Source organism: Modestobacter muralis (assembly GCF_010682105.1).
GTDB classification, from domain to species: domain Bacteria; phylum Actinomycetota; class Actinomycetes; order Mycobacteriales; family Geodermatophilaceae; genus Modestobacter; species Modestobacter muralis.
Map to the genome: position 1 here is coordinate 1 of NZ_JAAGWH010000004.1, position 107,817 is coordinate 107,817.

Consider the following 107,817-nt stretch of genomic DNA (forward strand, 5'->3'; position numbering starts at 1 on the left):
CGGGCTCGGCTCCCGCGGCGGGCTCGGCTCCGGCGGAGGGCTCGGGCTCGGCGGCGGGCTCGGACTCGGACTCGGGCTCGACATGGGGCTCGGCCTGGACGGCCGACGGGGCATCGCTGGGGGACGGGACCTCCGCGACCGGCACGATGACGGGGTCGGGCTGGCCGACCGGCTCGGGGTCGAGGGCGGTGGCGTTCAGGAAGGCGGCGGGCTCCGGAGAGGCGGCAGGCTCCACGAGGGTGGCGGGCGCCGCGACGGGCTCCGGCGCTGCCTCGGGCTCGGCGGCGTGCTTCGCCCGGCGCTCGACGCGCCGCGGCTCCTGGGGGGCCTCCGCCTCGGTGACGATCGGTGCCCCGATGACGGGCTCGGGTGCGACGACTGCCTCGGCGTGATCCGCCTCGACCACGGCGTCGGACTCGGCGGCTGCCTCGTGCTGCCCGACCGGCGCAGGGTCGACGACGGGCGCAGGGTCGACGACGGGCGCGGGGTCGACGACCGGCGCCGGCTCCCAGGAGGTGGCGGGGTCGACGACCGGCTCGGGGGCGGCCGGGCGCAGCTGGATCACCTCGGCGAGCGAGCCGTCCCAGGGACGGTCCTCCGCGAGGGACGGCGTCACCCGCGGCAGGACGTGCGCCGGCCACGCCCCGGAGACCGGCTCCGGCGCCGGTTCGGACTGCGCGTCGGGCTCCGCGGTCACGCGCTCCGGCTCGACCTCGGGCTCGGGCAGCACCTCGACGTCCGGCTCGACCTCCGGCTCGGGCAGCGGCTCGGGCAGCGGCTCCGGCTCCGGCTCCGGCTCCGGCTCGGGTTCTGGCGGGGTGGCGGCTGCGACGGCGTCGGCCAGCCGGTCGAGCACGCCCTGCCGGTCGGCCAGCCAGGTGGGCAGCCAGACCCGCTCGACGGCCGGCCAGCCCATCAGCTCGCCGAGCACCTCGACCGGCAGGCCGTCCCGGTCACCGACGGTCTCGCGCCGGGCCCAGCTCGGGCCGTCCAGGAGGACGGCCAGCACCGGGGAGTCCGGGGCGGAGGCCGGGGCGACGGTGAGGTCGATGCGGAAGTCCGACAGCCCGACGTCGGTGTGCACGGCGAGCCCACGGGCGCGCAGCTCGGCGGCGACGTCGTCCCGGTGCCGGTCCTCGACCGCGACCCGGTGGGCGGTGCCCGGCAGCGCGGCCGGGCCGTGGGCGGCCAGGTCGAGGTAGGCGCGCAGGTGCTTGACCCCCAGCGACGGGGTCTCCTCGGCACGGAGCTGCTCAGGGGTGAAGGAGCTGAACACCACCACCTGGTGCCGGGCCCGGGTGACGGCCACGTTGAGCCGCCGCTCCCCGCCGCGGCGGTTCAGCGGGCCGAAGTTCAGCGGCAGCCGACCGGCGGCGTCCGGGCTGAAGCCGGTGGAGAACAGCACGACGTCCCGCTCGTCGCCCTGCACGTTCTCCAGGTTCTTGACGAACAGGCCTTCGCCGTCGGTGCGGTCGAGTGCGCCGGCGACGCGCTCGTCGCCGGAGTCGCGCAGCAGCTCCTCGATCAGGGTCCGCTGCGCGGCGTTGAAGGTGACCACCCCGATCGAGGGCACCACCGGCAGGCCGATCGAGGGCACCGGCGGGCGGGCGAGGGCGAACCGGTGCAGCACCTCGTCGACCACCGCCTGCGCCTCGACCGGGTTGGTGCGCAGGCCCGGGCCCGACCGCAGGAACGTGCCGGGCACCCGCACCAGGGAGATCCCGCGCCCGCCGGCGGCCGCGGACCGGCGGTCGTGCGACGGCGCGGGGGAGGTGCTCCGGCCGTGCGCCGGGGTGGGGAAGGTCGACAGCCGGCCGTCGTAGTACTGGGCGTTGCTGAAGGCGATCAGCGTCTCGTCCTGGCTGCGGTAGTGCCACGACAGCCACCGTCGGGGCACGCCGGCCCGCACGCAGGCGGCCAGGATGCTCTCCTCGTCGGCGTCGCCGGCACCGTCGGTGTCGGCGCCCCTGGTGTCGCCGACCGAGCTCGGCGGCAACTGCCGGCTGTCGCCGACCACGACCGCGGCCCGCGCCCGGCCCAGTGCGCCGATCGCGTCCGCGGCCCGGATCTGGCTGGCCTCGTCGAACACGACCAGGTCGAACAGGTCCGCGGTGGCGGGTAGGAACCGGGCCACCGTGTCCGGGCTGACCAGCACGCAGGGCATCAGCGCGGTGATCAGCTCGCCGTGGGCGGCCAGCAGCCCGCGCACGCCCAGCGCGCGGCGCTGCTGGGCCAGCTCGACCTTGAGCGCACCGACCGGCCCGTCGTCCGCGGTGACGTCGACGGGCCGGGAGGCCAGCAGCCTGGCCGGCACCGCGGCGGTCAGGTGCGACCGGACGGCGCGTGACGCGGTGGCGAACCGGTCGATGGTCTGCTCGTGCCGGCCGGCCTCGAACTCGTCCAGCCCGGTCGACGCGCGCCGCTCGGCCACCGTGGCCTCGGCCAGCCCGCGGTCGAAGGCGTGGACGGCGTCCTCGGCCCGCACCAGACCGTGCCGCAGCAGCGTGCGCGCCTCGGTGAGCCCGGCCAGCCGCAGCGGCTCGAGGGTGTCGAGCAGGCTGACCCACCGCCGCAGCGACAGCGGGTGCACGTACTCCACACCGCGCTCGGGGCGGGTCATCGCCCAGCGCAGCACCAGGCCCTCGTCCCCGGTCCAGGCGGCGAGCAGCGCGGGGGTGCTGGAGCAGACCGCCAGCAGGTGCGTGACGGCGTCCCGCAGCCGGGCGACCGGGTCGGCGGCAGCGGCGTCGGCGAGCGGGCCGGCGGCCAGGGCGCGGCGCAGCGCGCGGGCCAGCCGCGAGTCACCGGCCACGGCTGCCGCGGCGCGCCGCAGCCAGCGCACCTCGGCGTCGACCAGGAACCGCCCGGAGTCCAGGAACGGGTTCCAGTCGACGGGCACCTGCAGGCCGGGGATGCCCGCGGCGCGGGCACCGAGGGAGTGCACCGCGGCCTGCACCCGGCGCAGCTCGGCGAGCAGGTCGACGACGTCACCGGGCCGCACCGAGGCGCCGGGCTGCAGCACCGGGGTGAGCCGGTCGCGCACCGAGGCCAGCTTGCCGCGGCGGGCCAGCCAGCCGGTGTCGGCGGCGGCACCGGCTTCCTCGCTCAGCTCGGCCAGCGGCAGCTCCAGGGCCTCGGGGGTGACGACGTCCCACGCCGGGTGCGGCGCGGCCACGAGGGCGGCGATCTGGGCGGCGACGTCCTCGGTGGCGGCGTGCCAGCGGGCCGAGCGCACCTCGTCCAGCACCCCCAGCCCGATCCGTGGACCGGTGAGCAGGTGGACCAGGGTGTCGAGGTCCTCCGCCGTCCCGGCGGCGCGCACGGCGCCGGCCAGCCCACCGTCGGCGGGCAGCTCGCGCACGGCGGCGTCGACGGCGGCGGCGGCCTGCTGGACGGCGGTGATGTCCAGCTCGATCGTGTCGATGAAACCCCAGGCGTGCGTCGACGAGGGGCGGGCCAGGCCGGCGATCTCCGGCAGCAGCGCCAGCGCCCGGCGCACCGCGGTGACGACGTCGGCGTCGGCGCGGGCGGCGAAGGACCCGGTCACCGGCAGGGGCGGGGTGCGGGGGTCGGCGGCCAGCGCGTCGGTGTGCGCCGAGTACAGCGACGTCCCGGCCGGGTTGGGTGCGTGCAGCAGCTCGGCGTAGTGCTCCAGGCTGGCGGTGGCCGACCGCAGCTCCTCGGCGTCGCGGGCCAGCCCCGGCTCGTCGAGGGAGACGGCGTGCTCGAGCGCGGCCCGCACCTGCGCCCGGACGACGGCCGGCCGGGCACCCCGGTCGTGCAGGTCGAGGGTGAACTGGCCCATGCCCACGGCGTCCAGCCGGCGGGACACGACGTCCAGGGCGGCCCGCTTCTCGGCCACGAAGAGCACCCGCTTCCCCTCGGCCGCGGCCCGGGTCAGCAGGTTGGCGATGGTCTGCGACTTGCCGGTGCCCGGGGCGCCCTCGAGGACGAAGCTGCGCCCGGCCAGGGCCTCGGCCACGGCCCGCAGCTGCGAGGCGTCGGCGGGCAGCGGGCAGCGGGCGGCGAGCTCGTCGAGGTCGACGGCGTCCGCGGTGTCGGGGGCCGGGTCGGCGAAGGGGGTGTCGGGCCGCTCGACCAGGTGGGCGACCAGCGGGCTGGTGGCCAGCACGGGCCAGTGCCGGGTCAGGTCGTGCCACATCCGCGTCGTCGAGAACGGCAGGACGGCGAGGTCGGCGGTGGCCTCGACGCGCCAGGGGAGCCCGGCGGCGGTGACCGCCTCCTGCATCGCCCGCAGTGCGGTGGCCAGCTCCAGGCCACGGCCGTCGGCGGGGGCGGCCATGCCGGGGACCGTCAGCCCGCGAGTCCGGGCGAGCTTCTCCAGCAGGCACGAGTTGGGGGTGCCGGCACCCGACTCGTCGAGGGTGAGCCGGAAGACGCCGCCGGGGGCGGGGGTCAGCTCGACCGGGACGAGGACCAGCGGCGAGCGCAGCGGGCGGCCCTCGGACTCCCAGTGCAGGCTGCCCAGCGCCAGGTGCAGGTTGTTCGCGCCGGTCTCCTCCAGACCGGTGCGCGCCCGGTGGGCCAGGGCGCGCAGCCGCGGCAGGTAGGCCGCGCGCGGCACCTCCACGTGCACCGACCGCTGACGGGTGAGCAGCTCGGTGAGCACCTGCGGGGGCAGCTCGGTGGCCAGCCGGAGCCCGCGCTCGCGGTCGGCGTCGTCGAGCTGGTCACCGGGCAGCAGGGTCAGCGTCGACCCGGTGGCGACGATGTCCTCCAGCACGGTCAGCGCGTCGCCGGGCACGGTGAGCGGCACGCCCGCCCGCTCGACGTTGTTGACCAGGCGGTTGCGGGCGCTGAGGTCCAGCAGCGCGTTCGCCCACTGCTGCACCCGGGCCGGCGGCGGGGCCGTGGCGGTGGCAGGGGGGTCGGGCAGCACCTCGACGGCGACCGGCTCGGGCTCGGTGGCGGTCTCCGGCTCGGCCTCGGGCTCGACCGGCGCGGGCTCGTCCACGGCCGGCGACGACAGCAGCAGCGGCTGCACGCCCTGCTCGCGGGCGCGGGCGAGGTCGGTGACCCCCAGGACCCGGGCCCGGTCGCCGGTCAGCCAGGCGCGGTAGGCCGGCCCGTGCAGGTCGGCGCTGGTGTTGCCGCGGTCGGTGAGCAGCCGGGTCTCGACCAGGCCGATCGCCCCCGCGTCGACCTCGGCCACCAGCGCGGTGACGTCGGTGGTGGCGGCGTCCTCGGCGCTGCGGTCCTCCCGCCAGTAGCCGAGGAAGGCGTGCCCCTCGACGACCCACAGCAGGGGCCGGAGGCCGGCCCGCTCGCAGGCCGCCGCCAGGGTGACGACGGTGTCCAGGCCGGTGCCGGCCTGACCGTCGAGGACCTCGCCGGGGGTGCGCACCCGCTGCCCGGCGTCGACCCGGCCCTCGGGGGGCTCCTCGGCCCGGATCCCGCGGCGGCGCATCGCCCAGGTGAGCGCCTCGACCACCTCGTCGACCCGCTCCGAGCCCTCGATGTAGCCGGGCATGCTCGGGCTGTCGGTGCCCTCCAGCAGCAGCTGGGCGGCCTCGGCGAGCAGTGCGGTGACCGCCGGGTCCTCGGGCTGGACGTGTGCGGCCAGCAGTGACAGGGCCAGCGGCAGGGGAGTGGGCGCCCACTGCGCGGCGGGGAGCACGTGCACCGGTACGCGGCGCTCGGCCAGCAGCGTCCCCCCGGCGTCCAGCTGGACCCGCACCCAGGCCAGCGAGGGGGCCGTGGTGGCCCGCATGACCGCCGGGTCCAGCGCCAGGCGGACGTCCCGGACGACGGTCGCGGCGCCGGCGTGCAGGTCGACGACCAGCTCGGCCGGGGACCCGACGGGCCCGTCGGCGTCCTGGACGGCGAGCCGCAGTCGCGCGCCGGGGAGGTCGGCGGTGCTGGTCAGCACGAGTCGGGAGACGACCGGCGCGCCGGAGGCGGCGAGGGCGGCGGTGAGTGCGGGGGCGACGGTGAGGTCCAGTCCGACCGTCACCGACGGCGAGGGCACGGCGCCCCCGGAGTTCGGCTGGCGGTCAGCGACGTTCCCCATGCGTTCTGTCTACCCGGTCGGACGGAACGTTCCCCTACCGACGGGCAGTCGAATGGGACGGATGTGCCCGGTGGTGCGGGTGTGGTGGGCCGGCGGGGTCGTCGGACGGGGCGCAGGTACCGGTGGGCGCCGGGCCGGCCGAGAGGTGAGCGCCCAGGTCAGCGGGCCGTTCGTCACCCGCAGTGACCTCGTCGGCGGTCCGGAGGAGGAGGTCGGGCGCCGGACGCAGGACGGGGCGGTGAGCGCTGGTGCGCTCACCGCCCCGTCCGGGCGTCCAGGTGCGTCGGCGCCGCCGGGGCGGGCCGGGTCACAGCTGCACCGCCGTCGCCGTCCTTCCCCCTGGTCGACGACGACGGTGCAGGCATGTGGGGTGATCAGGCGGCGTTGAAGCCGGCCCGGTCGACCTTGCGGTGGAAGCGCTCGCCGAGCTTGCCGCCGATGATGGCGCCGAGCAGGGTGACCAGCAGGACCGCGACCAGGGCGATGATGCCGGCGGTGGTGGCCGTGCCCTCGTTGATCGGGATGCGGGGGAGGTTGAGCTGGGAGAGCACGTTGTACTTCGCGCCGGCCACGGCGGCCAGGATCGCCAGGGCGATGACCACGAGCAGGCCGATCACCCACACGGCGACACCCTGACGGAGGCCGTCGAAGCGGGACATGCGGCCGGCGACGTAGCCGCCGGCGAGGTAGGCCAGGAACAGCACGACCAGCAGCGCGATGCCGCCGCCGATGCCGATGCCGCTGGCGTTGGAGGTGGCCTCCTGGGCCGAGGGCACGCCCTGGGTGAGGCCGATGGCCACGCCGGCGGCGGAGATGAGCGCGATCAGCAGGACGGCGAGGCCGTTGGCGGACAGCCAGCCGAAGAAGGCAGCTCCCCACTTGATGCCACCGAAACGCTCGTGCTGGGCGTCCACGGCGTCGCGGGCGGCGCCCTTGCTGGCGCGAGCGCCGTTGCCGGCCTTGGCCGCCGCGTTGTTGCGGAAGCTCGTCGTCCGGTCGCTGGTCGAGGTGGTGGAGTCGTTCGGGTCGTGCGCGGCGGTGCTCATGCTGTCCTCCTGGGGTGGTCGTCGCGATCGGCGGGCGAGCAGCCGCTCGCCGATCGCGACGAGTTCGGGATGCGGTCGGACGGCAGGGTCGGCCGGCCGACGGCTGGGTGGGCTGAAGTGGGTGGGAGGCCGTGTGGGCCTCGGTGCGGAGGGCGGCCGCCGGGTCGGTTCTCGTGGCCTGCCGGTCCGCGCGGGCTCGGCGGAGGAGATCGCGGTGGGCGCCTGCTCTGGGCGCCGGCACACCGGGACGGTCGCGGCCACGGAGGGCGACGAGCCGAGGCCGGTGATCGCGACGGGAGCTCCTGGTGCGAGCCGCGGCAGGAGCCGCGTCGAGCGGGGGGGAGCCGGGGTTGTCGTGCGGATCGTGCGGGTCGTGCGTGCGCTGGCCGGGTCAGCCGGCCGCCGGGCGCGAGGCCCGGCGGCCGGCTGAGCGGCGGGGTGGGTCACCGCGAGGGCGACCCGGGGTCACCTGCGCGGTGACCCGGGGAGATCAGCGGCGGTCGTCGCGACCGAGCGCGTCCTTGGCCTTGTCGGCCAGGCTGCGGCCGTCGTTCGAGTGACCGGCGGTGCCGTGGCCGGTGACGCCGTCACCGTCGACCTCGATCTGCTCCTTGCGGACCGTGTCGGTCACCGTCTGCTGCTCGGTGACGGTGTCGACGTCCAGGCGCACGCGCTCGACCGGCACGGCCTCCTTGGCGACCACGGGGCGCTCGGCGTGCAGGACGACCTCGTGCTCCTCCTCGGAGATGGCGGGGCCGTCGAGGGCGTTGCCGATGTTGGCGTCGGTGATCGGCTCGCGCTCGATCCGGACCTCCTCGTGGGAGACCGGGACGGTCGTCGTGACGTTCTCGGTGACGACGTACTTGCGGAGGCGGGCGCGGCCGGCCTCGACGGTCTGCGTGCCGACGCGGAGCTGCTCCTCGGAGCGGGTCATCGCGTTGTCGGTCGTCGGGCCGGAGGTGTCGTGGCCGACGGTGCCGTGGCGGTTGGTGTCGGTGTCGACGCCCGCGGTACCGGCGGCGGCGTAGCCGGCGGTCTCGGTGCCGGTGGTCCGGGTGGTGTCGGTGTCGTAGCCGGCGGTGCCGGTGCCCACGCCGTAGTAGCGGTAGAGCTCAGCCTCCTCCTCGGGGGAGAGGTGGCCCTGGTCGGCGTCGACGCGGGGGGCGTCCTTGATCTTGGCCTTCTGGTACGGCACGGCGAGGGTGCCGCCGGAGACGCTGGCGTCGGTCAGCGGCACGAAGTGCTCCTGGCTGCCGAACAGGCCCATGCTGATGGTCGCCCACTCCGGGCTGCCGGTCTGGTCGTCCAGGTAGACCTGGCCCACCTTGCCGAGCTTGTCGCCGTCGCTGTCGACCGCGTTGCCGCCGATGATGGTGTTGATGTCCTGCTGGGTGATCACAGTGCTCCTCCAGGGGGGATCTGGGTGGTCTGTGGACGGCAGCTGGTGCTCACCGTCCGACGGACAGCACTGTGCCCGACCGTTTACGGCGTAAACGATCACGAGGTCAGGAATTGTCACCGATCGGCGGTGGGCGACCGACCTGGGTGTCAGCCCTCGCGCCGACGACGACACGTCCTGCACGCTGACGCTGAGTCATGTGACCTCAGGCCAGGTCGCCGGCGTCCCCGTCGGAGGCCCGCGTCTCCCGCAGCACCCGCTCGAGCCGGTCGAGCAGGTTCTCCAGGGCCTCCTCGAACTCCGCGGCCGACTTGTCCCGCGACAGCAGCTTCTCGGTGCGCAACAACGCCGGGAACTGCGTGAGGTCGGTGTTCGCCTGCGCCTCGGGGTCGCCCTCGGGCTGGTCGAGCAGGCTCACCTGCGCACCGAGCTGGGTGACCTCGAGCAGCAGGTGGCCCAGCAGGAAGCTGGAGTAGGCGCGGTAGGCGGCGACCGCGGCCTGGTCGGGGAACCCGGCGTCGGTCAGCGTGCCGAGGAAGGACTCGACCATCCGCAGGCTGCGCAGCGGCGGGCGCACCCAGGGGGCGGCCGGCGGGCGGCTGGCGACCAGCGGGAAGACCGAGGGGTGGGCGAGGGCGATCCGGCGGACGCCGTGGGCCAGCCGCATCAGGTAGTCCTGCCACCCGTTGTGGTCCTCGACGTAGATGTCGTCGCCGTCGTCCTTGTCGAACAGGGTCTCCACGACCCGGTCGACGACGCCGTCCAGCAGGTCCTCGCGGCCCGGGACGTAGCGGTAGAGCGCCATCGCCTCGACCCCGAGCGTGGCCCCGAGCCGGCGCATGGTGAGCGCGGACAGCCCGTTCTCGTCGATGAAGGCGATGGCCGCGGTGAGGATGCGGTCCCGGTCCAGCCCTGCCGGGCGGGTCATCTCACTGGCGGCCGCGCTGCCCGCCTGGACAGCGATCAGGTCGGGGTCCCGGTGGTCGTCGCTCGTCGTCTTGGCCACGGTGGCCCTCCTCTGCGTCGGCACCACTGTCCTCGCCGGTGCGGGTGTGGGCAGACCTGGTCTGGCCTCCTACCCCGCCGGGGGGGCTCCTGCCCCTCTGCTCGTGACGGTCCTCACTGCTAGCCGTGTGCTTGCTCTTGTTAGCGCGCAGCCTCCGGTGGGCATGGAGGAGGTGCCCGGCCGCACCCCACCCTTGGAGCCCCCCATGGCCGTTCCCGCCACCGTCCAGACCGCCACGCTCATCTCCCAGCTCCGCGCGCTGCTGCAGCTGACCCAGACCGAGCAGCAGATCGCCCGGATCCGGATGGGCCAGGCCCGCACCGACGCCGTCCGCCGCGAGCTCGCCGAGAACGCCGAGCACGCCGGTGAGCGCAGCGCCGCCATCGCCGAGCAGCTGCGCGAGCTCGGCGGCCTGACCGACGTCGTCACCCCGGTGCTCGGCCGGCTGGCCGCCCTGGTCAAGGGCACGCTGGAGCAGGCCGAGCCGATCGACGAGGCGCTGCTGGGCGACCTGCAGCTGGAGCACCAGCTGCTCGACCGGGCCACCTACCTCAAGGTGCTGGCCCAGGCCGCCGACCAGCCGCAGGTGCACGCGCTGGCCGAGCGGCTCGTGACCGCGCACGCCGCGACCGTCGAGTGGCTGACCGTCGTGCTGGCCGAGGAGGCGCTCGGCGGTCCGGCGGCGCTGCGGGCCACGCCGCTGCAGCGCGTGGCCGGCGGCGCGACCCGGCTGGCCAACCTCCCGGTGCGCTTCGCCGCGAACACCGTCAACCGTGCGGTGGACTCCGCGCAGCACGCCGGCGAGCAGGCCGGGGGAGCGGTGACCGGGGTCGTCGACGACGTCACCGGCCGGGCGAGCGCGCTCACCGACGCCGTCCGGGAGACGCTCACCGTCGGCCGGGTCGCCTCGCTGCGCCGCGCCGAGCGGATCGCCCAGCGGGAGGGCAACACGGCCGCGGCCGAGACCGTGGCCGCCACCCGGCGCGAGCTGGGCGACGTGTCCGCCGCCGAGCTGCCCGTCCCGGGCTACGACTCGATGACCACCGCGCAGATCGCCCGCGCGGTGCGCGCCCTGACCGACCCGCAGGACGTGCGCACGATCATCCGCTACGAGGAGGCGCACAAGGCGCGGTCGAGCGTCGTCAGCGCCGTCCAGGCCCGGCTCGCCGCACTCGCGAAGCAGGCCGTCGGCGTCCAGGAGTGACCCTCGTGGAGCCGGATCGGGACGCACCGTCCCGACCCGGCTCCGCAGCGCCAGCACCGTGCGCACCTGCGAGATCAATGTCACGACGGGGTCACACCCCGTGTGGTCGGGCGCAATACTGTGGTCATGACGACGATTCCTGAGGTCGCCACCACCCCTGAGGTGATGGAGCGCGAGTTCTCCCTCATGACGGCGGTGAGCCGGCTGGACTTCCTCAGCCGACGCGACAACGTGGTCGTCGACGCGCCGAACGACAGCGCGGACGACGACGACGACTGGGCCAGCTTCAAGGCCGGCACCAACACCCAGCTGGACGCCGACGAGGCGCTCGAGCTGCTCGCCCTCGGCGAGGTCGTGGCCCGCAAGGCCCACGAGAACCGCCAGCTCGGCATCGCCGCCGCCCTGCGTGGCGGCGCCGACTGGGCGCAGATCGCCCGGGCACTGGCGGTCTCCCCGCGGGCCGCATGGGAGCGGCACGTCTCCTGGCTGGACGCGCAGGCCACCGCGCGCCGCAGCGGCACCCCCGACGCCCTCACCCCCGACGAGGTCGCCGCAGCCCGTACCCGCGCCGGGCGCCGTCCCGCCTAGTCCGAGGCCGGCCCCGCCCGCGCGGGCTGGGTCAGTGGAGGAGGACGGCGAAGGTCGCCACCGCGTGCACCAGGGTCCGGCCGTCCTGCTCGACGTCGGCCTCGCAGACCGTGAGGTGCTCGCCCTGGGTCACCACGCGCCCGGTCACCACCAGGTGGCCGGGCGCTCCCGCGTGCAGGTAGGTGACGGTGAGCTGGCTGGTCGCCGGGACGTCGTCCTCGCCGGTGCTCTGGCCCCCCTGCAGGGTCCCGCCGCGAGCGTGCGAGTGGTGGGGGGCAGGGGGGTCCTTTCAGACCGTGCCGGCGGCGTTGAGGTGCTCCTCCGTCGCGTCCAGGTGCAGCCGCGCGGTGCCGTCCTCCGCCGTCGTCCCGTGCACGCCGAGGGAGTCCACGAAGGTCTGCGTCATGCCCGGCCCGCTACCCGGCGCGGCCCGGCGCACACCGCAGGGAGTCAGGAACGGGGCAGCAGCAGGGCCCGGTCGGGATAGCACCAGGCCCAGTGCTCGCGCGGCTCGGCCGAGGCGACCACCGGGTGCTGCGTCGCGGTCGCGTGCGCGGTCGCGTGCCGGTGCGGCGAGGAGTCACAGCACCCGACGTGGTCGCAGCTCAGGCAGCGGCGCAGGTGCACCCACTGCCCACCGGTGCGCAGGCAGTCCTCGCACGCCTCCGCCGGCCCGGGCGCGGGCGGCAGCCCGTCGGCGTGACCGCAGACCGCGCCCCGTTCCACCTGCCAGCCGGTCACGTCACCGCGACCGGTGCAGCGGCAGCCGCACGCAGAACGTCGTCCCCTCCGGGCCGGTCGTGTAGCTGAGCGACCCACCGTGCCGGCGCTCGACGATCCGCCGGGCGTTCTCCAGACCCAGGCCGCTGCCGGCGCCGGCGGGCTTGGTGGTCACGAACGGGTCGAACAGGCGGTCGCGGACGTCCTCGGGCACGCCCGGACCGTCGTCGGAGACCTCGACGAACACCGCGTCGGCGTCGGCCCGGGTGCGCAGCGTGAGCACGCCGCACGGCACGCCGTCCCGGGTCATGGCGTCGGCCGCGTTGTCGATGAGGTTGGTCCAGACCTGGTTGAGCTCGGCCGGGTAGCCGGGCACCGCGGGCAGGGCGGCGGTGTACTCCCGCTGCACCCGGATGCCGGTCAGCTTGCGGGCCAGCATCACCAGCGTGCTCTCCAGCCCGGGCTTCACGTCGAGGTCCTGGTGCTGGGCCTGGTCCAGGTGCGAGTACTGCTTCACCGCACCGACCAGGGAGGAGATCCGGGTCGAGGCCTCCTCGATCTCGCTCATCAGGGTCTCGGTCTCCAGGGTGTAGCGCAGCCAGCCGAACGCCGCGCTCCACTCCAGCCCGGAGTCGACCTGCTCGACGACGTCGTCCACCCACTGCGCGTCCATCCCGGCCGCGGCGAACACCGGTGCCAGGTCGTAGGCCTGGACCTGGTCGACCCCGACCTCCTCCAGCCGCTCGGCGATCGCGTCCTCGAGGTCACTCTCCTCCAGGGCGGTGAGGTCCGGGCGCGCCTTGAGCGACCGTTCGACCGCGGCGTCCTGGGTCCGCACCAGCCGGCCCACCAGCTCCGGGGACAGCCCGCTGTCGGCCAGCAGCGCCAGCTTGTGCCGCATGGCGCCCATCCGGCCGCGCAGCTGCTCGGTGGCCCGCACCGCCGCCGCGGCCGGGTTGTTCAGCTCGTGGGCCAGGTTCGCCGACAGGTGCCCCAGCTGCACCAGGTGCTCCCGCTGGCGCAGTGCCGACTCGGTCGCGCGGACGCCCTCGTAGAGCCCGTCGAGCAGGTGCACCGCCATCGGGCACTGCTCCTTCACCAGGGTGGTGAAGTCGTCGGCGGCGAGCCGGAGGAACCGGCTGGGCCGCGTCGTGCGCATCGTCGTCGGGTACTCCTCCGGGGCGCCGGTGGCGTAGGCCCGGGTCGCGCCGGAGTACGACCCGCGGTGGGTCGTGTCGTTGATGACGACGTCCTCGCCGTCGGCGTGCTTGGTGAGCAGGAGCCCGCCCTCCAGCAGCACGTACAGCGACTCGGCCGGCTGTCCCTCGGAGAAGACGACGACGTCGGCGTCGAACACCCGGATGTCGGCGCGTTCGGCGGTCCAGGCCAGCTCCGCCTCGCCGAGGGACTCGAACAGGAACAGCGTGCGCAGCTCGGCGACGCTGATCTGCGGGGTGGTCGCGGTCATCCGATGGCCTCCAGGTAGCGGTGCACGAGCGTGACGGCCATGGCGCCCTCGCCGACGGCGGAGGCGACGCGCTTGACCGACTCGGCGCGGACGTCGCCGGCGACGAAGACCCCGGGGACCGAGCACTCCAGGTGGTACGGGGCGCGGGACAGGGGCCAGTCGCGTGGCGGGCGCCCCTCGGCGTCCAGCAGCGACGGGCCGGTCTGCAGGAAGCCGCGCGCGTCCCGGGCGAAGGCGTCACCGAGCCACGCCGTCGGCGGCTGGGCGCCGATGAAGACGAACAGCCGGGACGCCGGCACGGTGGTCGTCTGCCCGGTCGCGGCGTTGGAGAGCACCAGCCGCTCGACGTGGTCGTCGCCCTCGATGGCGAGCACCTGGGTGCAGGTGAGCACCTCGATGGCGGAGTTGGCCAGGATCCGGGCGACCAGGTACTCGGACATGCTGGCGCGGATGTCGGTGCCGCGGCACAGCAGCACGACCCGGCTGGCGAACTTGGCGAAGTGCAGCGCCGCCTGCCCGGCGGAGTTGGCGGCGCCGACGACGTAGACCTCCTCGCCGGAGCAGTCGGCCGCCTCGTGCGCGGCTGCGCCGTAGTAGACGCCGCGGCCGGCGAACTCCTCCGCGCCGCGGGCCGGCAGCCGGGTCCAGGTGACACCGGTGGCCAGGACGACGGCGTGGGCGGTGACCTGGCTGCCGTCGGCGAAGCTGAGCGCCCGGCCGTCGCCGTTGGGGGTGATCGCGGTGACCTCGCTGGCGGTGAGCACCTCCACCCCGAAGCGCACCGCCTGGTCCCGCGCCCGCTGGGCGAGCTCGGCGCCGGAGACCCCATGGGGGAAACCGAGGTAGTTCTCGATCCGGCTGGACTGCCCGGCCTGCCCGCCGGTGGCGGTGCGCTCGACCAGCAGCGTGCGCAGCCCCTCGCTGGCGGCGTAGACCGCCGAGCCGAGCCCGGCCGGGCCGGCGCCGACGACGACCACGTCGTAGAAGGGGCTGCCGGCGGTGGTGGCGAGCCCGCACCTCGTGGCCACGTCGCGCAGCGACGGGCGGCTGAGCACGGTGCCGTCGGGGAAGACCGTGGCCGGCAGTGCGGCGTCGTCGTCCAGGCCGGCGGCGGTGCGGATCGCGGCGCCGCTCTCGCCCTGCAGGTGCCGGTAGGGGACCTGGTTGCGGGCCAGGAACTCCTTGAGCTCCTGGGTCTCCGGCGACCACTGGTGGCCCAGCAGGGTCAGCCCGTCGAAGGGGGCGGGGGTGGTGCGCGCCCAGTCCTCCAGGAGCTCGTCGAGGACCGGGTAGAGCAGCTCCTCCGGCGGGTCCCAGGGCTTGAGCAGGTAGTGGTCGAGGTCGACGTCGTTGATCGCCCGGATGGCGGCGTCGGTGTCGGCGTAGGCGGTGAGCAGCACCCGCTTGGCTCTGGGGGTGAGGTCCATCGCCTGCTCGAGGAACTCCACGCCGGTCATGCCGGGCATCCGGTGGTCGGCGAGCAGCAGTGCGGTCAGCTCCCCGCGGGCGGTGAGCTCGCGCAGCACCGCCAGGGCGTCGGCGCCGCTCTCGGCACGCACCACCCGGTAGCGGTCGCCGTAGTGGCGGCGCAGGTCGCGCGCGACGGCGCGGCTGACCGTGCGGTCGTCGTCGACGGTGAGCAGGACAGGGCGAGCGGGCACGGCACCTCCGGTCTGGAGCCGCCGGGACGGGTCGCCCGGTGGGGCCCGCTCCCGGTGGCACCTCCATCCAACCCCTTCCGCCCGCCCATCGGAAGCCGCGCGGACTCCGCTCGCCACGACCGGCCCGACGAGGCAGGGTGAGGGCGTCCCGCCCCGCTGACCGAGGAGATCCCATGACCGCGCCGACCGAGCAGCTGGACTGGTGGCGGCAGGGGGAGGAGCACCTCGGGACGGCGCTGGGCCGGCTCACCGACGAGGAGCTGGACGGGCCGTCGCTGCTGCCCGGCTGGACCCGCGCGTACGTGCTCGCCCACCTGGCCGGCAACGCCGACGCCCTGGTCAACCTGCTGACCTGGGCACGCACCGGGGTCGAGACACCGGCCTACTCCTCCGACGAGGCCCGCGACGCGCAGATCGCCGAGACCGCCGCGCTGTCCCCGGTCGAGCTGCGCGGCGCCGTCCTGGCCGCCACCCAGCGGCTGGCCGGTGCCGTCCGCGACCTGCCCGGGGAGGCGTGGGCCGTGCAGGTGCGCACCCGCCAGGGCCGCGACCTGCCGGCCGCGGAGCTGCCCTGGCTGCGGGCCCGTGAGGTGTGGGTGCACACGATCGACCTCGACGCCGGGATCGGGTTCGCCGACGTCCCGGACGACGTGCTGGCCGCGGTGCTCGACGACGTGTTCCGGCAGTGGGACGCCCGCGACGCCGTCCCCGACGTGGCGCTGTTCGCCGGCGACCGCGAGTGGGGGACCGGCGCGCTGGCCGTGGCGGGCACGCTGCCAGAGGTGGCGGCCTGGATCACCGGGCGCAGCGACGGCGCCGGACTGCAGGCCGACGGCCCGCTGCCCACCCTGGCCCCCTGGGCCTGACGCCGGTCAGGCGGGCGTGACGGTGCGGGGCATGCTCAGTGCGGCGAGGAACCCGAGGCCGAGCACGCCCGCGCTGACGGCGAAGGCGACCTGGAACGAGTAGGTGTCGGTCAGCCAGCCGGCGGCCAGCGGGCCGGCGACGGCGCCCAGGTCGGCCACCATCTGGAACACCGCGACCGCCTTGCCGCCCCTGGCCGGGCTGACGTCGCCGACGATTGCGGCGGGCACGCTGGCCAGGAACGAGGCGCCCAGCCCGAACGCGGCCATCGCCAGCAGGAAGGCGGCGGTGGTCGGCGGCAGCACCAGGACGGCGATCGACGTGGTCGCGAGCCCGGTGCCCACGAGCAGCGACGGGCGGCGGCCCCAGTTGTCCGACAGCCGCCCGGCGCGCAGCAGCCCGAGCGCCTGGGCCACCGAGCCGGCCAGCAGGCCCGCGCCGGCCCAGGCGACCGTCTTGCCCAGCTCCTCGGTCACGTACAGCGGCACCAGGGAGTTGCGCACCCCGAACAGCACCCAGCCCACGCCGAGGTTGGCCACGAGGGCGGCCAGGTAGGCCCGGGACCGCAGCGCCACGCGCAGCCCGCCGCCGTCCGTGCCGGGTGGGGGCACTGCTGCGGTGGAGGGCTCACCGCCGCCGCCCGGGTCGACCGCGGGCGTCACCGGTGGGTCCACCGGGCGGAGGGCCGCGGGGCGCAGGAGCACCAGCGCGACGCTGCCGGCGACCAGCAGGAACGCCGCGTAGACGAAGAACGGCACCCGCGGGGAGATCTCGGCGAGGAAGCCGCCGGCGGCCGGGCCGGCGATGCCGCCGAGGATGAAGCCGCCCTGGTAGGTCGCCGCCGCCCGCCCGCGGTGGGCCGCTGGCGCGGTGCGCAGCAGCAGCGACAGCGCCGCCACGGTGAACATCGCGCTGCCGATGCCGCCGGCTGCGCGCAGGGCCACGAACAGCGGGAAGTTGCCGGCCAGCCCCGCCGCCCCGCTGGTCACCGCGACGATCGCGAGCCCGGCGGCGAGCACCACCCGCTCGCCGAGCCGCTCGACCAGCGCGCCGCCCCCGAACGCCGACAGGAAGCGGAAGAAGGCGAAGGCGCTGATCGCGAAGCCGACCGCCGTCGTCCCGACGCCGTAGTCGCGGACGAACAGCGGGATGGCCGGGGCCACGACGCCGAAGCCGAGCGCGACGACGAAGGCCACGATCGCCAGGACGCCGACCTCGCGGGGGAGGGGGTCGGCCTTGCTGTTGCGTCTGGCCACGGGGGCCGATCCTGGCACGGCCCCCGTCGGGGTCAGGGGTGCAGGACCAGGCGCCCGGTCACGTCGCCGGCCCTGAGCCGGTCCAGTGCATCGTTGACCTGGGACAACGGCATCGTCGCGGCCACGGGCGGGGTCAGCTGACCGCTCGCGGCGAGCGAGACGGCGGTCTCCAGCTCGGCCAGGGTGTTGCCGACGCTGGCGATGACCCGCTGCTCGGCGACCACCATGCCCAGCGGACTGACGGTCAACGAGTCGGCGCTGTAGCCGACCAGCACGAGCCGTCCGCGCCGGCCGAGCACGCCCGTGGCCAGCTCCAGCGTCGCCGTCACCCCGGCCAGTTCCACCACCACGTCGGCGCCCTGGCCACCGGACAGCCGGGTCACCGCGGCAGCGGCGTCGGCGGGGGAGACCGCGGCGGTGGCGCCGGAGCGCAGTGCGGCCTCGCGGCGGGCGGCGTCCCGGCTGACCGCGATCACGGTCGCCCCGCGGCGGTGCGCGTCCTGTACGACGGCCAGCCCGACCCCGCCGCTGCCGAGCACCACGACCACCTCGCCGGGTTCGACCGCGGCCTCGGTGAGCGCGTGCACCGCCGTCGTCCCGGCGCAGCACAGCGGGGCGGCTGCGTCGAAGGACACCTCGTCGGGCAGCCGGACCAGGCAGTGCGCCGGGACGACGAGCTGCTCGGCGAACGCGCCGTCGGCGGCGAAGGCGAGCACGCCGCGCGGGGTCAGGCACAGGTTCTGCCGGCCGCGCAGGCACCAGCGGCAGCTGCCGCAGAACAGGTAGTAGTAGACGGCGACCCGGTCGCCGGGCGTCCAGCCGGTGACGGCCGACCCCACGGCGTCGACCACGCCGGCGGCTTCGTGGCCCAGCGTCATCGGCGTCCGGGAGGGGGCGTAGAGCCCGTCGGTGAAGTGCAGCTCGGTGCCGCAGACGCCGGCGGCGTGCACCCGCACGCGCACCTCGTCCGGGGCGGGGTCGGGCACCGGGACGTCGTCCAGGGCGAGTGGCTGGTGGGCTCCGTGAAAGCGCGCCGCGAGCATCGGGCAGCTCCCTCCGCCGGTACGAACCGGATCAGGTGTGGACGGTCGGCGGGGGTCGTCCGCCATCTCAGCCCGCGCCCGGGCTCCCGTGTGCTCGGGCGAACCTACTCGGGCTGCTGCACCGGGTCGACGCGACGGAGGAAGCCGCGCACGGACAGGTGGTCGGACAACGGGTCGCGGTGCTCCGGGCAGGCGGCCCAGACCTTCTCCCGGTCGGGGGTGTGCAGCTTGGGGTTGTTCCAGATCAGCTGGAAGGCCGCCGGTTCGCGGCAGCCCTTCGCCGAGCAGATCACCGGGTCGGTCGTCACCGGGCGAGTCTGCCGCGCGGTGCGGGACGTCGGGCGGCCGGTCGCCTCGTGACGCTGTCAAGGGGGCTGCGCGATCTGTGGACGAGTCGTTGACCTGCGGATTCGTCGTGAGCGGGGCTCCGAACGGCGGTATGCTTCGAACGGGTGTTCGAGCAGCCGAGGAGGTGTGCGTGAGCGAGTTGCGGTCGGCTCTGGACGCCCTGGGCGCCGAGGACCTGACGTCGTCGTTCGGTGGTCAGCTGCTGGATCGTCTAACGCCGTTGCTGCAGGCGCACAACCAGCTCGCGGCGGAGATCGCCCGAACAGTGCGGAAGTGTGAGCTGACCCAGGCGCCGGAGCGTGACGGCCTGAGGTCGATGCAGTCCTGGCTCATCGGGCATGGCCTGCTGTCCAAGGGCGACGCGGAGCGGTTCGTGCGCGCGGGCCGGGTGGGCGAGCGGATGCCGGCGGTGGCGGCTGCCGCGTCCGAGGGGTCGGTGACCGCGGCGAAGGTGGTCGAGATCGGCCGCAAGCTCACGGCCTCGCGGTTGGCATCGGCGGCGGCACAGGGCCATGACCTGGGTGAGGTCGACGCCGCTGTGGCGCTGGTGGCGGCCACGCAGACGCACGAGAAGCTGGCCGAGTTCGTGGCCACGTACGCCGCCGGTGTGGACCCGGACGGGCCTGAGCCCGACCCGACCGAGGGCCGCCGGTTCTGGCTGACCAGGACCGAGCACGGCTGGGACTTCGGCGGCCACCTCGACCCCGTGGGTGGGGAGAAGGTCGCCACGGCGGTGGAGTCGCTCGTGCAGGCCGACCGGCCGAAGGGTGATGACCGGACCCGGAGCCAGCAGAACGCGGATGCATTGGTGCAGCTGGCGGACAACCAGCTCGCCTCGGGGAACCTGCCGGTGCTGCGGACGGTGAAGCCGCACGTGGTGGTCACCGTCGACGTGGAGGACCTCGTCGACCCCTCGACCGGCGAGGGCGCTGCCCGCACCGGGTTCGGCTCGACGCTGTCGGCCGCGCGGGCCCGCTGGGTGGCGTGTGACTCGACGGTGACGCGGATCGTGCTCGGGCCGGACGGGCTGCCGTTGGACGTGGGCCGCACCCATCGGGTGGTGCCGCCGCACCTGCGCCGGGCGGTGGAGCACCGGGACGGGCACTGCGTGTTCGCCGGCTGCGGCGCACCGACCCATTGGTGCGACGTCCACCACCTCGTCGAGTGGATCAACGACGGTGCGACGTCACTGGACAACTCCGCGTTGCTCTGCGAACGGCATCACACGAAGGTCCACCACGGGTTCCGCGTGTAGCGCGACGACGGCGCACCACCGGGTCACCGCTGGCGCACCTGGCGACCCGACGGCACCGAGATCCTCATCGGGCCGCTGCTGTCCTGACGGCTGGCTCGCCTACGGATGTGCAGCCGCGTGTCCGCACGTCCGCACGTCCGCTGCTCGGCGGCCGGCGCTGCTCGATCGTCGTGCCGCTCCGCCCGCGTGACGACCGTGTCGCCCAGCCGCCCAGCCGCCCAGCCGTCCTGTCGCCCAGCCGTCCTGTCGGCCTGGCCGCCCAGCCGTCCGGGCCGGCCAGCCGCCTGGCCGCCTGGCCGTCGTGTCGTCGTCCCGTCCGGCCGACCGGCCCCTTCCTCCGGCCGACCAGCCCCTTCCTCCTGCCGTCGTGCTCTTACCGTGGTGTGCGGGGGCGGCCGGGAGCGGCGTCCGGTCGGCTCAGAAGGAGCCGGTGATCAGGAGCTGCTCCAGGAGGTCGGGCGCGGAGACGAGCACCCAGCCGGCGGCGGCCATGGGCACGGTCCAGAGCGCGACCTCGGAGAGCTGTCGGGGTGAGCGCACGGCGACCGCCAGCACCGCCGCGATGGCCAGCGCGGCGAAGCCGACCAGCACCGCGCCGTCCTCGGGGTAGTTGCTGCTCCGGCGGTAGGCGTCCGCGGCGAGCAGGCCGACGGCGGCCGCCGTGGCCAGGGCGCCGACTCGACCGGGGCGGCCGATGGGGTGGAACGCCCAGCCGAGCAGCGACCCGGCCACCACCGCCAGCACCAGCCACTGGACGAGCTGTTCCAGGTCCACCGAGTACGGGGCCCCCGGGTACTCGATCCCGTACGTGACGTCCGTGCCGACGTAGAACGCCGTCACCGCGGCCGCCAGCGCCAACACCGACCGCAGCACCGCCTCTCGCACCAGGCGCCGCGCGCTCAGCAGGGCGAGCAGGGTGATCCACAGCCCGAAGGCGTGCGCCAGCGGCCGGACGGTGTCGCCGTAGTAGGCCCACGCCGCGAACCCGCCGGTGACCAGCCCGCCGGCGACCGCCAGCACCGGCCCGGCCGCAGCGCGCGTGCCGGGGGAGACGGTCAGCTGCGTCATCGGTGCACCTCCGCTCGAGCGTGCGGGCGAGCGTGGCAGACCCGCCACGGCACCGGCCGGCGACGCGCGGGGAGGCGGAACCGGATCGCCCGTCAGCCGACGACCACCTGGCCGCGGCTGACGACCATCGCCAGCGTCTCCTCCGGCCGCGACAGCACTCGGACGTCGAGGGACGGGTCGGTACGGCAGAGCAGGAGGTCGGCGCCCGCACCCGGCGCCAGCACGCCCAGCCGGCCGGTCGCGCCCAACAGGTCCGCACCGACCAGGGTGGCGCTGGCCAGCACGTCCCACGAGTCCTGCACCGCCGCCCGCAGGGTGAACTCGCGGTTCTGCTCGGCGGCCATCGGGCCGAGCAGGTCGGTGCCCAGCGCGATCCGCACCCCGGCCGCGGCGGCGGTGCGCACCGCCTCCGCGCCCCGGTCGGCGACCGCGGCCAGCTTCGCCATGCTGTCGGCCGGCAGGCCAAACTCCGGCCCGCGCTCGGCGAGCACCGCGTAGGCGCTCAGCGTCGGCACCAGGTACGTGCCGGCCGCCGCCATCAGCTCGGCGTCGGCGGCCTCGATCAGGTTGCCGTGCTCGATGGTGCGCACCCCGAGCCGCACTGCCCGCTGCACCGCAGCACCGGCATAGGCGTGCCCGGCGCAGTACAGGCCCAGTCGGTCGGCCTCCTCGACCGCAGCCCGGATCTCGGCCTCGGAGAACTGCACGCCGTCCACCGAGTCGGCCGGGCTGGTGACCCCACCGGACAGCATCAGCTTCACGAAGCTCGCCCCGCGCCGGCCCTGCTCCCGCACCGCCCGCGCCACGTCGTCCGCGCCGTCGACGATCCGGCCGATGCCCGGCACGTCGGGGTGCGGGTCCCACTGCTCCCGCCCGCGCGGCCGCAGGTCGGCGTGCCCGCCGGTCTGGGACAGCGCCTTGCCGCAGGTCTGCAGCCGCGGTCCGGTCAGCACGCCCTCGTCCAGCGCGCGGGCCAGCCCGGCGTCGGCCCCGCCGGCGTCCCGGGCGGTGGTGAAGCCCCGCCGCACCATCGCCGCCAGTGCCCGGGTGGCGTGCGCGGCCACGTAGCTGGCCGGGTGCCCGGAGTCGGCCCACTCGTCGGCCGACAGTGACGTCACGTGCACGTGGCAGTCGATGAGCCCGGGCAGCGCGAACAGCCCGCGGCCGTCGACGTCCCCGGCCTCCAGCGGGGCGTCGTCGTCGGGCGCCACGGTCGTGAGCACGTCGCCGTCCCAGGCGACCAGCTGATCGGGCACCGTCCGGCGGGCGGCCACGTCGACGAGGGACACGTGGCGGATGCGCATGACCGGCACCCTCTCAGGCGCGGGCGAGGCCGAGCAGCAGCCCGTCGGCCTCCATCGCCGGGCTGGAGGTGAGGAACAGCGGGACGCCGTCGGCGGGGGCCACCACCCGGTGCAGCTCGGCGCCCCACGGGTCCAGCAGCACGCCCAGCAGGTCGCCGGTGCGCACGTCGGCACCCACGGCGACCGTCGCCTGCCAGAAGCCGCGGACCGGGGTGCGCAGCCACACCCACCCCTCGTGCTCGACCGGCTCGGGCACGGGCACCGCGAGCTCCTCGGGCAGCATCCCCAGCGCCACGAGCACGTTGAGCACGCCCTGCAGGTGTCCGGCGACGGACGCCGGGTCGCAGATGCCGTTGGACCCGATCTCCGCGGTGACCGCCGGGACGCCGATGTCGGCAGCCGCCGCGCTGGTGCTGCCTCCTACGGTGCGCGCGGCCCGGGTCTGCCGCACCACGTGGCCGGTGCCGTAGACCAGCGCGAGTTCGCGGGCCTGCTCCTGCACCGGCGACTCCTCGTAGAGGCAGAACGGCTCGAGTGCCTCGGGCAGGTCGCCGGCGTGCAGGTCGACCAGCACGTCGGCGGGCCGGATGAACGCCTCGAACAGCCCGTGCGCCAGCGCTGCGGTGTAGGAGCCGGCCGGGTCGCCGGGGAAGCTGCGGTTGAGGTTGACCCCGTCCTCCGGCACGACGAACGGCGTCCGGCTCCAGAACGCGGGCTGGTTGAGCACCGGCACCACGGTGAGCCGGCCCCGCAGCCGGGTGGTGTCCAGCGTGCCGATCAACCGCAGCAGCGCGGCCATCCCGGTGTACTCCGCGCCGTGCACGCCCGCGACGAGGGTGAGGTGCGGGCCCTCCCCGACCCCGGTGGCCGAGGCGTACGGCACCTCGACGGGCGGTCCGGGCAGGTCGTCCAGCGTCAGGGTCAGGTGGTCCATGACCGCATGGTGCAGGTTGCGATCCGGCAACGAAAGGGTGTCGCAGGTCACTTTCCAAACGTAACAACAGGGTAATGTCCGGCTCCTACTGTAATGATCACTACAGCCGAGGGGCGCCGCTCGCGACGGCTCCCGCGGCACCTCCCGCGCCGTCCGGACCGGTCCTCAGCACGCCCTGGCCGGACGGCGACCCGGTGCTCCGCTGTCCCTGGAAGTCCCCACCCACCCGCTGCGGCGGTCCGAACGATGAGGCAGTCCATGACACGTGCAACCCGATTGAGGTCCGCAGGGATCGCGGTGACCGCCGCGGTCGCGCTCACCGCCTGTGGCGGTGGCAGCACCAGCACCAGCGGCGGCGCAGCGGCCGGCTCTGGCCCCGTGGAGGGCGGCGACCTCACCATCGCCCGCGCCGCGGACATCCTGGCGATGGACAAGACCACGACGTTCGACAACAACTCGATCTACGTCATGCAGCAGATCATGGAGCCGCTGTTCACCGTCAGCGCGGACGGCACGGAGGTCACGCCGCTGCTGGCCACGGACTACACCGTCTCCGACGACAAGCTCACCTACACGATCAAGCTCCGGCAGGGCGTCAAGTTCTCCACCGGCGCCCCGATGACGGCCGAGGACGTGAAGTTCTCGATCGACGAGAACACCAAGACCGGCGCCGACGGCTGGGGCTTCATCAACGCCGCCATCGACACCGTCGAGGCCACCGACGACTCGACCGTCACCATCACGCTCAAGTACGCCTGGGCCCCGCTGCTGGCCGACCTCGCGCTGTTCAGCAACGGCGTGATCCCGGCTGACTACGGCGGCAAGACCGTCGAGGAGTTCTACGAGGCGCCCGTCGGCACCGGCCCCTTCCTCTGGAACGAGTGGAAGAAGGGCCAGTACCTCAAGCTGACCAAGAACCCCGACTACTGGGGCGAGACCGGCCCCTACCTCGACAGCGTGACCTGGACCGTCGTCCCGGACGCCAACACCCGCAAGCTGCAGGTCCAGGGTGGTCAGGTCGACGTCGACGAGTTCCCGGACTGGTCCAGCTTCGAGTCGCTCAAGACCGCCCCCGGCGTCACCGCCACGGCCTTCCCCTCCACCCGCATCGACTACGTCGCCTTCAACCAGCAGAAGACGCCGTTCGAGGACGTCCGCGTGCGCCGGGCGATCAGCTACGCCATCGACCGCGAGTCGATGGTCAAGACCGTCCTCTACGGCAACGGCCAGGCCGCGGACTCCCTGCTCTCCCCGGGGACGCCGTTCTACGCCGCCAACCCCGAGGCCCCGCAGCTGGACCTGGACAAGGCCAAGGCCGAGCTCGCCCAGTCCTCGCAGCCCAACGGGTTCGCCACCAGCATCCTGATCAACGCCGGTGACCCGAACCAGGCCTCGGTCTCCCAGATCATGCAGGCGCAGCTCAAGGAGATCGGGATCGACCTGGAGATCAAGACCCTCGACCCGACCGCGGTCAAGCAGGCCCGCAACGCCGGTGACTTCGACATGATCATCAGCGGCTGGACGATGGACATCCCGGACCCCGACCAGTGGACGTCGTTCGCGGTGGACCCCGAGGGCGGCTCGCACTCGGCCTACACCTACTACGACAACCCCGACGTCATCGCGCTGAACAAGCAGGCGCAGACCGAGACCGACGACGCCAAGCGCGCCGACCTCTACGAGCAGCTGCAGGCCCAGGTCGCGGAGGACAGCTTCGCCGCCTACCTCTACTACTCGCCCTACGCCTACGCCATGAGCACGAAGGTGCAGGGCTTCCAGGTCACGCCGCTCGGCAACTACCCGCTGGCCGGGGTCTACAAGACCTCGTGATCTCCGGCCGGGGGTGGCGTCGCCGAGCGGCGGCGCCACCCCCGGCCCTCCCTGAGTGAGGAGGTGTGCGCGTGCTCGACCGGTTCCGGTTCGTCCCGGCCAGGTTGCTCCAGTCGGTCCCGGTGGTCTTCGGGGTCACGATCCTGGTCTTCTTCATGGTCCACCTGCTGCCCGGCAACCCCGCGTTGACCATCCTCGGACAGTCGGCCACCCCGGAGCGTGTGGCGGCGCTCAACACCCAGCTCGGCCTGGACGAGCCGCTGTGGGACCAGTACTTCCTCTTCCTCAAGCGCCTGGTCACCGGCGACCTGGGGGAGAGCCTGACCTACCAGGCGCCGGTGTCGGGGCTGGTGCTCGACGCCATCCCGATCACCCTGTCGCTGCTGGCCTTCGCCCTGGTGCTGTCGCTGGTGATCAGCGTCCCGCTGGCGGCGCTGGCCGCCTCGGCCCCCGGCCGGCTGCCGGACATGGTCGTGCGGGTGTTCACCCTGCTCGGCCAGGGGATGCCCCAGTTCTGGGTCGGCATCATGCTCATCCTGCTGCTGGGGGTGAAGGCCCGCGCCTTCCCGGTCGGCGGCTACGGCATGACCGCCGCCGAGCACCCCTACTACCTCTTCCTGCCGGCGCTGACCATGGCGATCGCCATGTGCCCGACAACCATCCGCAGCCTCCGCGCCTCCACGATCAACGTGCTCGGCTCGGACTACGTGGGGACGGCGCGGTCCAAGGGCGCCGCCGGCATCGCGCTGTTCCGCGGCCACGTGCTGCGCAACGCCGCCATCCCGACCGTGTCGATCATCGGCGTCAACCTCGGCTACCTCGTCGGCGGCTCGCTGGTCATCGAGAAGGTGTTCGCCATCCCGGGCCTGGGCTCGCTGATGATCAACGCGATCTTCACCCGCGACTTCCCGACCATCCAGGCGGTGGCCCTCTTCGTGGCCCTGTTCGTGATCGTCGTCGGCATCCTCACCGACGTCGTCTACACCGCCATCGACCCGCGGGTCGACCTCTCCAGCAAGGAGCGCGCATGACCACCGTCGCGGTCGCGACCGCGACCAAGGCGATGCGCCGGCCGGCCCGGTCCCGCTCGCTGCGCGCCTGGTACCGCAACGGCACCCTGATGGCCGGGCTGGTGATCGTCGGCCTGCTGGTCCTCGCCGCCGTGCTCGCGCCCTGGCTGACGCCCTACGACCCCGTCCAGCAGGACCTGGCGCAGGCGCTGCAGTCACCGAGCTCGGCGCACTGGCTGGGCACGGACAAGTACGGACGCGACGTCCTCACCCGGCTGCTGTGGGGTGCTCGCGTCGACCTGCGGATCGGCTTCCTCGCCGTCCTCATCCCGTTCGTCATCGGGTCGGTCCTCGGCGCGCTGGCCGGCTACTTCGGCGGCTGGTTCGACACCGTCGTGATGCGGGTCGTCGACGTCTTCTTCGCCTTCCCGTTCTACGTCCTGGTCATCGCGCTGGTGTTCATCCTGGGCGCGGGGGAGAGCAGCATCTACCTGGCGATCGCGGCGGTCTCCTGGGTCTCCTACGCCAAGATCATGCGCGGCGAGCTGCTGGTGGCCAAGAAGCAGGACTACGTCGTCGCCGCCCGGCTCGGCGGCATGTCGCACGCCCGGATCCTGGTCAAGCACATCGGGCCGAACGTGCTCAGCCAGGCCCTCATCTACGCGATGAGCGACATCGTCATGGACATCCTGGCGATCGTCACCCTGGGCTACCTGGGTCTGGGCATCGCCCCGCCGACCGCCGAGTGGGGCTCGATGATCCTCGACGGCCAGGAGTTCATCACGACCCAGTGGCTGCAGGCCACCATCCCGGGCCTCGCCGTCGTGGTCACCAGCCTGGGGCTCTCCCTGCTGGGTGACGGGCTCTCCGACCAATTGTCCCCGGAGCGGAGGAAGTGACCATGTCGATCGACCAGGCGCAGCCGACCGGCGCCACGGCCAGCGGGCACCAGAGCCTGGTGCCCGGCGTCCCGCTGCTGCGCGTGCACGACCTGTCCGTCGGCGTCCGCTCCGGCGGACGGACGGTGCAGATCGTCGAGGGCGTGTCCTTCGACGTCGACCCCGGTCAGCGGATGGGCATCGTCGGGGAGTCCGGGTCGGGCAAGTCGCTGACCCTGCGCGCGATCGCCGGGCTGCTGCCCAAGCCGGTCGAGGTGCTCTCCGGCGGCATCGAGTACAACGGCGCCGACCTGCTGGGGATGCCGGCGAAGAAGCGCCGGGCGCTGATGGGCCCGGAGATCGCGATGATCTTCCAGGAGCCGATGACGGCGCTGAACCCGGTGATGCGGGTCGGTGACCAGATCGCCGAGGGCCCGCGCCGGCACCTGGGGCTGTCGGCCAAGGCCGCCGGCGAGCTGGCCGTGCAGATGATGGCCCGCACCGGCATCCCCGACCCCGCCCGCCGGGCACGGGCCTACCCGCACGAGCTCTCCGGCGGGCTGCGCCAGCGGATCATGATCGCGATGGCCGTCTCGTGCGGTCCACGGCTGCTGCTGTGCGACGAGCCGACCACCGCCCTGGACGTCACCGTCCAGCTGCAGGTGCTGCGGCTGCTGGAGCGGTTGTGCGAGGACACCGGCACCTCGCTGGTGTTCGTCACCCACGACCTGGCCGTGGTGAACCAGACGTGTTCAGAGCTGGCCGTCATGTACGCCGGGCACATCGTGGAGTCCGGCCGGGTCAAGGACACCTTCCGCCAGCCGCGCCACCCCTACACCCGGGGCCTGCTGGAGTCCGCGCCCGACTTCGACCGGCCCGACCGGGCCCTGGTGCCCATCCCCGGCTTCCCGCCCAACGTCTCCGACCGGCCGCACGGGTGCCCGTTCGCGCCGCGCTGCGGCTATGTGCGCGATCACTGCACCGAGGCCGTGCCCCCGCTGACCGAGGTGGCCCCCGGGCGCCTGGCCGCCTGTTTCGAGAGCGACCGGCTGGACGAGGTGCTGGCATGAGCACGGCCGTGCAGGACCCCGGCCTGGAGCCCTCCGTGCTGCGGGTCAGCGCGCTGACCAAGCGCTACGGCGGGCACAGCTCGTGGCTGTCCCGGCTCACGTCGGGGCCCTCGGTCTCGCTCAAGGCCCTCGACGGGATCGACCTGCACCTGCGCCCGGGGGAGATCCTCGCGCTGGTGGGCGAGTCGGGGTCGGGCAAGTCGACGCTGGCCAAGATCCTGGTCGGCAGCGCCACCCCGACCAGCGGTGCGGTCTCCGTCGCCGGGCAGCCCGCGCCGGCCCGGCGGGACAAGGAGTCCTCGCGGCGGGTCCAGATGGTGTTCCAGGACCCGTACTCCTCGCTCAACCCGCGCATCACGGTGGGCAAGATGCTCAGCGAGCTGCTGCTGCTGCACAGGATCGTGCCGCGGTCGGAGGTGCGGGCGGAGAGCGTACGGCTGCTGAACCTGGTCGGCCTGGAGGAGGACGTGCTCGGGGCCTACCCCAGCCAGTTCTCCGGCGGGCAGCGGCAGCGGCTGGCCATCGCCCGGGCGCTCGCCGTCCGGCCCGACGTGCTCATCGCCGACGAGCCGGTGTCGGCCCTGGACGTCAGCGTGCAGGCCACGATCCTCGAGCTGTTCGCCACGCTGCGCTCGGAGCTGGGCCTGAGCATCCTGTTCATCGCCCACAACCTGGCCGTCGTGCAGCACCTGGCGGACCGGGTGGCGGTCATGTACCTGGGCCGGATCGTCGAGGTCGCCGAGACGAGCGCGCTGTTCTCCGCGCCGCGGCACCCCTACACCCGGGCGCTGATCGACTCCATCCCGCGGATGACCGAGACCAGCGTCAACGACGGCTTCGAGCTCGACGGCGAACCGCCGAGCCCCTACGACGTCCCCGCGGGCTGCCGGTTCCACCCGCGCTGCCCGCTGGCCAGCGAGATCTGCCGCGAGAACGACCCGCCACTGCTCACGATCGGCCCCGCGCACTCCAGCGCCTGCCTCAAGGCCGACGAGCTGGCCGCCATCCCCGTCCCCAACGCCCCGCAGGAGCGCGCATGAAGATCTGGATCAGCTTCGACATGGAGGGCGTCGCCGGCATCGTCGACTGGGACCAGTGCCGCCCCAGCGGCGGGGCCCGCTACGAGCTGGGCTGCCAGCTGATGCTCGCCGAGGTCAACGCCGCCATCGAGGGCGCGATCGCCGGGGGCGCGACCGAGGTCGTGCTCAACGACTCGCACGGCACCATGGCCAACCTCGACCCGCGGGCGGTGGCCGGCAACGCCAGCTACATCGCCGGCCGGCACAAGCCGATGTACATGATGCAGGGGCTGGACGAGACCGTGGACGCGGCCTTCTTCGTCGGCTACCACGGCTCGATCTCCGGGCAGCCCTCCACGCTCAGCCACACCTACAACCCCGAGGTCTTCGCCGCGGCCCGGGTCAACGGCGTCGAGGTGGGCGAGAGCGGGATCAACGCACTGGTCGCCGAGCACTTCGGCGTCCCGATCGCCTTCCTCTCCGGGGACGCGGTCACCTGGGAGCAGACCGCGACCTTCGCGCCGGGCGGCGTGCACGTGGTGACCAAGGAGTCGCTCACCCGGTTCAGTTCGGCCAACCTGCACCCGGCCGAGTCCTGCCGGCTGATCCGGGAGGGCGCCGAGGAGGCCGCCCGCCGGGTGGCCGGGGGCGCCGTGGGCACCCCGGGCATCACCCGGCCGGCGACCCTGGAGCTGGACGTGCAGACCGGGGACATGGCCGAGGTGGCGACCTGGGCGCGCGGCGTCGAGCGGGTGGCCGAGCGGACCGTGGCGATCTCCGGTGAGGACCTGCTCGCCGTCTTCCGCTCCTTCGTCGCCGTCAACTACATCACCCGTCAGGCCGGTGGCCGGTGAGCGGCGTACAGCTGTACGAGGTCGCCCCGGCATCCACCGGCTGGGCCCTGGTCCTGCACGGCGGGGCCGGCGGCCGGGTCGAGGAGCTCTCCCTGGAGGAGGCCGGCACGTACAGCGAGGGGCTCACCGCGGCGTACCAGGCCGGCGCGGCGGTGCTCGCCGCCGGCGGGAGCGCGCTGGACGCCGTCTGCGCGACCGTCGAGCGACTGGAGGACGACCCGCTGTTCAACGCCGGCCGCGGCGCCGCCCTGACCTCCGAGGGCACCGCCGAGCTCGACGCCTGCGTGATGACCGGCGACGGCCGGGCCGGGGCGATCGCGGCCTCGCAGTTCGCCCGCAACCCGGTCCACGCCGCGCGCAAGGTCCTGGAGGAGACCCCGGCGGTGCTGTTGATCGCACCCACCGCCGGGCGGATCGCCGACTGGGGCCTGCGGACGGTCACCCCCGACCACTTCACCACCCCTGCCCGGCAGCAGCAGCTGCGCCGGGTGCAGGAGGGTCTGCTCGCCGGCTCCCGGCACGGCACCGTCGGCGCGGTCGCCGTCGACGTGCACGGCCGGGTCGCGGCGGCCACCTCCACCGGCGGCATGGTCAACCAGAGCGAGGGCCGGGTCGGGGACACCCCGGTCGTCGGGGCCGGCACGTACGCCCGTGACGGCGTGGGCGCGATCTCCTGCACCGGTGAGGGCGAGGCGTTCATCCAGGGCGTGGTCGCCCACGACGTCGCCGCCCGGGTGCGCTACCTGGGCGTCGGCCTGGCCGAGGCGATCACCGGCACGGTGGCCGCCGAGCTCGCCCCGCGCGGGGCGACCGGCGGGCTGATCGCGGTCGGCGCCGACGGCGCGATCGTGGTCGCGCACAACTCCCCGGCGATGTTCGCCGCCTACCACGACGGCGAACGCCTCGTGGTCCACACCTGAGCACGGCCGCGCACATGGGGGACAGCGCATGACGCCCATCCGCGACGAGGTGTTCGCCCGGATGGACGAGCTGACGCCGGCGGAGAAGAAGGTGGCCCGCTCGCTGCTGGCCAACTACCCGAGCGCCGGGCTGGCCAGCGCGGCGACGCTGGCCCGCACCGCCGGCACCAGCACGCCCACGGTGCTGCGGCTGGTGGCCCGGATCGGCATCGGCAGCTACCCGGAGTTCCAGGAGCGGCTGCGCGAGGAGGTCACCCAGCGGCTGAACTCCCCGCTCAGCCGGGCGTCCGGGCGGCTCACCGGGGAGGGTGACGGCACGCTGTTCCAGCGCTCGATCACCCAGCGGCTGGGGCTGGTCGAGCGGCTGGCGGCGACCGTCCCGCCGAGCGAGTTCGACGCCGCGGTCACGCTGCTGGCCACCCCGGCCCGCAGCATCGTGGTCAGCGGCGGCTACTTCTCCCGCTTCGTCGGGCAGGTGCTGGCCCTGCAGCTGGACCAGCTCGTGCCCGGTGTCGAGTTCGCCGGCGAGCCGCTGGGCCGCGACATCGGCCGCTACCTGTCGATGGGCCGGGACTCCGTCGCAGTCGTGTTCGACCTGCGCCGCCACGAGCTGCCGGCCAAGCGCCTGGCCGCGCTGGCCAAGCAGCAGGGCGCGTCGGTCATCGTCATCACCGACGAGGAGCTCTCACCGGCCGCCGACACCGCCGACGTCGTCCTGCCGATCGCGGTCGACGGCGTCCCCTTCGACTCCTTCGCGGGGCTGGTCGTGCTGGTCGAGGCGCTGGTCGAGGGGGTCTTCCAGCGGGTCGGCGCCACCGGGCTGGACCGGATGCGGCAGTGGGAGGAGTCGGTGGTCATCCACCGCGCCTTCCGCGCCGGGCCCGAGCCCGAGCCCGACGAGGACGACGAGTCCGTGGACGACGACGAGGAGGACCGGGATGAGTGAGCTGGACGGGCAGGTCGCCGTGGTCACCGGCACCGCGCAGGGCATCGGGCAGGCGATCGCCCGCACGCTGCGCGGGGCCGGGGCCACCGTGCACGAGGTCGACCGCGACACCGTCGACCTGTCGGTCACCGCCGAGGTGGAGGAGTTCTTCGCCTCCGTCGGCGACGTCGACGTGCTGGTCAACAACGCCGGCGGCGTCACCGGGCAGACGCACGTCCCGATCGACGAGCTCACCGACGCCGCCTGGGACGCCGTGGTCGACGCGAACCTGCGGACGACGATGAACTGCACCCGCGCCGCCGCCCGCACGATGAAGCGCCGCGGGTACGGCCGGATCGTGGTCATCTCCTCCGGCGCCGGCCGCAGCGTGAGCCTGACCGGCATCCAGGCCTACGCCTCGGCCAAGGCCGCGCAGATCGGCTTCACCCGGCAGATGGCCCACGAGCTGGGCCCGCACGGCATCACCGTCAACTGCATCGCGCCGGGCTTCGTGCTGTCCAACCCCACCACCCAGGCGCAGTGGGAGAGCTACGGCCCCGAGGGTCAGCAGGCGCTGCTGGACCGGATCGCCGTCCGGGCCACCGGGACGCCGGACGACATCGCCCGCGGGGTGCTGTTCTTCGCCGTCCCCGCGGCCGGGTGGGTCAGCGGCCAGACGCTGTCCATCGACGGCGGCCACTCACTCTTCTAGACCGATCAGGACGGGGACCATGACGCAGGCAGCAGCGAGGCTCGCCGAGCTCGGCGAGCGGTACTTCCGGATCCAGCACACGTTCGACCCCTACAACGCCACGCTGCTCGGGATCACCGACTTCGACGGCCTGGCCGGTGACCCCAGCCGGGCGGCCAGCGAGGCCACCGCAGCGGAGTTCGCCGCCCTCGACGCGGAGATCGCCGCGATCGACCCCGAGGAGCTCGACGACGCCGGCCGGGTCGACCTCGGGGTGCTCAGCGTGCTGTCCCGCGGTGCCGGGCGGGACGCCGCTCACGCGCTGTGGGCGGCCAACGCCTCGGCCAAGGGCTACGTCAGCCGACAGGGCCTGGTGTTCCAGGCGGTCCCGGCCATGACGATCACCGATGCGGAGTCCGCCGCCCGCTACGAGTCCCGGCTGGCCGGGCTGGGCGCCTTCTTCACCGCGCTCGCCCGGCGGTACGCCGAGGAGGCCGCGGCCGGCCGGGTCTCCACCGCACTCGGCATCCAGCACGCGATCGGCCAGCTGACCGGCCACCTCGCCCGGGACCTGGACGACGACGCGCTGCTCGCCCCCACGGCCACGGCCGACCCGGCGCTGCGCGAGCGCGCCCGGGAGACGATCCGCACCGAGGTGCGCCCGGCGATGACCGTGCTGGCCGACCAGCTGCGCGACCTGCTGCCCGGCGCCCGGCCCGACGATGCCGTCGGGATCAGCAACGTCCCCGGCGGAGAAGCGGCCTACGTCGACGCGGTCGCCCGGCACACCACCACCGACCTGACCCCGGCGCAGGTGCACCAGATCGGCCTGGACACCCTGGCCGAGCTGCGCCCGCGCTGGCTGGAGATCGGCGCCCGGGCGCTGGGCGTGAACACCTTCCCCGAGATCGCCGAGCGGCTGCGCGCCGACCCCGCGCTGCGGTTCGAGACCAGCGCGCAGATCGTCGAGGTCGCCGAGCGAGCGCTGCAGCGCGCGCAGGCCGTGCAGGACGACTGGTTCCCGCACTTCGACATCCCGGCGTGCGTGATCGAGCAGATCGACCCGGTCGACGCCGCGGGCGCGGCGATGGCCTACTACCGCCCGCCCGCGGTCGACGGCAGCCGGCCCGGCGCGCACGTGCTGCAGGCCACCGACCCCACCGAGCGCTTCCGGTTCGAGTACGAGGCGCTGGCCTTCCACGAGTCGGTGCCCGGGCACCACCTGCAGCTGGCCACCGCGCAGACCCTCGACCTGCCCCGCTACCGCCAGCACCTCGACGTCGAGGCGTGCAGCTTCAACGAGGGCTGGGGGCTGTACGCGGAGTCCCTGGCCGAGGAGATGGGGCTCTACAGCGACGACGTCGCGCTCCTGGGCATGCTGTCGTTCGCCTCGCTGCGGGCCTGCCGGCTGGTCGTCGACACCGGGATGCACGCCTTCGGCTGGTCCCGCGAGCAGGCCGTGCAGTTCATGCTCGACAACACCGCGACCACCCGCGACAACGTGGTCAGCGAGGTCGACCGCTACATCTGCTGGCCGGGCCAGGCGCTGGCCTACGTGATCGGCAAGCGCGAGATCGTCCGGCTCCGCGAGCGCGCCACCGCCGCCCTCGGCGACCGCTTCGACCTCGTCGGCTTCCACGGCGCCGTCCTCGGCGGCGGCGCGCTGCCACTGCCGGTGCTCGACGACGTCATCACCCGCTGGACCGCCGGTCTGGCACCTGCAGAGGAGCACGCATGGACCTGACCATCAACGGCGCCCGGCTCACCGTCGAGGTGTCCGGCCCCGAGGACGGGCCGGTGCTCATCGCCCACCACGGCGGCGGCGGCATCGGCTCGCTGGCCGAGCCCCGCTCCACCTTCGGCCCGCTGGCCGACCGCTTCCGGGTCGTCGTCTTCGACGCCCGCGGCTGCGGCACCAGCGAGGGCATCGGGCCCTACTCCCACGAGCAGTGGGCGGCCGACGTCGAGGGCCTGCGCGAGTGGACCGGTGCCGAGCAGATCGCGGTGGCCGGCGGTTCCTACGGCGGCTTCATCGCCCTCGAGTACGCCGTCCGGTACCCCGGCCGGGTGCAGGCGATGGTGCTGCGCGATACCTCCGCCGACGGCAGCAACCTGGAGCTGGCGTTCGAGAACGCCCGCAACCAGGACCGGGTGGAGATCGACTGGGAGCGGTTCAACCGCTACTGGCACGGAGAGACCCGGGACGACGCGGACCTCAAGCAGCTGTGGTCCGAGCTGATCCCGCTCTACGACAAGCACTACGACCCGGAGAAGTCCGCCGCCGCAGTGGAGGCCGGGTACTACCGGCACGAGGCGCACAACTGGTGCTTCCAGCACAACTGGGGCAGCTACGACCTCAAGGCCGACCTGCCCGCGGTGACCGCACCGACCCTGGTCACCGTCGGCCGGCACGACTGGGTCACCCCGGTCAGCTCCTCGGAGACCATCGCCGCGCTGCTGCCCAACGCCGAGTTGGTGGTGTTCGAGGAGTCCGGGCACTCGCCGCAGAACGAGGAGCGCGAGCTCTTCCAGACCACGATGCGCGGCTTCCTCGACCGAGTCGTCCCCGCGTGAGCGGCCCCCTGGTGGTCATCGGTGCCGGCGCGATCGGCGGGACGCTGGGCGCGCACGTGGCCCGGGCCGGCGGCGACGTCCTGCTCTGCGACGTCGACGCCGAGCACGTGGCCGCGATCAACGCCCGCGGGCTGTCCATCGAGGGCCCGGTCGACGAGTTCACCGTGAGCGTCCCCGCGGTCACCCCCGACGGCCTGCCCGACGTCATCGAGCGGGCGGTGGTGGCGGTCAAGAGCCACCACACCCCGGCCGCCGCCGAGCTGCTGCGCGACCGGCTCGCCCCGGACGGCTACGTGCTCACCGTGCAGAACGGGCTCACCGCCGACGTCCTGGTCGACGTGCTGGGTGCCGACCGCGTCATCTCCAGCTTCATCAACGTCGGCGCGGACTATCTCGGCCCGGGTCGGATCGTGCAGGGCAACGTCGCCGCCTTCCACATCGGCGAGCTGGCCGGCGGGGAGATCACCCCGCGGGTGCGCGAGCTCGCCGAGCTGCTGCCCTACGCCCAGCCGACGGCCAACGTGCTCGGCTACCTGTGGGGCAAGGAGGCCTACGGCGCGATGCTGTGGGCCGGCGCGGTCTCCGACCTCACCATCGCCGAGAGCCTGGAGCGGCCGGCCTACCAGCCGCTGATGGTGGCCCTGGCCCGCGAGGTGCTCGCCCAGGCGCCGGTGCCGGTGGAGAGCTTCGACGGCTTCGACCCCGCCGACCTCGAGGGCTCGCTGGACCGGCTGGCCGCCTTCAACCGGCGCAGCGCCAAGCAGTACAGCGGCATCTACCGGGACCTCGTCGTCCGGAAGCGGAAGACCGAGATCGACAGCATGCTGCGCGACCTGGACGGGCCGATCTTCTCCAAGATCGGCGAGATCGTGCACGACATCGAGCAGGGCCGTCGCGTCAACGAGGTCGCCAACCTCGACGAGCTCGCCGCCTTCGCCGCGTCCCTCCCTCCCCACGCAGCCGCGTCCCGGCCCACCCACCCCTAGGAGATCCCCATGCGTGCTGCCCTCTACCAGGGTGCCGGCGTCGTCGTCGTCGACGACGTCCCCGACGCGAGCATCGCCGAGCCCACGGACGCCGTCGTGCAGGTGCTGCGCTCCTGCATCTGCGGGTCGGACCTGTGGTCCTACCGCGGCATCGTGAACCGCGCCGCCGGTGGCCGGCAGGGCCACGAGTTCCTCGGCGTCGTCACCGACGTGGGCGCCGAGGTGACCAGCGTGCGCCCCGGTGACCTGGTCATCGCCCCGTTCACCTGGTCGGACAACACCTGCCCGGCCTGCGTCGAGGGCCTGCAGAGCAAGTGCGACAACGGCGGCACGTTCGGCGCCCCGGGCGCCGACGGCGGGCAGGGCGAGGCGGTGCGGGTGCCGCAGGCCGACGGCACGCTCGTCGCCGTCCCCGGCGGGGTCGACGGCGTGGACGACGCCCGGCTGACCGCCCTGCTCGCGCTGACCGACGTGATGGCCACCGGGCTGCACGGCGCCGTGCTCGCCGGGGTGACCGAGGGCTCGACCGTCGCGGTCATCGGCGACGGTGCCGTCGGGCTGTGCGCGGTGCTCGGCGCGAAGCAGGTGCTGGGAGCGGAGCGGGTGATCCTGATGAGCCGGCACGCCGACCGGACCGCGCTCGGGCGCACGTTCGGCGCCACCGACGTCGTCGCCGAGCGCGGCGCGGAGGGCATCGCGGCGGTCCGCGAGCTCACCGGCGGCCGGGGCGTGCCCTTCGTCGTCGAGGCCGTCGGCACCCCGGAGTCGTGGGAGATGGCGCTGGGCATGGCCCGGGCCGGCGGCCACGTCGGCGCCGTCGGCATCCCGCACCAGATGCCCGAGCTGCCGCTCTTCCCGATCGTGCGCTCGCACCTCACCGTGGGTGCCGGCATCGCGCCGGTGCGCCGCTACCTGCCCGACCTCATCGACCGGGTCACCAGCGGCCGGCTCGACCCCAGCCCGGTGTTCGACCTGACCCTGCCGCTGGAGCGGGTCGCCGAGGGCTACGCCGCGATGGACGAGCGCCGCTCGATCAAGACCATGCTGGCCGGCTGATGGCCCCGCCGCGGATCGTCGACGTCCTCGCCGTCCCGGTCCGCGGCGGGTTCTTCGCCGACGACCAGGCCGCCATCCGGGCCGGTGCCGAGCACGACGGGTTCGGCTACACCGGGGCGCCGCTGACGCCCGGGTTCACCGCCGTCCGCCAGCCGGGGGAGGCCCTGTCGGTGCTGCTGGTGCTGGACGACGGCTCGGTCGAGTTCGGCGACTGCGCGGCCGTGCAGTACAGCGGCGCGGGCGGGCGCGACCCGGTGTTCTCCGCCGACCGCGCCGCCGGCGAGGTGACCGCGCTCGTGGCGCCGGGCCTGGTCGGCCGGGAGGTGACCGGCTTCCGAGCGCTCGCCGAGGAGCTGGAGGACGACGTCCGGCTGCACACCGCGATCCGGTACGGGGTCAGCCAGGCGCTGCTGGCCGCCGCCGCCCGCGCGGCGCGGGTGACGATGGCCGAGGTCGTCCGGGACGAGTACGCCACCGGTGCTCCGCTGCTGCCCGTCCCGCTGTACGCCCAGACCGGCGACGACCGGTACGCAGGCGCGGACAAGATGATCCTCAAGGGCGTCGACGTCCTGCCGCACGGGCTGTTCAACTCCCCGGCCGCCTTCGGGCCCGAGGGCTGGGGGCTGACCCAGTACCTGCGCTGGCTGGTCGCCCGGATCGACAGGCTCCGCCCGGACGGCGGCTACCGCCCGCGGCTGCACGTGGACACCTACGGCACCCCAGGGCTGGCCTTCGGCGGCGACGTCCGCGCGGTCGCGGCGTACCTGGCCGGACTCGGGGAGCTCTGCGCGCCGTACGAGCTGGCCGTCGAGCACCCGATCGACGCCGGCAGCACCGCCGCCCAGCTGGACACCTACGTCGCGCTGCGCGCCGAGCTCGCCCGGCTGGGCAGCAGCGTGCGGATCGTCGTCGACGAGTGGTGCAACACCCTCGACGACGTCCGCGCCTTCACCGCCGCCCGGGCCGCCGACGTCGTGCACGTGAAGACGCCGGACCTCGGCTCGCTGACCGCCACCGCCGAGGCGCTGCTGCTGGTGCGGGCCGCGGGGCTGGAGGCCTACTGCGGCGGCACCTGCAACGAGACCGACCGCTCCGCGCAGGTCACCGCGCACGTGGCGATGGCGTGCGAGGCGAGCCAGGTGCTGGCCAAGCCCGGGATGGGCGTGGACGAGGGCCTGATGGTCGTCGGCAACGAGATGGCCCGGACCGCGGCGCTCGCCGCGGCCCGCCGCGCGTGGAAGGGGGTCCTGCGATGACCGCACCGGTCGACAGCCTGCCGCCGGGCTTCCTGGCCGCGCTCACCGAGTACGTGGCCATCCCCAGCGACAGTCGCAGCGCGACACCGGAGACGATGCGCGCCGCCGCGGAGTGGCTGGCCGGCCGGCTGTCCTGGGCGGCCGGGCGGGTCGAGGAGACCGACGGCTTCCCGGTGGTGCGCGGCGAGTGGCTCGGTGCACCCGGCGCGCCGACGGTGCTGGTCTACGGGCACTACGACGTCCAGCCCACCGGCGACCTCGCCGAGTGGCACACGGCGCCGTTCGAGCTGGTCGTCGACGGGCCGGTGCTGCGCGGCCGCGGCGTCACCGACGACAAGGGGCCGGTGCTGCTGGTGCTGGCCATGGCCGAGGCGCTGCTGGCCGAGCGCGGCGGGCTGCCGCTGAACGTGAAGTTCCTGCTGGAAGGCGAGGAGGAGATCGGCAGCCCGCACCTGCCCGGCTACGTGCGCGCGCACGCCGACGAGCTCGCCGCCGACCTGGTCATCTCCGCCGACGGCGCCATGTGGCGGCCGGGTGAGCCCTCGATCTCCATCGCCTCCAAGGGCCTGGTCGCCCTCGACATCGAGGTCACCGGCGCCGCCGAGGACCTGCACTCCGGTCGCTACGGCGGCACCGTGGCCAACCCGGTGCACGCGCTGGCCACCGTGCTCGCCTCGCTGCACGCGGCCGACGGATCGGTGGCCGTCCCCGGGTTCGCCGAGGGGGTCGCGGAGCTGTCGCCGCAGCGGCGGGCGGAGATCGACGCCGTCCCGTTCGACGACGAGGAGTACCGCGTCGCGGTCGGGGTGCCGGAGCTGTTCGGCGAGGCCGGCTACTCGACGCTGGCCCGGCTGTGGGAGCGGCCCACGCTGGAGGTCAACGGCATCACCGCCGGCGGCAAGTACACGGTCATCCCGCACCGGGCCGTGGGGCACGTGTCCTGCCGGCTGGTCGGGCAGCAGGACCCCGAGCGGGTGGTCGCCGCGATCACCGCGCACGTCACCGCGCTCGCCGTCCCCGGGGTGGAGGTGGCGGTACGCGCCGACCCCGGTTGGGTGCCGGCCTACCGGATCGAGCCCGACCACCCCGCGGTGCTCGCCGCCCGGGACGCGCTGGCCGAGGTCTACCCCGGCCACCCGGTGCTGCTCGCGGTCATCGCCGGCACGCTGCCGGCCACCACGCTGTTCGAGTCGGCGCTGGGGGCCAAGACGCTGTTCTTCTCCTTCGCCACCGCCGACGAGAAGCACCACGCGCCCAACGAGTTCATGCGGATCTCCCGCATCGGTGAGGGCATGCGGGCCTGGGCCGCGCTGTGGGACCGCCTCGCCACCACGACGGAGGGCACCCGATGACGTACGCCAGCCATGACCACCAGTCGGGGTACCGCTCGTTCGACTATCTGGCCGGCGACCTGGGGCTGCCCGTCGTCCCGCTCGCCCCGGAGTCCGGCCGGGTCCCGCCGTACGACGGCGGGTTCACCATCGAGCAGGTGGAGCGGGCCGAACGCCTGCTCGCCGAGAACGTCACGATCAGCCTGCACGACCACCCGGTGCTCTTCCCCGCTGACATGGCCGACACCCCGCGCTACAACCGCACCGGTCGGCAGCACACCGCCTTCACCGGGCTGCGCGACTCCGGCCTGACCGTCGTCTTCGACAACATGATGGACGGCACCGCCTGCGTGACCGGCAACGCGCCGTGGCAGTGGGACGACGTGGTGGTCGACCTCGGCATGCGGCTGGCCGACCTCGCCCACTCCGAGGGCGTCGGCGTCATCCGCACCGTCGCCGACATCGAGGCGACCCACGCCGCCGGCGGGGTCGGGCTGGTGTTCGGGCTGGAGGCGGCCACCCCGATCGGCAACGACCTGGACAAGCTCGACGTCCTGTTCGGGCTGGGCATCCGGCAGATCGGCATCGCCTACTCGGACTCCAACGCGCTGGGCTCCGGGCTTAACGAGGTCGTCGACGGCGGGCTCACCGCGCTCGGCCGGCGCGCCGTCCGGCGGATGAACCAGCTGGGGCTGGCCGTCGACGTCTCGCACTCCTCCGACCGGACCGGCATCGACGCGTGCGCCGCGTCCGAGGCACCGGTGTTCATCACCCACGCCGGCGCCCGCGCCGTCTGGGACATCCCGCGGCTCAAGGGTGATGACGTGCTGTGCGCGGTCGCCGACACCGGCGGGGTGATCGGCATGTCGGCCGCGCCGCACACCACCGTCTCCCACGCCCACCCCCGGCACTCGATCGCCTCGGTGATGGACCACTTCCGGTACTGCCTGGACCTGGTCGGCATCGACGCGGTCGGGTTCGGCCCGGACACCCTCTACGGGGACCACGTCGGGCTGCACACCACGTTCGCCGGGCTGCTGGCGACCGAGCCCCGGTCCGGCGCGCCCGTGCCCGACCGGGTGCCCTACGTCGACGGGCTCGAGAACCCCAGCGAGTCCTTCCACAATATCGCCGCGTGGCTGGTGCGGGACGGGTTCACCGACGAGGAGATCACCAAGGTGCTGGGCGGGAACGTCCTCCGGGCGCTGCGTCTGATCTGGCCGTGAACGTGTCCCGCCGGTCGGCCGGGGTACCGCGTCGGTCATGACCGAGAACATCACCGAGCCCCAGACGAAGCCCCTCGCGCTCGTGACCGGTGCCTCCAGCGGCATCGGGTTCGAGCTGGCCAAGCAGTTCGCCGAGCACGGCTACGACGTCGTGGTGAACGCCGAGGACGCCGGCATCGAGAAGGCCGCGATGCTGGTGCGCGCCTCCGGCGCCCACGTCGTCCCCGTCCAGGCCGACCTGCGCACCGAGCAGGGCGTCGCCCAGCTGTGGGAGGCCGTGCAGGCGCTGGGCCGCCCGCTGGAGGCCGCCGCGCTCAATGCCGGCGTGGGCCAGAGCGGCGCCTTCGTCGACACCGACTGGGCCGCCGACCTGTCGATCATGCAGCTCAACGTGGTCTCCACCGCCGCGCTGCTCAAGCTCGCCCTGGTCGAGATGACCGCCCGCAACTCCGGGCGGATCCTGGTCACCTCCTCGATCGCCTCGACCATGCCCGGCGCCTACCAGCCGGTCTACAACGCCTCGAAGTCCTTCGTCCAGTCGCTCACCGAGGCCGTGCAGGCCGAGCTGAAGGACAAGGACTCCGCGGTCACCGTCACCTCGCTGATGCCCGGCCCGGTGGACACCGACTTCTTCGAGCGCGCCGGCCTCGAGGACACCGCCATGGGCCAGGGCCCCAAGGACGGCGCCGACGCCGTCGCCGCACAGGGCTTCGAGGCGCTGATGGCCGGTGAGCGCAAGGTCGTCGCCGCGTCCCTGGCGACCAAGGCGCAGGCCGCCACGGCCGGCGTGCTGCCCGACGCGGTCAAGGCCGCCGTGCACAAGGTGATGGCCAAGCCGCAGGACTGACCGGCCGCCGGACGGGGACGGTGGTGGCCCGCGCCGCCGCCGTCCCCGCCGCGGTGCTGGCCGTCGTCCTCGCCGTGGCGTCCGCGTGCTCGCCGCGCTGGCCGGGTCCCTGCTGACAGTGTGGGGCGGGGCCAACGTGCTGGTCGGCGGGGCGGTGCTCACCGGCGTGCTCGACCTCGGGCCGGTCGCCGACGAGCGCGCGCTGCGCTGGCACGTGCCCTGCTGGGACGCCTGGTTCCTGCTGTGGGGTGTCGCGCTGCTGGTCGCGGTGGTCGCGGTCCGCGGGGTCAGCGCGGCGGGGCGGTGGAGCCGCGTTCGACCAGCTCCGGGGCCACCAGTTCCACCCGCTGGACCGGGCGGTCACCGACCGGCCCGGTGAGCTGCTCCAGCAGCAGCTCCGCGGCCCGCCGGGCCAGCAGTCCCGCGCGGTTGTCGACCGTGGTCAGCGGCGGGGCCCACCAGGCGTAGAACGGCTCGTCCTCGGTGCAGATCACCGACAGCTGGGCGGGCACCTGCAGCGGGCCGTCGCCGATCACCGGCAGCGCGCCGAACGAGGCCTCGTGGTTGCTGATCAGGACCGCCGTCGGCGGCTCGGGCAACGCCAGCAGCTCGGTGGCCGCCGCCCGCCCGAAGTCGGGCGTGAAGTCCCCGCGGCGCACCAGGTCCTCGTGCAGCGGCACCCCCGCGTCGGCCAGCGCCCCGGTGAACCCGGCGTGGTGCAGCCGGCCGGACGTGATGTCCGGCGGGCCCTCGATCGCGGCGATGCGCACGTGCCCGAGCTCCAGCAGGTGCCCGGTGGCGACCCGGGCGGCGGTCTCGTAGGCCGACATCACCGACGGCGCCAGGGCCCCGGGCACCTCGCGGTTCATGGTGACGACCGCCTGCCCCTCCTGGACCAGGGTGTTGACGAGCTCGGAGTTGGCCCCGGTGCCGGCCACGACCACGCCGTCGAAGCGGTGCTGGCGCACCGTCTGCAGGAACGCCGCCTCGCGGGCCGGGTCGCCGCCGGTGGTGCAGACGAGGACCTCGTACTCCTCCTCGGCCGCCCACTCCTGCAGCGTCTCGGCGATGGTGTGGAAGGTGGCCGTGCGCAGGTTGTTGACCACCAGCCCGATCAGGCCGGTGCGCCGGGTGCGCAGGGCGCTGGCCATCCGGTTGGGCTGGTACCGCAGCGCCACTGCGGCGGCCTCGACCCGGGCGCGGGTCGAGGGCAGCACCGCCGGGTGGCCGGACAGCGCCCGGCTCGCCGTGCTGGTGCTCACCCCGGCGGCAGCGGCCACGGAGTTCAGGGTCGCCGGCACAGCTCGTTCCTACCGGTGCCCGGCCCACCTCGCTCGGTCACCCCCCTGTGCGGGCGCAGGGTGTAGGTGTGCCGTCGGCGAGGACACATGCCGCGATGGCCCGAAGGGCACATGCGACGGTGATCCTGCAGGTGAGGCGGTGGGTGGCCCGCTCCACGACCTGCCGGACGGGGACCGGGACGGGGCGCCCCGGGAACCGTCGTACCCCCGTCGTACGGTCGCCCGGGCTCCTCCACCGGGGGGTCGGTGAGAGGGGGAGACGTGTACGAGGTCGAGGGTGGGCTGGTGGTCAGCGCCAGCGACCTGACCGGTTTCCTGGAGTGCGAGCACCTCACCCGGCTGTCGGTGGAGGTGGCCCGCGGCGTCCGTGGCCGGCCACCGGCGGTCGACCCGATGACGGCGCTGGTCGCCGAGCACGGCATCGCCCACGAGGCCCGGCACGTGCAGCGGCTGCGCGATCGCGGCCTGCGCGTGGTCGAGATCGCCGGTCCGGCCGGGAAGGACGCCGCCGGGCTGCTGCGTGCCCAGGCCGAGACGCTGGCGGCCATGCGCGCCGGCGCCGACGTCGTCTACCAGGCGACCTTCTACGACGGCACCTGGCGCGGGCACGCCGACTTCCTGCTCAAGCGCACCGACCGGGTCAGCGACCTGGGCCCGTGGGCCTACGACGTCGCCGACACCAAGCTCGCCCGGCGGATCAAGGTGCCGGCCCTGCTGCAGATGGCGCTCTACGGCGACCTCCTCGCCGGCCTGCAGGGCGTGCCGCCGGAGCTGCTGACCGTGGTCACCGGCGACCAGCAGGAGCTGGTGTTCCGGTACTCCGACGCCGAGGCCTACACCCGGGCGGCCCGGTCGCGCTTCCTGGCCCGGCTGGCCGACGGCGAGCTCGCGCCGCCCTACCCGAACGCGCACTGCGGGGTCTGCCCGTGGCGGGAGACGTGCACCGAGCGGTGGCGCGGGGAGGACTCGCTGTCGCTGGTGGCCACCATGCGCCGCGACCACGCCACCGCGCTGGCCGAGGCCGGCATCACCACCGTGGCCGCGCTGGGTGTCCGGCGGCCCGAGGAGCTGCCGGAGTCGATCGGCCGCACGTCGGCGCAGCGGCTCACCCAGCAGGCCCGGCTCCAGCTCGACGAGCGGACGACCGGCGTCCCCTCCTACGAGTTCCTGCCGCGCGAGGCCGGCCGGGGCTTCCAGCTGCTGCCCCCGCCCAGCTCCGGTGACCTCTTCTTCGACATCGAGGGCGACCCGTTCGCCGGCGACGCGGGCCTGGAGTACCTGTGGGGCGTGCTGGACACGGCGGGGGAGTTCACCGCGCACTGGGGCTGCGACCCCGCCGCCGACGACCAGTCCGCCGCCGAGCGGGTCGCCTTCGAGGCCGTGGTCGACCAGCTGACCGCGGCGTACGCCGCCGACCCGACCATGCACGTCTACCACTACGCGCCCTACGAGCCGACCCGGCTGAAGACCCTGTCCGCCCGGTTGCGCACCCGGGAGGCCGACGTCGACCGGCTGCTGCGGGCCGACGTCCTGGTCGACCTCTACGCCGTGGTCCGGCAAGGGCTGCGGCTGAGCAAGGAGTCCTACTCGATCAAGCAGGTCGAGGACTACTACCGCGGCCACACCCGCGCCCACGGCGCCTCGGTGTCCGACGCCGGGGAGTCCATCGTCGCCTTCGAGCGCTGGCTGGCCACCCGCGACCAGGACCTGCTGGACCAGATCGAGGCCTACAACCGCGACGACTGCGTCTCCACCCTCGAGCTGCGCGACTGGCTGGAGGAGCGGCGCACCGAGCTGCTGGCCACTGGCGCGGAGCTCGGCCGGCCCGAGGACGGCGACCCCGAGGGCTCGGCGGAGAACGCCGCCGCCCAGGGGCTGCGGGAGGCCCTGGAGGACCGGCTGCTCGCCGGGCTGCCCGAGGTCGGCCGCACCCCCGAGCAGGAGGCGACCTGGCTGCTGGCCCAGCAGCTGGGCTGGGACGCCCGCGAGGCCCGGTCGGCGTGGTGGGAGTACTTCCGGCTGCGCGACCTGCCCGCCGAGGACCTCGAGCGGGAGACCCCGGCGCTGGGCCCGCTGGAGGGCCCGGAGCTGCTGGGCGTCAGCGGGCGCTCGCAGCACTGGCGCTACCGCTTCCCGCCGCAGGAGACCAAGGTGTCGGCCGGCAGCCGCTACGAGCACCTGCTCGCCGCCGCCGACGGCACCCGCATCACCAGCTCGGTGGTGGAGGTCGACCCGACCGCCGGCTGGGTGGTGCTGGCCCGCAGCGCGAGCTCCCCGCACGAGCACCCGACCGGCCTGCTGCCCACCTCCCCGCCCAGCGACCGGCTGTTCCGCGCCGCGCTGCACGACCTGGGCGAGCAGGTCGCCGGCAGCGGCATCGACGGTCCCGGTCCCGCCCGGGCGGCTCGCGACCTGCTGCTGCGCCGGCCACCGCGGCTGGTGCCCGGCACGCCGCAGCGCGAGCCGGGGGAGGGGTCGGCGGCGGCGGTGCAGCGGCTGGCCGGCCGGCTCGACGGCGGGGTGCTCGCCGTCCAGGGCCCGCCCGGGGCCGGCAAGACGTACACCGGCGCGCGGGCGGTCGTCGAGCTGGTGCGCGCCGGCCGGCGGGTCGGGCTGACCGCGTCCAGCCACAAGGTGATCGGCAACCTGCTCGACGCGGTGATGGTCGCCGCGCGGGAGGCCGGCGTGCCGGTGCGGGCGCTGCAGAAGGCCGACGACGTGCAGCGGTGCAGCGACGCCGACGTGCGCTGCGTGGGCAGCAACAACCAGGTGGTCGACGCACTCGACTCCGGTGACGTCGACCTGGTGGCCGGCACCTCGTGGCTGTTCGTCCGGCCCGAGCTCGCCGGCCGGCTCGACGTGCTCGTGGTCGACGAGGCCGGGCAGCTGTCCCTGGCCCGCACCCTGGCGGTGAGCCGCGCCGCGACCAACCTGGTCCTGCTCGGCGACCCGCAGCAGCTGCGCCAGCCCGGCCAGGGCATCCACCCCGAGGGCGCCGACGTCTCCGCGTTGCAGCACGTGCTCGGCGACGACCCGGTGCTCCCCGTCGAGCGCGGGGTCTTCCTCGACCGCAGCTGGCGGATGGCCCCGGCGCTGTGCCGGGTGGTCTCCGACCTGTCCTACCGCGGGGAGCTGCAGCCGGCGCCGGTCACCGCCGACCACGCCCTCGACGCACCCGTGCGGTGGGCGGCGCCGGCCGGCATCGGCTGGGTCCCCGTGGTGCACGAGGGCAACGGGTCCGCCTCACCCGAGGAGGCCGCGGTCGTCGCCGCGCTGGTCGGTGACCTGATGGGGCGGCGGTGGCGCAGCGGCGGGGTCGACCGGGTGATGGGCCAGGCCGACGTCCTGGTGGTGACGCCCTACAACGCCCAGGTCAACCAGGTGCGCAGCGCGCTGGCCGCGGCCGGCCTCGGCGGCGTGGAGGTCGGCACGGTCGACAAGTTCCAGGGGCGGGAGGCGGCGGTGGCGGTGTTCTCGCTGGCCGCCTCCAGCGGCGCGCACGTGCCGCGGCGGCTGGACTTCCTGCTCGACCGGCACCGGCTCAACGTGGCCCTGTCCCGCGCCAAGACCGTCGCCTACCTGGTCGGCAGCCCGGCGCTGCTCACCTCGCCGGTGCAGACACCCGACCAGCTGCGGCTGGTCAACGGCCTCTGCCGGCTGGTGGAGGTGGCGACCGGGTAGTCCTCGGCCACCGCGTGAGCGCCCCGCCGGTCGACCTGCGCCTCGCACCGCCGCCCACCTCGGCGGCGGTGCGCGACAGGTTCCGCCGGCAGGGCAGGCGCGACACCGTGCCCGAGCTGGCGGTCCGCCGCCGGCTTCACGCCCGCGGGGTCCGGTACCGGGTCGACGTCCGGCCCTGCCGGGAGACGCGTGCCCGCGGCGACATCGTGTGGAAGGGCCGCAAGCTCGTCGTCTTCGTCGACGGCTGCTTCTGGCATGCCTGCCCGACGTGTGGTCACCAGCCCACCGCCAACGGTGGTTGGTGGGCCGAGAAGCTGGCCGCCAATGCCGCCCGTGACCGGCGCACCGACACCGTCCTCACCGGGCTGGGCTGGCGGGTGCTGCGGTTCTGGGAGCACGAGGACCCCGACGCGGTCGTCGACCGGATCTGTACGGAGCTGGGTCGGGATCGGGCCTCGACCGCGGATGCTGGTTAGGCTAACCTCACCAGCATCCGGGGGCGCCGTCGCCGGGACGACGTTCGGGAGACAGCGATGACCACCGCGTTGCGCGAGGCCACCGGCACGGTGCTCGCCGAGCCCGGACTGCGTGTGGTCCCCGAGCCCGTCGCCGCACCCGGTTACCGCTTCTTCGACGTCACCGTCGCCCGCGTGGAGCGGCTGAGCCCGAGCTTCCTGCGGCTGACCCTCACCGGCCCCGAGCTCGCCGAGTTCGGCGCCGGCCGTGACGACCAGCGGATCAAGCTGGTGCTCTCCCGTGACGGCTCCCCGGTCACCGACCTGCTCACCGACGGCCCGAACTGGTACGCCGAGTACTGCGCGCTCCCCGACGACCGTCGCCCCCACCTGCGCACCTACACCGTGCGCGCCGCCCGCCCCGACCGGGCCGAGCTCGACGTCGACGTCGTCCTGCACGGCGTCGACGGCGGGAACGCCGGCCCGGCCGCCGGCTGGGCGGCCGCCGCGCAGCCCGGCGACCCGATCGTCGTCCTCGGCCCCGACCGGCCGCGGCCCCGCGGCGCCGGCAGCGGCCGAGCCTGGGGCGTCGAGTGGGCCCCGCCCGCCGACGGCACCCTCTTCCTCGCCGGCGACGAGACCGCGGTCCCGGCGATCAGCGCGATCCTCGAGGCGCTGCCCGGCGGCCGCCGCACGGTCGCGGTGCTCGAGGTCCCCGAGGCCGGCGACGTGCTGTCGCTCGACCTCGCCCCGGGCATCGAGGTGCACTGGCTGGTCCGCGGCAGGCGCGAGCACGGCGCCGCCCTCGGCCCGGCCGTGCACGCCGCCCTGTGCAGCCTCGGCCTGGCCCGCGCCGGCGCCGGGCAGGAGCCCGAGGACGTCGACCTCGACGGCGGCATCCTCTGGGAGGTGCCCGACGTCCGGCCCACCGGCTGCTACGCCTGGCTGGCCGGCGAGGCGGGCATGGTCAAGGCGCTGCGCCGCCGGCTGGTGCATGACCTCGGCATCCCGCGCACCTCGGTGGCCTTCATGGGCTACTGGCGCCGCGGCGCCGCCGAAGGCGCCTGAGCCCGGAGGCCCGCCGAGGGCGGGCCTGAGGTCGTAGCGCCGCCGAGGGCGCCTGAGGTCGTAACGTCGCCGGCGTGCGCCCCTTCCTGCTCGTCCTGCTGGTCCTGTTCGCGGTGTGGATCGCGCTCACCGTGATCGGCTTCATCGTCAAGGGCCTGTTCTGGCTGGCCGTCGTCGGCATCGTCGCCTTCGCCCTGACCGCGGTCGTGGGTGGGTCCCGGCGCCGGTGACGGTGCTGCTGGTCGACGTCGCGAACACCCTCGGCGCCCGGCCGGACGGCTGGTGGCGGGACCGCGCCGGCGCGACGGCCCGGCTGCTCGACCGGCTGGCCCTGCTGCCCGGCTCCGACGTCGTCGGACCCGACGGTGTGCCGGTGCCGGTGACCGTGCTGGTCGCCGTGGTCAAGGGCCGTGCCCGGGACGTCGCCGCCCCGGCCCGGCTGCGGCTGGTGCGCGCCCCCGGCAGCGGGGACGACGCCCTCGCCGCGGTGGCCGCCGACCTGGCCGAGGGCGACGACGACCTGCTGGTGGTCACCGCCGACCGGGAGCTGCGCACCCGGCTGCCCGCGGCCGCCCGCACCGCCGGCCCGGGCTGGCTGCTCGGGGCGGCCGACGCTGCGGCCGCTGACCGGGCGGCCGACGCCGACGAGGAGCAGGATCGTTCCCCGTGAGCGTCAAGAAGTTCCTCAACGACCCTGACGACCTGGTGGTCGAGGCGTTGGAGGGTCTGGTCACCGCCTCGGCGGGCCGTCTCCGCCTGCACCGCGACCCGCTGTGGCTGGAGTCCGCGGCCGCCGACGCCGACCGCCGGGTCACGCTGGTCTCCGGTGGCGGGTCCGGGCACGAGCCGCTGCACAGCGGCTTCGTCGGCCCCGGGATGCTCGACGCCGCCGTCCCGGGCGCGGTCTTCGCCAGCCCCACCGCGTTGCAGGTGGTCGCCGCCGTCCGTGGGGTCGACCGCGGTGCCGGCGTGCTGCTGATCGTCAAGAACTACACCGGCGACGTGCTCAACTTCCAGATCGCGGCCGAGATCGCCGCCGAGGAGGGCATCGAGGTCGAGACCGTGCTGGTCGACGACGACCTGGCCAGCGAGTCCGACGACGGCCCGGGCCGCCGGGGCACCGCGGCCACGGTCGTGGTGGAGAAGGTGTGCGGCGCCGCCGCGGCGCGCGGGCTGCCGCTGGCCGAGGTGGCCGAGCTCGGCCGCCGGGTCGCCGCCGGCGCCCGCAGCATGGCCGTCGCGCTGGAGGGCGCGGTGCACCCGGGCGAGGACGTGCGCTCCTTCGACCTGGCCGCCGACGAGGTCGAGCACGGCGTCGGCATCCACGGCGAGCGCGGCATCGACCGCCGGCCGATGGCCGGAGCCCACGAGCTGGTCGGCGCGCTCACCGAGCCGCTGGTCGCCGCACTCGGGCTGGCCGAGGGCGACCGGGCCGTCGTCGTGGTCAACGGCCTGGGCTCCACCCACCTGCTCGAGCTCTACGTCGTCTTCCGCGAGGTCGCCGCGCTCCTGGAGGCCCGCGGGATCGGCCTGGCCCGCAGCCTGGTCGGTCCCTACGTGACCGCCTTGGACATGGCCGGCGCCTCGGTCACGCTCGTCCGGGCCGACGACGAGCTGCTCGGGCTCTGGGACGACGCCGTCACCACCACCGCGCTGACCTGGGAGACCCGATGACCGCCACGCTGGACCGCGCCGCCGCCCGCCGCTGGATGGACGCGTTCGCGGCCGACTTCGAGACGCAGCGCGTCCGGCTCACCGAGCTCGACCGGGCCGCCGGGGACGGCGACTTCGGCGCCAACCTGCGCTCGGCGCTGGGCAAGGTGCAGCAGCGGCTGGCCGCCGACCCGCAGACCGCCCGCGCCGTGTTCGCCGCGGTGTCCGACGCGTTCCTGGACACCGGCGGCACCAGCGGCCCGCTGTTCGGCATGTGGTTCCGGGCGCTGTCCCGGGCGCTGCCGGAGACCGACCCGGCCGACGTCACCCAGCTGGCCGAGGGGGTGCGGGAGGGCACCGCCACCGTCCAGCGGCTGGGCGGCGCCGAGGTGGGCGACAAGACGATGGTGGACGCGATGGTCCCCGCCGTCGCAGCACTCACCGACGCCACGGGCACCGGGCCGCAGCAGGCGCTCACCGCTGCGGCCGAGGCCGCCGAGGCGGGAGCCGCCTCGACCGAGGACCTCGTCGCCCGGCGCGGGCGGGCCAGCTACGTCGGCGAGGTCGCCCGCGGGGTCCTCGACCCCGGTGCGCTCGCGGTCGCGCTGTTCTTCCGGGCCGGCGCCCGCGCGCTCGACGGCTGAGGCCGTCGGGCAGGGTGGCGGCATGACCGCGATCCCACCGTCCGCGGTGCGCGCCGCCGCCGACCTCGCCTCCGGCCGCGCTGGCGGCGGTGACCCCCGAGCTGCTCACCGCACCGACGCCGTGCCGCGACTTCGACGTCCGTGCGCTGCTGGACCACCTGGCGTGGGCCGCGGTGCTGTCGCAGCGGGCCGCGGTGCGGATGCCACTGGAGCAGGACGCGGACAGCCTCACCCCCGCGCCGTTCCTCGACGGGCTGCCGGTGGAGCAGTGGGCGGCCGCGGTGCCCTTCGAGCTCGACACCGCCGCCGACGCCTGGGCCGACCCGGCCGCCTGGGAGGGCGAGACGCTGATGGGCGCGACGCCCATGCCGGCCGCCGTCGTCGGCCCGCTGATGCTGGCCGAGTTCGTGCTGCACGGCTGGGACCTCGCCCGCGCGGTCGGCGCGCCCTACGACGTCCCGGCCGGGCTGGGCGAGGCCACCCTGGCCGCGGTCGAGCCGATCGCCCAGCTGGGCCGGGACGGCGGGTGGTACGGCCCCGCGGTGCCGGTGCCCGCCGACGCGCCCGCGGTCGACCGGGCGCTCGGGCTCAGCGGCCGCGACCCCCGGTGGACGCCCTGAGGCTCAGTCCAGCGGCTTGACCAGGGTGAGCCGGGTCGAGCGGCGACGGCCGGGCAGGCAGGCGGCCGCGGCCAGGGCGAGGGCGACGCCGTCCTCGATCAGCCCGGCCCGCAGGTCCGGCATCCGGGTGCCCGCCCAGCGCCGCCAGGCCAGCCCGCCGAACGAGCCGGCCGCCGAGCCGGCCATGCCGGCGACCACCGGCCAGGCGGCGTTCGCGCCCTGCCGCCGGGCGAGGAGCCCCGCGCCGGTCGCGCCGCTGGCCAGCCGGGGCGGCAGGCCGGCGCCGCTGGTGCGGTCGGGGGTGTTCGGCTGCTTGTCCCCGTACAGCTCACCGGCCAGCGAGGCGAACGAGGCGACCTTCTTCAGCGCCCCGGTGTCGGCCGCGGTGAGCGTCGGGGCGGCCAGGCCGAGGGAGCTGCGGCTGCCGGTGGCGAGGCCCAGCAGCAGCGAGCGGCGCACCAGGTCGGCGGAGGCCCCCTGCCGGGGCAGCACCCGCTCCTTCGGCGTCGGCAGGCTCTGCACGACCGCCTGCACGGCCGCACCGTAGGCCAGGTGCGGCAGGGCGTCGGCGACCCAGTCCTCCCGGGACCAGGTGCGCGGGTCGCTCACGCCGAGCAGGGCGACCGGGACGTCGGTGGTGGCCATCGACGCGGCGCCCTTGACCACCGAACCCACCGGGAACGGCATCCGCACACCGGCGGAGCGCACCAGGCTCGACGCCACCCCGACGGTGAGCCCGTTGGCGAGGCCCAGCAGCGCGCCGAGACCGGTGGCCCGGCTGGCCCGCTCACTCCCGGACCCGGTCAGCCGCTGGCCGGTGGCTGCGAGCAGGGCCTGGACGGTCTGCTCGGGCACGGTGCTGGCCGGGCGGCCGCGCAGGGCCATGTCGAGGTAGGTGGCAGCGGTGAGGGCGGTGGTGCCGGCGGCGCCGGCCAGCAGCCCCCGGCCGAAGGTCCCGGTCATGTCCGGAGCCTGTACGTCGCGGGCCCGCCCGGCAACCTCAGCGGACGGGTGGACCGGCTGAGCAGGGTGGGGCGACGGCGTGGCGACACTCACCCCGCTGCGACACACAACGGTCACGCCGAGCTGGCACGGTGGGACTCAGCGCCCGAGGTCGTGTGCTCTCCGACCCCCGCCCGCCGCACCCCGGTGCCGCGCGTGCTCCTGCGCCGCGCGTCCTCCCCGTGAAGGTCCCGATGTCCCTTCCTGGTCCCTCCCTGTCCCGTACCCGGACCCCGGCCCGACTCCGCGCCGCGGTCACCCCGACGACACCTCCCTCGCTGCCCCGGCTGCGCGTCGCCGTCGCCGTCCTGTTCGGTCTGGACGGCTTCGTCTTCGGCAGCTGGGCGGCCCGCGTCCCCGACGTCAGCGCTGCGACCGGCGCCGGCCACACCGCGCTCGGCGTGGCCCTGCTCTGTCTGTCACTCGGCGCGCTGGCGTGCATGCAGCTCACTGCTGCGGTGTGCCGCCGCCTCGGCACCGGCCGGACCAGCGCGCTGGCCGGGATGGGCGCGAGCGCCTGTGCAGCCCTCCCCGGCTTCGCCACCTCGGTGCCCGCCCTGTGCGCGGCCCTGCTCGTCTTCGGCGCCACCACCGGCGCGGTCAACGTGGCCGCCAACAGCGTCGGCGTCCGGGTCGAGGCAGCGGCCGGACGGCCGCTGCTCTCCGGCCTGCACGCCGCCTTCAGCGCCGGCGGTCTGCTCGGCGCGCTGATCGGCGGGCTGGCCTCGGCCGTCGTCGGGGTCGCGCCGCACCTGGTCGGCGTGGCCGTGCTGGGCCTCGCCGTGATGACGTGGGCCGGGCCGGTCCTCGCTGCCTCCGACGACGGCCGCCCGGCAGCCGACCCGCTCGTCGCTCCCGGCGGTGCCGCGCCGGGACGTCGGCCGACCGGTGTCCTGGTGCTGCTGGGCTCCGTGGCCGGGGCGACCGCCTACGGCGAGGGCGCCCTCAGCGACTGGGGTGCCCTGCACCTGCGGGAACAGGTGCACGCCGCTCCGGCGCTCGCCGCGGCGGGCTACGCCGGGTTCTCCTCGGCGATGGCCGTGGGCCGGCTGGCCGGCGGCCGCCTGGTGGCCGCGGTCGGTGAGCGGCGGCTGCTGGTCGGCGGCGCGCTCCTGGCCGCGGCCGGGGCCCTGGCTGCGGTCACGACGTCGTCCCTGCCGGTGGCGCTGGCCGGGTTCGTCGTCGTCGGGCTCGGCCTGGCGAACGTGTTCCCGCTGGCGATCGCCCGGGCCGGTGCGCTCGGTGGCCCCTCCGGCGTGGCCCTGGCCACCACGGTCGGCTACACCGGCCTGCTCGGCGGACCGCCGGTGATCGGCTTCCTCGCCGAGCGGGCCGGGCTGCCCACCGCGCTGGGCACGGTCGCGGTGATGGCCGTGCTCGCCGCCGTCCTGGTGCTGGGCATCGAGGGCTCCGCGGTGCGGCGACCGGTGCTGCCCGCGATCCCGGGCTGGGCGCAGCCGGTGCTCTTCGGGCGTCGCCCGGTCGCGGTGCAGCTCCGCGCGGGCGGTGAGGGCGCCCTGGCGTCCCGGGTGCGCAGCGGCGCGTGCAACTACATCCGTGACCTCGAGCTGCTCGAGGTGGGCTGACCCCGCCGCTGGCCGGCGGGTCGGGCAGGGGTGAGGCTGGGTCCCCATGAGCACCCCTCCCGTGCACCTGTCGACCTGGCCGACGCCGCTGGACCCCGCGCCCCGGCTGGCCGTGGCCCTCGGGCTGGAGCCCGGCGACCTGTGGGTCAGGCGCGACGACCTGACCTCCTTCGCCGGGGGCAACAAGGTGCGCAAGCTCGAGCACCTGGTCGGCGAGGCGGCGGCGGCCGGGGCCACGGTGCTGGTCACCACCGGGGGCGTGCAGTCCAACCACGCCCGGATGACCGCCGCCGCCGCGGCCGTGCGCGGGCTGTCGTCGGTGCTCGTGCTCACCGGCGCCGCCGACCCGGCCCGGCCCGGCAACCTGGCGCTGGAGGAGCTGTTCGGCGCCCGGGTGGTGCTGGTGCTCCCGGGCGAGGACGCGCAGGCGCGGATCAGCGCGGTCACCGCCGAGCTGCGGGACGCCGGGGAGGTGCCCGCCGTCCTGCCGCTGGGCGGCTCCACCCCGACCGGTGCCTGCGGCTACCTGGCCTGCGCCGGAGAGCTGGCCGAGCAGGCGCCGGACCTGGACACCGTCGTCGTCGCCGTCGGCTCGGGCGGCACGATGGCCGGCCTGGTCGCCGGGCTCGGCGCGGAGCGGGTGCTGGGCGTCGACACCGGCGCCGTGCCCGACCCCGCGGAACGGGTGACCGAGCTGGCCACCGCGCTGGGCGCGACCGTCGGCGGGCTGCGGCTGCGGCGCGACCAGGTGGGGGAGGGCTACGGCGCGTTGACCGAGGCCGGGGCCACCGCGATGCGGACCGCGGCGCGCACCGAGGGCCTGGTGCTCGAGCCGGTCTACACCGGCAAGGCGATGGCCGGGCTGACGGCCGCGGTCGCCGACGGCAGCGTGCGGCCCGGACGGCGCACGGTGTTCCTGCACAGCGGCGGGCTGCCGGGCCTGATCGGCCACCCGTACGCCACCGAGCTGGCAGCCCGCGCGCTGGACGGTGCGTGAACGCCGTGTTCCGTTCCGTCGCACCCCGTTGACTGCTCGCCTGCGGAGGCGGTGAGGTGGGCCGGTGACCATCCGCCGGACGACCCTGGGCGGCCACACCCACGAGTTCGCCTCGCTGTCGGACCTGCTGGCCAAGGCCACCCCGGCCCGCTCCGGGGACGTGCTGGCCGGGGTGGCCGCGGAGTCGCAGGCCCAGCGGGTCGCCGCTCAGCTGGCGCTCGCCGACGTCCCGCTGGCGACGTTCCTGACCGAGCAGGTGGTCGGCTACGACGAGGACGACGTCACCCGGCTGATCGTCGACACCCACGACCCGCTCGCGTTCGCCCCGGTCGCCGGCCTGACGGTGGGGGAGTTCCGGGACTGGCTGCTGGCCCGCGCCGCCGAGCGCGACGAGGCGGCGATCAGCTCGCTGGCCCGTGGGCTCACCCCGGAGATGGTGGCCGCGGTGTCGAAGCTGATGCGCACCGCCGACCTGGTCGCCGTGGCCCGCCGCACCCGCGTCGTCACCGGGCTCCGCAGCACGCTGGGCTTGCCCGGGCGGCTGGCGTCCCGGCTGCAGCCCAACCACCCCACCGACGACCCGCTCGGGGTGACCGCCTCGATCTTGGACGGGCTGCTGCACGGCAGCGGGGACGCCGTGATCGGGATCAACCCGGCCACCGACTCCCCGGCGCAGACGATCGCGCTGCTGGAGCTGGTCGACGCGGTGATCGGCCGCTACGAGATCCCCACCCAGTCCTGCGTGCTGGCCCACGTGACCACCACACTGCGGGCGCTGGAGGCAGGGGCCCCGGTCGACCTCGTGTTCGCCTCGGTCGCCGGCACGCAGGCGGGCAACCGCGGCTTCGGCATCACGCTGGACCAGCTGGCCGAGGCCCGCGCCGGCGCGCTGGAGCTGCGCCGCGGGACGGTGGGCCGGCAGGTCACCTACTTCGAGACCGGTCAGGGCTCGGCGCTGTCGGCCGACGCGCACCGCGGCGTCGACGGCCGGGCGGTCGACCAGCAGACCCTGGAGTGCCGCGCCTACGCCGTCGCCCGGCACTTCGACCCGCTGCTGGTCAACACCGTGGTCGGCTTCATCGGCCCGGAGTACCTCTATGACGGCAAGCAGGTGGTGCGCGCCGGGCTGGAGGACCACTTCTGCGGCAAGCTGCTGGGCCTGCCGATGGGCGTCGACGTCTGCTACACCAACCACACTGACGTCGACGGCGACGACACCGACGCCCTGCTGCTCCTGCTCGGGGCGGCGGGCTGTGGGTTCGTCATCGCCGTCCCCGGCTCGGACGACGTGATGCTGCACTACCAGTCGCTGTCGTTCACCGACGTGCTCACCGCCCGGTCGGTGCTCGACCTGCGCCCGGCCCCGGAGTTCGAGGCGTGGCTGGCCCGGATGGACCTCCTGGACGACGCCGGCCGCGTCCGCGACCTGGCGCCGGAATCCGCGCCCGCCCGCGCCCTGCTCGCCGCGGCCCGCCCGTGACAGCTCCCGACGGCCGTGTTCGCGACCATGGCCCGGACGCGCCGGACCGCCGGCCGACGACGGGAGGCCATGTTCGCCAACATGGCCCGGACACCGGCGACCCGTGGGCGGTGCTGCGGGGTGCGACGCGGGCGCGGGTGGCGCTGGGGCGGGCGGGGGACGGGTTGCCGACGACGCGGGAGCTGGAGTTCCGCGCCGCGCACGCCGCCGCCCGGGACGCCGTGCACACCGCGCTGGACGCCGATCGGGTGCGCGCCGCACTGACCGTGGCGGGCGTCGGGCTGGACGTGCTCGAGGTGCACAGCGCGGCACCGGACCGGACCACCTACCTGCAGCGCCCGGACCTGGGACGGCGGCTGGCGCCCGGCACGGAGCTGCCCGCCGGGGAGCACGACCTGGCGCTGGTGCTCGCCGACGGGCTGTCGCCGCGGGCGGTGCACGAGCACGCGGCGGGCACGGTCGCGGCGGTGCTGGAGCGGCTGCCCGGGTGGTCGGTGGCGCCGGTCGTGGTGGCGCACCAGGGGCGGGTGGCCCTCGGTGACCCGGTGGGGCAGGCGCTGGGTGCGGCGATCGTCGTCGTCCTGGTGGGGGAGCGGCCCGGGCTGAGCTCGGCGGACAGCCTCGGGCTGTACCTGACGCACGGGCCGCGGCCGGGGCGGGCGGACTCCGAGCGCAACTGCATCTCCAACGTCCGGCCCCCGCACGGGCTCGGCTACGCGCAGGCCGCGGACACCCTGGTGGCGCTGCTGCAGGCGTCCCGGCAGCTGGGCGCCTCCGGCGTCGTGCTCAAGGACGAGGGCACGGCGCTCCCACCCGGCGCGGGGTGACCTCGGCGCGTCCATGCTGCTCACCAGGGTGCGCAGAGCACGGGTCCGGCCGGATCACGTCCCCCGGCCGGGGGTGTTCCGCACAGTTGTGCTCTGCTCCCTGGTAGGGAGCAGAGCACAACTGTGTGAGAGAGGGCTGTGTCAGCCGGCGTAGGAGCCGGAGCCGAGGTCCTCCAGCAGCGACGGGCCGGTGGGGGCCCAGCCCAGCTCGGCGCGGGCCCGGGCGCCGGTGGCCTGCTGGGAGATGTCCAGCGCGCCGGCCAGCGCACCCAGGCGGGCCTCGGTCTCGGCCTCGGTGGAGGACACGGTGCGCTCGTCGAGCCCGGCCCCGCGGCTGGCGGCCGCACCGATCTCGGCCACCGTCGGGTTCTGCCCGTTCACGCCCAGGTAGTAGGCGCCGGGAGCGGCCTCGGTCAGCGCGGCGACGTAGAGCCGGGCGAGGTCCTCGGTGTGCACCGTCGTCCAGGTCTGCGCGCCGCTGCCGGGCAGCACCAGGGCGCCGTCGTCGGTGCGCGGGCCGTCCTTGACGACGTTCGGCAGGCCGAGGCCCCGGCCGTAGACGATGCCGGGGGCGATGACGACCGAGCGCACGCCGTCGTCGGCCGCGGCCCGCACGCGGGCGTCCAGCGGCAGCCGCCAGGCGGTCAGCGCCGGCGGGGCGAAGGGGGTGTCCTCGTCGATCGCCCCCGCGCCGTGCACCCACACACCGCTGGTGTGCACGTAGGGCTTGTTGCTGCCGGCCAGCGCGGGCAGCACCGCGTCGAGCAGGGCGGCGTCCCGGTCGGCGTCCTTGCCGTCGGCGGCGGCCGCGGTGTGCACGACGCCGTCGGCGGCGCGGGCGGCCTCGGCGAGCACCGCGGTGTCCTCGACCGACCCGCGGACGACGGTCGCGCCGGCGGCCTCGAGGGCGCGCGCGGAGGCGTCGCTGCGGGCCAGCGCGTGCACGTCGTGGCCGTCGGACAGCAGGGCGGTGAGCAGGGCGGAACCGACGAGTCCGGTGCCACCGGTGAGGAAGACGTCCATGTCCGGTCCAAGGGCGGCGCGGGCGCGCCGATTCCCGCTAGAACCGGCGGAGCGGGCCGATCCGCATCACGGCGCTCAGCAGGGCCTCCATCGGGTGGCGGCGCGGGGGCTCGACCTCGGCCGGCCAGTCCGGCGCCAGGTCCGGATCGAGGGAGGCGCTGGCCGTCTCGGCCACCCGGCCCTGCAGCCGGGCTCGGACCTCCTCGGCCGAGTAGGCCCGCCGGGACCGTTCGTGGCGGGCCAACACCGCACCGGTCGCGGCAACTCCGACGATCCCGGCGACTCCGAGCAGCTTCGACAGGCGCATGGAGCGGTAGCGTAGTGATGTGGCTCACTCCCGTGTGGTCTCCCGTCCCTCCGTGCCGGCCCTGTCGCTCGCCGCGGCCGTCGACCTGACCCGGACCGGCGACATCTGGGTCTTCCGCGGGGCCTCGCTGGCCGACCGGGCGATCCAGACGGTCACCAACGCCCCGGTCAACCACGTCGGCATGGCCGTCGTCCTGGAGGACCTGCCGCCGCTGCTGTGGCACGCCGAGCTGGGGCACTCGCTCGTCGACGTGTGGTCGGGCCGGCACCAGCGCGGCGTGCAGCTGCACGACCTGTCCGATGCCGTCTGCGTGTGGGCCAAGCGCTACGGCCAGCAGGGCTGGCTGCGCCAGCTGGTCGGCCCGGCCGACGACGGCGGGGTGACCCGGGAGATGGAGGACGCCGTCCTGCGCACCATCGCCCGGCTCGACGGCAAGCCCTTCCCGACCACGAAGCACCTGGCCCGCGGCTGGGTCAACGGCAGGCTGCGCCGGCACCAGAGCAACGACACCGTCTTCTGCGCCGAGCTGGTCGCCGCCACCTACACCGCGATGGGGCTGCTGGCGCCCGACCGGCCGCTGAGCGCCTACGACCCCGGGAGCTTCTGGTCCGGTGACGACCTGCCGCTGGTCGGGGCGGAGCTGGGCACCGAGATCCGGGTCGACGTCCCGTCCGGCCCGATCTGCGGCTGACCGGTCAGACCCGCACCCAGCGCTCCACCAGCCCGACGATCGCGGCTTCCTTCGCCGCGACGTCGGCGCTGTCGCCGAGGGTGAGCACGGCCCGGTCGGTGTCGGCCCAGCGCAGCAGCCCGGTGTCGTCGGGGAAGGTGAAGCCGGCGGTGTCCTGCGGCCGGGCGCCGCGGTGGAACACCAGCTGCAGGTGGTCGACGGGGAAGAGCCGGAACGTCACCCGGTCCACGCCGTCGGCGCAGAAGCTGGGTGCCCGCCACTTCACGTGCTCGGTCAGGTCGGCGGCCGAGGCCATGATCGCGGCGCGGAGCCGGCGGACGTCGTCGGCCCGGGGGTGGTCGAGCTCGGCGAGGAACTCCTCGACCGTCTGCTGTGCCATGGGGACAGCGTGCCCGACGACACCGACAGGCCGGCGCCTGCCGGGCCGGGTGCAGGGGGCGGCGGGCGGCCGGCCCCCGCCGCTCGCCAGGTCAGGCCCCGGCCGGGACCGGCGCCCCGTCGATCGGCAGCCGGACGGTGAACGTGCTGCCCGCGCCGGGCTCGGAGCGGACCGTGAGCGACCCGCCGTGGGCCTCCCGCACGACCGCGCGCGCCAGCGGCAGCCCCTGCCCGGTGCCCCGGCCGACGTCCTTGGTGGTGAAGAACGGGTCGAAGATCTTCCCCCGCACGTGGTCGGGGATGCCGGTGCCGGAGTCGCTGATCCGGATGACGACCTGGTCGCCGTCCACCGCGCTGGTCACCCCGATGCGGCCCCGTGCCGGCCGGTCTCCTCCACCGCGTCGGCGGCGTTCACGATCAGGTTGAGGAACACCTGGTTCAGGTCGGCGATGTTGCAGCGCACCGGCGGCAACTCCGCCAGGTCCAGGGTCAGGTCGGCCACCCGGCTCACCTGGTGGCGGGTGACCGTGACCGTGGCCCGCAGCGCCTCGTTGAGGTCGGCGGGCACGTGCTCGGTGTGGCCGGGGTGGCTGAACGTCTTCATCGCCCGGACGATGTTGGCCACCCGGTCGATGCCCTGCAGGGTCTGCTCGATGGCACTGGGCACCTCCGTCTGCAGGTAGTCGACCTCCAGCCGGCCCTCGGCCTCCCGCATGGTGTCCTGCCGCTGCTCCCAGCTCGTCGCCTCGCCGGCGTCGAGCAGGTTGCGGTACAGGGTGACCATGCTCATCAGGTCGGCGAAGGCCTCGGCCAGGAAGCGGGCGTTGTCCCCGACGTACTGGATCGGGGTGTTGATCTCGTGCGCCAGCCCGGCGGAGAGCCGGCCCAGTGACTCCAGCTTCGACTCGCGGTGGACCTCGGCGTCCCGCGCCTTGCGGTCGGTGATGTCCCGGGTGCACATCTGGATCTCGGCGATGGCGCCGGTCCTGTCGCGCAGCACGGAGGACACCGCCTCCACCCAGATCCAGTGGCCCTCCTGGTGGCGCACCCGGAAGGTCAGCTCGCCGCGGCCGGCGTCCGCCCGGAAGCGTCCCTCGCGGTCGACGATCGCGCCGACGTCGTCGGGGTGGACCAGTTCCAGGGCGCGGCAGCCGACCAGTTGTTCCGGCGTCCGCCCGAGCACCGCGAGGACGGCGGGGGACACGTAACGGATCTCGCCGTCCGGCCCGTGCTGGCTGATCAGGTCGCCGCTGTTCTCCGCGAGCAGCCGGTGCAGCGCCTCCGAGCGGGCCAGCGACTCCTCGGCGGACTCCGACGCCCGCTGCGAGTCGACGAGCCGGGTCACCGCGCCGGCCACCGCGCCGTCGACCAGCACCGGCTGGGTGCGCAGTCGCACGGTGAGCGAGGTGCCGTCGGCGCGCCACAGCACGGCCTCGGCGTCCTCGGCCAGCGCCGGCGGGCAGGTCGGGCACCCGCCGTCCGGTGCCGCACCGCCGGGTGTGCCGGGTTCGTGTGCCAGCGAGTGCAGGTGCGCCCCGACCAGCTCGGTCACCGGGCGGCCGAGCACGGCGGCGGTGGCCGGGTTGGCGTAGTGGCAGATGCCGGCTGCGTCGAGGGACCAGACCGGGTCGGCGGAGGCGTCGAACAGCGTCCGGACCTGCCCCTGGGGCACCAGTCCGACGGTGACCGGTGCCGGGGCCGCCGGGGCGCTCACGCCGCACCGCCGGTCACCAGGATCGGGCCCGCCAGCGGCTCACGGGCGGCGAAGTTCTCCAGCCGCTGCACGAGCGGTGCGGTGACGGTGGTGCCGCGCCCGACCAGCAGCACGCCGCCGGCCGTGCGGATGTCGTCGAAGACGAGCATCCCCTCCTCCAGCTCGCCGATGCCCACCACGCGGGCCTGCTCGGGGTCGTGTCCGGCCCCGTGGCAGCGCGCGAGCGCCGCGAGCACCGCGGGGTCGTGGGAGCCGGCGTCGGCCTGCAGCACGGCGATGGTGTCCTGCACCGACGGACGGGTGGCCCGGCCCTGCTCGAAGTCCACGGCGACCTTCAGAATGCGCGTCACGAGCGGCAGGTCCTCACCGCCCGGCACGCCCGGACCGTTCCCGACGCCGTCGTAGCGGGCCCGCTGCCAGCCGATGGCCGCCCCGACGGCCTCCAGGCGGGGGATGGCGGAGACCAGGTCGCGGCTCAGGTGCGGCACCCGGGCCTGCATCGCCGCCTCGTCCGGGTCCAGGGGGCGGCCGGAGTCGATCTTGACCTGCACGCTCGCGGGGAGGCTGACGCTGCCGAGCGCGGCGAGCATCGCGGCCACCTCCACCTCCCAGACGTCCTCGACGCCCAGCGCCTCGGCCACCTCGGTGGCGGTCCGGGTGATCCGCTGGGACCGGGCGAAGGCCACCGGCTGGGCGAGCCCGAGCGTGGCGATGAACGCCTCGACCGTGCGGCGCAGGGTGGAGGCCATCAGCTCCTTCTCGGCGGTGGCCAACCGGTGGATCTCCACGGCCGAGCCGATGGCGTCCATCAGCACGTCCGGCGGGCAGGGCTTGGTGAGGAACCGGAAGACGTGGCCCTGGTTGACCGCGGCGATGGCGGCCTGGGTGTCGGCCTGCCCGGTGAGCAGCACCCGCCCGACGTCGGGGTGGCGGGTGCGCACCTTGGACAGGAAGGTGGCGCCGTCCATCTCCGGCATCCGCATGTCCGAGACCACGACCGTCACCTGCTGGGCCGCGAGGATCTCCAGCGCGGCGGCACCGCCGGTCGCGGTGTGCACGGTGTACTCCCGGCGCAGCTGGCGACGCAGGCCGTCGAGGATGGCGACCTCGTCGTCGACCAGGAGGATCGAGGCGGGTGGCGTCGCCGGCGCGACGCTGCTGACGGTGGGGTTGGGCATGACGCTCTCCCTGACGATGCGGACCCGCCGGCGAGTGGCGGTCACCTCCGTCATCGGCCGCACGTGCCGGAGATGTGATCCAGGCCACCTCCATCGAGTGAGGCCTGTCACGTCTCTCAGGCCAGGGCCCGCTCCGTCGTCCGCCGGCCCAGGTCCACCACCGTGTCGTGGGCGGCCGGGAGGTGCCGGTCGTGGGTCACGCACACGACCAGCCGGCCGGCCAGCGCCCGGCGCAGGTCGGCCACCAGGGCGGCGGCCGTCGGTGGGTCCAGGTGCGCGGTCGGCTCGTCGAGCAGGACGACGTCCCGGTCGGCCAGCAGCGTCCGGGCCACGGCGAGCCGGCGGCGCTCCCCGCCGGACAGCGACGTGCCGCCGGCGCCCACCGAGGTGTCCAGGCCGGCGGGCAGCTCGGCCAGCAGGCCGCCGAGCCCGGCGTCGGTGAGGGCCGCGCGCATCGCCTGCTCGCCCGCGGCGCCGGCGAGCTCCCCGCGCGGGCGGGCCAGCGCCAGGTTGGCCCGCAGGGACGCGTCGAACACGTGCGCGTCCTGCGGGCACCAGGCGATCGCGGACTGCACGTCGGCGCGGGCGAGCCGGTCGACCGGCACCGGACGGCCGCCGTCGCCGAGCACGTAGTCGCCCGACGCCGGGCGCAGCGAGGCCATCAGCACCGACAGCAGCGTCGACTTGCCCGAGCCGGACGGGCCGGTGACCACCAGCCAGCCGGTGCCCGCGGTGGCCACCAGGTCCAGGTCGGTGAGCACGCCGGGGCGGCCCGGCCAGCCGGCGGTGAGGTGCTCGGTGGCCAGCTCGCGCACCGGGCGGGGGACGGCGAGGCGGTCGGCCGGTGCGGGGTCGGCGGCCACCGGCTCGGCCAGCACGGCCCCCACCCGGGCGCGGGCGTCGCGCCAGGCGAGCCGGTGGCGGGCGGCGGCACCGATCGCGGTCAGCGGCTCCAGCATCGCCAGCGGGGCCAGCGCCAGGACGGCGGCGACCGGGGCGGACAGCTCGCCGGCGCGCACCGCGGCCCCGGCCACCGCGATCGCCAGGACGGCGGCCGCGCCGGTGGCCAGCACCGCGACCGCGTCCGCGGCGGCGGCCGCGGCGGCACCGGACTGCGCGGCCCGGCCCTGCCGGCGGCCCAGCGCGTCGAGCCGGTCGACCTCGCCGGCGGCCAGGCCGTGCACCCGCAGGTCGGCAGCGGCCTCGAGGGCGGCGCTGGTCTCGCGCAGGGTCACCGTCTGCAGCTCGGCGGCGGCGCGGGCGACGCCGCGGTCGGCCCACCGGTGCACCGCCAGGACGGCGAGCACCGCGGTGGCGACGACCGCGCCGACCAGCAGCCCGGCCCGGACGTTGAGCACGGTCAGTGCCGCCGTCGCCCCGGTCAGCACCACGGCCGACACCAGCGGCGGCGTGACCACCCGCACCGACAGGTCCTGCAGCAGGCCGACGTCGCCGACCACCCGGGCCAGCGCGCGGCCCGGCGTCCGGTCGGCAGCAGGGCCCTGGGCGATGAGCGCGCTCCACAGCCGCAGCCGGGTCCGCGTGGCCAGCTGGAACGCGGCGTCGTGGCTGGCCAGCCGCTCCAGCCAGCGCAGCACCGCCCGCCCGAGGCCGGAGCCCCGGACGGCGACGATGGCGATCATCAGGGTGAGGATCTGCGGCTGCTCGGCGGCCCGGACGATCAGCCAGCCCGACACCGCGGTCAGCGCGATGCCGAACGCCGAGGACGCCGCCCCCGCGGCGACCGCCCGCGCCACGGCCCGCCGCGGCCAGCTCAGCCCCGCCGTCGTCGCCGGCCCGGCGGTCCCGCCCGCGACCGGTCCGGCCTCGACAGGGGCAGGAGTGGCCACTTCTGCCCCCGTCGAGGCGGCCGGGACGGTGGTCAGGGCCGGGACGCCGGTGCGCGCGGGCAGCTCGACGGTGCGGTCGGCGAGCGCCGCCAGCGCGGGCTCGTGGGTGACCAGCACGGTGCACAGCGAGCCGCGCAGCCCGTGCAGCAGCTCGGCGACCCGGGCGGTGGCGGCGGCGTCGAGGGCCGCGGTCGGCTCGTCGAGCAGCAGCACCCGCGCACCGCGCTGCACCCGCACCAGCGCGCGGGCCAGCGCGACCCGCTGCAGCTCACCGGGGGACAGCGTGCGGCAGGCGCGGTCGCGCAGGTGGTCCGCGCCCACCCAGGACAAGGCGGTGTCGGCGAGCTCGGGAGCGCGGTCGCCCTCACCGGCGTGCCGGAGCAGCTCCTCGAGCACGGTGTCGGCGACGGTCACCGGGAACTGCGGGACGACGGCGACGTCCGCAGGCCGCAGCACGGTGCCGGTGACCTGCGCGGTGCCGCCGTCCTGCAGCTGCCCGGCGAGGACGGCGAGCACGGTGGACTTGCCCGAACCGCTGGGGCCGCGCAGCGCGACCAGCTCACCGGGGGCGACGGTGAGGTCGACGTCGTCCAGGGCGGGGGCGCCGCGGCCGGGGAAGGTGACGGTGAGGCCGGTGACGGTGACCCCGCGCAGGCCGCCGTCGGGCAGCGCGCCGACGACCGGCCGGGGCGCGGGGGTGGCGAGCACGGCGCGGGCAGCGGCGGCGGCCTCGGCGGCGTCCTCGGAGGCGTGGTGCGCCGAGCCCAGCGCGCGCAGTGGGGCGAACGCCTCGGGGGCCAGCAGCAGGGCGAGCAGCCCGACGGAGAGGTCGAGGGTGCCGTGGGTGAGCCGCAGGCCGACGGTCACCGCGACCAGCGCGACGGACAGGGTGGCCAGCACCTCGAGCACGAGCGCGGACAGGAAGGCCACGCGCAGGGTGGCCAGGGTGCGGCGGCGGTGGTCCTCACCGAGGTCGGCGAGCGCGCCCAGCTGGTCGGCGGCGCGGCCCAGGCCGACCAGCACCGGCAGGCCGCGGACCAGCTCGGCGACGTGCCCGGCGATCCGGTCCAGTGCGCGGGCGGCCTGGGCGGTCTCGTCGCGGGTGTGCAGCCCGACCAGCGCCATGAACAGCGGCACCAGCGGCAGGGTCACCGCAACCAGCACCGCCGACAGCCAGTCGGTGACACCCAGCACGAGCAGCAGCACCGGCGGGACGACGACGGTCTGCGCGAGCGCGGGGAGGTAGGTGGCCAGCGCCGGCCCGAGGTCGTGCAGCCGGGTGGTGGCCAGCACCGCGGCCGGTCCGGTGCCGCCGGCGGTGGTCACGGCCTCGCCCTCGCCCTCCAGCAGCCGGGTGAGCAGCTGCCGGCGCAGCGCGTCCTCGGCGCGGCGGGCGTCGCGGGTGGCGAGCACGCCGCCCAGTCCACCGGCCGCGGCCCGCAGGGCGACCCCGCCCAGCGCCACCGCCAGCGCCGTCCCGGGGACGACGCCGTCGAACACGTCGGCGATCGCGCGGGCCAGCCCGGCGGCCAGCAGGACCACGCCGACGGTCTGCACCAGTGCGACCAGTGCGGCCCGGACCAGCGCGCCGGTCAGGCCCGGCACCCCGGCCAGCGCCCCCAGCGGGCCGCGTCCCGCCCCCGGCCGCTCGCTCATGCGCCGATCTTCTCCGCGTGGGGGGCCTCCGGCTCGGCGGAGAGCCGCTTGCGGAACACCCAGTAGGTCCACGCCTGGTAGCCGAGCACCACCGGCAACCCGAAGCCGGCGGCCCAGGTCATCACCGTGAGGGTGTAGTCGCTGACCGAGGCGTCGGAGATCGTGACGTCGAACGCGCTGCTGATCGTGGACGGGACGACCACCGGGTAGGCCGCGCCGAAGATGGTCGCGGTCGAGCCGAGCAGCACGACCGCCCAGGCGGTGAAGGCTTGGCCCTCGCGGTCGACCCGGATCCGCGCCCAGGCGACCAGCACGGACAGCGCCGCGACCAGCCAGAGCACCGCGGTGATCGCGGTGCCGCCGCGCAGGTGCACCAGCCCGGCCCAGGCCAGCAGCGGCAGGGCGGCCACCGGCGACCAGCGCTGGGCGAACGCGCGGGCGGCCAGCCGCACCGGCCCGTCGGTCTTGAGTGCCAGGAACACCGCCCCGTGCACGAGGGAGAACCCGAGGACGGCGACCGCGCCGAGCACCGCCGGCCAGCCGATGCCGGCGAACGCACCGCCCACCCGGGTGCCGTCGGCGTCGATGGGCAGCCCGAGCGTGGTCGCACCGAGGGCGGCGCCGATGCCGAGCGCGGCGATCAACGAGCCGGTGGTGATGACCCGGGTCCAGGTGGCGTCCCACTGCTCGGTGTGGTGGGAGTGCCGCCACTCGAAGGCCACCGCCCGGACGATCAGCCCGACCAGCACGAGCACGAAGGGCAGGTAGAGGGCGGGCAGCCAGGTGGCGTACCAGCCGGGGAAGGCGGCGAACACCGCGCCGGCGGCGGTGATCAGCCAGACCTCGTTGCCGTCCCACAGCGGGCCGATCGAGCGCAGCATCAGGTGGCGGTCGGTCTTCGTGCGGCCGAGCACCGGGAGCAGGGCGGCGACGCCGAAGTCGAAGCCCTCCAGCAGCAGGAAGCCGGTCCAGAGCACCGCGACCGCGATGAACCAGAGGGTCTGCAGGTCCATGGTCCACGTCTCCCTAGTACGCGAAGGACAGGACGTCGTCGGACTTCTCGTCCCGCCCGCCCGGCAGGTCGTCGTCCGGCGTCCCCTCGGGGGTGTGGCCCGGGGTGGGGGCGCCGTCGCCGGTGGTGATGCCGGCGCGGACGAACCGGACCAGCAGCCAGGCCTCGACGACCGCGAGTGCCCCGTAGAGCACGGTCAGCGTGCTCAGTGAGGTGAGCACCTCCCCGGCGCTGACGCCGGGGGAGACGGCCTGGGCGGTGAAGAAGTACACCTGCTCGGCCCGCGGGACGTCGGGGTTCGGGTAGACGACGAAGGGCTGGCGGCCCATCTCGGTGAACACCCAGCCCGCGGCGTTGGCCACGAACGGCGCGGCGACGGCGGCGAGCGAGCCGTAGACGGCGATCGGGTTGGTGGGCACCCGGCCCTTGCGGGTGGCCCACAGGGCGTAGGCGCCGACGCCCGCCGACAGCATGCCCATGCCGATCATGAACCGGAAGTTCCAGTAGGTGACGGCCAGCACCGGGGTGTAGTCGATCGGCTCGCCGGCCTTGTCGCCGAAGCTGGGGTCGTCGGGGTAGGTGGCGCCGTAGGCCGCCGCGTACTCCTGCTGCAGCTCGTTGACGCCGGGGACGGCGGTGGAGAAGTCGCCGTGGGCGAGGTAGGAGAGCAGGTAGGGGACGGTCCAGGAGTGGACGTCGTCGCACTCGTTGGAGCCGAGCTTGCCGAAGGCGAAGATCGAGAACGGGGCCGGCGCCTCGGTGGTGCACAGCGCCTCGGCCGAGGACATCTTCAGCGGCTGCTGCTCGTACATCAGCTTGCCCTGCACGTCGCCGGTGATCGCGGTGAGCATGAAGGCGGCGATGGAGACCCAGCCGCCGAGGCGCACCGAGCGGCGCCAGACGCTGTGGTCGACGTCGGTGGTGGGGGCGCCGGCGAGCGTGCGCTTGCGCAGGTGCCACAGGCCCACGCCGACCAGTGCGGCGCCGGCGACCATGAGCGCGGCGACGATGGTGTGGCTGAAGGCGGCCAGCGCGGTGTTGTTGGTCAGCACGGCGAGGAAGTCGACCTGCTCGGGGCGGCCGGTGGCGTCGTCGGTGACCACGCCCACGGGGTGCTGCATCCAGGAGTTGGCCGCGATGATGAAGAAGGCGCTGACGATCGAGCCGATCACCGCCGCCCACAGGGTGGCCAGGTGCACCTTCTTCGGGATCCGGCCCCAGCCGAAGATCCACAGGCCCAGGAAGGTGGACTCGAGGAAGAAGGCGAGCAGCGCCTCCATGGCCAGCAGGGAGCCGAAGACGTCGCCGACGAAGCGGCTGTACTCGCTCCACGCCAGGCCGAACTGGAACTCCTGCACGAGGCCGGTGGCCACGCCGAGCACGAAGTTGATCAGGTAGATGCGGCCCCAGAAGCGGGTCATCCGCAGCCACTCCGGCTTGTCGGTGCGCACCCACATCGTGTGCATGACCGCGACCAGGATCCCCAGGCCGATGGTCAGCGGGACCATGAGGAAGTGGTAGACGGTGGTGATGCCGAACTGCCAGCGGGCGATGTCCAACACGTCCACGGCGACCTCCCCGGTTGCTGTCGTACGATCTACACGTTCTTTCTACGCCGAGTAGAAGAACACTTCTACATCGCGTAGAAAACACGCCGTGTGAGCTGGCAGACAGTGCAGCGAGACCTGCCGACAGGAGATCGATGAACACCCTGGGGGACCTGGAGCGCTCCGTGCTGGAGCACCTGTGGGCCGTCGGCGGCCCGCGCACGGCCACCCAGCTCAAGGACGACCTGGCCGACCGCGGTCTGGCGCTGACCACCGTGCACACGGTGCTCACCCGGCTGGAGTCCAAGGGCTTCGTCGCCCACGACGACGCCCGGCCCCGGCAGTTCCGCGCCGTGGGCACCCGCGAGGAGCACGTGGCCGAGCTGATGCACGAGGTGCTCGGCCAGGCCGGTGACCGCCAGGCCGCCCTGGCCCGCTTCGTGGGCAGCGTCGACGCCAGTGAGGTGGCGATGCTGCGCGACCTGCTCGCCGGCGCCGAGCGGGACCGCCTCGGCTGACCGTGCTCCCCGCCACCGCGATCGCCCTGGGCGTGCTCGCGGCGCTGCTGGCCTGGCCGGTGCCCGCGGCGCTGGCCCGCGCCGCCTGGCCGCGACGCGACCCGCTGGTCGCGCTGGTCTGCTGGCAGGCGATCGGCCTCGCCGGAGGACTGTCGATCATCGGCGCGCTGCTGGTGCACGGGCTCTCGCCGTGGGGGCACTCGCTGCCCGAGGCGTGGTGGCACTGGGTCACCCGGCAGCCGGCGCAGGAGACGGTGCGCGGTGACCACTGGGTCGCCCAGACCCTCGCCGCGGTGCTGGCGCTGGAGCTGCTCGGCGTCCTGCTGCTGTCCTTCGTCCGCACCTCGCGCACCCGGCGGCGGCACCGCGAGCTGCTGGAGCTCGTCGTCCGGCCGGTGCCGGGGGAGGACACCCGGCTGCTGGACCACCCCGCGCCGATCGCGTTCTGCATCCCCGGCGCCCGGCCGCTGCTGGTGCTCTCCTCGGGCATCGTCGCCGAGCTGGACGGCGCGCAGCTGGACGCGGTGATCGCCCACGAGCGGGCGCACCTGCGCGAGCACCACCACCTGCTGTTGCTGCCGTTCGTGGCCTGGCGGGCGGCGCTGCCGGTGCTGCCGGCCGCCGACCGGGCGCACGACGCGGTGCGCGACCTGGTCGAGATGCGCGCCGACGACGTCGCGCTCGCCACCCTGGGCTGCCCCGATCCGCGGCACACGCTGGCCGCGGCGATCGTGGCCGCCGCCGGGGGAGCGGGCGGGCAGGTGCCCGAGGGTGCGCTGGCCGTCGCCGGGGGGTCGGTCGCGGTCCGGGTGCGCCGGCTGCTCGCCCCCGCCCACCCGCTGCCGCTGGTCGCCCGCGCCGCGGCGCTGCTGGGCGCGCTGGCCCTGCTGCTGGTGCCGCCCCTGCTCCTGGTGCTCCCCGCCGTCGTCTGACGCCCCGGGATCAGGTGACCTGATCGTGCGTGCTCCTGGCTCAGGGCAGGAGGTGAGCCAGGAGCACGTGCGGTGAGCCAGGACGCGGCGCGGTCAGCCGGCGTCGCGGTCGCGCAGCTCCTGGCGGGCGGTGTCGCGTTCGGCCCGGGCCGTGTCGGCCTCGGTCTGGGCATCGGTGAGGTCGTCCTGCAGCTGCACGATCACCTGCGCGGAGCCGAGGAGGTGGCCGTCGTCCAGCAGCACCCGGACGCGTGCGGCGAGCTCCAGCTGGTGCCGTGAGTAGCGGCGGTGGCCGCCGGCGGAGCGGTGCGGGTGCAGCACGCCGGCGGAGTCCAGGCTGCGCAGGAAGGCGGCCTGCACGCCGAGCACCTCGGCCGCCTGGCTCATGGTGAGCACCGGGTGGTCGGGGTCGTCCAGCGACCGCAGCGGGTCGGTGCCCATCGTGCCTCCAGACGTACGGACGACGGGAGGGGCGGAGCCGGCGGGCTCCGCCCCTCCCGGGGTGTGGCTGCGGTCAGCTCTCGACCGCGGGCTTCTCGCCCTCGATGGTGTGCGCCTGCACCGCGGCCGGGGTGTCGGCGCGGGTGACGGTGATCGTGCGGGACTTGGCCTTCTCGGCCACCGGGATGCTCACGGTCAGCACACCGTCGTGGTAGCTGGCCTCGAGCCGGTCGGTGTCCAGGCTGCGGCCGAGCACCAGCTGCCGGGTGTAGCTGCCGAAGGGGCGCTCGGCGACCTGCCACTGGGCCCCCTCGAGCTGCGGGACCGAGCGCTCCGCGCTGATCGTCAGCGTGGTGCCCTCCAGTGACATCTCGATCGAGCCCGGGTCGACGCCGGGCAGGTCGAGGTGGGCGACGAAGTTGTCACCGATCCGGTAGGCGTCCATCGGCATCCCGGCGACCGGGTGGGCCGTGGTGGTGCCGGCCCGGCCGGCGAGGGAGTCCAGCGCCCGGAACAGCGACGAGGCGTTGGCGAACGGGTCGTGGGAAGTCAGCGCCATGGCTGTGCACCTCCGTGTCGTGCGGTCTCTCTGCGATCGGTGCCGTCTGGTATCTCCAGCGACGACTACAGATTACCTCACTCGGCGGCCGGAGCAAACATCCCGTGCGCTCGATCTCTCCGTCAGTGGGGCGGTGCGGAGCCCTCGCGGGCGGTGGCCCCGTGGGCGGGAGACCCGTGGTCGGCGTCCTGTCGGTCGGCGTCCGGGTGCGGGGTGGTCCGGTGGCCGTCCAGGTCGGGTGTCGCATCGTCGTCCCGGCGGTGCTCGGGCCGGTCGAAGGTGACGTGCACCTGCTCGAAGCCCTTGCTGCGCTGCGCCTTCGCCTGGCCGGTGTAGCTGCGCTTGTCCCCGGCGGTGAGGTCGACGGCGTCGGTGAAGGGGGTCAGCAGGGCGCGCGGGTGCAGCTTGTCGACCCGCACCACGTTGATCTCCACGCAGAGCACGCCGATGACCGAGGCCAGGTACAGGAACGCCAGCAGGCCGAGGACCAGGGCGAACACCCCGTTGGTGGCGCTGGCGGTGGAGACCACGTGGCTGACGTAGCCGACGCCGAAGGTCTGCAACAGCTGCCACAGGACGGCGGCGATCAGCGCGCCGGGCAGCACCTGCCGGGCGGTCAGGTGACGGGCGGTGGCCAGCCGGAAGGCGAAGACGAACACGATCGCGTTGACCCCGATGGAGCCGACCAGGGACACGATCCGCAGCGCCATGCCCAGCGACCCGGCGTTGCCCGAGCCGAGCGTCGACAGTGCCGTCGTCCCGACCACTGCGAGCCCGGCCGTGCCCAGCAGCAGCAGGCTGCGGCCTCGGGCCAGGAACGGGTTGGGCCGGCTGTTGCGCGGCACCGACCAGGCGGTGTTCATCATGTGCTGCACCGCCTGGGCCACCCCGAGCCCGCCGTACAGCGCACCCAGCACGCCGACGAGGACGCCGACCAGCCCGCCGCTGAGCTCCTCGGGGCTGCCCAGCTGGTCACCGACGACGGGGAACTGGCTGAGTGCGGAGTCCAGGAGCCGTTCCTGCAGCCCGGGGTCCCCGGCCAGCACCTTCCCCAGGATGGTGGAGAACAGCAGCAGCAGCGGGAAGAGCGAGACGAAGGCGTAGTAGGTGATCAGCGCGGCGAGGTAGGGCCCGGAGTCGTCGACGTACTTGTAGACGACGGCGATCGGGAACCCGGCGGCCTTGTGCCGGCGCTGGAGCGCGTCCAGCCGGTCGGTGAGTGACACGGGTTGACTGCACCACGGCGAACGGTCGTGCACCACGGGAGGGGTCCGCGCCCCCGGGTTCAGGCGGGCAGGTCGGTCCCGGTGAGCGCGGCCGAGGCGGCCCACAGCCGGCGCGCGAGCTCGCCGTCGGAGGCGGCGGGGCTGCGGCCGTCCAGGGTCGGGGCGCCGCGCATCAGCCGGCCGGAGGGGCCGGTGAAGCTGCCGCCGGGCAGGTCCGCGGTGGCCGCCATGAGCACCGGCAGGGCGCCCTGCGCGCTGCTGGTCGCGACCACCCGGTTGCCGACGGCCACGGCGGCGTCCTTGAGCCGGTTGCCCGACTTCCCCTGCAGGTTGGTCGCGGCCCAGCCGGGGTGCGCCGCCGTGGCCCGCACCGGCGACCCGGCGGCGGTGAGCCGGCGCTGCAGCTCGAGGGTGAACAGCAGGTTGGCCAGCTTCGACTGGGCGTAGGCGCCCTCGGGGGAGTACCGGCGGCGCTCCCAGTTGAGGTCGTCGAGGTCGATCCGCCCGCGGTGGTGCAGGAACGAGGACACGGTCACCACCCGGTCGGTGACGTGCGGCAGCAGCAGGCAGGTCAGCGCGAAGTGGCCCAGGTGGTTGGTGCCGAACTGCAGCTCGAAGCCGTCCGCCGTCCGGCCGGCCGGGACGTGCATGATCCCGGCGTTGTCGACCAGGACGTCGAGCGGCCCGGTCCACGCGGCGGCGAAGGCGCGCACCGAGGCCAGGTCGGCCAGGTCCAGCTGCCGCACCTCGACGTCGCCGGTCAGCCCGGCGGCCGCACGCTCGCCACGGGCGGGGTCACGGACCGCCAGCACCACCCGGGCGCCGGCGGCGGCCAGGGCGCGGGCAGTCTCCAGGCCCAGCCCGCTGTTGGCGCCGGTGACCACCGCGGTGCGGCCGGCCTGGCGGGGGATGACGGCGGTCGTCCACGGGGTGCCCATGACCGGCGACTCTAGGTGCGCCGGGCGACCACCGCGGTGGTCAGGACCTGCTCGACCAGCGGGCCGGCCTGCCGGTCGAGCTCGGTCTCCAGCGCCTGCTGCAGGCTCCCCGAGGCCAGCGCGTCGCCGGGCAGCGCACTGCCGAGGTGGCCGACCACCCAGGCGGCGTCCACGACGTGGTCGGCCCGCCAGCTGCTCACCTGCACGGTGAGCCCCAGGGCCTCCAGCAGCCCGACCCGGTCGGCCAGGGCGGTGGCGTCGCTGCCACAGGTGGCGGTGACCGGGCCGAGGGCCTGCTCCACCACGCTGCGCACTGCTTGCTGCCAGGGTGCGGTGCCCAGCCACAGCGGCGGGCCCTGGGTGACGACCGCCAGCCCGCCGCCCGGTCGGAGCAGCGCCGCTCCCTCGGCCAGGGTGGCGGCCTCGTCCATCCAGTGCAGCCCGTTGCCCACGACCAGTGCGCCGGGGGGTGGCAACCACCGGCCCAGCTGCGGCAGGTCGGTGTCCGCGCCGAGCACCGGCACCACACCGGGCAGCCCGCGGTCCCGCAGGCCGGCGAGCATCCCCGGCTCCGGGTCGACCGCCACGACGCCGGCGCAGTGGGGGAGCAGCGGCGCGGTGAGCTGCCCGGTGCCGCAGCCCAGGTCGAGCAGCAGGTCGTCCGTTGTCAGTCCGAGCTGCCCGGCGAGCTCGGCGGCCTGGTCGGCTGGCAGGTCGCGGCGGAAACGGGCGTAGAGCCGGGCGGTCTCCCCGGCGAAGTCGGCGGCCATGGCTGCACCGTGCCGGAGGAGCGGTCGGACCGGCCACGTCGGCGCAGTCGTTCCGCTGCCGGCGCAAGACGCGGATCGATCACTCTGGTGAGAGGTGCAGCCAGTTGTCCCGCCGGGGGGCCGTGAAGGTGGCTGCGACAGCTGACCCTGCCGGCTCGACCCTCAGTGTCACCGTCTCGCCTGCGGCCACATCGACGTCGACCATCGGACTGCCGGACCAATCGAGGACAGCGCGGACTCGGTAGGTGCCGGGTACGACTGGGAGCACCAACTCCTCACCACAGGCCAGCGACCCGACTTCCGCCCCGTCGATCTGAACTCGGTAGCTGCGCAAGCGGTCCCTGTAGACGGCCTTCGGACGCCGGACGGTGATGCGCGCACTGGCCTCTTCCACGGCGCGATGATCGCGTACGTCGAGCAGCCCGGGTCGGCTCCTCTCGCAGAACCCAGGGGCACGTCGCAGTACGTCCGTCGACGTGCGATCGCAGTCCACTCAACTGGCCCTGCGCCACAACGACTCCTCGGGAGCAGGGAACGACTCAGCGATCACGTACGACGACCAGGCGACCGGGCGTGTCACCATCCGTCCGTGTCAGCGCTCAGCACGGCGGGCCAGGTCGGTCTGCTGCTCGTGCCGGTGGCCGTGCTGGGTCTGGTCTTCGTCGTCGTCCCGGTGCTGTTGAGCCTGGAGCAGCAGTGGTCCGCTGCCTCCGCGGTGCTCGCGGTGGTGGCCGCCGCAACGGGCGTCGCCTTCGTCCTCGTGAGTGCGCAGCGAGCCGATGCGAACCCGGGCGGCGGCGCCGAGGGTGTGCTGGGGACAGATGTCCCGGCCCTGCTGCTGCCGCCACTGTTGTTGGGGGTTCTTGCCCTGGTCGCCGGGAGGCGGGGGTCGCGCCGCGCTCGGGCGCGCGGCTGACCGGGCCCGCCCGATGGCGCGGTCCGCACGGAGGCCGATCCCGAGGGAGCGGCTGAGCTGGCTCTGTCGCCTGGAGCGCCTGGTCGACGTCAGCTGAGGGCTGCTCGCCTCGGCGCCTCGCGCCCCGACAACGGTCGAGCACGGTCAGGCGCTCACGGTCCACAGCCCCGCGTCATGGCTGCGCCGGCGTGCGTCCGGTGTGGCGCCGCACGCCGGACGCCGGGCTGCGACGATGTGCCCGTGATCACCGACGACCGGACCGACCGGTCCTGGGCCCCTGCCGCCGACCGCTACACCACCACCGAGTACCGACGGGCCGGGCGCAGCGGGCTGCTGCTGCCGCCGGTGTCGCTGGGCCTGTGGCAGAACTTCGGCGCCGACCGCCCGCTGGCCACGCCGCGGGCCATCCTGCGGCGGGCCTTCGACCTGGGCGTCACCCACATCGACCTGGCCAACAACTACGGCCCGCCCTACGGCTCGGCGGAGACGACCTTCGGCGAGGTGCTGGCCAGCGACCTGCGCCCCTACCGCGACGAGCTGCTGATCTCCACCAAGGCCGGCTACGACATGTGGCCCGGCCCCTACGGCGACGGCGGCTCGCGCAAGTACCTGGTCGCCAGCCTGGACCAGTCGCTGCGGCGCACCGGGCTGGACTACGTCGACGTCTTCTACTCCCACCGCCGCGACCCCGACACCCCGCTGGAGGAGACGATGGGCGCCCTGGACGCCGTCGTCCGGGCCGGCAAGGCGCTCTACGTCGGCATCTCCAACTACTCGCCCGAGGACACCGCCCGGGCCGCGGAGCTGCTGGCCGAGCTGGGGACGCCGCTGACGCTGCACCAGCCGCGCTACTCGATCTTCGACCGGTCGCCCGAGGGTGGCGTGCTCGACGCGGCCGCAGCGGCCGGCGCGGGCGTGGCCGTCTTCTCCCCGCTCGCCCAGGGCCGGCTCACCGACCGGTACCTGAACGGCGTGCCCGAGGGCTCCCGGGCCACCCGCAGCATCTACCTCTCCGCCGACGACGTCACCGAGGACCTCACCGACCGGGCCCGGGGCCTCAACGAGGTCGCCGCCGGCCGCGGCCAGACGCTGGCCCAGCTCGCGCTGCGCTGGGTCCTGCGGGACCCCCGCGTCACCACCGCGATCATCGGGGCGAGTTCGGTGGCCCAGCTGGAGGCCAACCTGCAGGCGCTGCAGGGGCCGGACCTCACCGACGACGAGCTCGCCGCGATCGAGCCGTTCGCGGCCGCGCCCGGCGCCAGCCTCTGACCTCGCGCCCGGGGGCCTGCGGGCCCCCGGGCAGCCGCACCACTCAGGACGCCCGTGCGGCGATCGCGGCGTGCCGCCGGTCCGGTCGGGCAGCGGACACCCGCTGCACGCGCTCCAGCTCGGTGAAGCCGGCTCCCGCCAGCCGCCGCGCCATGACGTCGACCGGCCAGCGATGGGCGGTGGTGACGGCGTGGTCGAACGGGACCACCCCGTCGTCGCTGCCGAAGAACCCGAGGACGAGCGTGCCCCCGGGTGCCAGCAGCCGCCGGAACCCGGTGAGCACGCCGTCGAGCTCGGACGGGAGCAGGTGGATCGTGGAGTACCAGGCGAGGACCCCGGCCACCGAGTGCGCCGGCACGTCCAGCCCGGTCATCGAGCCGAGCACGAACCCCGGGCCGGGATGGGCCGCCCGGGCGTGGGCGACGAACTCGGGGACGACGTCGACACCGGTCACGTCGGCGCCCAGGGCGTGCAGGTGCGCCGTCCACTGGCCCGGTCCGCAGCCGAGGTCGAGGACGGGACCGGACGACCCCGTCAGGTGCCGCTCGACCAGCGCGACGTCCTCGCCGTCCTCGTGGTCGAGCCCGCTGCGGTCGAAGAGCTCGGCGTACCGGGCCGCGACGGCGGAGTACGCGCCGCGCACCACCTCCAGGTCCACCGCGGCAGGCTAGATGCCGGGCCGGACATCCGGCTGGAACACGGACCCGGCGAAGATGGGGCGGTGAGCGCTCCTGAGACCACCGTGCCCGTCGCCGTCCCGCACAGGGAGCCCCCGGCCGCGCTGACGGCGTGGTCCGAGCGGCTCACCGCCGCGCTGGCCGAGGAGCTCCCGGCCGCGCTCGAGCTGCGGCACGCCCTGCACGCCGACCCGCGGCTGTCCGGGGACGAGCAGGACACCGCCGACGCCGTGGTCGCCGCCCTCGGCCTGGGGGAGGGCCGGGTCGTCGCGGGCACCGGACGGCTGGTGCGGGTCGTCGAGGGCCCGGGCCGCAGCGTCGCGCTGCGCGCCGAGCTGGACGGGCTGGAGGTGGCCGAGCGGACCGGCGCCCCGTGGGCGGCGACGGGTGCGGCGATGCACGCCTGCGGGCACGACACCCACCTGGCCGGCCTGGTCGCGCTGGCCCGCGCGGTCTCCCGGGTCGGTGGCCCCGCGCCGCTGGTGCTGCTGCTGCAGCCGCGGGAGGAGCGGGCACCCTCCGGAGCCGCCGACGTCGTCGCCGAGGGCGTGCTGACCGAGGAGGGGGTCGACTCGGTGGTCTCCGCGCACGTGCAGCCGCAGCTGCCGGCCGGCGTCGTCAACGCCACCCCCGGCCCGGTCAACGCCTCCAGCGACGAGTTCACGATCACCGTCACCGGCCACGGCGGGCACGGCGGCTACCCGCACACCACCGCCGACCCGGTGCTGGCGCTCGCCGCGATCGTGCTGGCCCTCCAGCAGCTGGTCAGTCGCCGGGTCGACCCGACCGTGAGCGCGGTGCTGGCGGTCACCCAGCTCGACGCCGGCTCGTCGTTCAACGTCGTCCCGGACACCGCCCGGGCCCGCGGGGGGCTGCGGGCGATGCGCGAGGAGGACCGGCTGGAGCTGGTGCAGGCGCTCACGGACGTCGCCGCGCACACCGCCGCCGCCTACGGCTGCACCGCGCAGGTCGACAGCGAGCACAACATGCCCGTGCTGGCCAACGACCCGGACCTGGCCCGGGGTGCCGCCGGCTGGCTGGTGCGCGGCGGGACGACGGTCGACGACGCGTGGCGTTCCTTCGGCTCCGACGACTTCTCGCACTTCTGCGCGGGCGCCCGTGGGCTGATGCTCTTCCTGGGCGTCGAAGGCGGTCCCGCGGGCGCCGACGGCCGCCGTCCGGGGCTGCACTCGCCGCGGTTCCTGCCCGGTGACGAGGTGGTCGGGCAGGTGGCCACCGCGCTGCTGGCCGGCTACCTCGCCGGTGCCGAGCTGCTCGGCGAGGTCGCGCCCCCGCCGGCCGGCTGAGCCCCGGTTCCCCGGTGCCGGCGCGCGGGCGGCCTAGCCTGACCGCGTGCCGGCCCACACCCACAGCCACGGACCCGTCACCGGACCCGACGGCGAGGCCCTCCCGCTCGACCCGCTGGCGATGGCCCGACGGCGCCGGGCGGTCCGGCTGATGCTCTACGTGCTCGTCCCGATCGGGATCGCCACCCTCGTCGGCCTGGTGACGCTGTGGCCGCAGAGCGAGCAGACCGCGGCCCAGCAGGCGGCGGCCTCCTTCCTGCCGCCGGGCACCACCTACCCCGAGGCCACGATCGCCTCGCTGGAGACCTACGAGTGCGCCGAGGCCACCGGCAACGCCCCGGCCCAGACCTGCGCCCGCGCGGTGATGGTCGTCGCCGAGGGCGACAGCGCCGGTGACTACGTGCAGGTCGAGCTGCCCCCGGAGGTGGTGGCCGAGGGGGTCGCCGAGGGCGACGAGCTGGTGCTCAACCGTGATCCCGGCATCGAGACCGGCGCCCCGGGCTACACCTTCCAGGACTTCCCGCGCGGCACCCCGATCGTCGTGCTGGCGATCGCCTTCACCGCCATCGTCGGCGCGGTCGCCCGGCTGCGCGGCCTGCTCGCCCTGCTCGGGCTCGGCTTCGCCTTTGCCGTCCTGCTGACCTTCATGCTGCCGGGCCTGCTGGCCGGCGGCTCGCCGATCTGGGTCAGCCTGGTCGGCTCCTCGACGATCATGTTCGTCGTCCTGTACCTGGCGCACGGCTTCTCCGCCCGGACGACGACGGCGCTGCTGGGCACCCTCTTCGGGCTGGCCCTGTCGGCGGTGCTGGGTGCGGCGGCGGTGGCCGCGGCCCGGCTCACCGGGTTCTCCAGCGAGGAGGCGGTGCAGCTGCTGCAGTTCGACCCGACGCTGGACTTCTCCGGGCTGGTGCTGGCCGCCCTCGTGGTCGCCGGGCTGGGCATCCTCAACGACGTCACGATCACCCAGGCCTCGGCGGTCTGGCAGCTGCACGAGGCCTCGCCGCAGGCCGGCTGGCTGCAGCTCTTCCGCCGCGGCATGGCGATCGGCCGCGACCACATCGCCTCGACGGTCTACACGATCGTCTTCGCCTACGCCGGCGCCTCGCTCCCGCTGCTGATGCTGTTCGAGCTGTACCAGCGGCCGTTCTGGACCACGCTCACCGGCTCCGAGGTCGGCGAGCAGGTGATCGGCACGCTGGTGGCCGGCGTCGCGCTGGTGCTGGCCGTCCCGGTGACCACCCTGATCGGCGCCCTGGTGGCCACCGCGGCCTCCGCCGCCACCCCGGCGGAGGAACCGGTCCCTGCACCCGCCGCCCGGGCCGCCGCCACCACGGTGTCCGGTCCGTCGACCGCGACGGGACAGGCCACCCGCCGTCCCGGCGGCCACCCCGCCGGACGCCGGCCGGCCGACCCGCCGACCCCGGACGACCTCGGCCGTGGGACGACGCCGCGCCCCCGGGACCCGCGGTGACCGCCGACCTGCTGGCCGCCGCGGCCGCCGCCCCCGGCTTCATGCCACCCGAGGAGGGGCGGGCCCTCTACGAGGCGGCGCGGGCGGTGACCGTGCCCGGGCCGCTGCTGGAGATCGGCAGCTGGCTGGGCAAGTCCGCGCTCTACCTGGCCGCCGCGGCCCGCGAGACGCACCGGCAGGTGGTCACCGTCGACCACCACCGCGGTTCCGAGGAGCACCAGCCCGGCTGGGAGTACCACCAGGCCGAGCTGGTCGACCCGCTGGTGGGGCGGATCGACACCCTGCCCGGCTTCCGCCGCACCATCGCCCACGCCGGCGCGGAGGACGTCGTGGTCGCCGTCGTCACTCGGTCGGAGCTGCTCGCCCCGCTGTGGTCGACCCCGCTGGCGCTGCTGTTCCTCGACGGCAGCCACACCGAGGAGAGCGCCCGCCGCGACCAGGACGCCTGGGTCGCGAAGGTCGCCGTCGGCGGCACCCTCGCCGTCCACGACGTGTTCCCGGACCCGGCCGACGGTGGCCAGGCCCCGTTCGGCGTGTACTCCAGGGTGCTCGCCTCGGGGCAGTTCACCGAGCTGCCGGGCACCGGCTCGCTGCGTCTGCTGCGCCGCACGTCGGCCTGAGCGGCGTCCGGGAGATCATGTCGGTCGTGCCCCTCTCGGTCTGCCTGCTCGGCCCGGTCGTCGTCCGCGACGCCGGTGGCCGAGCGGTGGACGTCGGTGGGCCGCGCGCGCGGGCGCTGCTCGCCCGGCTGGCCTTGGAGCCGGGCCGGGTGGTGGGGCTGGACACCCTGGTCGAGGCCGTCTGGGACGCCGACCCGCCGGCCGCGCCCGGCAACGCGCTGCAGGCGCTGGTCTCCCGGCTGCGCCGCGCGGCGCCGGAGCTGTCGCTGCGCGCGCAGGCGCACGGCTACCTGCTCGACCTGCCCGCCGACGCGGTCGACGCGGGCCGGTTCGAGGCGCTCGCCGCCCGGGCGCGCGGGGCAGCCGACCCCGCGCAGGTCGTGGCGCTGCTGACCGAGGCGGAGGGGCTGTGGCGGGGCCCGGCGCTGGCCGACCTGCGCGACCTCGTCTTCTCCGCGGCGCCGGCCGCGCGTCTCGACGAGCTGCGGCTGACCGCCGCCGAGCAGCGGCTGGCCGCCGGCCTCACGCTCGGCGACCCGGCGGGGGTGCTGGCCGAGCTGGAGCAGCTGGTCACCGAGCACCCGCTGCGTGAGCCGCTGTGCGTGCTGCAGGTGCGGGCGCTGCGGCTGCTGGGCCGCCCGGCCGACGCGCTGGCCGCCTACGACCGCTGCCGCGCCCGGCTCGCCGACGAGCTCGGCCTGGACCCCTCGCCGGCGCTGCAGGCCGAGCAGCTGGCGGTGTTGCGCGGGCAGGCCGCCGAGCCCGTCCCGGCCCGGGGTGGGACGCCGCTGCGCAGCGCGCTGACCAGCTTCCTCGGCCGGGACGCCGAGCTCACCGGGGTGCAGCGGCTGCTGGACGCCGGCCGGCTGGTCACCCTGCTGGGGCCCGGGGGGGCGGGCAAGACGCGGCTGGCGCTGGAGTCCGCGCACCACCGCCGGGCCGCCGTCCCCGACGGGGTGTGGTGGGTGGAGCTGGCCCCGGTGGCCGACGCCCGGCTGCTGCCGGCGGCGGTGCTGGCCGCGGTCGGTCAGCGGGAGGGCACCTCGCTGGAACGGGTGCCGACCCTGGCCGACGCCGGCGACCGGCTGCGGGAGACCTTCGCCGAGCGGCGCGCGCTGCTCGTGCTGGACAACTGCGAGCACCTGGTGGCCGCGGTCGCCGAGCTCACCGACACCCTGCTCGCGCACTGCCCGGCGCTGTCGGTGCTGACCACCAGCCGCGAGCCGCTGGGCGTGCCCGGGGAGGCGGTGCTGCCCGTCGGCCCGCTGGAGGTCCCCGACGCCGGGGCCGAGGGCGCGGCGGGCACCCCGGTGGTGCGGCTGTTCGCCGACCGGGCCGCTGCCGTCCGGCCCGGCTTCACCGTCACCGCCGCGAACCTCGACGCGGTGCTGGACGTGTGCACCCGGCTGGACGGGATGCCGCTCGCGCTGGAGCTCGCCGCTGCCCGGCTGCGCAGCCTGTCGGTGCAGCAGATCGCCGACCGGCTCGACGACCGGTTCTCCCTGCTCACCGGGGGCAGCCGGGTCGCGCTGCCCCGGCACCAGACGCTGCGCGCGGTCGTGGAGTGGAGCTGGGAGGCCCTCGACGAGCGCGAGCGCGCGGTGGCCCGCCGGCTGTCGGTGTTCAGCGGCGGCGCCGCCCTGGACGCCGCCGAGGTGGTCTGTGCCGACCCCGGCTGGCCGGCCGGTGCGGTGCTCGACGCGGTGACCGGGCTGGTGGAGAAGTCGATGCTGCTGGCCGCCGAGGGCTCCGACGGCAGCGTCCGCTACCGGATGCTGGAGACCATCCGGGCCTACGGCGGCGAGCAGCTCGACGCCGCCGGGGAGCGCGACACGGTGGAGGCCGCGCAGACGGCGTGGTGCCTGCGGCTGGTCGACGAGCTGGAGCCGCGGCTGCGGCGGGCCGACCAGCTCGGGGCCCTGCACCGGCTGCGCGCCGAGCACGACGGGCTGGTCGCCGTCCTCCAGCGGCTGGTCACCGCCCGGGACGGCGACGCCGCCGTGCACCTCGCCGGCCGGCTCACCTGGTACTGGTTCCTCTCCGGCATGCAGGTCGCCGGCGCGCGCTGGCTGTCGCAGGTCGTGACGCTGCCCGGCGGGCCCCCGCCGCTGCGCACGGCCTGCCTGGCCTTCGGCGCCATGCTGCAGCTCGACGGCGGCGACTGGGTCCAGGCGCTGACGGCGTTGCAGGCGGTCGCCGACCTGCCCGACGAGGACACCTGGGCCTCCGGTGACGTGACGGCCGCCGTCTCGTGGGCGATGGCGGTGATGTTCACCGGGCGGGACCGGACGGACGGCGCGCTGTCCCGGCTGGAGACGCACCCCGACCCGTGGGTGGTGGCGATGGCGCACGGCGTGCGGGCCCAGGTCGCGGAGAACGACGGCGAGCCCGAGACGCTGGCCGCCGACCTGCAGCTGGCCCGGGCGGAGTTCACCCGGCTCGGCGACCGGTGGGGCCGGTCGATCACCGCGGCGGCCCTCGCGCAGCTGCGCGCCACCGACGGCGACCTCGCCGCCGCCGTGGCCGCCTACGAGGAGACGATCGAGCTCTCCGAGGCGCTGGGCACCCACGAGGACACCCCGATGATGCGGGTCCGGCTCGCGCTGGTCCGGGCGGCCGGTGGCGAGGAGGAGCGCGCCGGGCGTGACCTGGCCGAGCTGCGCGCCGAGCTGGAGGGCGACGGCGGGATGTTGCTGTCCTTCGCCGAGGGCGGTCTGGCCGAGCTGGCCCTGCTCGGCGGCCGGCTCGCCGAGGCCGAGCGCTGGTACCGGTCCGCGCTGGCCCGGCTGGCGACGGTGACCACCGGGCCGCCGCAGATCAGGTCCTCCGTGCAGAGCGGACTGGTCACCGTCCTCGCCCTCCAGGTCGCGGCAGGGGCGGACCCCGCCCTGCTCACCGAAGCGGCCGAGCAGCTGACCGACGCCGTCGACCTCGCGGTGCGGATGGCGGCGGACATGCCGGTGGCGGCGATCACGCTCCAGGCGGCCGCAGCGCTGGCCCTGGCCGAGGGCGACCCCGGCCGGGCGGCGACCCTGCTGGGGCGGGCCACCGCCGTCCGGGGGCGGCGTGACCTGGCCGGGCTGCCGGGACTGGTCGTGGAGCGGGCCGTGCGCGCCGCGCTCGGTGCCGAGGAGCTGGAACGCCGGCACGCCGCCGGTGCGGCCACCTCCCGGGCCGACGTGTTCGCCGACCTGGGGGTGACCTACACCGGCGGCTGGCCGGGCGCGATGTTCACCGGGGGCGAGGCTCAGACCCGGCGGCGGTAGGCCCGCATCGCCAGCGGCACGAAGACCACCAGCAGCAGCGCGCCCCAGCCCGCCGTCCAGGCCAGCGGCTCGGCGACCGGGCCGCCCAGCAGCAGCCCGCGGACGGTGTCGATCAGGTGGGTCACCGGGTTGTTCTTCGTGAAGGCCTGCAGCCAGCCGGGCAGGGTGTCGGCCTGCACCAGGGCGGTGCTGCCGAAGGTCAGCGGGAAGGTGGCGAGGAAGCCGACCCCCTGCACCGCGCCGGCGGAGCGGACCTTGAGGCCGATCCAGACGAAGACCCAGGACAGGCACATCGCGAACCCGATGCCCACAGCCACCGCCAGCACGACGGCGGGCAGCCCCTGCGTCGTCCGGAAGCCCAGCGCGAAGGTGAAGGCCAGCAGCACCACGGTCGCCGTCAGGTACCGGACGACGTCGGCGAACACCGCGCCGATCAGTGGTGCGGACCGGGCGATCGGCAGGCTGCGGAACCGGTCGAAGACGCCCTTGGTGATGTCGTTGTTCAGCGCGACGCCGATGCCACCGGTGGCGAACATCAGCGTCTGCACCAGGATGCCGGGCACCAGGTAGGTCAGGTAGGTGCGCCAGTCGCCGGCGATCGCGCCGCCGAAGACGAACACGAACAGCACCGTGAAGATGATCGGCTGCAGGCTCACGTCCATCAGGGCCTCGGGCTGGCGCCGGGTCTTGACGACGTTGCGCCAGGCGAGGGTGAGCGCCTGCTGCAGGGCGTTGCCGCTGGTCGCGCGAGTGGGCAGCGGTGCGGTCGGTCGGGGAGGGGTCATCGTGGTCATGCCAGGCTCGCTTCCGGGGTCGGGGTGGTGGAGCTGCCGGTGAGGGCGAAGAAGACGTCGTCCAGGCTGGGCAGCCGGACGGCGAGCTCGGAGACGGCGACGCCGCGGACGGTGAGCTGGTCGAGGACGGCGCCGAGCAGCGCCTCGCTGGGCACCGGCACCGAGGAGGTGCCGCGGCCGTCGGTGGTCGGGACCGCCCCGGTCACCTGCTCGAGCACCTGCAGGACGACGGGGGAGTCCCGGCGGTCGCGGGGACGCGCGGTGAGCGTCTGGGCGCCGGTGCGGTGCTTGAGCTCGTCGCTCGTGCCGCGGGCGACGACCTTGCCGGCGTCGAACACGACGATGTCGTCGGCGAGCTCGTCGGCCTCCTCCAGGTACTGCGTGGTCAGCAGCACGGTGGTGCCGTCGTCGACCAGGCCGCGGACGGTGTCCCAGACCTCGTTGCGGCTGCGCGGGTCCAGGCCGGTGGTGGGCTCGTCGAGGAACAGCACCTTCGGCCGGTTGACCAGGCTCGCGGCCAGGTCGAGGCGGCGGCGCATGCCCCCGGAGTAGGTCTTGGCCGGGCGGCCGCCGGCGTCGGTGAGGCTGAAGCGGGCGAGCAGGTCGGTGGCCCGGGCGTGCGCCTCGGGGCGGCTGAAGCCCAGCAGCCGGCCGATCATCACCAGGTTCTGCCGGCCGGTGAGGTCCTCGTCGACCGAGGCGTACTGACCGGTGAGCCCGATCTGCTCGCGCACCGCCTGGGGCTCGCGGGCGACGTCGTGGCCGGCGACCCGGGCGGTGCCGGCGTCGGCGCGCAGCAGGGTGGCCAGCACCCGGACGGCGGTGGTCTTGCCGGCGCCGTTGGGGCCCAGCACGCCGAGCACGGTGCCGGCGGGGGCGGACAGGTCGACGCCGTCCAGGGCGCGGGTGGAGCCGTAGTGCAGGACGAGGCCCTCGGCCTCGATGTTGTTCTCCATGGGTCCTCCTCGGTGGGGTCTGCCGACGACGGTGCGCGCCGCCGCTGACACCCGGCCGACGTCCCGCTGACGCCCGCTGACACCCGCTGATGGAGTCCCAGCGCATCGTTCTCCGAGCGCTGGGACTCCATCAGCTGCAGCGGAGGACGATGGGGCGGTGACCGCTGCCGATGCGCTGGCCCGCACGCGGGCGGAGACGCTCGCCCAGATCGCCGCGCTCACCCGCGAGTTCGACGAGGTGGTGGACGCGTCGCGGTCGTCCAACGCCGACGACGAGCACGACCCGGAGGGCGCCACGATCGCCTTCGAGCGCCAGCAGGTCGCCGCGCTCATCGCCCAGGCGCAGCAGCGGCTCGCCGACGTCGACGCCGCGCTGGCCCGCGCCGAGGCCGGCGACTACGGCACCTGCGACTCCTGCGGGCAGCCGATCGCCTCGGAGCGCCTGGCCGCCCGCCCGCAGGCCCGCACCTGCATCACCTGCGCGAGCCGCCCCGCCCGCCGGTGAGCTCGCCCCCGGCGTTGATCACGGGCGGCTGGCCGCGGGACACGCCGTCCACCGCGGGTCGGATGGCGACACGCCCATGATCAACAGGCGCGGGCGTCAGCTCACGTAGCGGCGGGCGGTCGACTTCCGCTGGGCGTCCTCGAGGGCGGCGAACCGGGCCTCGGCGTGCGGGGGGAGCACCTGCCGTTCGCGGAGCACCCACGGCAGCCCGCGCACGGCCCGCACCAGCCCGGTTGCGGTGACCTGGTCGCGCGGGACGGTGCGCAGCAGGTGCACGGTGCGGCGCAGCGCGGGCCGCAGCGGACGGCGCAGCCACGTCGTCCAGAGGGTGTTGCGGATGCCGTCGGCGCGGCGCTTGTGCGGGTCGCGGGCGGTGCTGGCCTGGTGGTGGATGGTCAGGTGCTCCAGGTAGCACAGCTCCCAGCCGCGGGCGGCGAGGTCACCGGCCATCAGCTCCTCCTCGCCCCCCAGCCACAGCCGGGCGCTGAAGCCGCCGACCTCGTTGAACGCCTCCCGGCGCAGCACGCTGGCCCCGGCCAGGAAGCTGCCCAGCGCGGGACCGGGCAGCCAGTCCGCGCCGACGACGGGGGAGTCGCGCAGCTCAACGACGATCGGGTCCTCGACGCCGCCGGGCTCGACCAGGATGCGCGCGGTGATCACCGCCAGCCGGGGGTGGGCGTCGAGGGCATCGGCGGCGGCGCGCAGCGAGCCCGGGTCCCACCAGGTGTCGTCGTCGCAGAAGGCCACGTAGGGGGTCTGCAGCCGGGCGACGCCGAGGTTGCGGCCGACCGCACCCAGGTTCTCGTCGCTGGCGATCAGCTCGACCCACGGGTGGTCGCGCAGCACGGCCGCGGCGGTGCCGTCGGCGGAGCCGTTGTCGACGACCACCACGTGCGGCTGTTCGGGCAGCTCGCGCAGCCGGGTCAGGGCCAGCAGCAGCTCCTCGCGCCGGTTGTGCGTGATCACCACGACGGCGACCCGCGGATCGGGGGTGTGGTCGGTCATCCCTGCAGCTCCCGGACTCCGGTCATGACGGTGGTGGGCAGGACCCGGCGGGCCCGCAGCGCGGCCGGCACCCGGGGGACGGCGCCGGCCAGCCCCCGGACGCCGGGTCGCCCGGCCCGCGCGGCCCGCAGCAGCTGCCCGGCGAGCGCCGGCAGCGGGTAGCGCATCAGTGCGGTGAGCACCCGGCTGCGCCAGATGCCGGTCTGCCGGACGGCGTTCGTGTCGCGGCGCGGCGAGGGGTGGTGGTGCACGGTGACCTCGTCGACGTAGGCCAGCCCCCAGCCGGACGCGGCCAGGTCCAGGGCGACCCGCTCCTCCTCGCCGGGGAAGCGCACCACCTCGTCGAAGCCGCCGACGGCGGTGAACGCCTCGACCCGCACCAGTGCCGCGCAGGCGACGAAGCCCAGCAGCGAGGGGCCGGGCAGGTCGGGCTCGCGGCGCAGCGGGCTCTGCGCCATCTCCGTGCACACCGGGTCCAGCCGGTCCTCCGGGCCGACGAGGATCCGCGCGGCCAGCAGCCCGAGCCGCGGGTGGGCGCGCATCACCTCGACCGCGCGGGCCAGGTCGCCGGGCGCCCACCAGGAGTCGTCGTCGGTGAAGGCCACGAACGGGGTGCCGGCGTGCGCGACGCCGATGGTGCGGGCGACCGCGCCGACGTTCTCCGGCAGCGGGACGACGGTCACCTCGGGGTGCGCCCGGGCGACGGCGGCGACGGTGTCGTCGGTGGAGGCGTTGTCGACCAGGACGACGGGCGCCTCGTGCCGGGGCAGGCTGTCGAGCAGGTCGTCGCGGCGGTTGCGACTGGCGATCACGCACGTCACCTCGGCGGGCTCCGGCGGGGTGATCACCCGGCGATCTTCCCAGGCCGGTCCCGCGCCTCCCGGGCCGGGCGGTCCAGCGCGGCCGGGTCGGCGAACAGCCCGGCGGCGGGGCCGGTGCCGGCGATCGCGTCGGCGGCCAGGACGACCGCGGCCGCCGTCCAGGTGGTGCGCTCGACCGGCCAGCGGACGCCGTCAGTGAGCACCAGGCCGGTCCAGTACGACCCGTCGCCGGCCCGCAGGTGCTGCATCGCGGCCAGCTGCGCGGCCGCGTCGTCCCGGCGGCCGACGGCGGTCAGCGCGAGCGCCAGCTCGCAGGTCTCCGCGCCGGTCACCCACGGGCGGTCGGCGACGCACCGCACGCCCGCGCCCGGGACGACGAAGGTGTCCCAGCCGGCGGCGAGCCGGGCGTCGGCCGCCGGCCCGGTCAGCGCGCCGGCCAGCACCGGGTAGTACCAGTCCATCGACCACCGCGACCGGTCGGCGAAGGCCGCGGGCCGCTCGCGCAGCGCGGTGCCCAGTTCGGTGGCGGCGAGGTCCCAGTCCGGCTGCGGCTCACCGACCAGGCCGGCCAGCGCGATGCCGCACCGCAACGCCTGGTGCAGGCTGGCGTTGCCGGTCAGCAGCGCGGTGTCGTCGGGGGTCCCGTCGGGGCGCAGTGCCCAGCTGACCGCCCCGCTGACCAGCTGCATCGCCGTGACCAGGTCCAGCGCGCGGCGCACGGCGGGCCACAGCCGGTCGACCGCGGCGGCGTCCTGAGTGCACAGCCAGGTGTGCCAGACGCCGACGGCGAGGTACCCGGCGTGGTTGCTCTCCGCGGCCGGCGCGGTGACGGCGCCGTCCCGGTACTCCGCGGCCCACGAGCCGTCGGGGCGCTGGTGCCGGGCCAGCCAGCCGTAGGCGGCCAGGGCGCGGTCGTGCTCGCCGCCGACGTCCAGGGCCATCGCCGCCTCGACGGAGTCCCAGGCGTCCAGCTGCCCGCCGCGGTACCAGGGGAGCGCGCCGTCGCCGGCCTGCTCGGCGGCGATCGCGGCCACCGTCGTCCGCAGCTGGTCGGCGCCGAGGACGCCGGGCACCTCGGGGAGGTCGGTCACGCCGGCTTGTCGGCGTAGACGACGAACGACTTGCCGAGCAGCGGGTCCAGCAGCCGCTCGGCGGTGCGGGTCGGCCACGGACGCTTCATCAGGTCCCAGACCAGCACGCGGTGGTAGGCCCTCGTCAGCACGTTCTCCCGGTCGACGCCGACGGCGCACTTGAGCCACCAGTAGGGCGCGTGCAGGGCGTGCGCGTGGTGGGTGTCGGTGGGCCGCAGCCCCGCGGCGGACAGCCGCTCGGAGAGCTGGTCGCCGCGGTAGATCCGGATGTGGCCGCCGGAGTTGGCGTGGTAGCTGTCCGACAGCGCCCAGCAGACCCGCTCCGGCCCGTACCGGGGGACGGTGACCGCGACCCGGCCGCCGGGCCGCAGCACCCGGGCGATCTCCGCGATCGCCGTCTGGTCGTCGACGATGTGCTCGAGCACCTCCGAGGCGATCACCCGGTCGACGCTGGCGTCGGGCACCGGCAGCGCCCGCAGGTCACCACGGGCGACCGCGGCCCGGGCACCCGCGGGCGCCTCCCCGGCGGCGGCTATCGCGCCCAGCCACTGCGCGGTGGTGGCGACCTCGTGCTGCCCCCAGTCGACGGCGAGCACGTCGGCGCCGCGGCGGTAGGCCTCGAAGGCGTGCCGGCCCTCGCCGCAGCCCAGGTCGAGCACCCGCATCCCGGGCCGGACGCCGAGCAGGTCGTAGTCGACGGTGAGCATCAGGCGCGCCGGTCCAGCACGTCGGCGTACCACTCGGCGGTGCGCTCGGCGGTGCGCCGCCAGGTGTAGTGGCTGAGCACCCGGGCCCGCCCGGCGCGGCCCAGCTGCTCGCCGAACGTCGGGTGGTCGAGCACCAGCTGCAGCGCCTCGGCCAGCCGGCCGACGTCCCCGGCCGGCACCTGGACGCCGGCGTGCGTGCCGACGACCTCGGGCAGCGCGCCGCCGTCGGTGGTGACCAGCGGCGTGCCGCACGCCATCGCCTCCACCGCGGGCAGTGAGAAGCCCTCGTACAGCGACGGGACGGCGGCGACGGTCGCGGTCTGCAGCAGCGCCACCAGCTCCTCGGTCGGGATCGGCCCGGTGAACCGCACCGCGTCGGCGATGCCCAGCCGGTCGAGCGCGGTCGCGGCCGGCCCGCCGGGGCGGGCGGTGCCGACCACGGTCAGCCGGACGTCGCGCTCGGTGCGCAGCTTGGCGACCGCCTCCAGCAGGTGCACCAGCCCCTTGAGCGGGACGTCGGCGCTGGTGGTCACCACGACGTGGTCGGCGTCCCGGCGGGCGGTGCCGGGCGGGGGCGTGAACACCGCCGGGTCGATGCCCACCGGGATCACCCGGACGCCCGCCGCGGGCACGCCCAGGTGCGTCCCGACGTCCCGCCGGGAGCTCTCCGAGACGGTCGTGATGCCGTCCAGCCTCGGGGCGACCCGGGCCTGCATGGCGGTGAAGCCGTACCAGCGGCGCAGCTGCAGCCGGGTGCGCCGGCTGGTCGCGGCGGCCAGCTCCAGGTCGCGGTCGATCTGCACCGGGTGGTGCACCGTGGCGACCGTGGGCAGCCCGCGCCGGCGCAGCTGCAGCAGGCCGTAGCCCAGCGACTGGTTGTCGTGCACCAGGTCGAAGTCGCCCGCGCGGGGGCCCAGCAGCCGGGCGGCGCGGAGGCTGAACGTCAGCGGCTCGGGGAAGCCGGCGGTGCACATCGTGGCCCACTCGGCCACGTCGAGGACGCCGGAGAACTCACCGGGCCGCGGTGTGCGGAAGGGGTCGGGCTCCCGGTAGAGGTCCAGGCTCGGCACCCGGGTCAGCGGCACCCCGTCGACCAGCTCGGGGTAGGGCTGGCCGCTGAACACCTCGACCCGGTGGCCGAGCTGGCGGAGCTCGTGGGACAGCGCCCGGACGTAGACGCCCTGCCCGCCGCCGTGCGGCTTGGAGCGGTAGGACAGCAGCGCGACCCGGAGCGACCGTCCCATGCCCGGACTCTAACCAGACGGTCCCGCGGCGCCGGCGTGGTCGGTGAGGAGGGACACCTGCTCGGCCACCTGGTACGCGGCCGGGACGGCGCGGGCGCATGCCCCGGCGCAGCGCCGGGCAGGACGGGGGACCAGGGCCGGCACCCGGTGCCTGGGTCCCCCCGGTCCCCTGGAGTCCCGATGACCCGCTCGGTCAGCCACACCCGGCTGCGGTCGGTGGCCCGCGTCGCCCTCGGCGGCGCGCTCGTGTTCGCCGGCACCAGCCACCTGACCTTCGCCCGCGAGGACTTCCGCGCGCAGGTCCCGCCCTGGGTGCCGCTGGACGTCGACGAGGTGGTGCTGATGTCGGGGGTGGTGGAGATCGGGCTGGGGGTGGTCCTGGCCGTCCTGCCGCGGGAGCAGCGCCGGATCGGCCTGCTGGCGGCGCTGTTCTTCGTCGCGGTCCTCCCGGGCAACATCGCCCAGCTCACCGAGCACCGGGACGCCTTCGGGCTGGACACCGACGCGAAGCGTGCCCTGCGCCTGCTCTTCCAGCCGGTCCTGGTGGCGTGGGCGTGGTGGTCGACGCGGACGCACACCCCGTGACCGGGGTGGTCGGCACCCGGTGCCGTCGTCCACCGCGGTGCCGGTGGCCGGGCGCCGCGGTGGACCACCTGGCCGGGTGGGGGAGCTCGCCCGGGCCGGCGGTCCGGTCGTAGGGTCCGGCCGTGGCCACTGCTCCCCGGCACCGCCGGCGCTCCGTCGGGCTCCTCACCGCCGGGCTGCTCGGCGTCGCCGCGCTGGCCGGGTGCAGCTCGGAGGTGGCGGGCTCGGCCTCGCCGGCCGCGAGCGTCTCCAGCCCGGCCCCGGCACCGACCAGCGAGGACGCGGCGGCACCCGAGGACCTCTCGGCCGGGTTGCTCCCCGCCGAGGCGTTCGGCCCGCGGACCCAGGTCACGCCGATCACCGGTGAGCAGGTGCTCGCCCAGCAGGGGCAGCTCGGCGGTGGCCTCGGCGAGCTGGCGGGCCTGACCGTCACCCCGGAGGAGTGCGCGCCGGCGGTCGAGGGGGTCCAGCCCGGGCTCGACGACGTCACCGGGCTGGCCGCGCAGACCGCGCAGACCGGCAGCACCGCCGTCGCCGAGGTGCTCGTGGCGGGCCCGTCGGTGGCCGGCTCGCTCGACGACCTCGACCAGAGCCTGGCCGACTGCCCGGAGGCCACCATCACCGCGCCGCAGATCGGCACCGCCACGGTCACCTTCGCCCCGCTGGAGGTGCCCGACCTCGGCGACGGCTCGGCGGCGCTGACCATGTCGCTGTCGCTCACCGGGCCGGACGGGCAGGCGCTGACCGTGCCGGTGCAGCTCGGCATGGCGCTGGACGGCGACCGGCTGGTCAGCCTGACGGTGACCGACGCGACCGGCGGCGGTGGCCAGGACCCGGCCGCGTTGGCCCAGCTGCTGCAGCAGGCCTACGACCACCAGCACACCGCGCTGGACTGACGCCCGCCGTCGTCCACATCGGGTGGTCGCGTCCACGACCGCCCCGGTCCCGCCCTCCCGCGGCCCCGCCCGGCCCAGGGTCGTGGCATGACCGACCTGGACCCGCAGCCCACCGTCCGCCTCGCCGACCCCGGGGCGCTGGCCGCCGGGCTGCCGCACCTGCTCGGCTTCCCGCCCGAGGAGTCGCTGGTGGTGGTCAGCCTGCGCGGGCAGGAGCCGATGACCGTGGGGCTCACCGCCCGGGTGGACCTGCCGCCGCCGGGACACCACGGGTCGCTGGCGGGCGACCTGGCCCGGTCGGTGCGCACCGACGACCCCACCGCCGTCGTGCTGGTGGTGGTCTCCGAGGACGACGACGGCGCCGCCGGGCTCCCGCACCGCACGCTGGTGCGCGAGGCGGTGCTCGGCTTCCACGCCCACCGGGTGCCGGTGCGCGACGCGCTGCTGGTCCGCCGGGGCCGCTGGTGGTCCTACGACTGCTCCGGCTCCTGCTGCGCGCCCGGCGCGGGCACCCCGCTGCCCGGCGGCACCAGCGACCTGGCCGTCGCCGCGGTGGTGCACGGCACGGTGGTCGAGGCCGACCGAACCGCCCTCGCCGCCCGCATCGCCCCCACCCGCTCGGCGGGGATGGCCTGGGCCTGCGACGAGGTGGGCGACGAGCTGGCCGCCGCGACCGCGGAGCGGGGCTGGGACGCCGTGGCCGAGGAGGGCTGGGACGCCGTCCTCACCGCCGTGCACGGGGCCGGGACGGCGCGGGCCCCGCGTCTGTCGGACCGGCAGGTCGCCCGGCTGGCGTGGGGGCTGCGCGACGCCGACCTGCGGGACCGGGCGCTGACCCTGGCCCTGGGGGAGTCCGCGCCGGGTGCGGAGGCGGTGTGGACCGAGCTCACCCGCCGGGCACCGGCCCCGCTCGACGCCGCGCCGGCGACCCTGCTGGCGGTCAGCGCGTGGCTGCGCGGGGACGGCGCGCTGGCCAACGTCGCGCTGGACCGGGCGCTGGGCAGCGAGCCGAGCTACACCCTCGCCGGGCTGCTGCGGACCGCGCTGGACGCCTGCCTGCCCCCGGCGGTGGTGCGCCAGGTGATCCGCGAGGCCGCCGGCCCCTCGGGTGCAGACCGCTGACGCACCGGCCGGGCCGGAGGGCGCGGCCGGTGCGTCGGGTGGGTCAGAGCAGCTCGGGGCGCTGCCAGTCCGCACCGAGGACGTGCTGGCCGAGGAAGGCGAGCACGGTCTCGTACCAGACCGCTGCGTTCCCCGGCGTCAGGACCCAGTGGTTCTCGTCGGGGAAGTACAGGAACTTCGAGGGCACCCCGCGCTTCTGCAGGTCGTACCAGAGCCGCAGGCCCTCGCCGATCGGCACGCGGTAGTCCTTGTCGCCGTGGATGACCAGCATCGGCGTCCGGATGGCGTCGGCGTAGCGGTGCGGGGAGTTCTGGTCGTAGCGCCGTGGCTCGGTCAGCGGGTCCCCGAACTCCCGCTCCCAGTAGAACGCGGAGTCGGTGGTGCCGCCGAAGCTGTCCAGGTGCCACAGGCTGGCGTGGGTGACGATCGCGGCGAACCGGTCGGTCTGGGTGGCGATCCAGTTGGCCATGTAGCCACCGAACGAGCCGCCCATCGCCGCCGTCCGTGTCCGGTCGATCTCCGGCAGCGCCTCCGCGGCGTCGACCGCGGCCATCAGGTCGGTGTAGGGGTGCCCGCCCCACTCGCCCCAGCCGCGCCGGACGAAGTCCTGCCCGAAGCCCTGCGACAGCGCCGGGTTGGGCAGCAGCACCGCGTAGCCCCGGGCGGCCAGCACCCACGGCGTCCAGCGCCACGACCAGGAGTTCCAGCTCATCAGCGGCCCGCCGTGCACCCACAGCACCAGCGGCGCCGGGCTCGTCTCGCTGGCGCCCTCGGGCAGCACCAGCCAGGACTGGACCCGGGTGCCGTCGGGAGCGGTGGCGTCCAGCTCGCGCAGCGTGCCGGGGAAGGCGCTGATCGTGCCGGGGTTGGGCAGCGGAGCGGGGTCCTGGCCGGTGGCCGTCGGGTCCAGCCGCACCGGTGCGGCCGGGAGGTCGTAGCCCGAGCGCAGGGCGTACAGCGCGCTGCCGTCGCGGGCGACCTGCAGGTCGCTGAAGGCACCGGCGTCGGTCAGCCGCACCGGCGCCCCGCCGGCGAGCTCGACCCGGTACAGGGCGTGCCGGCCGTCGTCGTCGGCCAGGAAGAACACCGCGGTGCCCTCGGCGGAGAACTGCGGCGAGCCCGGCCAGCGATCGAAGCCGGCGGTGAGGTCGCGGGTCGCGGCCGTCGCGACGTCGACCAGCAGCAGCGTGTAGTCCGGCGGCTCGGCGTAGGTGGAGGCGGACTCGCGCACGCACACCACCTGGGTGGAGTCGGGGGAGAAGGCCGGGGCGAAGACGTCGGCCTGCGGGTCGTCGACCAGCACCCGGGTCGTGCCCGTCGCCACCTGGGTCAGCACCAGCCGGGAGCGTCGGCCGGCGGGGCCGTCGGGCACGTCCTCGCTGCGCACGACGAAGCGGCCGTCGGGGGAGATCGCCAGGTCGTCCCCGGCTCCGGCGGGCGGGCCGGCGTCGGGGGTCAGGTCGCGCCACTCCGGTGCCGGCGCGGACTCGGCGGGGACGTGACCGACCCAGAACACGTGCGGGAAGGCCGGGCCCAGGTCATGGTCCCAGGAGCGCACCGGGTAGCTCTCGTGCAGCAGGGCGGTGATCCCGGCGTCGGTGCGGGCCTTGCGGCGCTGCTCGTCGGCCTCTGCGTCGGCCGCGCCGGGCACCACGGAGGTCACGGCCACGACGTCGCCGCTGTCGGCGGCCACGGCCACGCCGGAGACGCCGCTGGACCGGCTGAGCACCAGCCGGGCCTCACCGCCCTCGGGCGACAGCGCCCACAGTGCCGGCTTCGGCTCCCCGGCGTCCTTGCCGGCCGCCGGGTCGGGGCGGGCGGAGGTGAACAGCAGCTCGCCGGTGGGGGCGAAGACCGGGCTCGACTCCCCGGCCGCGCCGCGGGTCAGCCGGCGCGCGGGCCGCTGACCGGCGGGGTCGACCTCCCACAGCGCGGACTGCCACGTCTTCCCCTCGGCGTCCAGGGTGGCCACCGAGGTGACCAGCCGGCTGCCGTCGGGGGAGAGGGCGAGGCCGCCCAGCCGGGGGAGCGCGACGAAGTCGGCCAGCCGGTGGAACGGGCTGGGCGGCGCGGTGTCCTCGTCCTGCTCGGTCGGCGCGGGGGAGTCGCTCACCGGGGCCTTCTCTCTTCAGCTGGTCAGGAGGGTCGCCCCGAGCCTAGTGACCGGTCGTGAGCCCGGCTCAGCATCTTTCGCTGCCGTGTACGACGAGAGCCGCGGCCCCGGTGGGGGTCGCGGCTCTCGGTACGGCACAGCTGCAGGGGTGGGCGGCCGGGTCCTCGCTCAGGAGACGGCGGCGACCGCCTCGGCGGCCTCGACCGGCGTGAGCTCCTCGTCGACCGCGCTGACGAACACGTGCTGGGCGACGCCGGGCTGCAGCGCGACGCCGTCGACCAGCACGGTGCCGTTGGCCAGCGAGACCGTCACGGTGGAGCCGGGGCGCACGCCCTGGTCGGCCATGGAGCGCAGCAGGGCGGCGTCCTCCTGCAGCTGCTCGCTGATCCGGCGCACGACGACCTTCGTGCCCTCGGGCGTCGCGCTGGTCGAGAGCAGCGTGAGCGCGTCGAGCACGGCCGAGGTGTCCCCGCCCAGGGCGTCGAGCCCGGGGATCGGGTTGCCGAAGGGCGACACTGTCGGGTTGTTCAACAAGCTCAGCAGCTTGCGCTCCACCGCCTCGCTCATCACGTGCTCCCAGCGGCAGGCCTCCTCGTGCACGTCGGCGTAGTCCAGGCCGATCACGTCGACGAGCAGGCACTCGGCCAGCCGGTGCTTGCGCATGACCGCGGTGGCCAGCGCACGGCCCTCGTCGGACAGCTGCAGGTGCCGGTCGCCCTGCACGGTGAGCAGACCGTCGCGCTCCATCCGGGCCACCGTCTGGCTCACGGTCGGGCCGCTCTGGTGCAGGCGCTCGGCGATCCGTGCCCGCAGCGGGACGATGCCCTCTTCCTCGAGCTCGAAGATGGTCCGGAGGTACATCTCCGTGGTGTCGATGAGGTCGTTCACACTCACTCCTCCGTCAGGTCCCCCGAGTCTACGAGGCCAGGACCACCGAGCGGGACCACCGAGCGGGACCACCGAGCGGGGCTGTCGCCACGACCGAGCACCCCGCGGGCTGGCGCGCCCACCGGTAGCGTCGGTCCGGTGACGCAGCCCGCCTGCTCGACGAGGAGCACCGCGCCGGTCCCACCCGGCGCCGCGACGGGGCCGGGGGAGCGATGAGCGACTCGGTCACCGTCGTCTGGGACGACGCCCTGCTGGGCTACACGTGGGGCGGTGAGCACCCCATGCACCCGGTGCGGCTGGACCTCACCATGCGGCTGGCCGACACCCTCGGCGTGCTGGCCGGGCCGCGGCTGTCGGTCACCGCCCCGACCGCGGCCGGCCCCGACCTGCTCACCCTGGTCCACGACCCGGCCTACCTGGAGGCCGTGCGGCGCGCGCCGGAGCGCCCCGACGACGCCGGCCACGGCCTCGGGCCGCCGGACAACCCGGTCTTCCCCGGCATGTACGACGCCGCCGCGCTGATCACCGGCGGCAGCGTGCTGGCCGCCGAGCTGGTCTCCTCCGGCCGGGCCCAGCACGCGGTCAACATCGCCGGCGGCATGCACCACGCCATGCGCGGGGCCGCCTCGGGCTTCTGCGTCTTCAACGACGCCGCGGTCGCGATCGCCTGGCTGCTCGGGCAGGGCTGGGAGCGGATCGCCTACGTCGACCTCGACGTGCACCACGGCGACGGCGTCCAGACCGCGTTCTACGACGACCCGCGGGTGCTCACCGTCAGCGTCCACCAGACCCCGCTCACGCTCTTCCCGGGCACCGGCTTCCCCGAGGAGACCGGCGACCCGGGCAAGGCCCTGGGCAGCGCGGTCAACCTGGCGCTGCCCAACGGCACCGACGACTCGGGCTGGCTGCGGGCCTTCCACGCCGTGGTGCCCAGCGTGGTGCGGGCCTTCCGGCCGCAGATCCTGGTCACCCAGTGCGGCTGCGACGCCCACCACGAGGACCCGCTCGCCGACCTCGCGCTCACCGTCGACGGGCAGCGCGCCTCCTACCGGGCCGTGCACGACCTGGCCCACGAGCTGTGCGACGGCCGGTGGATCGCCCTGGGCGGCGGGGGCTACGGCCTGGTCCGCTGCGTGCCCCGGGCCTGGACCCACCTGATCGCCGAGGCCGGCGGTGACCGGCTGGAGCCGGGCACGGAGATCCCGCAGAGCTGGCAGGACGACGTCCGCGGCCGGGGGCTGCGCATCACCCCGCCCGACACCATGACCGAGGGCGGCTACGTGGGGTGGTCCCGTTGGGACCCGTTCACCGAGAACCGCGTCGACCAGGCGATCATGCGCACCCGCAAGGCGTCCTTCCCGTACTTCGGACTGGACCCGGACGACCCCCGTGACTAAGGACCATCTCGCCCCCCACCACTCGCACGCTCGTGGCGGGCCCCTACGAGGTGGCCGGGAGGCCCTGTGAACGAGGAAACGACTGCCACCCCCGTCGCGCCGCCGCGGTGGGAGGCCGACGTGGTGGCGTCCGACGGGGGGACGGTGCACCTGCGGCCGATCACCCCGGAGGACGCCGACGGCATCGTCGGGCTGATGGAGCGCAGCTCCGACCAGACCCGGTACTACCGCTTCTTCGGTCCGGTCCGGCAGCTGTCGGCCAAGGACCTGTACCGGTTCACCCACGTCGACCACGACGACCGGGTCGCCTTCGTCGTGCTGCTGGGGGACCACCTCATCGGCGTGGGCCGCTACGACCGCACGCCGGGCACCGACGAGGCCGAGGTCGCCTTCCTCATCGAGGACGCCCACCAGCGGCGCGGCCTGGGCTCGGTGCTGCTGGAGCACCTGGCGGCCGCCGCGCGCGAACGCGGCATCACCCGCTTCGTCGCCGAGGTGCTGAGCCAGAACGGCGCGATGGTCCGGGTGTTCCGCGACGCCGGGTACGCCGCGGCCCGGTCCTACGAGGACGGCGTCGTGCACCTGACCTTCCCGATCGCGCCCACCGAGCAGTCGCTGGCCGTGGTGCACGAGCGGGAGCAGCGCAGCGAGTCCCGCTCCATCGGCCGGCTGCTCAACCCCGGCTCGGTGGCCGTCATCGGGGCCAGCAACGACCCGGCCAAGGTCGGGTACGCCGTGCTGCACAACCTGCTCGGCTACGGGTTCGCCGGCCCGATCTACCCGGTCAACCCGGCGGTGCGGCACGTCCGCGGCGTCCCGGCGTACGCCGACGTCGAGTCGATCCCCGACGACGTCGACCTCGCCGTCCTCGCCGTGCCGGCCGACGAGGTCGCTGCGGTGGTCGAGGCCTGCCGGCGCAAGAACGTCCACGGGCTGGTGGTCATCTCCGGCGGCTTCGGCGAGACCGGTCCCGAGGGGCTGGCCGCCGAGCGGGCGCTGGTCGCCTCCGCCCGGGCCTCGGGCATGCGCGTCGTCGGGCCCAACTGCCTGGGCGTGGTCAACACCGACCCGGGCGTGCACCTCAACGCCAGCCTCGCCCCCGACGTCCCGGGACGCGGGCGGGTGGGCTTCTTCGCGCAGTCCGGCGCGCTGGGCGTGGCGCTGCTGGAGCGGGCCCGCGGCCGGGGCATCGGGCTGTCCAGCTTCGTCTCCGCCGGCAACCGCGCCGACGTCAGCGGCAACGACCTGCTGCAGTACTGGGCCACCGACCCGGGCACCGAGGTGGTGCTGCTGCACCTGGAGAGCTTCGGCAACCCGCGCAAGTTCGCCCGGCTGGCCCGCGCGGTCGGGCGCACCAAGCCGGTGGTCGCGGTCAAGAGCGGTCGGCACGTCGGGATGACCGCCGGGCTCGCCGGCACCAGCGTCGCCGTCCCGGAGCAGTCGGTGGCCGCGCTGTTCGCCTCGGCCGGGGTGATCCGGGTGGAGACCCTCGCCCAGCTCTTCGACGTCGGCACGCTGCTGGCCCACCAGCCGCTGCCGGCCGGTGACCGGGTCGCCGTCGTCGGCAACTCCACCGCCATGGGCGTGCTGGTCGCCGACGCCGTCCTGGAGCAGGGGCTGGAGCTGGCGCACGAGCGCCCGGTCGACATCGGCACCCAGGCGAGCCCGGAAGACTTCCGCGCCGCGCTGCAGACCGCCCTGGACGACGACGGCGTCGACGCGGTGGTCGCGGTGTTCCTGCCCCCGCTGCTGCGCGGCGAGCAGCCCTTCGGCCGGGTGCTGCGCGAGGTGTCGGCGGGGTCGGCCAAGCCGTTGGTGGCCAACTTCCTGTCCACCGAGGGCATCCCCGACGAGCTGGCCCTCCGCGGCGAGGACGGCATGCCCGCGCGCGGGTCGGTGCCGTCGTTCTCCACCCCGGAGCGGGCGGTGATCGCGCTGGCCAGGGTGGCCGAGTACGCCCGCTGGCGGCGCCGTCCGGTCGGGGTGGTGCCCGAGCTGGACGACGTGCAGGAGGCGACCGGGCGGGCGGTCGTGGAGTCCGCGCTGGCCGGGACCCCGGCGGGCCGGGAGCTCACCGACACCGAGACGATGCAGCTGCTCGGTGCCTACGGCGTGCCGATGCTGGGCACCCGGCGGGTGACCGACGTCGAGGCGGCGGTGGCCGCGGCCGAGGAGATCGGCTACCCGGTGGTGCTGAAGTCGACCGCGCCGTGGCTGCGGGACCGCCGCGACCTGGGCGGCATGCGCTTCGACCTGGCCGACGCCGAGGACGTGCGGGCCGCCTACGCCGCGATCCCGTCCGGGGACCCGGTGATCGTGCAGGAGCAGGCCGCGCCGGGGGTGGGCACGGTGGTGCAGGTCGTCGACGACCCGTCCTTCGGCGCGCTGGTGAGCTTCGGGGTCGGCGGGGTGGCCACCGACCTGCTCGGCGACCGCGCCTTCCGCACCCTGCCGCTGACCGACTCCGACGCCGCCGAGCTGGTGCGCAGCCCGCGGGCGTTCCCGCTGCTGGACGGCTACCGGGGGAGCGCGCCGGTGGACACCGCGGCGCTGGAGGACCTGCTGCTGCGGGTGGCCCGGTTGGCCGACGACCTGCCGGAGGTGCTGGCGCTGAACCTGGAGCCGGTCATCGTCGGCCCGGCCGACGCCTGGCACGGCGGCCGGTCGCTGGTCGTCGCCGGCGCCCAGGTGCGCGTCGGTCCCCCGACGGCCCGCGTCGAGCAGGGCCCCCGCCGCATGTTCCGCCCCGGCACGTGACAGAGCCCGCCGCCTCCGGTACGAGGTGGCGGGCTCTGGTGGTCGTAGCGCCGGCCGGGGACGAGTACGGACCCCCGGCCGGGCAGGCCGGTCCGGGATCGCGTCGCGGGGCCGGAGGCTCCCGACTCGATCCCGGCCAGCGGCTCAGCGCCGCTGGGGCACGGCTGCTGGCCGCGGTGCGATCCGGAGGATCGCCATGAACAACCTCAGCCGAGATAGTCCCGAAGAGCGTCGGCGCGCTGCGGGTCGCGCAGCTTGTTCATCGTCTCGCGCTCGATCTGCCGCACGCGCTCGCGGGACAGGCCGAACTGCTTGCCGATCTGCTCCAGCGTCCGCGGCTGGTTGCCGTCGAGGCCGAAGCGCATGATCACCACGTCGCGCTCACGCTCCTCGAGCGTGCCCAGGACCGTGCGCACGTCGCCCTTCATCATCTGGAAGGCGACCGCGTCCTCGGCGACGGCGGCGTCGGCGTCCTCGATGAAGTCACCGAGCCGGGACTCCTCGTCCGCACCCACGGTCTGGTCGAGGGAGACCAGGTCGCGGGAGTACTCGAGCAGCTCGGTGATCCGCTCCGGGGTCATGTCCAGCTCGAGGCCGAGCTCCTCGGCGGTGGGCTCGCGCTCCAGCTCCTGGTGGATCCGGCGGCGGGTGCGCACGACCTTGTTGACCTGCTCGGCCAGGTGGACGGGCAGCCGGATGGTGCGGCCGGAGTCGGCCATGGCGCGGGTGATGGCCTGGCGGATCCACCACGTCGCGTAGGTCGAGAACTTGAAGCCCTTGGTGTAGTCGAACTTCTCGACCGCGCGGATCAGGCCGACGTTGCCCTCTTGGATGAGGTCCAGGAACGTCATGCCGTGGCCGGTGTAGCGCTTGGCGACCGAGACGACCAGCCGGAGGTTGGCCTCCAACAGGTGGGCCTTGGCGGCCTTACCGTCGGCGGCCAGGAGCCCGTAGTCGCGCTTGACCGCCGGGGTCAGCTGCTTCTCGCCCAGCAGCCGCTCGGCGTACAGCCCGGCCTCGATGCGCTTGGCCAGTTCGACCTCCTGCTCGGCGGTCAGCAGCGCGGTCTTGCCGATGGTGTTGAGGTACACGCGCACCAGGTCCGTCGACACCAGGCCACTGGTGTCCGGCGACCGGCGCGGCGCGCGCAGCTCGAGGGTGTCGGTGGGGGAGGACTGCAGCACGGTCACGATGAGTCTTCGTCCTTGCTTCGGGGTCCGGATGCACCGCGTCGTCGATGTGCGGTGCACCCCGGTGGAGGTCGGGGGCTCGACCCGGGATCGCCGGGTGGCTCTCCAGCCTTCTGTCCGGTGTGGTACGTCGTGTGCAACGGACCGGGGTGGGCCGGTGTTCCGGTGGTGCACAACTCACAGGCAACGGGCAGGTGTGTCGCTCGGCACCTGTCTGACGACTGCGGGTGGTCGAATGACAACGCTGTGATACCCGACGACGCGGCCGGCGAACATGCCGTCCGCGGACGGCTGCGCTCAGACCTCCAGCTGCAGGGTCATCGGCCCCTCGTTCACCGAGGCCACCGACATCCGGGCCCCGAACCGGCCAGTCTGCACCGCGGTGCCGCGGCGGACCAGCTCGCCGACCACCTCGGCCACCAGCGGCTCGGCCACCTCGCCGGGCGCGGCGTCGGCCCAGGAGGGACGCCGGCCCTTGCGGGTGTCGGCGTAGAGCGTGAACTGGCTGACCACCAGCACCGGCAGGCCCAGGTCACCGACCGAGCGGGCGCCGTCGTCGGTGGGGAACACCCGCAGCTCGTGCAGCTTGCGGCCCAGCAACCGGGCGCGGTCGGCGTCGTCGTCGCGGCCCACCCCGACCAGGGCGAGCAGCCCGGCGCCGATCGCCCCGACGACCTCGCCGTCCACCGTGACCGACGCCTGGCTGATCCGGGTGACCACCGCACGCACCGGCCCATCCTGCTCCGACCCCGGCCGGGCGATGAGTTCGGGGTCGGGCGAGGGTCCGAGTCGGCGGAGACCCACCTGCACCCGGAGGAGGACGACATGGCCAAGCTCATCTACTCGATGATCACCTCGCTCGACGGCTACGCCGAGGCGGCCGAGGGCGACCTCGGCTGGGGCGCGGCCGACGACGAGGAGGTGCACGACTACATCAGCGACCTCTTCCGCGACGTCGGGACCTACCTCTACGGCCGTCGGATGTACGACACGATGGTCTTCTGGGAGACCGCGGACGCCCTGCCGGAGGCGCCGCCGTTCGTCGTGCAGTACGCGCGCCAGTGGCAGGCCGCGGACAAGGTCGTCTGGTCCACGACGCTGGACCAGGTGTCGAGCGGGCGGACCAGGATCGAGCGCGCCTTCGACCCCGAGGCGGTCCGCCGGCTCAAGGCCGGGTCCGACCACGACCTGACCGTCGACGGCCCGACCCTCGCCGCCCAGGCGATCCGCGCCGGCCTCGTGGACGACTACCACCTGTTCCTCACCTCGACCGTGGTCGGCGGCGGGAAGCGCTTCTTCCCGGACGGCATGCGGTTGGACCTCGAGCTCGTCGAGCAGCGCCCCTTCGCCGGCGGGCTGCTCCACCTGCACTACCGCACCCGCTGAGTCAGTCCCCGGCGGGCGCGAACCGCACGGTGCGGGTGGCCGGGTCCGCCGTGGTCAGCCGCACCCGCACCCGCTCGCCCGGGGTGAGCCGGCCGTCGCAGCGGGCCTGCACGGCCAGCTCGGCGAGCACCACGGTCGACCGCTTGCCGTCCGCGTCGAGCACGACGGCGTCGAAGACCTCGCCGACCCGGCCGGCCAGCACGGTGGCCTCGACCAGGTCGATGACCGCGCGCTCGACCTCGTGCGTGCGCCGGTCGGAGGCGGCCATCAGTGCCGGCAGCCCCGGCAGTGCGGCCCGCAGCCCGGCGGCGGGCTCCTCGCCGGCGGCGAGTGCGAGGCAGACCTCGGTGCCGAACCGGTCGACCAGCCGGCGCAGCGGCGCGGTCACGTGCGCGTAGGGGGCACCGACGCCGCCGTGCCCGGGCTGGGCCGGCGGGGGGCCGTCGAAGGCGGTGTAGGCGGCGCCGCGCAGCAGGGAGACCGCGGCATCGAGGAAGGCGGCGTCGCGGGGGCGGGCGGGGTCCAGTGAGGCGACGACCTCACCCGGCCCGGCGCCGGCCGGCCACGCGACGCCCAGACCCGGGGCCAGCCGGCGCAGGGCGTCGACCGCGCCCGGGTCCGCCGGGGGCAGGGTGCGCAGCACGCCGACCCCGCCGTCGAGCATCAGCCGGGCCGCGCAGCGCCCGGTCAGGAGCGAGATCTGCGCGTTCCAGCCCTCGACGTCAGACTGGCCGCGGAAGGCGATCCGCCAGCCGCCGTCCGGCGCGGGCTCCACCTCCTGGGACGGCGTGCCCAGCTCGATCGCACCGCGGTCGCGGGCACGGGCCTGCAGCAGCCGGCCGATCTCGGGCAGCAGCTCCAGCTCCGGGGGCACCTGCCCGCCCACCGACTCGTAGTCCAGCTGGGCGCGGCTGCGGACCCGGGCCCGGCGCAGGTCCACCGCGGTCACCTCGCCGTCGCCGTCGAGGTCGATGGTCCACAGCGCGGCCGGCCGCAGCTGCCCGGGCAGCAGGCTGGCCGCCCCCTCCGACAGCTGGGGCGGGTGCAGCGGCGTCCGCCCGTCGGGGCAGTAGACGGTCTGGCCGCGGCGGCGCGCCTCGGCGTCGATCGCGCTGCCCAGCGGCACGAAGGCGCCGACGTCGGCGATCGCGTACGACACCCGGTACCCGGCCGCGGTGCGGGCCAGGTGCACCGCCTGGTCCAGGTCGCGGGCGCCGGGCGGGTCGATGGTGACCAGCGGGAGGTCGGTCGCATCGTGGTCGGGCAGCGGCGGGGAGGCGGCCACCCGCTCGGCCTCGGCCAGCACGTCGGCCGGGAACTCGGCGGGGACCCCGGCCTCCGCCCGGATCGCGTCGAGGTCGAGCGGTCCGGACACCTTCAGCACGCGAGCCACGGCGCCACCCTGGCACAGCGCGCCGTCCCGTTCCCGTCCTGCGCCGGCCGGGGGGGCTGCCCGGCCTCGGCGCGCAGGAGGGGCGGAGCCTGCGAGGCGAGCAGTACGGCGACACCCCGCCCGGCCGGCGGGAATCTCCCGCGGCCTGGCGAGGAGGGTGCGCGGCGGTCGGTCGCGGACCTCACCGGGCCGACGTCGCCGGACGGGGTCCGGGCCACCGAGCAGGCGCTGGAGGCGGCGGCCACGGCGTCGAGCACGGCAGCGCCGGGGTCGGCGGCCGCCGGGGAGTGACAGTGCGGACAGACCTGCCCGGGCAGCTGCATGGTGCACGATCGAGTGGCACGATGGGTGTCGGAGCCGGGGGCTCCGGGGCCGGTCGAACCACCCAGCCGACCACCGCCGCCCTTCCCCCGGCCCGGTCCAGGAAGGGCGTCCGTGGCCTCCAGCCAGTTCACCAGCCGACACGACCACAGTGAGCCGCTGCTCATCACCGAGGCCGAGCCGAGCCAGGCCGACCAGCACGCGGCCCGCAAGCGTCGCTACTCGATCACCATGGCGATCCGTGGCACCAGCCTGGTCGTCGCCGCGCTCACCGCGCAGTACTCGCTGTGGCTGATGGCCGTCTTCGCCGTCCTCGGCACGATCCTGCCGTGGATCGCCGTGGTCATGGCCAACGACCGGCCTCCGAAGAGGAAGCTCGACGTCAACCGGTACACCCCGCCGGCGCCGGACCGCATCCTCGAGTCCGGCAGCAGCAGGGCCCGCGTCATCGACATGTGAGCCCGGTCGGGCCCGGCGTGGACGCCGGTGCCCGGCCGTGCCCTGTCATCATGGACGGCGGTGCAGCGAGGGCCGGTGCCCTGCCGGCGACCGTCGCGCACCCCGATCCAGGGAGAGCCTGTGAGCAGCAGCGACATCCTCGAGCGTCCCGACGTCCGCGAGTCGGACACCGGCAACGCCAACGAGGTCTTCCACTACGTGAAGAAGAACAAGATCGCGGAGAGCGCCGTCATGGGCAACATGGTCGAGGCGCTGTGCGGCGAGGTCTTCCCGGTGACCAAGTCCCCGAAGCCCGGCAGCCCCGTCTGCCCGGCCTGCACAGAGGTCTACAACCAGCTCAAGAAATGAAGGACCCCCGTGCCCCCCGGTCCACGCTCCGCGCGGACCGGGACCCTGCACGGGGGCCGGAGCCGATGCGCGCTACGGGCGCAGGCCGAGGGCGCGGGCCTCGTGCTCGATGCGGGCCGCCCGTCGGCGCTGCCGGCGGCGGTCGTGCCGGCGGGGCCCGGCGGGCCACCGGGCCTCGATGGTGGCGTTGAGCTCCGCGCCCAGGATCAGGGACATGCCCAGCAGGAAGCAGAACAGCAGCGCCGCGATCGGGGCGGCGAGCGCGCCGTAGGGCAGCGCCGTGGTCAGGATGTCGGCGACGTAGCCGCGCAGCACCGTCGCCGCCGCGATGAAGAAGACGACGGCGAACACCGCCCCGGTCAGGTGCCGGTGCCAGGGGATCCGCCGCGGCAGGATCACGTGGTAGAAGCTCGTGATCGCCAGGATGAGCCCGACCACCACCAGCGGCCAGTAGACGGCGTTGACCAGCAGCGTCGCGGTGTCCTGCCACTCCTCCGGCAGCAAGGCGACGAGGGTGGTGCGCCCCAGCACCAGCAGCGGCAGGGTCAGCACCGCGAGCACCAGGCCGACGATGAACAGCCACAGGGCCATCAACCGGGTCCGGATCGGGCCCCGCACGTCGCGCTGGTCGTAGGCGATCACGATGGTGTTGAGGAACGTCGCCGTCGCCGACGAGCCGGCCCACAGGGACACCACGAAGCCCAGGCTGACGACGTCCAGCCGCCCCGAGCCGAGGATGTCCTCCAGCGTCGGGCGCACCAGGGTGTCGACGACGCCGGGCGTCAGTGCCTCCGCCGACGCGCGCACCAGGCTGTCCTCGATCTCGGCGACGGTGTCCGCGCCGATGAAGGAGCCCAGGTAGCCCAGCGAGCCCAGCAGCCCGATCAGCAGCGGCGGCACCGACAGCACCTGCCAGAAGGCGGCCTCGGCGGACAGCCCCAGGATGCGGTCGTGCCAGGCCTTGGCCGCGCTGCTGCCCAGGACCTGCAGCGGCACGCGCACCGGGGCCGGCCACCGGTCCAGCCGCCCCCGGCGCGGCGCGGGGGTGGGCTCAGCGACCTCCGAGGTGCTCCCCGACGGTGGGACGGCGGGCGCCGTCGAGCTGTGGGGAACGGCAGAGGCCACGGTCCCAGTGTGCACGGCCGGTCCCGGCACGGCGTCGTCCTCCCCGGGCTCCGCCTCCTTCGGGGGAGCCGTCCTCAGCGCCGGCGCCGGTGCGTGCGGGGGGCCGTGGCGGCGCGGTGCCCGGGACGACGACCGGCCGGCGTGGGCGGCGCCGGGGCGCTCGTCGTGGCCGGGGGCTGCTCCGCGCCGGGCGCGGCCGGCGCGGGCTCGGGGGCCGGCGGCGGGACGCAGCGGATGACGGCCTCGGCGGCGTAGCGGGTGTCGAAGTCCTCGCGGCGCAGCTCGGCGCCGCTGGTGAGGTCCTTGAACACCCGGGTCACGGTGATGTCGAACCCGGTCGAGCCCGACTGCGGGGTGCAGTTGCCGTCGTCGACCTTCTCCTGCACCGCGGGCTCGCGGGCGTTGCGGCGCTCACCGCTCACCGACTCGATCTCGTAGTACCGGGTGCCCCAGAAGCTGACCGTCAGCGCGCCGGGCACCCACTCGGTCTGCACGTAGATGCCGGTCTCGGTGTCGTTGCGCCACTGCAGGTCGATCTGGCCCTCGTACACCGTGGCCTCGCGGCCGGCCGGGTAGCGGCTGATGTAGAAGCTGTGCGGCTTGTGGAAGACGTCCTCGAGCCCGGCGAAGAACACCGCGTTGAACATCGTGGTGGCGAACTGGCTGATGCCGCCGCCCACCGCCTGCGACAGCTCGCCACGGCTGATCACCGCGGCCGGCACGTAGCCCTGGGCGGTGCCGCGCGGGCCGGTGTAGTCGTTGAGGCTGAAGGTCTCCCCGGGCCGCACGAGCGCGCCGTCGACCTCCTCGGCGACGACCCGGATGTTCGTCCCGCTCGCGGTGTTGGTGAACCGGGTGGTGAAGTCGCTGACCTTCTCCCGGATCCCCAGCGCCTGCGCCTGCTCGGTGGTGAAGGCGGCCGGCACGGGGCCCAGCGCAGGCGTCACCGACCGCGGGGCCGGGTCGTCGAGGACCGGCATCAGCTGGGCGGCGAGGTCGGCGGGGTCGATGCCCTGACCGTCGACCGAGGGGACGACGGAGACGGTGTCCCCGCTGACCTCGAAGCGGGCGTCCTGGGCGGGGGAGCCGAAGACGGCGAGGTCGCCGCCCATCGCGTCCTGCAGCGCGGCCGGGTCGACCGCGACGGCCAGCGTGCCGTCGTCGGCGGGGGTGAAGGTCAGCGAAGCGGCGATCGCGCTCGGCGGCAGCTCGACGGGGGAGCCGCCCGGGGAGCCGGCGACGGACACCGGGGCGGCCAGCGCGGGCGTCACCACGGCGTCCAGCACCCGCTGGGCCTCCGCCGTGGCCACGCGCGGGGTGGCGACGGTGACGGGCAGCTCGACGGGCGTGGCCGGGTCGGCGCCGGAGGACAGCGCGGCGGTGAGCGCCTGGGCCGCGCCGGCCCGGTCCAGGGTGCGCCCGTCGGCGGGCTCGACCAGCCGGGGCGTCGTCCCGTCGATCTCGAT

96 protein-coding genes are annotated in these 107,817 nt (G+C 75.1%); 51 read left to right on the forward strand and 45 right to left on the reverse strand.

The features are described from left to right. The 4 genes from GCU67_RS01035 to GCU67_RS01050 all read right to left on the reverse strand — a co-directional run. Positions 1-6,031, reverse strand: a 6,031-nt coding sequence (locus GCU67_RS01035) for a DUF4011 domain-containing protein (protein ID WP_211660555.1), incomplete at its 3' end; no start/stop codon positions are given. A 374-nt stretch (positions 6,032-6,405) separates the two neighbouring features. Then, complete coding sequence (locus tag GCU67_RS01040) at positions 6,406-7,077, reverse strand: hypothetical protein (protein WP_163609174.1); 672 nt, start codon at positions 7,075-7,077, stop codon at positions 6,406-6,408. 490 nt (positions 7,078-7,567) lie between these two features. Further along, positions 7,568-8,476: a DUF2382 domain-containing protein gene (locus GCU67_RS01045; RefSeq protein WP_163609176.1), complete on the reverse strand. Its 909-nt coding sequence runs from the start codon at positions 8,474-8,476 to the stop codon at positions 7,568-7,570. A gap of 205 nt (positions 8,477-8,681) precedes the next feature. Beyond that, on the reverse strand, positions 8,682-9,482 hold the full coding sequence (locus GCU67_RS01050) for a TetR/AcrR family transcriptional regulator C-terminal domain-containing protein (RefSeq protein WP_163609178.1): 801 nt from the start codon (positions 9,480-9,482) through the stop codon (positions 8,682-8,684). A 205-nt stretch (positions 9,483-9,687) separates the two neighbouring features. On the opposite strand from GCU67_RS01050, the gene GCU67_RS01055 reads away from it, so the two are divergent. Continuing rightward, the gene (locus GCU67_RS01055) at positions 9,688-10,686 is read left to right on the forward strand and encodes a ferritin-like domain-containing protein (RefSeq protein WP_163609180.1); all 999 of its coding nucleotides are present in this window, start codon (positions 9,688-9,690) and stop codon (positions 10,684-10,686) included. A gap of 126 nt (positions 10,687-10,812) precedes the next feature. Then, complete coding sequence (locus GCU67_RS01060) at positions 10,813-11,274, forward strand: hypothetical protein (RefSeq protein ID WP_163609182.1); 462 nt, start codon at positions 10,813-10,815, stop codon at positions 11,272-11,274. A 31-nt stretch (positions 11,275-11,305) separates the two neighbouring features. Here the strand turns inward: GCU67_RS01060 and GCU67_RS21545 are convergent, their stop codons facing one another. The 4 genes from GCU67_RS21545 to GCU67_RS01080 form a co-directional block, all read right to left on the reverse strand. Further along, positions 11,306-11,518, reverse strand: coding sequence for an acyl-CoA thioesterase domain-containing protein (locus GCU67_RS21545; RefSeq protein WP_276508352.1), 213 nt, complete (start codon positions 11,516-11,518; stop codon positions 11,306-11,308). 206 nt (positions 11,519-11,724) lie between these two features. Then, positions 11,725-12,015, reverse strand: coding sequence for a UBP-type zinc finger domain-containing protein (locus GCU67_RS01070; protein ID WP_170310988.1), 291 nt, complete (start codon positions 12,013-12,015; stop codon positions 11,725-11,727). A 1-nt stretch (position 12,016) separates the two neighbouring features. Then, complete coding sequence (locus GCU67_RS01075; protein ID WP_163609183.1) at positions 12,017-13,462, reverse strand: sensor histidine kinase; 1,446 nt, start codon at positions 13,460-13,462, stop codon at positions 12,017-12,019. Beyond that, on the reverse strand, positions 13,459-15,123 hold the full coding sequence (locus GCU67_RS01080; protein ID WP_163609186.1) for an FAD-dependent oxidoreductase: 1,665 nt from the start codon (positions 15,121-15,123) through the stop codon (positions 13,459-13,461). Before GCU67_RS01080 ends, GCU67_RS01075 begins: the two co-directional genes overlap by 4 nt. Positions 15,124-15,296: 173 nt before the next feature. On the opposite strand from GCU67_RS01080, the gene GCU67_RS01085 reads away from it, so the two are divergent. Continuing rightward, entirely contained in the window at positions 15,297-15,989 is a 693-nt protein-coding gene (locus tag GCU67_RS01085; protein WP_163609188.1) for a maleylpyruvate isomerase N-terminal domain-containing protein, read from the forward strand. A 6-nt stretch (positions 15,990-15,995) separates the two neighbouring features. On the opposite strand, the gene GCU67_RS01090 is transcribed toward GCU67_RS01085, so the two are convergent. The 3 genes from GCU67_RS01090 to GCU67_RS01100 all read right to left on the reverse strand — a co-directional run bounded on the left by GCU67_RS01090 (position 15,996) and on the right by GCU67_RS01100 (position 18,594). Further along, positions 15,996-17,243, reverse strand: coding sequence for an MFS transporter (locus GCU67_RS01090; RefSeq protein ID WP_163609190.1), 1,248 nt, complete (start codon positions 17,241-17,243; stop codon positions 15,996-15,998). Between the two features lie 32 nt (positions 17,244-17,275). After that, positions 17,276-18,286, reverse strand: coding sequence for an alcohol dehydrogenase catalytic domain-containing protein (locus GCU67_RS01095; protein WP_163609192.1), 1,011 nt, complete (start codon positions 18,284-18,286; stop codon positions 17,276-17,278). Between the two features lie 104 nt (positions 18,287-18,390). Beyond that, positions 18,391-18,594 carry a hypothetical protein gene (locus GCU67_RS01100; RefSeq protein WP_163609194.1) on the reverse strand — a complete coding sequence of 68 codons (204 nt, stop codon included), beginning with the start codon at positions 18,592-18,594 and terminating at the stop codon, positions 18,391-18,393. A 170-nt stretch (positions 18,595-18,764) separates the two neighbouring features. Here GCU67_RS01100 and GCU67_RS01105 point away from each other — a divergent pair, with 170 nt between their 5' ends. After that, positions 18,765-19,889: an HNH endonuclease signature motif containing protein gene (locus tag GCU67_RS01105; protein ID WP_338104691.1), complete on the forward strand. Its 1,125-nt coding sequence runs from the start codon at positions 18,765-18,767 to the stop codon at positions 19,887-19,889. A 417-nt stretch (positions 19,890-20,306) separates the two neighbouring features. On the opposite strand, the gene GCU67_RS01110 is transcribed toward GCU67_RS01105, so the two are convergent. From GCU67_RS01110 to GCU67_RS01120, 3 genes are all read right to left on the reverse strand, one after another. Next, positions 20,307-20,957, reverse strand: coding sequence for a DUF6518 family protein (locus tag GCU67_RS01110; RefSeq protein WP_163609195.1), 651 nt, complete (start codon positions 20,955-20,957; stop codon positions 20,307-20,309). A gap of 92 nt (positions 20,958-21,049) precedes the next feature. Continuing rightward, on the reverse strand, positions 21,050-22,261 hold the full coding sequence (locus tag GCU67_RS01115; protein WP_163609197.1) for a metal-dependent hydrolase family protein: 1,212 nt from the start codon (positions 22,259-22,261) through the stop codon (positions 21,050-21,052). A 13-nt stretch (positions 22,262-22,274) separates the two neighbouring features. After that, positions 22,275-23,195, reverse strand: a complete 921-nt coding sequence (locus GCU67_RS01120; protein ID WP_163609199.1) for a succinylglutamate desuccinylase/aspartoacylase family protein — start codon at positions 23,193-23,195, stop codon at positions 22,275-22,277. A gap of 297 nt (positions 23,196-23,492) precedes the next feature. Between GCU67_RS01120 and GCU67_RS01125 the strand changes: the two genes are divergently transcribed. The 17 genes from GCU67_RS01125 to GCU67_RS01205 all read left to right on the forward strand — a co-directional run bounded on the left by GCU67_RS01125 (position 23,493) and on the right by GCU67_RS01205 (position 41,668). Then, positions 23,493-25,025: an ABC transporter substrate-binding protein gene (locus GCU67_RS01125; protein WP_163609201.1), complete on the forward strand. Its 1,533-nt coding sequence runs from the start codon at positions 23,493-23,495 to the stop codon at positions 25,023-25,025. Between the two features lie 71 nt (positions 25,026-25,096). Beyond that, a complete protein-coding gene (locus GCU67_RS22640; protein WP_163609203.1) occupies positions 25,097-26,056 on the forward strand; it encodes an ABC transporter permease subunit in 960 nt (319 codons plus the stop codon). After that, entirely contained in the window at positions 26,053-26,934 is an 882-nt protein-coding gene (locus GCU67_RS01135) for an ABC transporter permease (protein WP_163609205.1), read from the forward strand. Before GCU67_RS22640 ends, GCU67_RS01135 begins: the two co-directional genes overlap by 4 nt. Positions 26,935-26,936: 2 nt before the next feature. Further along, positions 26,937-27,983, forward strand: coding sequence for an ABC transporter ATP-binding protein (locus tag GCU67_RS01140; RefSeq protein ID WP_211660556.1), 1,047 nt, complete (start codon positions 26,937-26,939; stop codon positions 27,981-27,983). After that, entirely contained in the window at positions 27,980-29,023 is a 1,044-nt protein-coding gene (locus GCU67_RS01145) for an ABC transporter ATP-binding protein (protein WP_163609207.1), read from the forward strand. Before GCU67_RS01140 ends, GCU67_RS01145 begins: the two co-directional genes overlap by 4 nt. Beyond that, on the forward strand, positions 29,020-29,856 hold the full coding sequence (locus GCU67_RS01150) for a M55 family metallopeptidase (RefSeq protein ID WP_163609209.1): 837 nt from the start codon (positions 29,020-29,022) through the stop codon (positions 29,854-29,856). Before GCU67_RS01145 ends, GCU67_RS01150 begins: the two co-directional genes overlap by 4 nt. Then, positions 29,853-30,776, forward strand: a complete 924-nt coding sequence (locus GCU67_RS01155) for an isoaspartyl peptidase/L-asparaginase (protein ID WP_163609211.1) — start codon at positions 29,853-29,855, stop codon at positions 30,774-30,776. The genes GCU67_RS01150 and GCU67_RS01155 overlap by 4 nt, the downstream gene beginning before the upstream one ends. A 28-nt stretch (positions 30,777-30,804) precedes the next feature. Beyond that, positions 30,805-31,722, forward strand: coding sequence for a MurR/RpiR family transcriptional regulator (locus tag GCU67_RS01160; RefSeq protein ID WP_163609213.1), 918 nt, complete (start codon positions 30,805-30,807; stop codon positions 31,720-31,722). Next, the gene (locus tag GCU67_RS01165) at positions 31,715-32,413 is read left to right on the forward strand and encodes an SDR family NAD(P)-dependent oxidoreductase (RefSeq protein ID WP_163609215.1); all 699 of its coding nucleotides are present in this window, start codon (positions 31,715-31,717) and stop codon (positions 32,411-32,413) included. Before GCU67_RS01160 ends, GCU67_RS01165 begins: the two co-directional genes overlap by 8 nt. A gap of 19 nt (positions 32,414-32,432) precedes the next feature. Continuing rightward, positions 32,433-34,136, forward strand: a complete 1,704-nt coding sequence (locus GCU67_RS01170) for a DUF885 domain-containing protein (protein ID WP_163609217.1) — start codon at positions 32,433-32,435, stop codon at positions 34,134-34,136. Further along, on the forward strand, positions 34,127-34,966 hold the full coding sequence (locus GCU67_RS01175; protein WP_163609219.1) for an alpha/beta fold hydrolase: 840 nt from the start codon (positions 34,127-34,129) through the stop codon (positions 34,964-34,966). Before GCU67_RS01170 ends, GCU67_RS01175 begins: the two co-directional genes overlap by 10 nt. Next, a complete protein-coding gene (locus GCU67_RS01180) occupies positions 34,963-35,952 on the forward strand; it encodes a ketopantoate reductase family protein (RefSeq protein ID WP_211660557.1) in 990 nt (329 codons plus the stop codon). The genes GCU67_RS01175 and GCU67_RS01180 overlap by 4 nt, the downstream gene beginning before the upstream one ends. 9 nt (positions 35,953-35,961) lie before the next feature. Next, complete coding sequence (locus tag GCU67_RS01185; RefSeq protein WP_163609221.1) at positions 35,962-37,008, forward strand: zinc-binding dehydrogenase; 1,047 nt, start codon at positions 35,962-35,964, stop codon at positions 37,006-37,008. Beyond that, entirely contained in the window at positions 37,008-38,264 is a 1,257-nt protein-coding gene (locus tag GCU67_RS01190; RefSeq protein WP_163609223.1) for a methylaspartate ammonia-lyase, read from the forward strand. The genes GCU67_RS01185 and GCU67_RS01190 overlap by 1 nt, the downstream gene beginning before the upstream one ends. Then, a complete protein-coding gene (locus GCU67_RS01195) occupies positions 38,261-39,616 on the forward strand; it encodes a M20/M25/M40 family metallo-hydrolase (RefSeq protein WP_163609224.1) in 1,356 nt (451 codons plus the stop codon). Before GCU67_RS01190 ends, GCU67_RS01195 begins: the two co-directional genes overlap by 4 nt. Further along, on the forward strand, positions 39,613-40,821 hold the full coding sequence (locus tag GCU67_RS01200) for a dipeptidase (protein WP_163609226.1): 1,209 nt from the start codon (positions 39,613-39,615) through the stop codon (positions 40,819-40,821). The genes GCU67_RS01195 and GCU67_RS01200 overlap by 4 nt, the downstream gene beginning before the upstream one ends. A 37-nt stretch (positions 40,822-40,858) precedes the next feature. Further along, the gene (locus GCU67_RS01205; RefSeq protein WP_163609228.1) at positions 40,859-41,668 is read left to right on the forward strand and encodes an SDR family NAD(P)-dependent oxidoreductase; all 810 of its coding nucleotides are present in this window, start codon (positions 40,859-40,861) and stop codon (positions 41,666-41,668) included. Between the two features lie 287 nt (positions 41,669-41,955). On the opposite strand, the gene GCU67_RS01210 is transcribed toward GCU67_RS01205, so the two are convergent. After that, positions 41,956-42,969, reverse strand: coding sequence for a substrate-binding domain-containing protein (locus GCU67_RS01210; protein ID WP_163609230.1), 1,014 nt, complete (start codon positions 42,967-42,969; stop codon positions 41,956-41,958). Positions 42,970-43,230: 261 nt separating this feature from the next. On the opposite strand from GCU67_RS01210, the gene GCU67_RS01215 reads away from it, so the two are divergent. The 8 genes from GCU67_RS01215 to GCU67_RS01245 all read left to right on the forward strand — a co-directional run bounded on the left by GCU67_RS01215 (position 43,231) and on the right by GCU67_RS01245 (position 51,090). Beyond that, positions 43,231-46,650, forward strand: a complete 3,420-nt coding sequence (locus tag GCU67_RS01215; RefSeq protein ID WP_163609232.1) for a TM0106 family RecB-like putative nuclease — start codon at positions 43,231-43,233, stop codon at positions 46,648-46,650. A gap of 14 nt (positions 46,651-46,664) precedes the next feature. Then, positions 46,665-47,126, forward strand: coding sequence for a very short patch repair endonuclease (locus GCU67_RS01220; protein WP_211660558.1), 462 nt, complete (start codon positions 46,665-46,667; stop codon positions 47,124-47,126). Between the two features lie 57 nt (positions 47,127-47,183). Next, positions 47,184-48,173 (forward strand): siderophore-interacting protein, encoded by a 990-nt coding sequence (locus tag GCU67_RS01225; protein ID WP_163609234.1) that lies wholly within the window; start codon positions 47,184-47,186, stop codon positions 48,171-48,173. A gap of 74 nt (positions 48,174-48,247) precedes the next feature. Next, complete coding sequence (locus GCU67_RS21235; protein ID WP_211660584.1) at positions 48,248-48,403, forward strand: hypothetical protein; 156 nt, start codon at positions 48,248-48,250, stop codon at positions 48,401-48,403. Then, positions 48,400-48,843, forward strand: coding sequence for a hypothetical protein (locus tag GCU67_RS01230; RefSeq protein ID WP_211660559.1), 444 nt, complete (start codon positions 48,400-48,402; stop codon positions 48,841-48,843). Before GCU67_RS21235 ends, GCU67_RS01230 begins: the two co-directional genes overlap by 4 nt. Then, entirely contained in the window at positions 48,840-49,847 is a 1,008-nt protein-coding gene (locus GCU67_RS01235) for a dihydroxyacetone kinase subunit DhaK (RefSeq protein ID WP_163609236.1), read from the forward strand. Before GCU67_RS01230 ends, GCU67_RS01235 begins: the two co-directional genes overlap by 4 nt. Further along, positions 49,844-50,470 carry a dihydroxyacetone kinase subunit DhaL gene (gene dhaL, locus GCU67_RS01240; protein ID WP_163609238.1) on the forward strand — a complete coding sequence of 209 codons (627 nt, stop codon included), beginning with the start codon at positions 49,844-49,846 and terminating at the stop codon, positions 50,468-50,470. Before GCU67_RS01235 ends, dhaL begins: the two co-directional genes overlap by 4 nt. Before the next feature lie 80 nt (positions 50,471-50,550). Next, complete coding sequence (locus tag GCU67_RS01245; RefSeq protein WP_163609319.1) at positions 50,551-51,090, forward strand: TIGR03086 family metal-binding protein; 540 nt, start codon at positions 50,551-50,553, stop codon at positions 51,088-51,090. 3 nt (positions 51,091-51,093) lie between these two features. Here the strand turns inward: GCU67_RS01245 and GCU67_RS01250 are convergent, their stop codons facing one another. Then, positions 51,094-52,053, reverse strand: a complete 960-nt coding sequence (locus tag GCU67_RS01250; protein WP_163609240.1) for a hypothetical protein — start codon at positions 52,051-52,053, stop codon at positions 51,094-51,096. Between the two features lie 233 nt (positions 52,054-52,286). Here GCU67_RS01250 and GCU67_RS01255 point away from each other — a divergent pair, with 233 nt between their 5' ends. The 4 genes from GCU67_RS01255 to eutC all read left to right on the forward strand — a co-directional run bounded on the left by GCU67_RS01255 (position 52,287) and on the right by eutC (position 56,982). Next, positions 52,287-53,678, forward strand: coding sequence for an MFS transporter (locus GCU67_RS01255; RefSeq protein WP_163609242.1), 1,392 nt, complete (start codon positions 52,287-52,289; stop codon positions 53,676-53,678). Positions 53,679-53,724: 46 nt separating this feature from the next. Further along, complete coding sequence (locus tag GCU67_RS01260; RefSeq protein WP_163609244.1) at positions 53,725-54,675, forward strand: pyridoxal-phosphate dependent enzyme; 951 nt, start codon at positions 53,725-53,727, stop codon at positions 54,673-54,675. 64 nt (positions 54,676-54,739) lie between these two features. Continuing rightward, a complete protein-coding gene (locus GCU67_RS01265; RefSeq protein ID WP_163609246.1) occupies positions 54,740-56,155 on the forward strand; it encodes an ethanolamine ammonia-lyase subunit EutB in 1,416 nt (471 codons plus the stop codon). Then, the gene (gene eutC / locus GCU67_RS01270; RefSeq protein ID WP_163609248.1) at positions 56,152-56,982 is read left to right on the forward strand and encodes an ethanolamine ammonia-lyase subunit EutC; all 831 of its coding nucleotides are present in this window, start codon (positions 56,152-56,154) and stop codon (positions 56,980-56,982) included. The genes GCU67_RS01265 and eutC overlap by 4 nt, the downstream gene beginning before the upstream one ends. A 141-nt stretch (positions 56,983-57,123) precedes the next feature. Here eutC and GCU67_RS01275 read toward each other — a convergent pair whose 3' ends face one another. Then, complete coding sequence (locus GCU67_RS01275) at positions 57,124-58,005, reverse strand: NAD-dependent epimerase/dehydratase family protein (RefSeq protein WP_163609250.1); 882 nt, start codon at positions 58,003-58,005, stop codon at positions 57,124-57,126. A 37-nt stretch (positions 58,006-58,042) separates the two neighbouring features. Continuing rightward, the gene (locus GCU67_RS01280; protein WP_163609252.1) at positions 58,043-58,312 is read right to left on the reverse strand and encodes a hypothetical protein; all 270 of its coding nucleotides are present in this window, start codon (positions 58,310-58,312) and stop codon (positions 58,043-58,045) included. Between the two features lie 19 nt (positions 58,313-58,331). Between GCU67_RS01280 and GCU67_RS01285 the strand changes: the two genes are divergently transcribed. Beyond that, entirely contained in the window at positions 58,332-59,003 is a 672-nt protein-coding gene (locus GCU67_RS01285) for a hypothetical protein (RefSeq protein WP_338104692.1), read from the forward strand. Positions 59,004-59,007: 4 nt separating this feature from the next. Here GCU67_RS01285 and GCU67_RS01290 read toward each other — a convergent pair whose 3' ends face one another. From GCU67_RS01290 to GCU67_RS01320, 7 genes are all read right to left on the reverse strand, one after another. Continuing rightward, positions 59,008-59,382 (reverse strand): DUF1801 domain-containing protein, encoded by a 375-nt coding sequence (locus GCU67_RS01290; RefSeq protein ID WP_163609254.1) that lies wholly within the window; start codon positions 59,380-59,382, stop codon positions 59,008-59,010. Between the two features lie 91 nt (positions 59,383-59,473). Further along, complete coding sequence (locus GCU67_RS01295; protein ID WP_163621120.1) at positions 59,474-59,743, reverse strand: ATP-binding protein; 270 nt, start codon at positions 59,741-59,743, stop codon at positions 59,474-59,476. After that, positions 59,740-61,095 carry a PAS domain S-box protein gene (locus tag GCU67_RS01300; RefSeq protein WP_163609257.1) on the reverse strand — a complete coding sequence of 452 codons (1,356 nt, stop codon included), beginning with the start codon at positions 61,093-61,095 and terminating at the stop codon, positions 59,740-59,742. Before GCU67_RS01300 ends, GCU67_RS01295 begins: the two co-directional genes overlap by 4 nt. Then, the gene (locus GCU67_RS01305) at positions 61,092-62,273 is read right to left on the reverse strand and encodes a response regulator (RefSeq protein ID WP_163609259.1); all 1,182 of its coding nucleotides are present in this window, start codon (positions 62,271-62,273) and stop codon (positions 61,092-61,094) included. The genes GCU67_RS01300 and GCU67_RS01305 overlap by 4 nt, the downstream gene beginning before the upstream one ends. Before the next feature lie 116 nt (positions 62,274-62,389). After that, entirely contained in the window at positions 62,390-65,779 is a 3,390-nt protein-coding gene (cydC, locus tag GCU67_RS01310; RefSeq protein WP_163609261.1) for a thiol reductant ABC exporter subunit CydC, read from the reverse strand. Further along, positions 65,776-66,792 (reverse strand): cytochrome d ubiquinol oxidase subunit II, encoded by a 1,017-nt coding sequence (gene cydB, locus GCU67_RS01315; protein WP_163609262.1) that lies wholly within the window; start codon positions 66,790-66,792, stop codon positions 65,776-65,778. Before cydB ends, cydC begins: the two co-directional genes overlap by 4 nt. Before the next feature lie 13 nt (positions 66,793-66,805). Beyond that, positions 66,806-68,359 carry a cytochrome ubiquinol oxidase subunit I gene (locus tag GCU67_RS01320; RefSeq protein WP_163609263.1) on the reverse strand — a complete coding sequence of 518 codons (1,554 nt, stop codon included), beginning with the start codon at positions 68,357-68,359 and terminating at the stop codon, positions 66,806-66,808. A 134-nt stretch (positions 68,360-68,493) separates the two neighbouring features. Here GCU67_RS01320 and GCU67_RS01325 point away from each other — a divergent pair, with 134 nt between their 5' ends. Both GCU67_RS01325 and GCU67_RS01330 read left to right on the forward strand, forming a co-directional pair. Beyond that, entirely contained in the window at positions 68,494-68,856 is a 363-nt protein-coding gene (locus GCU67_RS01325; protein WP_163609264.1) for a BlaI/MecI/CopY family transcriptional regulator, read from the forward strand. 2 nt (positions 68,857-68,858) lie between these two features. Continuing rightward, positions 68,859-69,788, forward strand: coding sequence for a M48 family metalloprotease (locus tag GCU67_RS01330; protein WP_163609276.1), 930 nt, complete (start codon positions 68,859-68,861; stop codon positions 69,786-69,788). Between the two features lie 93 nt (positions 69,789-69,881). Here the strand turns inward: GCU67_RS01330 and GCU67_RS01335 are convergent, their stop codons facing one another. The 5 genes from GCU67_RS01335 to GCU67_RS01355 all read right to left on the reverse strand — a co-directional run bounded on the left by GCU67_RS01335 (position 69,882) and on the right by GCU67_RS01355 (position 73,722). Beyond that, positions 69,882-70,229, reverse strand: coding sequence for a helix-turn-helix domain-containing protein (locus tag GCU67_RS01335; RefSeq protein WP_163609278.1), 348 nt, complete (start codon positions 70,227-70,229; stop codon positions 69,882-69,884). Positions 70,230-70,302: 73 nt separating this feature from the next. Further along, complete coding sequence (locus GCU67_RS01340) at positions 70,303-70,788, reverse strand: Hsp20/alpha crystallin family protein (protein ID WP_163609280.1); 486 nt, start codon at positions 70,786-70,788, stop codon at positions 70,303-70,305. 122 nt (positions 70,789-70,910) lie between these two features. Beyond that, the gene (locus GCU67_RS01345; protein WP_338104693.1) at positions 70,911-72,014 is read right to left on the reverse strand and encodes a YihY/virulence factor BrkB family protein; all 1,104 of its coding nucleotides are present in this window, start codon (positions 72,012-72,014) and stop codon (positions 70,911-70,913) included. 59 nt (positions 72,015-72,073) lie between these two features. Beyond that, a complete protein-coding gene (locus tag GCU67_RS01350) occupies positions 72,074-72,952 on the reverse strand; it encodes an oxidoreductase (RefSeq protein ID WP_163609282.1) in 879 nt (292 codons plus the stop codon). A gap of 11 nt (positions 72,953-72,963) precedes the next feature. Beyond that, positions 72,964-73,722 carry a class I SAM-dependent methyltransferase gene (locus GCU67_RS01355; protein WP_163609284.1) on the reverse strand — a complete coding sequence of 253 codons (759 nt, stop codon included), beginning with the start codon at positions 73,720-73,722 and terminating at the stop codon, positions 72,964-72,966. Between the two features lie 589 nt (positions 73,723-74,311). On the opposite strand from GCU67_RS01355, the gene GCU67_RS01360 reads away from it, so the two are divergent. Continuing rightward, positions 74,312-74,638 carry a hypothetical protein gene (locus GCU67_RS01360; protein ID WP_163609286.1) on the forward strand — a complete coding sequence of 109 codons (327 nt, stop codon included), beginning with the start codon at positions 74,312-74,314 and terminating at the stop codon, positions 74,636-74,638. Between the two features lie 240 nt (positions 74,639-74,878). Next, entirely contained in the window at positions 74,879-75,907 is a 1,029-nt protein-coding gene (locus tag GCU67_RS01365; RefSeq protein WP_163609287.1) for an aldo/keto reductase, read from the forward strand. A gap of 43 nt (positions 75,908-75,950) precedes the next feature. Here the strand turns inward: GCU67_RS01365 and GCU67_RS01370 are convergent, their stop codons facing one another. After that, a complete protein-coding gene (locus GCU67_RS01370) occupies positions 75,951-76,565 on the reverse strand; it encodes a methyltransferase domain-containing protein (protein WP_163609289.1) in 615 nt (204 codons plus the stop codon). 63 nt (positions 76,566-76,628) lie between these two features. Between GCU67_RS01370 and GCU67_RS01375 the strand changes: the two genes are divergently transcribed. The 4 genes from GCU67_RS01375 to GCU67_RS01390 are packed head-to-tail and all read left to right on the forward strand — an operon-like array spanning position 76,629 to position 83,248. Further along, positions 76,629-77,891, forward strand: a complete 1,263-nt coding sequence (locus tag GCU67_RS01375) for an amidohydrolase (RefSeq protein ID WP_163609291.1) — start codon at positions 76,629-76,631, stop codon at positions 77,889-77,891. A gap of 46 nt (positions 77,892-77,937) precedes the next feature. Then, on the forward strand, positions 77,938-79,362 hold the full coding sequence (locus tag GCU67_RS01380) for a YibE/F family protein (protein ID WP_338104694.1): 1,425 nt from the start codon (positions 77,938-77,940) through the stop codon (positions 79,360-79,362). Further along, the gene (locus tag GCU67_RS01385; protein WP_163609292.1) at positions 79,359-79,982 is read left to right on the forward strand and encodes a class I SAM-dependent methyltransferase; all 624 of its coding nucleotides are present in this window, start codon (positions 79,359-79,361) and stop codon (positions 79,980-79,982) included. The genes GCU67_RS01380 and GCU67_RS01385 overlap by 4 nt, the downstream gene beginning before the upstream one ends. A gap of 26 nt (positions 79,983-80,008) precedes the next feature. After that, the gene (locus tag GCU67_RS01390) at positions 80,009-83,248 is read left to right on the forward strand and encodes a BTAD domain-containing putative transcriptional regulator (RefSeq protein WP_163609293.1); all 3,240 of its coding nucleotides are present in this window, start codon (positions 80,009-80,011) and stop codon (positions 83,246-83,248) included. Here the strand turns inward: GCU67_RS01390 and GCU67_RS01395 are convergent. Together GCU67_RS01395 and GCU67_RS01400 are read right to left on the reverse strand one after the other, a co-directional pair. After that, the gene (locus GCU67_RS01395) at positions 83,230-84,042 is read right to left on the reverse strand and encodes an ABC transporter permease (protein ID WP_163609294.1); all 813 of its coding nucleotides are present in this window, start codon (positions 84,040-84,042) and stop codon (positions 83,230-83,232) included. The genes GCU67_RS01390 and GCU67_RS01395 overlap by 19 nt on opposite strands. Beyond that, on the reverse strand, positions 84,039-84,998 hold the full coding sequence (locus tag GCU67_RS01400; RefSeq protein WP_163609295.1) for an ATP-binding cassette domain-containing protein: 960 nt from the start codon (positions 84,996-84,998) through the stop codon (positions 84,039-84,041). Before GCU67_RS01400 ends, GCU67_RS01395 begins: the two co-directional genes overlap by 4 nt. A 157-nt stretch (positions 84,999-85,155) precedes the next feature. Here GCU67_RS01400 and GCU67_RS01405 point away from each other — a divergent pair, with 157 nt between their 5' ends. Further along, complete coding sequence (locus GCU67_RS01405; protein ID WP_163609296.1) at positions 85,156-85,503, forward strand: TraR/DksA C4-type zinc finger protein; 348 nt, start codon at positions 85,156-85,158, stop codon at positions 85,501-85,503. A gap of 96 nt (positions 85,504-85,599) precedes the next feature. On the opposite strand, the gene GCU67_RS01410 is transcribed toward GCU67_RS01405, so the two are convergent. Genes GCU67_RS01410 through GCU67_RS01430 form a run of 5 tightly spaced genes read right to left on the reverse strand, consistent with a single transcriptional unit; the run spans position 85,600 to position 90,371 of the window. Next, positions 85,600-86,508 (reverse strand): glycosyltransferase family 2 protein, encoded by a 909-nt coding sequence (locus GCU67_RS01410; RefSeq protein ID WP_163609297.1) that lies wholly within the window; start codon positions 86,506-86,508, stop codon positions 85,600-85,602. Further along, entirely contained in the window at positions 86,505-87,320 is an 816-nt protein-coding gene (locus GCU67_RS01415) for a glycosyltransferase family 2 protein (protein WP_338104695.1), read from the reverse strand. The genes GCU67_RS01410 and GCU67_RS01415 overlap by 4 nt, the downstream gene beginning before the upstream one ends. Positions 87,321-87,352: 32 nt before the next feature. Then, complete coding sequence (locus tag GCU67_RS01420) at positions 87,353-88,420, reverse strand: prenyltransferase/squalene oxidase repeat-containing protein (protein ID WP_163609298.1); 1,068 nt, start codon at positions 88,418-88,420, stop codon at positions 87,353-87,355. Further along, the gene (locus GCU67_RS01425) at positions 88,417-89,127 is read right to left on the reverse strand and encodes a class I SAM-dependent methyltransferase (RefSeq protein ID WP_163609299.1); all 711 of its coding nucleotides are present in this window, start codon (positions 89,125-89,127) and stop codon (positions 88,417-88,419) included. Before GCU67_RS01425 ends, GCU67_RS01420 begins: the two co-directional genes overlap by 4 nt. Beyond that, a complete protein-coding gene (locus GCU67_RS01430) occupies positions 89,127-90,371 on the reverse strand; it encodes a glycosyltransferase family 4 protein (protein WP_163609300.1) in 1,245 nt (414 codons plus the stop codon). The genes GCU67_RS01425 and GCU67_RS01430 overlap by 1 nt, the downstream gene beginning before the upstream one ends. Positions 90,372-90,551: 180 nt before the next feature. Here GCU67_RS01430 and GCU67_RS01435 point away from each other — a divergent pair, with 180 nt between their 5' ends. From GCU67_RS01435 to GCU67_RS01445, 3 genes are all read left to right on the forward strand, one after another. Next, on the forward strand, positions 90,552-90,956 hold the full coding sequence (locus tag GCU67_RS01435; protein WP_163609301.1) for a DoxX family protein: 405 nt from the start codon (positions 90,552-90,554) through the stop codon (positions 90,954-90,956). Between the two features lie 122 nt (positions 90,957-91,078). Then, on the forward strand, positions 91,079-91,852 hold the full coding sequence (locus tag GCU67_RS01440; protein ID WP_163609302.1) for a hypothetical protein: 774 nt from the start codon (positions 91,079-91,081) through the stop codon (positions 91,850-91,852). An 87-nt stretch (positions 91,853-91,939) separates the two neighbouring features. After that, complete coding sequence (locus GCU67_RS01445) at positions 91,940-92,974, forward strand: DUF4192 domain-containing protein (protein ID WP_163609303.1); 1,035 nt, start codon at positions 91,940-91,942, stop codon at positions 92,972-92,974. Positions 92,975-93,017: 43 nt separating this feature from the next. Here the strand turns inward: GCU67_RS01445 and GCU67_RS01450 are convergent, their stop codons facing one another. Continuing rightward, on the reverse strand, positions 93,018-95,087 hold the full coding sequence (locus GCU67_RS01450) for an alpha/beta fold hydrolase (RefSeq protein WP_163609304.1): 2,070 nt from the start codon (positions 95,085-95,087) through the stop codon (positions 93,018-93,020). A gap of 168 nt (positions 95,088-95,255) precedes the next feature. Beyond that, positions 95,256-95,975, reverse strand: coding sequence for an iron-dependent transcriptional repressor DtxR (locus tag GCU67_RS01455; protein WP_163609305.1), 720 nt, complete (start codon positions 95,973-95,975; stop codon positions 95,256-95,258). A gap of 212 nt (positions 95,976-96,187) precedes the next feature. Between GCU67_RS01455 and GCU67_RS01460 the strand changes: the two genes are divergently transcribed. Beyond that, the gene (locus tag GCU67_RS01460) at positions 96,188-97,372 is read left to right on the forward strand and encodes an acetoin utilization protein AcuC (RefSeq protein WP_163609306.1); all 1,185 of its coding nucleotides are present in this window, start codon (positions 96,188-96,190) and stop codon (positions 97,370-97,372) included. Positions 97,373-97,438: 66 nt separating this feature from the next. Beyond that, positions 97,439-100,129, forward strand: coding sequence for a GNAT family N-acetyltransferase (locus tag GCU67_RS01465; protein ID WP_163609307.1), 2,691 nt, complete (start codon positions 97,439-97,441; stop codon positions 100,127-100,129). A 206-nt stretch (positions 100,130-100,335) separates the two neighbouring features. Here the strand turns inward: GCU67_RS01465 and sigB are convergent, their stop codons facing one another. Continuing rightward, a complete protein-coding gene (gene sigB / locus GCU67_RS01470; protein WP_163609308.1) occupies positions 100,336-101,319 on the reverse strand; it encodes an RNA polymerase sigma factor SigB in 984 nt (327 codons plus the stop codon). 297 nt (positions 101,320-101,616) lie between these two features. Continuing rightward, complete coding sequence (gene dtd, locus GCU67_RS01475) at positions 101,617-102,048, reverse strand: D-aminoacyl-tRNA deacylase (RefSeq protein WP_163609309.1); 432 nt, start codon at positions 102,046-102,048, stop codon at positions 101,617-101,619. Between the two features lie 96 nt (positions 102,049-102,144). On the opposite strand from dtd, the gene GCU67_RS01480 reads away from it, so the two are divergent. Further along, positions 102,145-102,705: a dihydrofolate reductase family protein gene (locus GCU67_RS01480; protein WP_163609310.1), complete on the forward strand. Its 561-nt coding sequence runs from the start codon at positions 102,145-102,147 to the stop codon at positions 102,703-102,705. A gap of 1 nt (position 102,706) precedes the next feature. On the opposite strand, the gene GCU67_RS01485 is transcribed toward GCU67_RS01480, so the two are convergent. Beyond that, on the reverse strand, positions 102,707-104,098 hold the full coding sequence (locus GCU67_RS01485) for an RNB domain-containing ribonuclease (RefSeq protein WP_163609311.1): 1,392 nt from the start codon (positions 104,096-104,098) through the stop codon (positions 102,707-102,709). A 435-nt stretch (positions 104,099-104,533) separates the two neighbouring features. Between GCU67_RS01485 and GCU67_RS01490 the strand changes: the two genes are divergently transcribed. Both GCU67_RS01490 and GCU67_RS22230 read left to right on the forward strand, forming a co-directional pair. Continuing rightward, positions 104,534-104,878: a DUF3099 domain-containing protein gene (locus tag GCU67_RS01490; RefSeq protein ID WP_163609312.1), complete on the forward strand. Its 345-nt coding sequence runs from the start codon at positions 104,534-104,536 to the stop codon at positions 104,876-104,878. A gap of 120 nt (positions 104,879-104,998) precedes the next feature. Beyond that, positions 104,999-105,226: a DUF3039 domain-containing protein gene (locus tag GCU67_RS22230; RefSeq protein ID WP_163609313.1), complete on the forward strand. Its 228-nt coding sequence runs from the start codon at positions 104,999-105,001 to the stop codon at positions 105,224-105,226. A 72-nt stretch (positions 105,227-105,298) separates the two neighbouring features. Here GCU67_RS22230 and GCU67_RS01500 read toward each other — a convergent pair whose 3' ends face one another. After that, the gene (locus tag GCU67_RS01500) at positions 105,299-106,351 is read right to left on the reverse strand and encodes a YihY/virulence factor BrkB family protein (RefSeq protein ID WP_338104696.1); all 1,053 of its coding nucleotides are present in this window, start codon (positions 106,349-106,351) and stop codon (positions 105,299-105,301) included. 74 nt (positions 106,352-106,425) lie between these two features. After that, the coding region (locus GCU67_RS01505) for a VanW family protein (protein ID WP_211660562.1) at positions 106,426-107,817 on the reverse strand (1,392 nt) is incomplete at its 5' end.

Excerpts from the sequence above, each read along its gene's own strand:
- GCU67_RS01040 (WP_163609174.1), bottom strand. The coding sequence starts at position 7,077 with ATGAGCACCGCCGCGCACGACCCGAACGACTCCACCACCTCGACCAGC.
- GCU67_RS01055 (WP_163609180.1), top strand. The coding sequence starts at position 9,688 with ATGGCCGTTCCCGCCACCGTCCAGACCGCCACGCTCATCTCCCAGCTC.
- GCU67_RS01060 (WP_163609182.1), top strand. The coding sequence starts at position 10,813 with ATGACGACGATTCCTGAGGTCGCCACCACCCCTGAGGTGATGGAGCGC.
- GCU67_RS01075 (WP_163609183.1), bottom strand. The coding sequence starts at position 13,462 with ATGACCGCGACCACCCCGCAGATCAGCGTCGCCGAGCTGCGCACGCTG.
- GCU67_RS01085 (WP_163609188.1), top strand. The coding sequence starts at position 15,297 with ATGACCGCGCCGACCGAGCAGCTGGACTGGTGGCGGCAGGGGGAGGAG.
- GCU67_RS01095 (WP_163609192.1), bottom strand. The coding sequence starts at position 18,286 with ATGCTCGCGGCGCGCTTTCACGGAGCCCACCAGCCACTCGCCCTGGAC.
- GCU67_RS01110 (WP_163609195.1), bottom strand. The coding sequence starts at position 20,957 with ATGACGCAGCTGACCGTCTCCCCCGGCACGCGCGCTGCGGCCGGGCCG.
- GCU67_RS01115 (WP_163609197.1), bottom strand. The coding sequence starts at position 22,261 with ATGCGCATCCGCCACGTGTCCCTCGTCGACGTGGCCGCCCGCCGGACG.
- GCU67_RS01120 (WP_163609199.1), bottom strand. The coding sequence starts at position 23,195 with ATGGACCACCTGACCCTGACGCTGGACGACCTGCCCGGACCGCCCGTC.
- GCU67_RS01135 (WP_163609205.1), top strand. The coding sequence starts at position 26,053 with ATGACCACCGTCGCGGTCGCGACCGCGACCAAGGCGATGCGCCGGCCG.
- GCU67_RS01140 (WP_211660556.1), top strand. The coding sequence starts at position 26,937 with ATGTCGATCGACCAGGCGCAGCCGACCGGCGCCACGGCCAGCGGGCAC.
- GCU67_RS01145 (WP_163609207.1), top strand. The coding sequence starts at position 27,980 with ATGAGCACGGCCGTGCAGGACCCCGGCCTGGAGCCCTCCGTGCTGCGG.
- GCU67_RS01150 (WP_163609209.1), top strand. The coding sequence starts at position 29,020 with ATGAAGATCTGGATCAGCTTCGACATGGAGGGCGTCGCCGGCATCGTC.
- GCU67_RS01160 (WP_163609213.1), top strand. The coding sequence starts at position 30,805 with ATGACGCCCATCCGCGACGAGGTGTTCGCCCGGATGGACGAGCTGACG.
- GCU67_RS01165 (WP_163609215.1), top strand. The coding sequence starts at position 31,715 with ATGAGTGAGCTGGACGGGCAGGTCGCCGTGGTCACCGGCACCGCGCAG.
- GCU67_RS01170 (WP_163609217.1), top strand. The coding sequence starts at position 32,433 with ATGACGCAGGCAGCAGCGAGGCTCGCCGAGCTCGGCGAGCGGTACTTC.
- GCU67_RS01175 (WP_163609219.1), top strand. The coding sequence starts at position 34,127 with ATGGACCTGACCATCAACGGCGCCCGGCTCACCGTCGAGGTGTCCGGC.
- GCU67_RS01185 (WP_163609221.1), top strand. The coding sequence starts at position 35,962 with ATGCGTGCTGCCCTCTACCAGGGTGCCGGCGTCGTCGTCGTCGACGAC.
- GCU67_RS01190 (WP_163609223.1), top strand. The coding sequence starts at position 37,008 with ATGGCCCCGCCGCGGATCGTCGACGTCCTCGCCGTCCCGGTCCGCGGC.
- GCU67_RS01195 (WP_163609224.1), top strand. The coding sequence starts at position 38,261 with ATGACCGCACCGGTCGACAGCCTGCCGCCGGGCTTCCTGGCCGCGCTC.
- GCU67_RS01200 (WP_163609226.1), top strand. The coding sequence starts at position 39,613 with ATGACGTACGCCAGCCATGACCACCAGTCGGGGTACCGCTCGTTCGAC.
- GCU67_RS01205 (WP_163609228.1), top strand. The coding sequence starts at position 40,859 with ATGACCGAGAACATCACCGAGCCCCAGACGAAGCCCCTCGCGCTCGTG.
- GCU67_RS01225 (WP_163609234.1), top strand. The coding sequence starts at position 47,184 with ATGACCACCGCGTTGCGCGAGGCCACCGGCACGGTGCTCGCCGAGCCC.
- dhaL (WP_163609238.1), top strand. The coding sequence starts at position 49,844 with ATGACCGCCACGCTGGACCGCGCCGCCGCCCGCCGCTGGATGGACGCG.
- GCU67_RS01250 (WP_163609240.1), bottom strand. The coding sequence starts at position 52,053 with ATGACCGGGACCTTCGGCCGGGGGCTGCTGGCCGGCGCCGCCGGCACC.
- GCU67_RS01255 (WP_163609242.1), top strand. The coding sequence starts at position 52,287 with ATGTCCCTTCCTGGTCCCTCCCTGTCCCGTACCCGGACCCCGGCCCGA.
- GCU67_RS01260 (WP_163609244.1), top strand. The coding sequence starts at position 53,725 with ATGAGCACCCCTCCCGTGCACCTGTCGACCTGGCCGACGCCGCTGGAC.
- GCU67_RS01275 (WP_163609250.1), bottom strand. The coding sequence starts at position 58,005 with ATGGACGTCTTCCTCACCGGTGGCACCGGACTCGTCGGTTCCGCCCTG.
- GCU67_RS01280 (WP_163609252.1), bottom strand. The coding sequence starts at position 58,312 with ATGCGCCTGTCGAAGCTGCTCGGAGTCGCCGGGATCGTCGGAGTTGCC.
- GCU67_RS01290 (WP_163609254.1), bottom strand. The coding sequence starts at position 59,382 with ATGGCACAGCAGACGGTCGAGGAGTTCCTCGCCGAGCTCGACCACCCC.
- GCU67_RS01305 (WP_163609259.1), bottom strand. The coding sequence starts at position 62,273 with ATGCCCAACCCCACCGTCAGCAGCGTCGCGCCGGCGACGCCACCCGCC.
- cydC (WP_163609261.1), bottom strand. The coding sequence starts at position 65,779 with ATGAGCGAGCGGCCGGGGGCGGGACGCGGCCCGCTGGGGGCGCTGGCC.
- cydB (WP_163609262.1), bottom strand. The coding sequence starts at position 66,792 with ATGGACCTGCAGACCCTCTGGTTCATCGCGGTCGCGGTGCTCTGGACC.
- GCU67_RS01325 (WP_163609264.1), top strand. The coding sequence starts at position 68,494 with ATGAACACCCTGGGGGACCTGGAGCGCTCCGTGCTGGAGCACCTGTGG.
- GCU67_RS01335 (WP_163609278.1), bottom strand. The coding sequence starts at position 70,229 with ATGGGCACCGACCCGCTGCGGTCGCTGGACGACCCCGACCACCCGGTG.
- GCU67_RS01340 (WP_163609280.1), bottom strand. The coding sequence starts at position 70,788 with ATGGCGCTGACTTCCCACGACCCGTTCGCCAACGCCTCGTCGCTGTTC.
- GCU67_RS01350 (WP_163609282.1), bottom strand. The coding sequence starts at position 72,952 with ATGGGCACCCCGTGGACGACCGCCGTCATCCCCCGCCAGGCCGGCCGC.
- GCU67_RS01355 (WP_163609284.1), bottom strand. The coding sequence starts at position 73,722 with ATGGCCGCCGACTTCGCCGGGGAGACCGCCCGGCTCTACGCCCGTTTC.
- GCU67_RS01395 (WP_163609294.1), bottom strand. The coding sequence starts at position 84,042 with ATGACCACGATGACCCCTCCCCGACCGACCGCACCGCTGCCCACTCGC.
- GCU67_RS01400 (WP_163609295.1), bottom strand. The coding sequence starts at position 84,998 with ATGGAGAACAACATCGAGGCCGAGGGCCTCGTCCTGCACTACGGCTCC.
- GCU67_RS01410 (WP_163609297.1), bottom strand. The coding sequence starts at position 86,508 with ATGACCGACCACACCCCCGATCCGCGGGTCGCCGTCGTGGTGATCACG.
- GCU67_RS01425 (WP_163609299.1), bottom strand. The coding sequence starts at position 89,127 with ATGCTCACCGTCGACTACGACCTGCTCGGCGTCCGGCCCGGGATGCGG.
- GCU67_RS01430 (WP_163609300.1), bottom strand. The coding sequence starts at position 90,371 with ATGGGACGGTCGCTCCGGGTCGCGCTGCTGTCCTACCGCTCCAAGCCG.
- GCU67_RS01435 (WP_163609301.1), top strand. The coding sequence starts at position 90,552 with ATGACCCGCTCGGTCAGCCACACCCGGCTGCGGTCGGTGGCCCGCGTC.
- GCU67_RS01445 (WP_163609303.1), top strand. The coding sequence starts at position 91,940 with ATGACCGACCTGGACCCGCAGCCCACCGTCCGCCTCGCCGACCCCGGG.
- GCU67_RS01460 (WP_163609306.1), top strand. The coding sequence starts at position 96,188 with ATGAGCGACTCGGTCACCGTCGTCTGGGACGACGCCCTGCTGGGCTAC.
- GCU67_RS01480 (WP_163609310.1), top strand. The coding sequence starts at position 102,145 with ATGGCCAAGCTCATCTACTCGATGATCACCTCGCTCGACGGCTACGCC.